Here is a 92430-nt window from a genome sequence, read left to right as displayed (position 1 = left end):
GCGCTGAGCGCGCCGCCCCGGGCGGGCGGGGGGGGGGTGCCCCCGCCCCGCCGCGCCACCCCGCGGGGCTCACCGTTACCCCCGCGGGCGGGGGGCCGCCCCCCCCCCCCGGGGGGGGCCGGCCGCCGTGTTGCGCAAGGGGGTTCGAACGAACGGGTTTCGACCACCCGATCGGGGCAAGACGGCTGTCATGGCCAGACGGTATGGCGGCAACCCCGCCGCGGTGATCATTCTCATCGCCGCAGACATCGCTGCATTGATCCTCGTCCTGTGGATCCTCTTCTTCGTCTTCGACGCCAACCGGGCGAACGACTTGGTCGACTGGGTCCACCACTCGGCCAACTGGTTGGCAGGGTGGTCGAAGGACCTGTTCACGGTGGACAACGCCAAGTGGCGCACCGTGCTCAACTACGGCCTGCCTGCGGTCGTCTACATGCTGATCGCGCATGCCATCGCCGGCCGGGTCAACCGGGCCTGACGCCCGGGTGATCCGTCAGAGCCGGGTCGGACAGCAGCCGGGCGCAAGGCCGTTCGGCAGTCGCTCGGCCCCGAAAACGGCGGTGGTCGCCTCGTCCCCCCCGAGAGCGGCCACCGCCAACAGGAGTGCCCCGGCAGTCCAGGTGGTGCGCTCGGCGGGCCAGACCGCGTCGTCGTCGAAGACGTAGCCGGTCCAGTACAGGCCGTCCTCCGCCCGCAGGTGCTGCATGTCGGCGAGGATCCGCACCGCACGGTCGGACTCCCCCACCGCCCACAGCGCCAGGGCGAGTTCCGCGGTCTCGCCGCCGGTCACCCACGGATTGGGCAGCACGCAGCGCACGCCCAGTCCTGGCACCACGAAGCGCTGCCAGCCCTCCTCGATCCGCGCCAGCGCGCGCGGGCCGCGCAGGGCGCCGGAGAGCACCGGGTAGTACCAGTCCATCGAGTAGCGGCCCTTGTCGAGGAAGCGCTCGGGATGCCGCCGGATCGCGTGGCCGAGCGCACCGGTCGCCAGCTCCCAGTCCGGCTGCGGCTCCTCGCGGTGCTCGGCGATCGCCAGGGCGCAGCGCAGCGCCTGGTGCACCGAGGAACTCCCGGTCAGCAGCGCGTCGGTGACCGCCGCGCCGCCGCTCTCCGCTGCCTCACGCTTCCAGCCGATCTGCCCGCCGGGCTGCTGGAGTGCCAGGACGAACTCCACGGCGGCCGCGACCGTCGGCCAGATCCGCTCGATGAACGCGTCGTCACCGGTGGACAGGTAGTGGTGCCAGGCGCCGACGGCCACGTAGGCGCAGAAGTTGGACTCGCGGGCGCGGTCGGTCGGCCGCGCCGGATCGCCGTCCTGGTAGGCGGCGAACCACCCGCCGTCCGCCTCCTGGTGGCGTACCAGCCAGTCGTACGCGGCCGCCGCGGCCGCGTGTTCGCCCGCCGCGTCCAGCGCCATGGCCGCCTCGATGTGGTCCCACGGGTCCAGGTGGTGGCCGGGGAACCACGGGATGGCGCCGTCGGGACGCTGCACGGCGAGCATCGCGTCGACGGTCAGCGCGGCCTGCTCCGCGGTGAGCACACCGGGCAGCGCCAGCCGTTCCGTCCTGCGCTGACCGCGTTCCGCCCAGGTCACTTGGCGGCGTCCAGCGCGTCCAGCGCGTCCGGTGCGTCGAGCGCGTCCAGCGGGAGCCGGGGCTTGGTCGCGTAGGCCACGAAGCTCTTGCCGATCAGCGGGTTGAGCGCCTGCTCCGCGACCCTGGTGGCCAGCGGCTTCTTCATGATGTCCCAGACCAGCAGCTTGTGGTAGAGCTTCACCGGCAGCGCCTTGTCGTTGTCGACGCCGACGGCACACTTGATCCACCAGTACGGAGCGTGCAGCCCGTGCGCGTGGTGCGTGCCGTACGGGCGCAGGCCCGCCTCCCGCATCCGGTCGAGCAGTTGATCGGCCTTGTAGATGCGGATGTGGCCGCCCTCGACCTCGTGGTAGGCGTCGGACAGCGCCCAGCAGACCTTCTCAGGGCCGTAGCGCGGCACGGTCACCGCGATGCGGCCGCCGGGCCGCAGCACCCGCACCATCTCGGCGAGCACGCCCTTGTCGTCGGGGATGTGCTCCATCACCTCGGAGATGATGACCACGTCGAAGCTGTCGTCGGGGAAGGGCAGTCGGAGCGCGTCGCCCTCCATCGCGGTCGCGGACGCGCCGGCCGGCGCCTCGCCCGCCTCCTTCATCGCCGCGAACCACCTGGCGACCTCGCGGATCTCCTCGCCGTTGCGGTCGAGCGCGACGACGCGGGCGCCGCGCCGGTAGCACTCGAAGGCGTGCCGGCCGCCGCCGCAGCCCAGGTCGAGCACCCGGTCGCCCGCGGCGATCGGGAAGCGGGCGAAGTCGACGGTCAGCATGCGCGGTTCCCCGTTCCGGGTACGACGACGTTCTGGGCCGGTCCCCCTGCGGGGGCGGCTTCGCGCTCGGGCGCGAGGGCTTCTGCGGTGCGGGCGGCTTCACGCCCGGACGCTTCAGCGGTGCGGGCGGCCGCGCGGCCCGTCGCTTCAGCGGTGCGGGCGGCTTCACACCCTGTCGCTTCAGCGGTGCGGGCGGCCGCGCGGCCCGGGGCGGACGGGCTGCCCGCCACCGCAGGACCCGGGGCGCTGCCCGCCCCGCTCAGGAGCGCCGGCTCACGCGGTTCCGCGCGGCCCGCCGGGGCCCGTCCCGCGGTGCGGGCGGCACGCCCCCGAGGGGTGCCGCCCTGCGCGGCGATGGCCTCGCGGTAGAGCTCCGCGGTGGCGGAAGCGGCCCTGGTCCAGGTGAAGTTCGCCAGGACGCGGGCGCGGCCCGCGTCCGCCAGCCGGCGGCGCAGCCGCGGGTCGGCGAGGGCCAGGTCGAGGGCGGCGGCCAGCGCGCCCGCGTCGCCAGGCGGCACCGCGAGACAGGTCTCGCCGTCGGGCCCGGCGACCTCGGGCACGGCTCCGCCGGTGGTGGCGACCAGCGCGGTGCCGGTCGCCATCGCCTCCGCCGCAGGCAGCGAGAAGCCCTCGTAGAGCGAGGGCACGCACGCCACCTCGGCGCTGCGGATCAGGTCGACGAGTTCCGCGTCGCTGATGCCCTTGACGAAGTCGACGGCGTCCTGGAGGCCGAAGTCGTCGATGGCGTCGGCGACGGGCCCGCTCTCCGGACGGTTGCCGACCACCACCAGGTGCGCGGCCGGGTGCTGCACCCGGACCTTGGCCAGCGCCTCGACCAGGAAGACCAGGCCCTTGAGCGGTACGTCGGCGCTCGATGTGGTGACGATCCGTCCGGGCACCTCGGGTACCGCGGGGTCGGGGGCGAACAGCCGGGTGTCGGCGCCGATGGGCACGGTGTGGATGCGCTCGGGGCGCACCCCCAGGTCCGCGGTGATCTCGGCGCTCGACGAGCCGGACACGGTGAGCACAGAAGGCAGCCGCCCGGCCACCCGCTTCTGCATCCGGGTGAAGCCGTACCAGCGCCGTATCGACGCGCGCCGCTTCCAGTCGGCCGCCGCGGCCAGGTCGAGCCTGCGGTCCACGGTGATCGGGTGGTGCACGGTGGTGACCAGCGGCAATCCGAGGCCCAGCAGGCCGTAGCCGAGGGTCTGGTTGTCGTGGACGACGTCGAAGTCGGCGCGGCGGGCCGCCAGGTGCCGCCTGGCCCGCAGGCTGAAGGTCAGCGGCTCGGGGAAGCCCCCGGTCCACATCGTCGCGACTTCCAGCAGGTCGATCCAGTCGCGGTATTCGCCGCGCTTGGGTGTACGGAAGGGGTCCGGCTGCCGGTAGAGGTCGAGGCTGGGCAGCTCCGTGAGGGTGACACCGTCACCGAGCGCGTCCAGTACGGGGTACGGCTGCGCGCCGATCACCTCGACGCGGTGGCCGAGGGCGGCCAGCTCACGGGACAGGTGCCGGACGTACACGCCCTGGCCGCCGCAGTAGGGGTTGCCCTTGTAGCTGAGCAGCGCGATCCGTAGCGGCCTGGCCTCTGCCGTCACTCCCGGCCCCCTTCGCAGCGATAGAGCCGGAGCGTAACCGGTCGCGCTAATCTAGAACAAGTTTCAGACTCGATGGTACAGACGGCGAGTCCACCGGCAACCTGGCGGCCCCACGGGCGCTGCCCGGCAGCTGCCGGTGCCCGCGTGTGACGGATGGAAGTACGCCATGGGCCGCATCACCGCTTTGACCGTACGCCAGGAGGCCAGGCGGCGGCGCATCCTGGACGCCAGCACCAGGCTCGCCGCCGGCGGCGGCTTCGACGCGGTCCAGATGCGGGAGGTCGCCGAGGAGTCGGGCGTCGCGCTCGGCACCCTCTACCGCTACTTCCCCTCCAAGATCCACCTGCTGGTCGCCGTCATGCAGGACCAGCTCGGGCAGTTGCACGACGCGCTCCGCGACCGGCCGCCCGCCGCCGCGTCCCCCGGGGAACGGGTGGCAGAGACGCTGCTGCGGGCCTTTCGCGCGCTGCAGCGCGAGCCGCTGCTCGCCGACGCGATGGTGCGGGCACTGATCTTCGCCGACCGCTCGGTCAGGGCGGAGGTCGACACGGTCTCGGTGCTGACCCGGGCGATCATCCTCGATGCCATGCGGCTCGACGGCGAACCGTCGGCCGACTGCGTACGCGGCGTCCGCGTGGTGGAGCACACATGGCATGCGGCCCTGGTCGGCTGGCTGGGCGACCGCTCCCCCGTCGCCCAGGTCGCCGAGGACATCAAAACAGCCTGCCGCCTGATCCCCACCTGACCCCACCCCCGCAGCAGCCCGAGCACGGCGCGGGCTCGCCCGCCACTCGCAGCGTGGTGGTGCACTTCCCCGAGCCCGGTTCGCCGACGCAGGAGCGGCTCCGGCGGCTGGTGGGGCGGGCGGCGCCGGCCTCGTAGCGCCGTACACCCCGCGGACCCGCCGGGCGGACCCGCCCGGCGGATCCGTGCCGCGAACGGCCGTGCGCGGCGTACTCGGTGGCGTGCCGCGCGCCCCCCGAGCGCATCACAACCCCCTCGACTGCCCCCGAATGACCGGAATCCGGGTCCTCCCAGACATCTTGCCGGGGTAGAACCGGAGTGGGTGCGGAGCCTGACGTTCCGGGGACCGGTGCGATGACGATGGGGGAAATCCGAGTTGATACACGTGCTGGTGGCCCATGACACGAGCCTGCTGAGATCCGCTCTCGCGGCGTTACTCCGCAAGGAGCCGGACTTCGAGGTGACGGACTCCGGTTGGCACCACCTGAGCCAGACCGGCCGGCTGTACGGCCCGCACGTGTGCGTGGTCGACGCCGAGTGTCCCGGCTGGCGCCGTCACACCGACAGGGCCGCCGCCCCCGCGGTCGGCGCGCGGGGCGGCAGGAGCGAGTGCGCCCTGATCGTCCTGACCAGCGGGGGCAAGCCGGGCGACCTGCGGAGGGCCTACTCGGCGGACGCTCTGGGATACGTGAACAAGGACCGCTCCGCGGACCGGCTGCCCGCCGCGGTCCGGCAGGTCGCCCAGGGGAAACGGTTCGTCGACGAGTCGCTCGCCGTGGAATTCCTCCAGGCCGCGGACATGCCGCTGACCCCGCGGGAGCTCAGCGTGCTGTCGCTGAGCGCCGAGGGGGCGTCCGTCACCGAGATAGCCCGCAGCCTGCACCTGTGCAACGGCACCGTGCGCAACTACCTCGCCGCGATCACGCGCAAGACCGGTGCGCGCAACCGCGTCGACGCCATCCGCATCTCCCGCTTCGCGGGCTGGCTCTGACCGGTCCGCCGCCGGTGGACCGCCGCCGTCATGTGGCGACCCAGGCGGCGGCGAGGTCCTGGTAGAGCGGGGAGCCGGTCAGCAGCTCCGCGTGCGGGGCGCACGCGGTGTCCGCGCCGTCGAGGACGAGGGTGCGGTCCGCGCGGCGGGCCGAGCTGATCCGGTGGGCGATGACGACGAGGGTGGTGCCGGGCCGGGCCGCGAAGGCCGCCTCCGCGAACTCCTCCGCCGCCGGGTCGAGATGGCAGGTGGCCTCGTCGAGCACGACGACGCCGGCGGGAGCCAGGTAGGTACGTGCCAGGGCGATCAGCTGCCGCTCCCCCGCCGACAGCGCGGCCGGGTCGACCTCGCCGCCGGGTCCGCCGAGCGCGTCGACCAGCGCGGCGGCGCCCACCGCGGCCGCCGCGGCGCCGACCCCCGCGGGGGTGGTCTGCTCGCGGAGGTAGCCGATGTTCTCGGCCACGGTGCCCCGGAAGACGTAGGCCTCCTGCGGGACGAGGGCGACAGGGCACGCCCGCCGCACCTCGCCCTCGCACGGTTGCAGCAGGCCCGCGACCAGCCCGGCCAGCGTGGACTTGCCGGTGCCGCTCGGCCCGACGACGGCAAGGTGCTCGCCCGCGCGCACGGCCAGGTCGAGATCGCGCAGCACCGGCTCGGCGGCGGGCCCGTAGGCGAAGGTGACGCCCCGCAGGTCCAGCACGGTGCCGGGCGCGGGTGCGGCCGCGGGGCGCGCGGGCGGCGGGGCGGGCGCGGGTCCTGAACCGCCGGCGACCCGGGCGAGTACGACCCCGAGCCGGGTTCCGGCGACGCCCAGGGTGTGCACCAGGTTCTGCAGTGCGGGCTGCAGCGACTGCGTGAGGTAGGCGAAGGCGCCGAGCAGCGCCCCGGGCGTGACGCGGTGCGAGGACAGCAGCCACGGTGAGGCGACCAGGAGCAGCACCACCGGGAGCTGGCCGCCGACGGCGAGCGCCGCGGTCCGCAGCACCCCCCACCTGGCCAGGGCGCGGGCCGCCCGCAGCGCGGCCTCGACCCGGGCACCGGCCCGTTCGGCCATCGGCTGCTGCGCTCCGCACGCGGTGATGTCGCGCAGCCCGCCGACGAGCGCGCCGCACTCCTCGGCGACGGCCTCGTCCGCGATGAGGAAGCTGCGCTGCCGCTTGGCCAGCGGGCGCAGCGCGAGCACGAACAGCGCGGTGCCCGCGGCCAGCGGGGGCAGCACCACGAGCAGCAGGACGGGGGCGAGCGCGATCATGCCCGCGAGGGTGCCCGCCGCGGTGAAGAGGAAGGACCGCAGCACCATCACGATGCCGCCGAAGGAGTCCCTGGCGATCTCGACCTGGTGGGTGAGCCGGGAGACCACTGCCGAGTCGGCCGGTTGCCCGTCGCCGCCGACCGCGTCCCGCAGGGCGCGCCCGACCACCCGGCGGACCAGCCGGTCGCGCAGCGGTTCCACCAGCCCGGCGACCGCGCCGAAGACCCGCGAGGTGCCGTAGGCGCCGACCGGTACGGCCGCGGCGGCCAGCGCGAGCCACCACAGGCCGGTGCCCTGCCGGCCGCGCAGGAAGCCCTCGTCCATCGCGCGGGCCAGCGCGAAGCCGAAGAGGAAGGTCTGCCCGGCCTCGAGCACCGACCAGCACAGCAGTACCGCGACGACGCGGCCGCGCCCGCGGACCGCGTCCCTGATCCTGATCTCATTCATCGGCGCCGGCCCCGAAGAGCGCCCGGTAGCCGGGCTCCGCCCACAGCACCTCGTGCGGCGCGAAGGCGCGGACGCGCCCCTCGTCGAGCCAGGCGACCAGGTCGGCGCGGGCGGCGGTCGAGGCGCGGTGGGTGGTCAGCAGCCGGGTCCTGTGCGAGTGGTCGTGGAAGAGCGCGCGGGCCACCTTGACCTCGGTGACGGTGTCGAGGCTGGATGTCGCGTCGTCCAGCACCAGCAGCCGCCCGGAATGGGCGAACGCCCTTGCCAGGCCGAGGCGTTGGATCTCGCCGCCGGAGAAGGGCGCGCGGCTGCGGGCGGTGGCGTAGCCGTCGGGGAGCAGCCGGACGAAGCCGTCCGCCTCGGCGGCGCGGGCCCCTTCTGTGACCTTGTCGGGTGGCAGCGGGCGTGGTCCGAAGGCGATGGCGTCGCCGATGGTGTCGCCGAGCAGCACCGGCCGTTCGAAGGCGTATCCGACGGCGTCCCGCAGTTCGTGCCCCGACAGTTCCGGCAGCGGGCAGCCGTCGAGCAGGACGGTCCCGCTGTCGGGCTCCGCCAACCGGCCTGCGAGCGAGGCGAGTACGGACTTGCCCGCGCCGGAGCGCCCGACCACCGCCACGCTGTGCCCGCCGGGCACCGTCAGGTCGAGCCGGTCCAGTACGGTCTCCGCGCCGCGGACCGCGGTGACGCCGCGCAGCTCCAGGGTGCCGGGCCCGTACTCGGGCAACCGCCGCTCGCCGTAGGCGGGAACGGGCACTGCCAGCACCTCGTCGACCCGTGTCGCGGCGGCCCTGCCCTTGACGAGGGCGCCCAACTGGCCGACCACCACGCCGATTCCGGTGGCCAGCAGCACATAGCGGCTGGCGGCGAGCAGGTCGCCGAGGCTCAGCGCGCCCGCGGTCAGCCTGATCCCGCCGACCGCGAGGACGGTGATCTGCAGCAGCGGGACGAGCACGGCGGCCTGGGCGTTCGCGCGGCCCTGGACCTGCCACATCCGCCGCCCCTGCGTGCCGAGTTCCGGCAGCGGTCCCAGGACCCGGTTGTTCTCCCGTTCCTCGGTTCCCGCCGCGGCGATCGTCCTGGCGCCGCCGAGCGCCTCCATCAGCAGGGTGGCGATGCGGCCCTGTGCCTTCTGGTATTCGGTGATGCAGTCCGACGTGGCCCGCGCGAAGCGCTGCACCAGCAGGGTCAGCAGCGGTGCGCCGGCGAGGAAGGCGACGGCCAGCCACACATCGGTCAGGCCGAGTGCGACGATGCCGCCGAGCGGTGCGGCGAGCGCCGCGGGGAGCGCCGCTCCGGCCGCGGGGGTGGCGGCGGCGTCAGAGGCGTTGCCGACCACCCGGGTGACCAGGTCGCCTGTCCCCTTGTCCGCCGCGCGCGGCCCGGCCGCCAGGACGTGGCGTACGGTGCGGCGGCGGATCCGGGCGGTGGCGCGGGCGGTGGTGAGGCCGGCGAGCAGGTCGGCGCCTGCGTCGGTGGCCGTCTGGGCGGCGACGACCAGGACGCACAGCAGCACCCAGTGCGCGGAGTCCGCACCGCGCAACAGCTGGTCGAGGGCGCGGCCGAGGGCGAAGGGCAGGGCGAGCGCGAGGCCGGCCGAGACCAGTCCGAGTCCGGTGATTCCCACCACCCTTGCGACGTTGTGCTGCGTGGCATCGGCCACGACCGCCATGTGGGTGCTCCTTCCCTGCGAGCGGAGTGCGTGGAGTACGGCGAAGCCCCGGGCGGCCTGGCGGGCCGCCCGGGGCAGGGTGCCCTACAGGCAGATGAGGAAGCTCACCGAGCTGATGCAGCCGATCAGGCTGAGCGCGCTCAGGGACGCGGGCGCGGTGGTGTCGTCCTTGACCGCTTCCAGGTTCTGCAGGTCGAGAAGTGCCATGACAGTGTCCTTTCGATGGGAGGAACTCCAGGTGGTGCACGGCTCCGGCCAGGGCGGCCGGACCCGGATCAGGAGCCGCCGGCGAGCGGCGGCAGGAAGGGCAGCCCGGCGGTGGAGCCGCTGCGGGCCGCGCCCAGGGCGAGCAGGCATCCGGCGGTGCCGGTGCCGAGGTCCATCGACAGCCGCATCATCTGGTTGCCGGGGAAGGCGAGCCCGCCGCGGTAGGGCATGCCGTACCAGCCGAGCGCGTCGATCTGGGCGGCGAGTGCGCCCTCGGGCAGCGCGGGCGTGCTGGTGCGGGCGAGGTGCAGGATCATGCCGGCCCGGCCGGAGAACAGTCCGGGCTGGGCGTACAGGCGCAGGGTGGCCGCGGCGACGATGTCGGTACGGGCCTGCTCGAAGCGGTCGGCGACCGCCGGGTCGAGGTTGCCTGCGGCGCGGGCGAGTTGCAGGAAGTCGTCGAGGACGAGGCCGATGCCGACGCTGCCGTCGCCGACGTAGGGCATGGTGCGCCAGCCCTCGTCCACGTCGAGTCCGCCGGCGGCGGTGCGCACGCAGCGGTCGAGGTCGAGTTGCAGGGCGCGGGTGGCGTGGGTGAGCAGGGCGGGGGCGCCGAGGCGTTCGTGGAGCCGGGTGAAGAGCAGTGCGGGGCCGGCGGCGCCGCGCATCAGCCCGGCGCGCGGGGTACCGGTGGCGGCGAGGCGTGCGGCCACGATGCCGGCGGCCTCCAGCGCGCGTTCCTGGAGATCGGTCTCGCCTGTGCGGTGGGCGAGGTGGTCGAGGACCAGTCCGATGCCCGCGAGGCCGCCGGACAGGTCGGAGCCGGACTGCTGCCATTTCTCGCCGAGCAGGGTGCGGATCAGCTCCAGGGCGCGTTCGGTGTGGCCGAGCCGGTCCAGCGTGTACGCGATGCCCGCGATGCCGTCGTAGAGGCCGAGCGGGGTGCCGGCGGGCGGCGGTGCGGTGCGGTCGAGCAGCCAGCGCTCGCCCTCTTCGTAGCGGGGCAGCCCGGTCTCCTCGAGGGCGAGCAGGACGCCGGCGGCGCCGTGGCCGACGCCGAGGCCGCCACCGTCGGAGAACTGCACGATGTCGCCGGGGAAGAGCCGGTCCTCCCGGCCGGGTGTGGCGGAGGCGAGGATCGCCTCGGCCATGGCGTCCCGGGCGGCGGGCCAGTCGGTGGTCGCGGCGGGCAGGTAGCGGCCGGTGCGGCGGTCCGCCGCGGGCAGGTCGCGGGTGATCTCGGCGACGGCCTCTTCGAGGAAGGCGCGCGGCACCGGGAACTGCTCGCCGATGACCTCGGCGAGGTGGCCGGCCTTCTCCCGGTCCACCGGGAGCAGGGTGGTGACGGGAAGGAAGAGCGCCAGCCGCAGGCAGGCCAGGGCGTAGTGGTCGACCGCGGTGCCGCGGCGGTCGCGCGGTGCCATGAAACCGGGGTGGGCGACCGACTGGCGGAGGTTGTCGGTGTCGGCCGCGGCGGCCTCGAAGTCCAGCAGCCGCACCGACTCGCCGTCCTGGCCGATCATGATGTTGTACATGTGCAGGTCGTTGAAGACGACACCGCGGGAGTGGACGGCGGCGACGGCCCGTTCGACACCGGCGTGGACGCGCAGTGCCCACCGGGTGTAGTCGGCGACCACCTCCGGGTCGGGGTCCGGCGAGAGCAGCGGGTGGCGGTGGCTGAACTGGCTGTTCAGAGGCGTGCCTTCGAGGAATTCCATCACCAGGAAGCGGTGGTCCCCGAGCACGAACCAGTCGCGTACCTCCGGGGCGACGCCCAGGCCCGACAGCCGCAGCAGCGCGTCCCTTTCGCGTTCGAGCCGGGTGACGGCGTCGGCGCCGTCGGAGGCGAGCCCGGCGTGCGGGCGGCCCTCCTTGAGCACCACCTTCTCGCCGCTGCGGGTGTCGGTGCCGATGTAGACCCCGCCGCCGTTGGAGAAGTGCAGTGCCGATTCGATGCGGTAGGGCAGGTCGCCGACGGTCGTGCTGTTGCGCGCCTGCAAGTGCGGATGCAGGAAGTCGGGCAGCGTCACCCAGTCGGGTACGTGGAAGGCGGGGGCGCGACTGTCGGGTACGAGCCGGCCTTCCGCGTCCTCGATCGCGGACACCAGGGTGCCGCGCTCGCCGACGCAGAAGCGCTTCAGGAAAGCGCCGTAGCGTACGTAGAGCGGCCCTTCCCCCCAGCGCAGGTCGGTGAGGATGTAGGGGCCAGGTTCCCCGTCGAGCAATTCACCGAGTTCTTCGAGTATTTCCCGCAGTTGCTGCTCGCTGTCCGGATAGATCGTGACGAATTTCCCGCTGGTGTCACGGCCGGCGTACTTCGAGTTGCGCAGGAGCAGCATTTGCGGGCTGGGGACGAATTTGAACGGGATGCCGCGCGGGACGCAGTGGTCCCAGACTTTTGCGGCCACCTTGTCGGCATTGCCGAGCGCGGCGGACACATGGATCTTCCAGCCCTGTCGCGGGCGGCTGCCCCGACCGGAGCCCGGCGTCGGATCGAGGTGCAGCCAGTCGCCAGTCCGCACCATCTGCCAGCCCTGCGGGACGTCGCGCTGCGCCGTCTCGAAGTTCTCCACGAGCGGCTCCGCGGCGGTACCCGAAGCGGACCCGGAATCGTCGCGCACCGCGAAGGGAAGCCGGTCGAGACTCTCGTAGAAGTACCGGTCCGCAAGACAGAATATTTCGTAGCGATTGTCCATCGATCCCCCCAGTGGCGGTGACGGACAAAGATTTTCATATCAGCGAGGGAATGGTGAAGTAACCGATGTCACCTCATGACCGTGCAGAACGCACGGGTCCGGCAGGCGTGATGAATGGGCCGGCACCCGGCGGGCAGTCGCGGGGATGACGGGTGCACCTCAAGTGGCACCGGTCATCGCCGTGACCGCGTACCCCTGTCAACAACCGCACGTCCCAGGGGAGTTGACTGTTCATGTACGCATGCCCCTCAGAACCATATGGGGCAATAGTGCCCCTCTGCAACCTTGTCGCCGAAATTTCCAGAAACGATCTGGACCCGAGGTGAGCGGAACGGCACACTCGAACCAGCATCAAGAAGGGACACCATGCCGCTCAGAAGCACCGCAACCGCCCGCCAGGAGCGCCTCGGTGCGGAGCTACGGAAAATGCGCGAGGCAGCCGGCATCACCGCTCGCGACACCGCCCGTCTGCTCGGCACCGACCCCGCGAAGGTCAGCCACATCGAAGCCGGGCGGCTCGGAGTCAGCGAGGAGCGGCTGCGCCGCCTCGCCTCGTTCTACGAATGCGGCGACACCGAACTCATCGACGCCCTGGTCGTGATGGCCAACGGGCTCGGCCGCAAAGGCTGGTGGGAGACCTACCGCGGGGTGGTGCCGGCAGCGCTGCTGGACATCGCGGAACTCGAGTTCCACGCCACCTGGCTGCGCACCATCCAGATCACCCACATCCCCGGGGTGTTCCAGACCGAGGACTACACCCGTACGGTCTTCGGCTACGCGATCCCGCCGCTGCCGCCGGGCGAGCTGGAGGCCAGGGTCGCCCAGCGGATGGAGCGCTCGGGGGTGCTCTACCGGGAGTCGGCCCCGCGCTACGAAGCGCTGATCCACGAGGCGGCGCTGCGCATGCGGTTCGGCGGTGGAAAGGTCGCGCGCGCCCAGCTCGAACACCTCCAGGAGCTGAGCCACCTGCCGCACATAAGCGTCCGCGTCATCCCGTTCGCCGCGGACGGCCACATCGGTTCCGGCCACGCGATGCTCTACACCAGCGGGACCGTCCGCGCGCTCGACACCGTGCAGATCGACTCCGCGCACGGCGTCACCTTCCTGCACGCGGCGCCGCAACTGGCCAACTACCGAACGCTGTACAACACCCTCGCCGCGGTCGCACTCGACGAGTCCCAGTCCCGGGACTTCATCCTCAGCGCCGCCAGAGAACTCTGAGACCGGAAGGCCAGCCGATGACCGCGCCGACGCTGATCTGGCAGAAGTCCACGTATTCGCAGGAGCAGGGGGACTGCGTGGAACTCGCCGTCACGGCCGGGGGTGCGGTGCTGCTGCGCGAGAGCGACGAACCGGGCGTCGTGCTCTCCACCACACCTTCGGCCCTGGCCCGCTTCCTCCAGTCGATCAAGCACGGGGCCGCCGCCACATAGCACCCGGTGGCGGCCGGGGGGTGCCGGAGGTCACCCCTGGCGGACGGCCGCCACACGTTAGGGTGAGGGCTCCCCCAGACCCGGAAAGGCCTCGACCTCATGCCCCTGCGCCGCCGCGCCGCCCTCGTGCTGGCCGCCGTCACGTCGCTCACCGCACTGACGGCACCCCTCGCACTCGCGGACACCACGCCGCAGGCGGCCACCGGAACCGCGCAGGCCCCGGCACCGCCGTCCCGCGGCGACCTGTACGGCACGGCCGACCCGACGTACGACGGGGTGTGGCGGCAGGCGTACGCGGAGAAGGCCATATCGACGTCCGGCTACGTGGTCGGCGCCGCCGCCACCCGCTGGCTGCTCGCCCAGCAGTGCGCGGACGGCGGCTGGCCGTCCTACCGCGCCGACACCGCCAAGGCATGCGACCCGAAGACCGAGGACACCAACGCCACCGGCATGGCCCTGAACGCCCTGGTCGTCGTGCGCGGCGCCGGGACCAGCGAGGCCCTGGAACGGGGCCAGGCATGGCTGCGCACGGTCCAGAACGCCGACGGCGGCTGGTCGTACAACCCGGGCGGCGCCTCCGACCCCGACTCCACCGCCATCGCGCTGGGCGCGCTCGGCAAGGACGCCGCCGGCACGCCCAACGCCAAGGGCAAGACGTCCTACGCCGCCCTGCGCGGCTTCCAGTTCGGCTGCGCGGCCAAGGCCGCCGACCGCGGCGCCTTCGGCTACCCGGGGACCGACGGCAAGCTGAAGGCCAACGCCAAGGCCACCGCCGACGCCATCAACGGCCTGGTCCAGGGGCACCTCACCGGCTACACCTACGACAAGCCGTCGACCACCACCCCGGCGGCGGCGCCCAAGCCGGCGGACTGCGACACCGACGCCAAGGCCTACGACTCGCTCGACGCGAACGGCGCCGCGAACGCCGCCGCCGACTGGCTGGTCGCCCAACTGCGCGCGGGCGGCGGCCACCTCAACGCGGTCACGCCCGGCGCCGACACCCCGACGCCCGACTACGGCACCACCGCCGACGCCGTGGCGGCCCTCGACGGCATCGGCCGCTCGGCCGACGCGAAGGCCGCCGCCGACTGGCTGGCCGCCGACTCCGCGGCCTGGTCCAAGGGCAACCCGGCCGCGCTGGCCCAGCTGATCATGGCCGGCGCCGGCCGGACCGGGGCCGTCGACGGCCCGCTCCAGCAGCTCATCGCGCTCGGTCCCGCGGCCACCAAGCGGGCCACCGGCGCGATGCCCGGCGCCGAGGAGAAGAAGGACGACTCCTCCTCCGGCAGCACCACCTGGATCGTCGTCGGCGTCGTCTTCGTCGCCAGCGCCGGCGTCGGCCTGCTGATCAGCGGGCGGAAGCGACGGCAGGGCTGATGCGCTGCCGCCGCCTCGCCGCACTCCCGGCAGCCGCCGCGGTCCTGCTGCTGCTCGCCGTCGCCGCCCCCGCGCACGCCGCCGGTTACCGCTACTGGTCCTACTGGCTGAACTCCGGGGGCAGTTGGACCTACGCACAGACCGGCCCCGCGATGCACACGCCCGCCGACGGCAGCGTCGAGGGCTGGCGCTTCGCGATCAGCAAGGACGCGGCGGCGAAGGCCGTCCAGCCGCGCGGCAGCGCGGACTTCGCCCACATCTGCGCGGCCGTCCCCCCGGTGCGGGGCAGCAAGCGCGTCGCCCTGCTCATCGACCCCGGCACGCCCGCCGACGCCCCCACCACCGCGGCCCCGCCCGCACCCCGCACCGCCTGCGCCCGGATCCCGCAGAACGCGTCCTCGGCCGACGCCCTCGCCGCCGTGGCAAGGCCGCTGCGCTACAACTCCGCCGGCATCGTCTGCGCCATCACCGGCTATCCGGCCGCCGGCTGCGGCGAGCAGGTGTCGTCGTCCACCGCGTCGGCCCCAAAGTCCTCGCACGACGGCCCCTCCCTCGGCCTGATCGCGGGCGCGGCCGCCGTCGCCGCCCTGGCGGCAGCGGCCATCTGGCAATCCCGCCGCCGCCGATGACCGCGCCGGTCCCCCCGCCGGCGGACGGCCCGCGGAAGAGGCCGCCGAGCCCGCGCCCGCCCGGCCGCCCCGCCACCACACCCCCTGGCGCCCCCGGCAGCCTCCCGGCGGCACCGCCCGCTCGGCCGGCCACCGGCCACAGCACCGGCAGCCAAGCCCCCGCACCCGGCGACCCCACGGGCACCCCCGGCAGCGCGCCCGCGCTGCCGGCCGCGGACGACCGCGGCGCGGGCGCCGGTGCCCGGCTTCCCAAGGCCGCCTTGCGGCCGCTGACGCGCCGGGCCGGCAGGTCCGCCGGCACCCTGCACGCCGGGGCCTGGTGGGTGTGGGCCCTGGGGCTGGCCACCGCCGCGAGCCGGACCACCAACGTGCTGCTGCTCGGCCTGGTCACGGCGGTGGCCGGCTACGTGGTGGCGGCCCGGCGGACCGACGCCCCCTGGTCGCGCTCCTACGGGACCTTCCTGCGGCTCGGCCTCGCGGTGCTGGCGATCCGCCTCGTCTTCGCGGTGCTGCTCGGCTCGCCGATCCCCGGCACCCACACCCTCTTCACGCTGCCGGAGATCCCGCTGCCCGGCTGGGCGCAGGGCGTCCGCCTCGGCGGCAGGGTCACCGCCGAGGCGGTGGTCTTCGCGCTCAGGGACGGCATGAAGCTCGCCACCCTCCTGGTCTGCGTCGGCGCCGCCAACTCGCTGGCGAATCCGGCCCGGCTGCTCAAGTCGCTGCCGGGCGCGCTGTACGAGGCGGGCGTCGCCGTCGTGGTGGCGATGACCTTCGCCCCGCACCTGGTCGCGGACGTGGCCCGGCTGCGGGCCGCCCGGCGCCTGCGCGGCCGGGACGACCGCGGTGTCAGGGCGCTGCTCCAGGTCGGACTGCCGGTCCTGGAGGGCGCGTTGGAGCGCTCGGTGGCGCTGGCCGCCGCGATGGACGCGCGCGGCTACGGGCGTACCGCCGACGTGGCGCCGGCCGTTCGCCGCGCCACCGCCGCCCTCACCGTCGGCGGCCTGCTCGGCATCTGCGCCGGCACCTACGCGCTGCTCGCCGCGAGCGGCGCCGGCTACGGCATGCCGGTGCTGCTGCTGGGCGTCGCGGCGGCGACGGCGGGGCTGCGGCTCGGCGGGCTGCGCTCGCCGCGCACCCGCTACCGGCCGGACGCGTGGGGTGGCAGGGCCTGGCTGGTCGCGGGCTCGGGTGTCGCGGTGGCCGCGGCGATGATCGCCGCGACCGCCTACGCGCCGGCGGCTCTCGACCCGCCCGCGGTGCCGCTGACCGCGCCCACCCTCCCGCTGTGGCCGGCGGCGTGCGTGCTGCTCGGCCTGGTCCCCGCCCTCGCCGCCCCGAAGGGAGCCTTGCGGTGATCCGTTTCGAGCAGGTCTCCTTCCGCTACGCGGACACCCCGCAGGCCGCGGCGCCGGCACTCCAGGGCGTCGACATCGATGTGCCCGAGGGTGAGTTGTGCCTCGTGGTGGGGCCCTCCGGGGTCGGCAAGTCCACCCTGCTCGGTGCGGTGAGCGGCCTGGTGCCGCACTTCACCGGCGGCCACCTCACCGGCCGGGTCACGGTCGCGGGCCGCGACACCCGCACCCACCGGCCGCGTGAACTCGCCGACATCGTCGGCACGGTGGGGCAGGATCCGCTGTCGCACTTCGTGACCGACACCGTCGAGGACGAACTCGCCTACGGCATGGAGTCGTTGGGCATCGCCCCGGACACCATGCGGCGCCGCGTGGAGGAGACCCTCGACCTGCTGGGCCTGGCCGAGCTGCGCGACCGCCCGATCGCGACGCTGTCCGGCGGGCAGCAGCAGCGGGTCGCGATCGGCTCGGTGCTGACCGTGCACCCCAAGGTGCTGGTGCTCGACGAGCCGACCTCCGCGCTCGACCCCGGCGCGGCCGAGGAGGTGCTCGCGGTGCTCCAGCGGCTGGTCCACGACCTCGGGACGACCGTGCTGCTCGCCGAGCACCGCCTGGAGCGGGTCGTGCAGTACGCCGACCAGGTCATCCTGCTGCCCTCCCCCGGCGCCCCGCCGGTCGTCGGGCCGCCTGCCGACATCATGGCCGTCTCGCCCGTCCACCCCCCGGTGGTGGCCCTCGGCCGCCTCGCGGGCTGGTCGCCGCTGCCGCTGTCGATACGCGACGCCCGCCGCGCGGCGGCCCCGCTGCGCGAACGCCTCGCGGACCGTACCCCCGCCGTGGCCGACGGCGGTCCGGCGTCCGGTGAACTCCTGGTCAGGGCCGAGCGGTTGGGCGTGAGACGAGGGCGGGTGGAGGCGCTGCGGGGCGTGGACCTGACCGTGCGGGCGGGCGAGACGGTGGCGCTGATGGGACGCAACGGCGCCGGCAAGTCCACCCTGCTCTCCACGTTGGTCGGCCTGCACACCCCGTCCGCGGGCGCGGTCACCGTCGGCGGCGCGGTCCCGCACCGCACCAGGCCCGCGGAACTGCTGCGCCGGGTCGGCCTGGTCCCGCAGGAGCCGCGCGACCTCCTCTACGCCGACACCGTCGCCGCCGAGTGCGCCGCCGCCGACCGGGACGCCGCCGCGGCGCCCGGCACCTGCCGCGGCCTGGTCGCCGACCTGCTGCCCGGGGTGCAGGACACCGCCCATCCGCGCGACCTGTCCGAGGGCCAGCGGCTCTCGCTCGCGCTGGCGATCGTGCTGACCGCGAGCCCGCCGGTGCTGCTGCTCGACGAGCCGACCCGCGGCCTGGACTACGCGGCGAAGTCCCGGCTGGCAGGCCGGCTGCGGGCGCTCGCCGCCGCCGGCCATGCCATCGTGCTGGCCACCCATGACGTGGAACTGGCCGCCGACCTCGCGCACCGGGTGGTGATCCTCGCGGACGGCGAGGTGGTCGCGGACGGCCCGGCCGCCGACGTCGTCCTGTCCTCGCCCGCCTTCGCCCCGCAGACGGCGAAGGTGCTCGCGCCCGCGCCCTGGCTCACCGTCACCCAGGTCACCCGGGCGCTGGAGGCCACCCCATGACCGCCGGCCCCCGCCCGGTCGGGCTCGGACCCCGCGCCGTCACGGTGCTCGCCCTGGTCTCGGCGATCGGTGCCGCCGCCTTCTGCTGGCCGCTGGTCGCCTCGCACGGCTCGGCGGTGGCCGCGCACAGCGCCGACGCGCCCTGGCTCTTCGCCGCGCTGCTGCCGCTGCTGGTCGCCGTGGTGATCGCCACGATCGCCGACAACGGCATGGATCCCAAGGCCGTCGCCATGCTCGGCATGCTCGCCGCCGCGGGGGCCGCACTGCGGCCGCTGGGGGCGGGGACGGCGGGTATCGAGCCGATGTTCTTCCTGATGGTGCTGTCGGGCCGGGTGCTAGGACCCGGCTTCGGCTTCACGCTCGGTTCCCTGACGATGTTCGCGTCCGCGCTGCTGACCGGCGGTGTCGGCCCGTGGCTGCCGTTCCAGATGCTCGCCATGGGGTGGGTCACCATGGGCGCGGGCCTGCTGCCACGGCCCGGCCTGCGCGGCCGGGCCGAAGTGGTGCTGCTCGCGGTGTACGGGGCGGTGGCCGCTGTGGCCTACGGCACCGTGATGAATCTGCAGGGCTGGCCGTACATCGGCGGCCTGGCCTCCGACATCAGCTACTCGCCGCACGTCTCACTGGGTGCGAACCTGGCGCGGTTCGCCACCTACTGCCTGACCACGTCGCTCGGTTGGGACGTCCCCCGCGCGGCCCTCACCGCGGTCCTCTCGTTCACCCTCGGCCCCACGGTGCTCGCGGCCCTGCGCCGCGCGACCCGTCGCGCGGCGTTCTCCCCCGCGACCACCTTCACCCCTCCCGGGGACTGAGGCGGGCACCGCGAAAGGTGCGGCAGACGCCGGAACAGGTGCGGCAGGCGGCCGTCCGGGGAGCCTGCCGCACCTGCGGTTCGGGCGGGTGCACCGAGGTCAGAGCGCGAGGAGCTGGTCGGTCATGTCGCGGTAGCGGGTGAGGGCGACCCGCAGTTCCTCGGTGTCCGCACCCTCCTTCCAGCCGGTGCGAAGCGCGGTCCTGCGGTTCTCCACGACCTTCGCGAGGTGCTTGATCGCGTCGTCCAGCACATCGTCGGCCTCCCGCACCGCGCGGCGCGGGTCGTCGACGAAGCCGCCGATGGCGTGCTCCATCCGGCGCCCGAGCCTGCCCGGCACGTCCGCGCCGGGAGCGGTCTCTGTGCCGCCGGTCGTGGTGGTGCCGACGGCCGTGTGCCCGGCGCCAGAGGCGGCCGCCGTGTCCCGGCCGGTGCCGCGGCCCGTGGTGGCGGACTTGGCCTGCTCACGGTCGATGCCGTGCTCCGTTGCGGACTTGCCCGCCAGGTCGCGGTCGCCGCCGAGGCTGCTGGTGCTGGGCCTGCCCGGCTCACGGTCGGTGCCGTGCTCCGTCGCGGACTTCGCCGCCAGGTCGCGGTCCGAGTCACGGCCCGTCGCGGACTTCGCCGCCAGGTCGCGGTCCGAGTCACGGCCCGTGGTGCCCGTCCTGCCGGCCTCGCGGTCGGTGCCGGACCCGGTGGCGGACTTCGCCGCCGTGTCGCGGTCGCCGCCGAGGCTCGTGGCGGCGGCGCTGCCCTGCTCCCGCACCGTGCCGGGTACCGCCACGGGCTTGGCTTCCGCCTCGCGGTCGGTGCCGGACTGCGTGGCGGACTTCGCCGCCAGGTCGCGATCGGCGGCCTTGTCCGCGGCGTCCGCGCCGGTCTTGTCCGCGGCGTCCGCGCCGGTCTTGTCCGCGGCGTCCGCGGCGGCCTTGTCCGACGTGGCCGCGTCCGTACCGGCGTCGCCGGCGGCAGCCCTGTCCGCCGCAGCCTTGTCCGCAGCAGCCTTGTCCGCCGCAGCCTTCTCCTGGTCAGACGTTCGGGACGTCTCGACCGAAGCTGTGTCTCTCACTGGTCCTCCTCCGTCCGTCCACGCCCTGTGAGCGCGGCAAGTCGCTTGCCGATGACCGGCTTGGATTCGTTCGGTGCCACTTCGGTCTCCCGCTCCGGCTCCTGCTCGGCCGCCGGGACGGCCTCGCGGTCGCGGGCGGTGCCGTCGGCGTGCAGCACGTCGTCGAACATCGCACGCGCCGAGACCAGCGCCTTGCGCAGATCCTCGGTGTTGTGCTTGCCGCCGCCCGTGGAGGCCTCGTGCACCTCCCGGTAGCCGTGTACGTAGTGCGGGTGGTGCACGGACAGCGCGTCCACGTGCTCCGGCGAGTCAGCCGCCGGGAAGCCGCGCTCCGCGGCGAGTTGGGCGATCAGCCCGTCCGCCCTCTCGACCGCCGCCGCCGGGTCCTCGACGAACTCCGCCTGGACCGCGGTCCACTGGGTCGCGTACCGCTCCTGCGCCTCGGCGGACAGTTCCCGCCGGTCGATGTCGCCGTACCGCTTGACGCGCTCGGTGAGCTCGCGCCTGGTGGCACGGATGTCTCCGTCGTTGCGTGCCAGCGTCCGTTCGTACTCGGGTCCGAAACGGCGCTTGAGGCCAGGGCCTCCTGAGCCGCGCTGCGTCATCACGGCCGCGACGATCGCGGCCACGATGACGACCGCCGCCACGATGGCGACAATCACTCCTGTGGACATGCCGTGCCTCCCAGTCCGTACGGTGTCACCCGTCCAGACGGTCGGCTTGCCGCGGATGGGCGGCGCAAACCCGTGTGCCCGTTATGCGGCTTCACCGCCTGCGGCGGGCTTCGCGCGGGGCCGCCGGTTCGGGTGGTCCGTGTCGCCGCCGCACAGCTCGGTGCTCAATTTCCTGACCAGGGCGGCGAGTTCCGCATGGCCCTCGGTGTCCCAGTCGCCGAGCAGGCCGGCCAGGACGGAGCGCCTGGCCTCGGTGAGGCGGTCGGCGAGCGCGGTGCCTGCCGCGGTGAGGACCAGCGGGTTGCCCTCGCGCACCGCGTAGCCGCCGGACTCGGCCTCGACCGCAGCGGCCTCGATGACCTCGGGGGGCACGGTGGTGCGCCGGGCGAGTTCGACAGGGTCGGCCCTGCCGTCGTGGGCGAGGCGGAGCACCAGCCAGCTGGTGGCGGGGCGGATGTCGACGTTCGCCAGCCTGGTGATGCGGAGGTAGAGGTCGCGGCGGGCGTCCCGGCTGCCGAGCAGCGACAGGCAGCGGGCGATCTCGTCGAGCGAGGACCGCTCCACGGGGTTGACGCCGACCGTCTCGCTGGCGTCGGGCACGGTGACGCTGCCCCGCAGCGGCTGCTCCCTGAGCAGCCAGGCCGTCGCGAAGCCGACCAGCGCGACCGGCACGGCCCACAGGAAGACCGTGGTGATGGCCTGCGAGTACGCGTGCAGCACCGGTGTCTTGATGGCCGCGGGCAGCCCGGCGATGGCCTTCGGGTCGGCCTGCAGCTGCCCGGGGTCGAAGCCGGCCGGCACCGGGATGCCGCGCAGCGCGGACGCCAGCTTGTCGGAGAGCTGGTTGGTGAAGATCGTGCCGAAGACGGAGACGCCGAAGGAGGCGCCGATGGAGCGGAAGAAGGTCGTACCCGAGGTCGCGGAGCCCAGGTCCTCGTAGCCGACGGCATTCTGCACCGCGAGCACCAGCACCTGCATCACCAGGCCGAGCCCGAGGCCGAAGACGAAGAAGTAGAGGCTCATCAGCCAGATCGCGGTGTGCTCGTCGAGCTGGTGCAGCAGCAGCAGGCCGACGGCGGTCACTGCGGTGCCGACGATCGGGAAGACCTTGTAATGCCCGGTGCGGCTGACGATCTGCCCCGACCCGGTGGACGAGATGAGCAGGCCGGCCACCAGCGGGATCATGTGGACGCCGGAGAGCGTCGGCGAGTAGCCGTGCACGACCTGGAGGAAGGTCGGCAGGTAGGTCAGGGCGCCGAACATTGCGAAGCCGATGATGAAGGAGATCACCGAGCACACCACGAAGGTCCGCTGCCGGAACAGCCGCGGCGGCAGCACCGGTTCCTCGGCCCGGCGTTCGGTCAGGATGAAGGCGGCGACCAGGACCACGCCGACCGCGCCGAGGGCGATGATGCCGGGCGAGCCCCAGGGCAGGGTGGTGCCGCCGAGCGAGGTGACCAGGACCAGGCAGGTGGCGGCGGCGGCCACCGTTGCCATGCCGACGTAGTCGATCCGGTGCGAGGTGCGGCGCACCGGGATGTGCAGGACGGCGGCGATGACGGCGAGCGCGACGGCACCGATCGGCAGGTTGATGTAGAAGACCCAGCGCCAGGACAGCTGTTCTGTGAACACGCCGCCGAGCAGCGGCCCGAGCACGCTCGCGGCGCCGAACACCCCGCCGAAGACGCCCTGGTAGCGGCCCCGGTCGCGGGGCGGCACGATGTCACCGACGATGGCCATGGACAGCGCGATCAACCCGCCGCCGCCCAGCCCCTGGAGTGCGCGGAAGGCGATCAGCTCGCCCATGCTCTGGGCGACTCCGCACAGCGCGGAGCCGATCAGGAAGATCACGATGACGGTCTGGAACAGCCGTTTCCGGCCGTACATGTCGCCGAGCTTGCCCCACAGCGGGGTGGCGGCGGTCGATGCGAGCAGGTAGGCGGTGACGACCCACGACAGGTGGTCGATGCCGCCGAGTTCGCTGACGATGGTGGGCAGCGCGGTGGACACGATGGTCTGGTCGAGGGCGGCGAGCAGCAGTCCGAGCGCGAGGGCACCGATCGCGATCCGCACCTGCCGCCGGTCCTGGCCCGCACCCGGCGCCGTGGCGGTGCTGGTGTCCTGGGCCATGGAACGGCTCCTCGCGTCGCCCCCCGACGGTCGGACTCTCATATTGGCACCGTTTGTACGGTTATGACCTGCGGGAGTGCGCCAGCGGGGAGGGGACCGGGTATGCGCCGGGATGTGGTGTCGGCATAATCACTGACACGTCTTTGCGAACGCGCGAACGACGGCGGGAGGGGAACCCAGTGGCGCCGCAGCAACCGGACCGTACGACAGGGCCGTACGAGCCTGACGACACCGATGTGACCGGTGGGGCTGCCGTGACCAGCGAGTACGGCGAGATCGCGGCAGACGGTGGCGGCGAGGTCCGGGCAGCGGAGCGCTCCGCGGAGCGGGCGGCCGCACTCGCGGTGACCGAGGGCTTCCACCCGCTGCGGGTACGCCCCTACGTCGGCGACCCTGACGACACCCTCGGCGGTGCGGGTTCGACGGTGCGCCCGCTGATCGACGTGGCCGCCCCGGACGACGGCGGCCCCGCGACCACCGACCTCGGGCTCTTCCCCGGCGCCTACACCGCGGTGGCGGCGGCCCACGAGTACCCGGCCGACGACGGGGCGCACGACGCGGCCGCCGCGGCGGCCGCGCGCGGGCGCCACCGGCGCCGGCGGCGCGGCATCGTGGTGGCCGCGGCGGCGGTCGCCGCGTCGGCGCTGGCCGCGGGAGCCGTGGCCGTCACCGGCTCGGTGATGGGCGACGAGCAGGGCGGCAACGGCCGCGCGATGCCCGACCCCGCCTCGGCGGCGCCCGATGTCACGCTGCCCGCGGGGGCGGCGCCCGGCGCGGTGACGCAGCCGGTGAAGGTCACCCCGCACCATCCGATGCGGGCCACCACGACGCCGTCGCCGAAGGTGACGCACTCCACCACCCCGCCACCCACGACCACCGCACCCACCACGACTCCTCCGGTGTCGGCTTCCGCCACCACGTCGGCGCCGCCGCAGACCACCCCGCCGCAGACGCCCTCCACGCCGCCGGTGCTCCAGGTCGGGGCGAGCGGGCCCGAGGTCACCGACCTCCAGCAGCGGCTGACCGAGGTGTGGGTCTACCACGGCCCCGTCGACGGGCAGTACGACTCGGGCGTCGAGAAGGCGGTGGCGACCTTCCAGATCTGGTACGGCGTCGACGGCGACCCCTCAGGGGTCTACGGGCCCGCCACCCGCGCCGCCCTCGTCCACGCCACGGGCTCCGCCGAAACCCCTTCTCACCACCACTGACCCCCGCGCGCCGGACCCCACCGCCCCGGACCCCACCGCCCCGGGCCGCCCAGCCGGGGCGCCCAGCCGGGGAGGCACCCGGGTAGGGTCGCCCGGGTGGCCTCCTTCGGACTCTTCCGGTTCCAGCTGGTCCTGCTGCGCAGGATGGCCGACCACCACCCGGAGCTCGTGGACGACGCGCTCCGCGCGCTCGGCGCGACGCACGCCGACCTGCGGGAGGCGCACCGCGGCTGGCAGGCGCGGCTGCACTCGCGGACGTACCCGGGCGGCGAGCGGGGCCACCGGCTGGCGCTCGGGCCACCGGAGCAGGAGATCGCACGCCGGGTCGGCGACCTGACCTGCCGCGCACTGTTGTGGCCGCTGCCGCTGTGGCCCGATCTGCGGTTCGAGGTGCTGTGCGCACCCGGCGGCTCCGCGGTGTGGAACGAGTGGCTGGTCCGCGCCCCCGGCCAGGCGCCTCCGCGGCTGGAGGGCGTCGAGGACCTGGCGCCCTGGTCGTGCGTCGTGGACGACGTGGCGCGGGCCTTCCCGCCCGCGACGCCGCTGCCGGCGGACGCGCCGAGCCGGGCGCGGCTCGCGGTGACGGTGCCGGGGACCGGCGAGCGGGTGGTGGCGCACTTCACCTGGGGCCTGCTGCAGTTCGTCGTGGCTCCCTGAGCCCGCGGTGCGGCCTGGTCCCGGGGTGGCGCCGCCGGCCAGGCGGTGGCGGCGCGCGGCGGTCCTGGGTGGCGGACCGGCCGAATGTTTTGTAAGTTCTAGGAACAAAGTGGTTCCGCCCGTTCGCCCTGACCGGACGGGCGGAACCACTGAGCAGCCCCGCGAGCAAGCCAGAGGAAGCCCCATGCCGTCCGTGTCCACCGCCCGCGCCCTGCTGCTCGACATGGACGGGACGCTCGTCGACTCCGACGCGGTGGTGGAGCGCTGCTGGAGCCGGTGGGCGATCCGCCAGGGCCTCGAACCCGCCGCCGTCCTGGCCGTGGTGCACGGCCGCCAGGGCCACGCCACGATGGCGGAACTGCTGCCGCACCGCCCCATGGCGCAGAACCACGCGGAGAACGCGGTGATGCTCGCCGAGGAGACCGCCGACCTCGACGGGGTCGTCCCGGTCCCCGGCGCCCCCGCCTTCCTTGCCTCGCTCGCCGGGCATCCGCACGCCCTGGTGACCTCGGCCGGCCGCGCGCTCGCGCTGGCCAGGATGGGCGCCGCGGGACTGCCGCTGCCGCCGGTCATGGTGACCGCGGAGCGGGTGGGAGCGAGCAAGCCGGACCCGGAGGGCTTCCTCAAGGGCGCCGCGGAACTGGGCTTCGCGCCCGAGGACTGCCTGGTCTTCGAGGACGCCGAGGTCGGCATCGCGGCGGCCCGCGCCGCCGGCATGCGGGTGGTCGGCGTCGGACCGCGGGCCGCCGCCCACGGCCCTTCGGCCCACGCGCCCTCCCTCGAGGACGTGCGGGTGACGGCCGCGGACGGGGTGCTCACGGTCACGGTGGGCTGAGGGCCGGCCCACCGCCCCCGCTCAGCCGGCGACCGCCTCGTACAGGCTGAATCCGGCCAGGACCACCATCACCGCCGCGGCGATCTTCGTGATCAGCGACAGCGGCACCCGCTTCATCAGCATGCGGCCGCCGAAGATGCCGAGACCGGCCACCGCCCACAGGCCGAGCACCGCGCCGATGCCCACCGAGACCGGGTCGTCGTAGCGGGCGGCCAGGTTGGCGGTCATGATCTGGGTGAGGTCGCCGAACTCGGCCACCAGGATGAGCATGAAACCGGTGCCCGCGACCTTCCAGAAGCTCTGGTCGGCGGGCGGCTTGACGTTCTCCTCGCCGTCGTCCTTGGACAGCAGCAGCATCGCCGCGCCCGCCAGGAAGAGCACGCCCACCACGCCCTGCACCCAGCGGTGCGGCAGGAGGGTCAGCAGGCTGCCTGCGGCGATGGCGAGCGCGACATGGACCACGAAGGCCGCCGCGACGCCCGCGAAGACGTAGGAGGCCCGGTAGCGGGTGCCGAGCATGAGACCGGCGAGCGCGGTCTTGTCGGGGAGTTCGGCCAGGAAGATCACGCCGAAGACGACGGCTATGACGGTGAGGCTGAGCACGGGGTCGGATTCCTCGATCGGTAGGGGCTGCCCTGCCGAGAGACACCTGCGGAGAAACGGGGTCGCTTCGGCACGGCAGCGTCGGGACGCTGCGGCCGAAGGTCTCGCTGGCCGCGTCACGTTTCCGCATCGCTGCCTCCGGGCGCCGGCCCAGGTCCCCTGCCGCGCCTGGCGGCGCCGCGTGCGAACCCGGGCAGTATGTCGACGGTCCGGCGAAGAGCTACTCCCCTTCTGCTGCCCACCAGTGTACGGGACGTCCGACCTGGGCAGATTTCCTCAACGGCACTTTTGCGGAACCCCCGTGGAACCGACGGTGCCGGGGCGGCGGCGCCGCGGCGCGGGCACTTCTCCTGGGAGCCGAGCGTTGATCCCGGAAGTATTCCTGTCGTGACAACGTCGTGATTGTCTCGTACGTCACGCACCCTGATCGGTACCGCCTGCCGATGCTGGCGTACGCTGTACGGCTGACGGTGGATGAAGATCCGCCGCCGTTCACGCGAGACCGGCACTGACTGCTCCGCAAGGCCTTGGCCAGCACAAACGGGCTCGGACACCACACGGATCAAGCACCGCCGGGCACCGGTGACACGCTCGCGTGCGCGGCATCGCAGGACCCGATCAGGACCCACGACGACGGTAGAACCGGCGAAGGACGAGGAGGCGCGGTGCTGCAAGGCCTGGGCTCTCTTTTCGAGTGGCCGTGGATCTACCTTCTCGTCGCGCTCTCCGTCCTGCTCGACGTCTTCGTGCCGGTGCTGCCCAGCGGTGTGCTGGTGGTCAGCGCCGCGACCGCCGGGTCGTCCGGCACCAGTGACGACATCCTCGACGTGCTCGCCCTGCTGGGCTGCGCCGCCGTGGCGTCCTGCCTCGGCGATCTGATCGCCTACCGGGTGGCCTTCCGCGGCGGCGACTGGTTCGACCGGCGGATGGCCAACTCGCACCGGCTGTCGGCCGCGCACGACCGGCTCGGCCAGGTCCTGGCGAGCGGCGGCGGCGCCCTGGTGGTACTCGCCCGCTTCGCGCCCGCAGGCCGCAGCGTGGTCAGCCTGGGGGCCGGCACGGCCCGCAGGCGCCCCGGGGAGTTCCTGCCCTGGTCGGCGCTCGCCGGCGTCTGCTGGGCCACCTACAGCGTGGGCCTCGGCTGGGCGGGCGGCGAGTGGCTGGGCGCCAGCTGGCTCGGCACCCTGATGTCCTTCGTCGCGCTGCTGGGCGCGGGCGCCTTCGCCGCCTACGTCTTCCGCCGCGAGCGCCGTACGGCGATCGCCGCGGCCGCTGCCTTCGCCGCGGTGCCGCTGACGATCCCGCCGCAGGGCACCGCGGGCCCCGACCGCAGCTCGGTCGTCGAAGCTCTCTGACCGCAACTCCGGCTGTCCCGGCGGCTTCTCGCCGCCCGCTGCACGCGGTACTCCCCCGTTGATGTCAAAAGTATTCTCACTCGATACGGCAATAGGCAGCACGCAGCGTGACGGAAAGAATACTCCCGTATCACACCCATACGGGAAGGACATGCACATGTCGGTTGATGCGGGCCAGGACACCGCAGTCGGCAATCCGCAGGACGACGCGCGTACGAGCCTGGACACCGCCGCCGCGCGGAATCTGGCCACGACGACCAAGTCCACCCCCCAGATGCAGGGCATCTCCTCCAGGTGGCTGCTGAAGGTGCTGCCCTGGGTGCAGGTCAACGCGGGCACGTACCGCGTCAACCGGCGGCTGAGCTATGCCGTCGGGGACGGGCGGGTGACCTTCGTCAAGACGGGGTCGCAGGTCCGGGTCATCCCGCAGGAATTGGGCGAGATCGCCGCCCTGCGGTCCTTCGACGACGCCGACGCGCTCAGCGCGCTGGCCGACCGCTTCGTCCAGCGGGAGTTCGAGCCGGGCGAGGTGCTGGCCGAGGCGGGGCAGCCGGCCGACACGGTCTTCCTGATCGCCCACGGCAAGGTCGAGAAGCTCGGCGAAGGGTCCTACGGCGAGCAGAACCGGTTGGGCATCCTGGCCGACGGCGACCACTTCGGCGAGCAGGCGCTGCTCAGCGGGGACGCCGAGTGGGGGTTCACCGCCCGCGCCGCCGCGGCCACCACCGCGCTCGTGCTGCCCAGGCAGGCACTCGAGCAGCTGCTCGGACAGGCCGCGTCGCTGCGCGACCACCTGGAGGCGGTCCGCTCGCTTCCGCAGCAGCGGTCCAACAAGCGCGGCGAGGCGAACATCGAACTCGCCTCGGGCCACAAGGGCGAGGCCGCGCTGCCCGCCACCTACGTCGACTACGAGGTCAAGCCCCGCGAATACGAACTGGGTGTCGCCCAGACCGTGCTGCGCGTCCACAGCCGGGTCGCCGACCTCTACAACGAGCCGATGAACCAGACCGAGCAGCAACTCAAGCTCACCGTGGAGGCCTTGCGGGAACGCCAGGAGCACGAGCTGATCAACAACCCGGAGTTCGGGTTGCTCAACAACGCGGAGTACGAGCAGCGGATCCAGCCGCACGCCGGCCCGCCGCTGCCCGACGACCTCGACGAGCTGATCAGCCGCCGCCGCGGTACCCGCTTCCTGCTGGCCCACCCCAGGACCATCGCGGCCATCGGCCGGGAGTGGACCAGGGCCGGCATCTACCCCGACCCGGTCGAGTGCCACGGCTCGACCGTCCCTGCCTGGCGCGGCATCCCCATCCTCAGCTGCAACAAGATCCCGGTCACCGAGGCCCGCACCAGCTCGATCATCGCGATCCGAACCGGCGAGGACAACCAGGGCGTCATCGGCCTCAACCAGACCGGCCTGCCCGACGAGTACGAGCCGGGGCTCAACGTGCGCTTCATGGGCGTCGACGAGAAGGCCATCATCAGCTACCTGGTCACCACGTACTTCTCGGCGGCCGTCCTGGTGCCCGACGCGCTGGGCGTGCTGGAGAACGTGAACGTGTCCAACTGGCGCTGAGCGAAGACGCGCTGAGCGCCGCACACAGGAGTGTGGCCCCGCCGCCCGGTCAGGTCCGGGCGGCGGGGCCACATTCGTGCCCGCGGTCAGACCAGTTGGCGGAAGACGTCCGCGGAGACCGCCAGACCGCTGCCGAAGGGCGCGTCCAGGTCCCAGATCAGGAACAGCAGGAAGGCGATGAGTGCGCTGAACAGGCCGGCGAGCAGCAGCTCCTTGGCCGACCGCCTGATCTGGAGGGTGAAGATCAGCCCGACCGTCACCAGCGCGCCGGTGATGAGGCCGAACCACACCACCCCGGGCATCGTCGCACCGGCGCTGCTCCCGCGTGAGGCCCGCGCCATGTCGGCCGCGGCGACCTCGTCCACGACCGGCTGGTACGCCTGCGCCGCCAGGTCGCTCTTCGGGGCGAACTGCGTCACGTCGGTACGCACCCGGTCGAGCAACTGCGTGCCCCGCGGCGAGAGTTCACCGTGGTCGCGCATGTAGGACCACTCCTTGTCGGCGACGAAGGCGGCGTAGGCGTCCACGTCCGCCCGGATCCGGTCCCTGACGTCGGCCGGATAGACCTGCACCCGGGCCTTCACCTCGTGCAGCGCCTGCGCCTCGGCCAGCACATCGGTCTGCGCCCCGCCCCTGCCCTCCCACACTCCGGCGATCGCCAGGCCCAGCACGATCGCGTAGATCACCCCGATCATCATGACCATGTACTCGATGACGTCCGGCGTCTGGCTCGGGTCGTCGTCCTCGGCGATCCTGCGCTGCCTGAGGACGACCACGGTGATGACGACGGCGCAGACCGCGGCCATCGCGATCAGCAATACCACCCATTGCGACATCTGAACTCCCCCTCGCGTCCTACCGGTTGCTCCTGCGATACGCCCCGGAGCCGGGCTTGAGCGCGGCTGCCGCGAGCAGCCCTGGGACCGTCGTGAGCAGCAGCGTGGTCGTCAGCCGCCGCCGGTGCTCCACGGGCGCTGCGGCCGGTGTGACCGCCTGCCGCGGCCAGTGCACGACGGCGGGCGGCGCGGGTTTCGGCTTCGGTGGCGGCGGCTTGGGCGGCGCGGGCTTCGGCTTCGGCTCCGGGACGGGCCTGATCACGGGTTTCGGTGCGGGCTTGGGCTGCGGTTTCGGCTCGGCTACGGCTCTCACCACCGGTTTCGGTCTCGGCTTCGGTTTCGCTGCGGGTGGCGCCGGCTTCGGCGCGGGTACGGGCTTCGGCGCCGGTTTCGGCGGCGGCACGAGCCGGTGGCAGTGCAGCGGCGGGGGCCATTCCCAGCGCGGGTGCCATGTCCCGCACCAGTACGCGGGGCGCGGCAGGCGTGGCCGGTGCAGCCGCGGCCGGTGCGGCGGTCTGGGTCTGTGCGGCCGGTGCCACCGGGGCCGGTGCTCGGGCCGGTGCCTCGGCCGGTGCGCGTGCGGCGGTCCCGGACGGGGCCGCGGCACGTGCGGATGGACGGACACCCGTACCGGTTCAGGCACGGGTACGGACAGGTGCACCGGCAGGTGCACGGACACGGGTACCGACGCGGGTACGGACACGGGTACGGGTACGCCTACGGGCACGGGCGGGCGCGGGTGGCCGGGGGCGGCCTCCGCCACCCCGCTGAACCCCCACGACCCCACAGCCGCCGTCACCACGGCAAGTGCCGCCCACGTCCGTACGCGCTTCCCCCTCGGAGTGCTCACGCGTTCATCGTCAGCACCCGGGCAGTCGCCGCGCCCGCATACCAGGGCGGTTCCCCGAAAGGAGTAACAGACCCGGCAAACCCTCGATCACCTGCGCGAATCGGGTGACAGCCGGCCGCGCCCCGCAGCGGTCGGCGCGGTGCCGCATGCGGCGGCGGGGAGGAGGGGAGGAGAGAGGGATGGGGTGGGCGTGGACGGTTTCGAACCGCCGACATCCGCCTTGTAAGGGCGGCGCTCTACCACTGAGCTACACGCCCCGGGGATTGCGACGTCACAGGTTACCCCGCCGCGGGGGCAGATCGGCAAGCGCGTACCCCCGACCCGTGGGGGAAGTATGCGGGCAGATCGACCGGGCCGTGTGTTCGGCGCGCGCGGGTGGGAGTATGGAGCCGATGGCGGTGGGCGGCGAGCGCGGGGAGAGAGAGTCACGGTGACGACGGCACGTTCGTGGTGGCGGCGCGGCGACAACCTGCGCGCCGAGGCACAGGCCGCGAAGGACGCCGCCGCACAGGCGTTCTACGAGCTGGACACCGCCCAGCGCGAGCTGGAGATCTCCATCGAGACGATCTCGGCGGTCGAGCAGTCCCCCGAGGCGAGCAGGGCGCTGTCCGGCTTCCGGTCGCTCGGCGAGAAGATCGACCGGGTCAGCGCGGCCTACATCGCCACCGTCGACGCCCACGACCTGGACCGGGACGAGCTGGACCACGCGTCCGCCTCCCGTGCGGTGAGCGAGCTGACCAGGGCCAAGGACGACCTGGTCAACGCCAGGACCGAGCTGGAGCGCTACCAGTCGACCGTGACGCCGCTGCTGGACCGGGCGGAGACCCAGCTCGCGCGGCTGGCACCGGCGCGCGAGCGGGCCAAGCAGTCGCTGCTCGCGGCGAGCAACGCGCTGGACGAGGTGCGTGCGGCAGGGATCTCCGCCGACGACCTCGCGGCCCGGCTCGCGGCGCTCGCGCCGGAGCTGACCAAGCTCAACGAGGGTCCGGCCAAGCACGGCGTGAAGGAGACCGTGCAGCGGGCCGACGACATCCGCCGCAAGGCGGAAGCGGTGCGCGCCGAGGCCGAACGGCTGCCGGAGCAGGCCAAGGAGATCGACAAGCGGCTGGTGTCGCTGCGTACCCGGGTGCAGGCCCTCGGCACCCGCGCGGAGGGCGTGGCGCCGGTGCTCAGCGAATTGCGGCGGCGCTTCTCGCTGGCGTGCTGGCAGGACCTCCAGCAGGTGCCTGAGCAGGCCGCGCAGGCCGTCAGGCAGGCGGAGGCGACGCTCGCCGAGGCGCGCAGGGCGCGGGACGCGCAGCAGTTCGAGCAGGCCACCGCGAAGCTGGCCGCCGTGCGGGCGCTGATGGACGACGTGGACGGCGCGGTGGGCGCGGCAGGCGACCGGCTGCGGCGGCTGAACGAGGTCCGCAAGGACCCGAAGGCCGAGGTCGAGCGGACCCGCTTCGTCATCAGGGACGCGCAGCGGCTGGCCATGCAGGGCCGCTCCACACCCGAGCCGCGGCACGCCAGGCCGCTGGACGAGGCGGTGGCGAGGCTGGACCGGGCGCTGGCCGGGCTCGAGGGCCGGCACCCGGACTACTGGGCCTTCCTCACCGAGACCGCCGCGGTGCGCGAGACGGCGAACCGCGTGGTGTCCAACATCCGGGAGGACCGGGCGGCGGGCCGGGCCTGACGCCCGGTCCTGCCCGCTCCCGGGCCACCGCCTGCGGTCAGCTGCAGCAACCGCCGCCGCAGCAGCCGCCACCGGCGCCGCCCGCGGGGGCGGGCGCGGGGGCCGCGGACCCGGCGGCGGAGGCGGTGCCGCCCACCGACACGGTCGAGAGCAGCTTCACCGTGTCGCCATGGCCCTGCGGGCAGGGCGCGGGGGCGCTGGACTGCGACATCGGGCGGCGCATCTCGAAGGTGGCGCCGCAGGTCTTGCACCGGTACTCGTAACGAGGCATGGCCTCAGGGTAGCGGTCGTCCCCTGCGCCGCGCTGCTGCGCCCGCGGCCCCGGCCTATCCTGGAGGCGACGGCGTCCTCGACGAGTCCAGCCCCCGAAGGAGGCGCCCATGCGACTCGACGACCACCTCCCCGTTCACCACCGGCTGAATCAGGTCTACCGCTACGGAGCGGGTGTGATGGGCCTGATCCTCGTGGTCTTCGGCATCCTGGGCCTGCTGAACGACGTGTCCTTCATGTCCGAGGCGGGCAAGCGGATCGCCGGCCTCAATTCCAACGGCGCACTCAGCACGATCTCCATCGTGATCGGCGGGCTGCTCTTCATCGGCATGGTCATCGGCGGCAACTTCGCCTCCACGCTGAACATCTGCGTGGGCGTCGCCTTCCTGCTGAGCGGATTCGTGAACCTGGCGGTGCTCGACACCGACAGCAACCTGCTGGCCTTCAAGATGTCCAACGTGCTGTTCAGCTTCGCCGTGGGGCTTCTGCTGCTGTTCTTCGGCCTGTACGGCCGGGTGACCGGAGGGTTGCCACACGACAACCCGTACTGGCAGCGCCGCCACCCGGAGGAGGCCGCCCGCGAACGGGATGCGCGCAAACGGGCGGCGGTGGCCGCCAGGAGGCCACCGCCCCGCCGCCGCGGGGTGCCACAGCACTGAACCCGCCACGGCCGCGCGCCTGGCCCGCGGGCGCGCCCGGGCCGATACGGCTACGGGCGCCTGCGGGCCAGGGTGAGGCCGTCGGCGACGGTGAGCAGGACGTCGTCCATCCGCTCGTCGGCCCTCACGTGGTCGTTGAAGGCGCGGATGGCGGCCGCGCCGCCGGTGGCCGCCGGATCGGCGACGGCGCCGTGGTAGAGGGTGTTGTCGACCACGATCAGGCCGCCGGGGTTCATCCGCGGCACCAGCTCCTCCCAGTAGTCGATGTAGGACTCCTTGTCGGCGTCGAGGAAGACCAGGTCGATCCAGCTGCCGCCGGGCAGCGCGCGGAGGGTGTCGACGGCCGGGGCGATCCGCAGGTCGATCCGGTCGGCGACGCCCGCCTTGGTCCACGCCTCGCGGCCGACCGCCGTCCACTCCTCGGAGATGTCGCAGGCGATCACCCGGCCGTCCGCGGGCAGCGCCTGCGCCATCGACAGCGTCGAAAAGCCGGTGAAGGTGCCGACCTCGACGATCTGCCGGGCACCGGTCAGCCGGACCAGGAAGGCCAGCAGCGGCCCCTGCTCCTCGGCGGTCTGCATGCCGGCGGACGCGGCCAGGCGGTGGTGGGTGGTGTCGACCAGTTCCCGCTGGACCGGGTCGAGCGGCGGGTTGTGATCGAGGACGTATCCGTACAGCTCGGGCGTGAGCTGCGGGTTCTTCGTTTCGTACAAGGGTCTGCTCCCAGGTGCGGCGCTTAGGGTGACGGGATGCTCGTCGATGACGCGGTCGCTCTGGTCCCCAGCATTCCAGGCCGCCGCGCCCTGCTGGGTCTCGCGGGTGCGCCGGCCGCGGGCAAGTCGACGCTGGCGCGGCGCCTGGTCGCGGGCGTGGACGAGCGGCTCGGCGCGGGCACCGCCGCTTACGTCCCGATGGACGGCTTCCACCTGTCCAACGCCCAGCTGGACCGGCTGGGGCTGCGCGACCGCAAGGGCGCCCCCGAGACCTTCGACGTCGACGGCTACGTGGTGCTGCTGCGCCGGCTGCGGGCGGAGCGGTCGTCCCCGGTGTACGCGCCGGACTTCGACCGCCGGCTCGACGAGCCGGTCGCGGCGGGCCTGGTCGTCCCCGCCGCCACGGCGCTGGTGATCACCGAGGGCAACTACCTCGCCGACGACGGGCCGGGGTGGGACCAGGTCCGGGACCTGCTCGACGAGCTCTGGTATGTCGAGACCCCGCGCCGGCTGCGCGAGCGGCGGCTGCTGCGCCGCCATCTGCGCGGGGGCCGCAGCGAGCGGGAGGCCCGCGACTTCATCGCCTCCAGCGAGCGGGTCAACGCCCGCCGCGTGGAGCTCTCCCGGGCCCACTGCACCCGGGTGGTCTCCCCCCGGGACCCCTGAGTGCTGCGCGCCGGGAAGGCGCCGGGAAGGCGCCGGGTCAGGCCAGCGTGGCGCGGGCCGCGGCGCGAAGGGCCCGGACGGGCGGCTGGTCGCGGTTGCGCGGGTGCCAGGCGAGGGCGGCGGTGGACGCGGGGGCGTCGGTCACCTCCACGAAGGCCACGCCAGGTCGGGGGTAGAGGTGGCGGGCAGCCGCGGGCAGGAAGCTGATGGCCTGGCCCCTGGACACGATGTGCAGCAGTGCCTCCACGTCCCTGGCCACCGGCCCCCGCCGCACCTGCGCACCGTCGGGGCGCGGATTGACCGCCCAGTAGTCCCACCACTCGCCGGGCGTCTGCGGCGGGAAGTCCACCACGGCGTGGTCCCCCAGCTGCTCCAGGGTGACCGGCGCACCGGTGGCGAGCCGGTCGCCGGTGGACAGGCACGCGATGCGGGCCTCGGTGGCCAGGTGGAGCGTCTGGAGGCCGTCGGGCAGCGGGGGCCGCAGGAAGGCCGCGTCGACGGTGCCGCAGGACAGGGCCTCGATCTGGTCGACGAAGGTGAGGCTGCGCATCTCGATGACGATCCTGGGGTGGCGGGCGTGCAGTTCCTCGAGGATCGCGTGCGTGTAGGGCATCGCCGCCTCCCCCGCGATGAATCCCACCGTCAGGTTCCCGCTGACCTCGCGGGCGTGGATGTCGGCGAGGTGGCGCAGCCGGGCCATCGACTCGACGACGGCGCGCGCCTCGGGGACCAGCTCACGCCCGGCCGCGGCGAGATGGACGCTGCGGCTGGTGCGCTCGACCAGCGGCACGCCCAGCCGCTGCTCCAGCGCGCGGATCTGCTGGCTGAAAGCGGGCTGCGTCATGTACAGCCGGGCCGCGGCCCGGCCGAAGTGCATCTCCTCGGCGAGCACCAGGAAAAGCCGCAATTGGTGGAGGCTCGGTTCCCTGCCGACGTCCTGGCCCGTCGGCGGGAACCGGCCATCGGGATCGCGCTGTCGAGCCATACATCCGAGGTTATCCATCGCGTGCGAAGAGCAACAGCGCCACCGCTTCCCGGATCACCGGGCGCCGGGCAGGATCGTCGGTACGGGCCGACGGGCGGTGCCTCGTACGTGCTCTTGGGGGGGATGTACGAAGCGCCGCCCACGGCGGGAACCGGCCGTCTCCCGGCAGGTCAGGACGCGGCGTGTGCCAGGAAGCGGCGGAGGATCTGCTCGCCGGCCGCCACTCCCGCGACCGTCAGGGCGGAGACGTGCGGTGCCGTCCAGCCCGTGTCGGCGAGCTCCCCGTGACCTGGCGTCCAGCCGCTGTCCGCGGCCTGCAGCAGGTCCGCGTCGAGCAGCGAGTCGCCGGCCGCGAGCACCCGGTCGGCGCTGGTGCGGCGGACCACCTCGGCCAGGGCCGCGCTCTTGGACAGCGGCTTGGGCACCGCGTAGATCTTGCGGCCCTGGAGTGACACGGTCCAGCCCAACGGCTCGGCCCAGGCCGTGAGTTCTTTGACCCAGCCGGCGGGGAGGCGGTCCCTGTCGACGACCAGGTAGGCGAAGAGGTCCTCCGCCACCCGCTCCTTGCGCAGCCATTCGGGGTCCGCGGTGGCGGCCAGGTGCGCCCGCACCTCGGCCAGCGGGGCCGACCCCTCGGTGAGCCGCCGCCGCATCTCGGCGTTCCAGTCGTGGTCCGTGCGCCCGCCGACCAGCAGGTGGCCGCCGTTGGCGCAGATCGCGTAGCTCGGCTGCGGGCCCGGCAGGCTGATCCGCCGGTACTGCTTGCGGGTGCGGGTGGTGGCGGGCACGAAGCGCACGGCGTCGGCGAGTTCGACCAGCAGCCGGCCTGCGGCCTCCGTCATGTAGGACAGCGGCCTCGCCTCGTGGACCTCGACGGTCAGCAGCCGGGGGGCGTCCTCGTCGGGCATGGTGAGGGCGAGGGCGGCGGCGGAGTAGATGAGGGTGCGGTCGAGGTCGCTTGCGACGATCGTCCGGCTGTGGGTGCGGTTCACTGGCCGGCCACCGCCTTGCCGTCGGTGCCGGTCGCGCCGCGGGTGTAGCGGGGGTGGATCAGGCCGACGCAGGAGTAGGGCAGCCCGTCGGTCTCCTCGACCGGGACGCCGCGCTGGGCGGCGAGCAGGCGCACATGGTCCAGGTCGGCGCCCGCGCCGCGCTGGGCGAGGATCTTCCAGGGCACGCGGCGCAGCAGCACCCGGGTGGTCTCGCCGACGCCCGGCTTGACGAGGTTGATGTCGCCGATGCCGTACTCCTCGCTGATCCGCTCGACCGCGGCCCAGCCCGCCCAGGTGGGCGAACGGTCCTGGGAGCGCAGCGACTTGACGTCCTCCGCGACGCCGTCGCCGACCGTGTCGAAGGCGGCGGCGACGGTGTCGAGGAAGAGCTCGGAGACGTCCGAGCCCGCGAGGTCGCGGTAGAACTTGGCGCCGTGGAACTCGCCTGGCCCGATGAGGTCGGAGCGCAGCACGGTGCGCGAGACCAGCCCGGACACGGTGGAGTTGAGGCACGCGGAGGGGATCAGGAAGTCGTCGCGGGTGCCGTAGGTGGACACGCAGCCGCCGGGGTCGGCCAGGACCGCGATCTCCGGCCGGAAGCCGGGGAAGTCGGCCATGGCGTCGGCGAGTTCGCGGGTGATGGCGCCCTTGCCCGTCCAGCCGTCGACGAAGACGGCGTCGGCCGGGTCGTGGTGGGCGGCGAGCCAGCCGAGCGCGGTGCGGTCGATGCCGCGGCCGCGGACGATGGAGACGGCGTAGTGCGGCAGGTCGAGGCCGTGGGCGTGCCGGGCCCAGCGGCGCATCAGGACGCCCACCGGGGTGCCGGCCCTGGCCAGCGAGACCAGGACGGCGTCCGGGCCGCGCTCGGCGAGCACCAGCTCGGTGACGGCGCCGACCGCACGGGCGATCCGCTCGGCCGAGGTGGCCAGCGCGGCCTTGAACAGCTCCTGGTATTCGGGGCTCGGCTGGTATTCCACCGGCAGGGATTCCGCGTAGTGGGCGCCGCCGCTCTGTATGGCCTCCTCGCGCTCCTCGGTGGGCGCCTCGAGCGGCACGTCTGACAGGTCCTTGAGCAGCCAGCCCACCTCGTCCGCCGCGTACGATCCGAAGGCGGGACCGCGCAGCGGCCGGGTGGATGCACTCGAGGAGCCGGTCATGGAGCCAGGGTTTCCGTTCGGTCGGTAGGAGGGCACGACGGCGAGGAGCACCGTGCCGGTGTGCGCGGCGAGCCGGTCGAGCAGCCCGCCGGGAGCGTGCAGCGCGGGGGTGTCCCCCGCGGAGTCCACGACGCAGAGCACCGCGTCGAAGCCGCCGCCCGCGACGTTGTAGGCGTACCGCTCGCGCGATCCGTCGTCGGTGGGCGCGTCGTGCGCGGGGAAGGCCAGCCGGCTGCGGATCGCGTAGCCGGGGTCGTCCACCGCGAGCACGGGCGAGCGGGTGGTGGTGGAGAAGTACGCCTCGACGCCGTGGGTCCCGGCGGTCCGGGTTTCGGCGGCCCGGGTCCCGGCCGTCTGCGACTCGAGGGCCTGGGCGAGGCGCAGCGGCGCGTACATCAGCTCCTCGTTGCCGAGGACGAGCACCCGCCGGGCGCCCGCGGGCAGGGCGGCGGCGATGGCGCGGCCCATGGCGGGCAGCGCGGCCTCCAGGCCTTCCCGGTGCGCGGGCAGGAAGCCGTGCCGGCCGCCGTCGGGTATGCCCGCGGGCCAGCCGAGGTCGACCCGCCGCACCTGCCCGGCGCCGGCGGCCCGCCCGGCACCTGCGGCCTGCTCCGCGTCGCCGGCCGGCCAGGAGGCCACCAGGGCCTGCGCGGCGGTCAGCACGCCGGGCGGCAGCGAGACCGTGCCCGAGGCCAGGGAGAGTATGTCCACCCGGGCCCCGAGGTCGGCCGCGAATCCGCTGAGCCTGGCGTGGTCGGCCGGGGAGCGCATGTCGGTCAGCGCGACGACGACGTAGCGGTCGCGGGGGTGGCGGCGGTGCAGGTCGCGGACCGTGTTGAGCACCGTCTGGCCGGTGGAGAACTCGTCGTCGACCAGCACCAGCGGTCCAGGCCCGCCGAGCAGCCCCGGGTCCGCCGGCAGCAGCAGGTGCCCGGTGGCGTGGCTGTGCTCCTCCTGGAAGGCGCCCGCGGAGGCCAGCCCCGCCACCTCGCGGCGGGTGGAGTGCAGGTAGGGCACGGCTCCGACGCCGTCGGCGACCGCGTGGCCGAGGCCCGTGGCGGTCTCGGCGTAGCCGACCACGACGGCGCGCGCGGCCTCCCGCTCGCCCAGTAGGGCGCGGACCCGCAGGCCGAGGTCGTAGCCGTGCCCGTAGACCGTGGCGGGGCGCTGCGGCACGTGCTTGCCGAGCACGTTCGACACCAGCAGGTGTGCCCGCTTGGGGTTGCGGCGCAGGGCAAGGCCCAGCAGGTCCCGCAGTCCCTCGCCGTGCAGGGCGATGCCGAGGCGGTCGGCGACCCACTGTCCCGTCCAGGGCGGTGTCGTCAGCATGCGGTGGCGGTCTTCTTCCGGTGGATTCCGATGTCTACTACAAGGATGCCTGGTCAGTTCTGCGGCAGGCCGGTCGCGAGCAGCTCGACGAAGCTGATCCCCTCGCGTGCGACCCCGAAGACCTCGGCCCTGAGCAGGGTGCGCTCGGCCCAGGCCCGGTGCGGCTTGACCTCGTTCATCTTGTTCGTGTAGGCCGAGCGCAGGACGCCGCCGCCGCTGCGGTCCTGGTGCAGGATGTCGGCCGCGTCGCTGAACTCCTCGTGGGTGACCACGCTCAGCGCGTGCACGACGGGCACGTGGGTGGGGTGGATGCAGGTCTTGCCCTGGAGCCCGTTGGCGCGGTCCAGCTCGATCTCGCGCAGCAGCCCGTCCATGTCGCGCTTGAGCAGGGCGTCGCGCAGGTCCTCGGCCTCCGGGCTGAAGGGGCTGTGGCGCAGCTGCGGCTTGAACATCCGCTCCTGGTGCCGGAAGTACTCCCATACGGGTCCGGTCACCACGAAGCCGCTGCCGTCGGCGCGGCCGAGCACGTTGACGACGTCGCCGATCACCGCCGCGACGATCTGGACGTCGTAGGCGGTCATGGCGGGGGCGCGGCGGAGCCCGTAGGAGGAGCAGAAATCGGTCACGCCCAGGCGCAGCGCGAGTACCCGGTCGCGGTACTTGTCGACGGTGCGGGAGATGCCGTAGAGGGTCTCGACCCGGCTCTCCAGGTGCAGCAGCTCGGGCGACTCCAGGACCGGCATGGCGAACAGCCGGCGTCCGCAGGAGGCCTCGGCGGCGCTCAGCGCCTCCAGGAAGGGGACGCCGGACTCCTCGGTGAACTTGGGCAGCACGAATCCGGACAGCAGCGCCACGCTGTCGCCGAGGCGCTCCACGAGGTCGGTGATCTGGGCGGGGGTGCGGACCCTGATGAACAGCAGCGGGATCTCGCCCGCGGCGCCGGGGCGGGCGGCCAGGTCCCGGAACTGCCGGACGAGGTTGGCCTCGCCCGCCGGGACGTCCCGGTCGTCGATGGAGTCCTCCAGGCACAGCACCATGGACACGACCCCGCGGGCGGCCTGCTTGAGCACGTCTTCGGCGAGCGTGGTGCGGGTGGCCGGGCTGTACAGGGTGGCGCCGAGGGCGGTCGCGAGCGTACGAGCCTGCGAGTCTGCCGTGAACTCCTGCGGCTCGCGGTGGAACAGTTCTTCCCTCGTCTCCGCGGCGAGGTGTCCGAAGTGTCGCATAGCGCCCCCTTTCAACATACGGGCCGTGAGGATATCTGGCCGATTATCGTATGGGCGAGCATGAGACACACGTTCCCTTTGTGTGTGAAAAACAGGTAACCGCCACTGGTCCACCATGTGACCTTCCGCGCGCCGAACGCCACCTCCGCGCCCGCGGGACGATCCGCCGGACATGTCGTCCTACGGGCGATCTTCCGGCCGACCCGCGCCCCGGCGTTGTGAGCCGCCCCGTGGGAAGGGCAGGATGACGGACATGACGCACGTGATGGTGAAGGGCTCGAACGTCCCCCTGGACGCCCCGGGCATCCGGGCGGTGCTGCGCTGGAGCCCCGGCACCGGCACACCGGACGTGGACGCCTCCGTGCTGCTGCTCGGCCGCGACGGCCGGGTGCGGTCGGACGACGACTTCGTCTTCTACAACGAGCCGCGGCACCCCTCGGGCCGCGCCCGCCACCTGCCCAAGCGGCGGGTCGGCGAGAGCCTGACCGACACCGTCGAGGTCGACCTGGCCGCGCTGGACGCCGCCGTCGACCGGGTGGTGATCGCCGCCTCCTGCGACGGCGGCCCCTTCCGGCTGGTCCGCGACCTGTGCGTGCTGCTCTACGACACCGCGGGGCCGCGGCAGGACCCGCTGGTCACCTTCGACGTCCGCCCCGACACCGGCGGCGAGACCGCGCTGAACTGCGGCGAGCTCTACCGCAAGGACGGCGGCTGGAAATTCCGGGCGGTCGGGCAGGGCTACACCACGGGCCTGGTCGGCCTGGCCACCGAATTCGGCATCACGGTGGACGACGTGGACGCCGGCTCCGCCCGTACCGAGGAGCCGCAGGCCACCGGGGCGCCGCAGTCCACCGGGAACATGCAGCCGACCATGGCCTCCCCCGAGGCGGGGCCGACCAGCGCCTACGGCTACCCGCTGCAGGCCCCCGCAGGCGGCCACGTGCCCGCACAGCCCGCCTACGGCTACCCCCAGCCCGTCCAGACCCCCGGGCCGCCCCCCGCCGCCCCACCGGTCCACCAGCAGCCGCAGCCGGGCTACCCGGCCTACGGCTACCCGCAGCCGGTCGGCGCCGCGGCCGCGGGCAACGGCGGTGCGGCCTTCACGCTGCCCCCGCAGGGCCCGCAGTTCCAGCCGGGGCGCTGAGCCCGCGCGGCCCGCCGCAGGGCGGCAGCGCGCCCCTGGGCGCCGCGCCCTGCCCCCCGGCGTCAGGGACGGCCGCAGGAGGCCAGCCGAGGGTGCGGGGGCGGCGGAAGGGGATTCAGACCTTGGTCTTGTACCCGCGGCCCCACTGGAGCCCCCAGCCGTAGAGCCGGTCGATCTCGGCCTGGAAGCCGTAGACGTACTTCACCTCGCGGCGCACGGTCAGCTCGCCCTTGCGGTTCTCGATCAGCACCACCGCGCAGGACCGGGCCTGCGGCTCCCGCTCGGTCAGCGGGATCTCGATCCGCGGGCCGGAGCCGGGGAAGATCTCCACCTTGGCGTGGGTGCGGTCGAAGGCGGGCGTGCCGTCGTAGATGTACACGAAGACCAGCAGCCGCTTGAACTCATCGCGCTTGTCGAAGTTGATGTACAGCGTCTCGCCGGAGGTGCCGCCGAACCGGTCGTCGCCGCTCATCTGGATGTACGGGGGCGCGTCGAGGTCGCCGAGGAAGTTGCCCAGCGGCTGGACGACGCCCTTGGAGCCGTCGGCCAGTTCGTACATGCAGGCCAGGTCGAGGTCGACGTTGACCATCGCGGGGCCGGCCGCCTGGACCACCTGCGGCCGGAAGACGTCGAACTGGCGGCGCAGGAAGCCGCGCCGGTCGGTGTGCCAGCCGCCGGTGTCGGAGGTGCGCATCTCCCACGACAGGTTGACCCGCATGTTGCCGACCGCGGCGCCCTGCTTGCTGAGCGACACCACCGGGTGCCGCTTGGTCAGTTCGACCGTGTGCGCGTTCGCGACGTCGAACTGCCCCGCGCCGCTCGGCCGGAAGAAGTCCCACCACGCCATCCGTCCCACCCCTCACCTGGCTGCCCGCACACGCGGCTGCCCCCGCCGGACGGCGGGGGCAGCGGTACGACACGGTTCGCGACCGGTCAGACTCCGGTCGTGATGTGTGTCTTGTCGTCGTCCGACTCCTGGGAGCCTTCCCCGAGACGGCGGTTGCGTACCACAGACGACCAGTACGAAGCGGCGATCAGCACCACGCCGACCAGGCCGGTGACCACCTCGCTGACGTCGTACTTGATGGTGACCAGCAGGATGACCGACAGCGCGCCGATCGCGTAGTGGGCGCCGTGCTCCAGGTACACGTAGTCGTCCAGGGTGCCCTTGCGGACCAGGAAGACGGTCAGCGACCTGATGTACATCGCGCCGATGCCGAGACCCAGCGCGATCTCGAAGATGTCGTTGCTGATGGCGAAGGCGCCGACGACACCGTCGAACGAGAAGGACGCGTCGATGACTTCCAGGTACAGGAACATGAAGAACGCGGCCTTGCCGGCCAGACCGGCGACCTGCCCCGCGGTCGGACCGTTCTTGGCCGGGGCGCTCCCCTCGGCGCCCTCGTCCTCGGACACGTCGTCGTCCTCGTCCTCCTCCTCTTCGAGGCGGTCCTCGAAGAAGCCGGAGACGCCGCCGACCACGAGATAGGTGATCAGACCGCCGACGCCGGCGAGCAGCACCGTCTCGGCCTTGTCGATCGTGCCGTGGCCGCCGTGCACCGGCACCCCGGTGGCGACCGTGGTGGCCACGATGACCAGGGCGATCAGCGCGATCGCCACCGAGAGCATGTCCAGCTTGCCGAGCTTGGCCAGCGGCTTCTCGAGCCAGCCGAGCCAGGTGATCTCGCGCTCCTCGAAGATGAAGTCCAGGAAGATCATCAACAGGAACATCCCACCGAAGGCCGCGATGGCCGGGTGGGCTCCGGTGACCAGCGCCTCGTAGCGGTCGTGGTCGTTGATCGCGACATTGACCGCCTCCCACGGGCTCAACTTCGCGGTGATCGCCACGATGATGATCGGGAAGACCAGCCGCATGCCGAACACCGCGATGAGCACACCGACGGTGAGGAACATCTTCTGCCAGAAGGTGTTCATCTTCCGCAGGATGCCCGCGTTGATGACGGCGTTGTCGAAGGAGAGCGAGATCTCAAGGACGGACAGGATCGCGACGATCGCAAGTCCCTTCCACCCCCAGAGCACGCCGGCCAGGGCCAGGCCGGCGGCAGTGATGCCGAACGACCAGCCGAAAGTTCTGAGGAGCACGAGCTTCCCACCCAATCCTTGTGACCTGTGACCACGAGGTGCCCCGCGCGGTACGCGGCTTTACGAAACGTTGACCCCGAAGTCTAGGGCGATCCCGCGCAGCCCGGACGCGTACCCCTGACCTACCGCACGGAACTTCCACTCGCCGCCGTAGCGGTAGAGCTCGCCGAAGATCATCGCGGTCTCCGTCGAGGCGTCCTCCGTCAGGTCGTAACGGGCCAGCTCGGCACCGTCGGATTGGTTGAGCACCCGGATGTAGGCGTCGCTGACCTGCCCGAAGGTCTGCACCCGGGAGTCGGCGTCGTAGATCGACACCGGGAAGACGATCTTGTCCACCTGCTGCGGGACCAGGGTCAGGTCCACCAGGATCGTCTCGTCGTCACCGCCGCTGCCGCCGGTCAGGTCGTCGCCCGTGTGCTCGACCGAACCCTCCGGGCTCTTGAGGTTGTTGTAGAAGACAAAGAAGTCGTCCCCCAGAACCCGGCCGTTCCCGCACAGCAGCGCGCTGGCGTCCAGGTCGAAGTCGGCCCCGGTGGTCGAACGGGCCCTCCAGCCCAGTCCGATCTGCACCCTGGTGAGATTCGGCGCGGCCTTGGAGAGGGAGACGTTGCCTCCCTTGGCGAGCGTGACGCCCATGGTGGTCCTTTCCCCCTTGGCGGGTGCTGCTCAGACGTTGACGCCGAAGTCCTGCGCGATGCCCCGCAGCCCCGACGCGTAACCCTGGCCGATGGCCCGGAACTTCCACTCGCCCCCGTGCCGGTACAGCTCGCCGAAGACCATCGCGGTCTCGGTCGAGGCGTCCTCCGTCAGGTCGTAGCGGGCCAGTTCGCGCTGGTCCGCCGCGTTGAGCACCCGGATGTAGGCGTTGCGGACCTGGCCGAAGCTCTGCTGGCGCGACTCGGCCTCGTAGATCGAGACCGGGAAGACGATCTTCACGATGTCGGCGGGCACCCCGGCGAGGTTGACGTTGATCACCTCGTCGTCGCCCTCGCCCTCGCCGGTGAGGTTGTCGCCGGTGTGCTCGACCGAGCCGTCCGGGCTGCGCAGGTTGTTGAAGAACACGAAGTGCTGGTCTGACAGCACCTTCCCGGCCTCGTTGGTGAGCAGCGCGCTCGCGTCGAGGTCGAAGTCCGATCCTGTGGTCGTCCGCGCGTCCCAGCCCAGACCGACGACGACCGCCGTGAGATTAGGGGCCTCCTTGGTCAGCGAGACGTTGCCACCCTTGCTCAGGCTGACTCCCACGAGTCCTCCCCATCGGTTCGATTGTGTACGTATGGCCATCGGGTCAATGTGCCCGATCAACGAGCCGAGCTTAGTGACCGGTTCCCGTCGACCGCACTGCTTCCAGCGCCTTTACGTACTCATGAAGGTCCCGGGCGTCCGGCAGGGCGTTGACCACCGACCACCGGACGGTGCCGGCCCGGTCGATCACGAAGGTCCCGCGCACCGCGCAGCCCTTGTCCTCGGCGAAGACCCCGTAGGCCCTGGCCGCCTCCCCGTGCGGCCAGAAGTCCGACAGCAGCGGGAAGTCCAGGCCCTCCTGGTCGGAGAAGACCCGCTGGGTGTGCATGGAGTCGCAGGACACGGCGAGCACCTGCGCGTCCGCACGCTCGAAGGCGTCCGACCGCGCTTGCAGCGCCTGGAGTTCGCCGGCGCACACGCTGGTGAAGGCGAACGGGTAGAAGACCAGCAGCACGCTGCTGCGCCCGCGGAAGTCGCCGAGGCGCACGGTCCTGCCGTGCTGGTCGGGCAGCGAGAAGTCCGCTGCCGCGGTGCCGATCTCGGCCATGGAAGGGGTCGCTCTCTCGCCGTGCCCTGCTGCCGGTCGCATATGGCTGGGCGCGCAGTTCCCCGCGCCCCTGGTGGCTTGCCCTCCATTCAGGAGGGTGACCGTTTGTAGGGGCGCGGGGAATTGCGCGCCCAGCCGAAGTCGACCGGCAGGCGGCCGACGGCAGCGGCCTCCGCGGCGGAGAGCCACGCAACCGCCGACCGCGGGGTCAGCGCTTGCCTGCGCGGGCGGCTTTCGGGGTGACCAGACGGCTGCCCGTCCAGTCCTTCGCCGCGTTGACGCTGCTGGTCTGGGCCAGACCGGCGGTCTGCGCGGCCTCACCGATCTCGCTGGGCTCGACGTGGCCGTCGCGGCCCGTCTTCGGGGTCATCAGCCAGATCGGGGCGCCGGGGTCGACGGTCGACGTGGCGTCGACCAGCGCGTCGGTGAGGTCGCCGTCGTCCTCGCGGAACCACAGCAGGACGGCGTCGGGCACGTCGTCGTAATCCTCATCGGCGAGCTCTTCGCCCGTGAGCTCCTCGATCCCCTCGCGAAGCTCCTGGTCGCAATCCTCGTCGTACCCGAGCTCCTGGACCACCTGTCCGGGCTCGAAACCAAGCCGGCTCGCCGGGTTGGTCCGCTCCTCCGCGTGGTCCGCGGTCGCGCTCACGCTTTGCCTCCTGTCATGGGGACTGTCGGTTCGTCTCAGTCCAGTGTGTGCCCACGCGCACGCGGACTTATTGGCGGTAGTCCACACGGGCGCGGCGGATCGCGCAAGTACCCGGCGTACGAGACCGCCGAAACGGTGACGATTCGACCGTGTCACCGCAACCCGTACCCCCAATGGTGACGCAGCTCACGACGGTTTGCCGGTGTTGTGCACGATTGGCACCGCCAGTCGGGCGTACGTCCGACTGGGCGTAGAGTTCAGGTTTGGCCGCAGGGGCGACCACAGGTCCCGCAGCCGCCGCCCCGCAGGCCCTGCGGTTACCACTGGGTAGAGATGACGTATCGCGCGCCGCGGTACACGATGGATGCGGCGCGACCCAGTAGAGCATCGAGCACCGACGAGCAGCAAAGGACAAGCGTGGCTTCCGGATCCGATCGCAACCCGATCATCATTGGCGGCCTTCCCAGCCAGGTCCCGGATTTCGATCCCGAGGAGACGGCGGAATGGCTGGATTCGCTGGACGCGGCCATCGACGAGCGCGGCCGTGAGCGTGCCCGCTACCTGATGCTCCGCCTCATCGAACGCGCCCGCGAGAAGCGCGTCGCGGTGCCCGAGATGCGCAGCACCGACTACGTGAACACGATCGCGACCAAGGACGAGCCGTTCTTCCCCGGCAACGAGGAGATCGAGCGGCGCATCCTGAACGCGACCCGCTGGAACGCCGCGGTGATGGTCTCCAGGGCGCAGCGCCCGGGCATCGGCGTCGGCGGCCACATCGCGACCTTCGCCTCCTCGGCGTCGCTCTACGACGTGGGCTTCAACCACTTCTTCCGCGGCAAGGACGACGGCCGCGGCGGCGACCAGATCTTCTTCCAGGGCCACGCCTCGCCGGGCATCTACGCGCGCGCCTTCCTGCTCGACCGGCTCTCCGAGGCGCAGCTCGACGCCTTCAGGCAGGAGAAGTCCAAGGCGCCCGACGGCCTGTCCAGCTACCCGCACCCGCGGCTGATGCCGGACTTCTGGGAGTTCCCGACCGTGTCGATGGGCCTCGGCCCGCTCGGCGCGATCTACCAGGCCCGGATGAACCGCTACATGGAGGCGCGCGGCATCGCCGACACCTCCGACTCGCACGTGTGGGCCTTCCTCGGCGACGGCGAGATGGACGAGCCCGAGTCGCTCGGCCAGCTGTCCATCGCCGCCCGCGAGGGCCTGGACAACCTGACCTTCGTGGTCAACTGCAACCTCCAGCGCCTCGACGGCCCCGTGCGCGGCAACGGCAAGATCATCCAGGAGCTGGAGTCGCAGTTCCGCGGCGCCGGCTGGAATGTGATCAAGCTGGTCTGGGACCGCTCCTGGGACCCGCTGCTGGCCCAGGACCGCGACGGCCTGCTGGTCAACAAGATGAACATCACGCCCGACGGGCAGTTCCAGACGTACGCCACCGAGACCGGCGCGTACATCCGCGAGCACTTCTTCGGCGACGACCAGCGGCTGCGCAAGATGGTCGAGGACCTCACCGACGAGCAGATCCTGCACCTCGGGCGCGGCGGCCACGACCACCGCAAGGTCTTCGCGGCCTACACCGCGGCCATGGCGCACAAGGGCCAGCCGACGGTGATACTCGCCCAGACCATCAAGGGCTGGACGCTGGGGCCGAACTTCGAGGGCCGCAACGCGACCCACCAGATGAAGAAGCTCACGGTCGACGACCTCAAGCGCTTCCGCGACCGGCTGCACCTGCCGATCACCGACCGGCAGCTGGACGAGGGCTACCCGCCCTACTACCACCCGGGCCGGGACTCCGAGGAGATCCAGTACATGCACGACCACCGCAAGGCATGCGGTGGCTACGTGCCGACCCGGATCGTCCGCGCCAAGCCGCTGGAACTGCCGGGCGACAAGGCCTACGCGACGGCGAAGAAGGGCTCTGGCCAGCAGTCCATCGCCACCACGATGGCCTTCGTGCGGGTGCTCAAGGACCTGATGCGGGACAAGGAGATCGGCAAGCGCTTCGTGCTGATCGCCCCCGACGAATACCGCACCTTCGGCATGGACGCGTTCTTCCCGAGCGCGAAGATCTACAACCCGCTGGGCCAGCAGTACGAGTCGGTCGACCGCGAGCTGCTGCTGGCGTACAAGGAGTCGCCGACCGGGCAGATGCTGCACGACGGCATCTCCGAGGCCGGCTGCACCGCGTCGCTGATCGCCGCCGGCTCCGCCTACGCCACCCACGGCGAGCCGCTGATCCCGGTGTACGTCTTCTACTCGATGTTCGGCTTCCAGCGCACCGGCGACCAGTTCTGGCAGATGGCCGACCAGCTGGCACGCGGCTTCGTGCTGGGCGCCACCGCGGGAAGGACCACCCTCACGGGTGAGGGCCTCCAGCACGCAGACGGCCACTCCCAGCTGCTGGCGTCCACCAACCCGGCCTGCGTGGCCTACGACCCCGCCTACGGGTACGAGATCGCGCACATCGTGCAGGACGGCCTGCGCCGGATGTACGGGGCGACCGCGGACGGCAAGCCGGGCGAGGACGTCTTCTACTACCTGACCGTCTACAACGAGCCGATCCAGCACCCGGCCGAGCCCGCCGGCGTCGACGTCGAGGGCATCCTCAAGGGCATCCACCGCGTCAAGCCGGGCGAGGCCGGCGCCATCCCGGCGCAGATCATGGCGTCCGGTGTGGCGGTGCCGTGGGCGGTCGAGGCGCAGCGCCTGCTCGCCGCCGACTGGAACGTACGGGCCGACGTGTGGTCCGCGACCTCCTGGAACGAGCTGCGGCGCGACGCCGTCGCCGTCGAGCAGCACAACCTGCTGCACCCCGAGGAGGAGCAGCAGGTCCCGTACGTGACCAGCAAGCTGTCCGGGGCCGAAGGGCCGTTCGTGGCGGTCTCCGACTGGATGCGGTCGGTGCCCGACCAGATCGCCCGCTGGGTGCCGGGACGCTACAACTCGCTCGGCGCGGACGGCTTCGGCTTCGCCGACACGCGCGGGGCCGCACGGCGTTTCTTCCACATCGACGCGGAGTCGATCGCGCTCGCCGTGCTGACCGAGCTGGCCCGCGACGGAAAGATCGACCGGTCGGTCCTCAAGCAGGCCGTGGACCGGTATCAGCTGCTCGACGTGGCCGCGGCCGACCCGGGCGCGGCCGGCGGCGACGCCTGACGCACCTCGTGCGGAGCCCCGGACCGGCACAGTGCCGGTCCGGGGCTCCGGCGTTTCCGGCCGCCTCCCCCCGGCGGCAGGCCCTCGCGCGACAGCCGATCCGGAATCTCCCCGGCCCGGCGGGCGCCCCCGATCTTCTACCCTGGCCCGACCGCCCGCGCTCCCGGCGCGTGCGGCGTCCCGTGCCAGGCCCCCCGGCTCCGCCCTCCTCCCGCGAGGCATCCGCGAGTGACCCTTCTCGAAGCGCGTATGAGCCCCACGTCCATCCGTGCACTGCTGGCGCTCGCCGTCGTCTTCGTGATACTCGCCACCACCGGCTGGACCGCGGTCCGGCCGCACGGCCCCGCCGACGCCAGGAGCGCCGCCGTCGCGGCGTGGATGCGCGCCGCCGCGGGCGGCCGCCGGCTGCCCGACCCGGACACCGCCACCGCCCGCGGCGTGGCCCGCTTCTTCGCCTCGCTCACCCGCCCGCAGGCCCTGCGGCTCGCCCACCGCTACCCGCTGGTGGTCGGCAACCTCAACGGTGCCCCGCTCGCCCTGCGCTACCAGGCCAACCGGTACGCGCTGGTCAGGGCCCGTGCCGAAGAGCGGGCCAGGGCCGAGGGCAACACGCTGACCCCGGCCGGCCGCAGGGACGCGGCCCGCCGCACCGAGCGCTACACCTCGCTGCTCGCCGCCCACCGGCAGATCCTCGCGTTCGACCCCAGCGGCGCGGGCCGGGCCGCCGAGGTCCTCGGCGACCTGGCGACGGCATCCCGGGTCGCGGTGGTGGTCCCGGGCGTCGGCACCGACATCCTCACCTTCGAACGCGCCACCAAGGCGTACGCGGCCCCGGTCGGCATGGCCCGCGCCCTCTACCGGCGCGAGCGGGCGGCGGAGCCCGGCGCGCGCACCGCGGTGATCGCCTGGGCCGACTACACCACCCCGCGCGGGGTCGGCCTCGACGCGTCCACCGCGAACCTGGCCGAGCGCGGCGCGACCCGGCTGGAGGCGCTGCTCAGCGCGCTGCCGCGGCGGCAGCGGGTGTCGCTTTTCTGCCATTCCTACGGCTCGGTGCTGTGCGGGGTCGCAGCGCCCGGCCTTGCCAGGGGCCAGATCGCCGACATCACGGTCTTCGGCAGCCCCGGGATGCACGTGAAGCGGGCCTCCCAGCTGCACACCACGGCCAACGTGTGGGCGGCGCGGGACAGCGGCGACTGGATCGAGGACGTCCCGCACCTGGAGTTCGCCGGCCTCGGCCACGGCACGGATCCGGTCTCGGGGAAGTTCGGCGCGCGGGTCGTCAGCGCGAAGGGGGCCGCAGGCCACCCCGGCTACTTCGCGCCGCGTACGGCCAGCCTGACGAACTTCGTCCACATCGCGCTGGGCCGGTACGCGGCCGTCACCTGCGGCGGCACGCGGAAGCCGGGCTGCACGTCCGGCCTGGCATGACCGGCCCGCCGCGGCCCCGCGGGCACTCACCGGCGGCGCGGCCTGCCCGCGGGCCGTGTCGCGGAATAAGCTGACACGTATGGGCGACGTGCTGGCCGGAAACAATGCCGTATGGGAGTTCGAACCCGACGCAGTCGTGATCCGGTTCAGCCGGGGGGCGCGAGGGGCGCGGCTGCTGCACGCGCTCGGCGAGCGGCGGGTGCCGCACGCCGCGCTGGAGTCGGTGGAGCTGACCGACGGCCGCCGCGGCCACGTGGTGCTGCGGGCGGTGCCGCGGGCCGGGGCGGACCCACTGGTCGAGGCGGCCGGCGGGCAGTTGAAGGACAGTGCCGACCCGTACCGGCTGGTGCTGCCCGAGCAGTCGGGCACCCTCGCGGAGTACTACCGCGACGAGCTACGCGCGAAGATCGGCGGCCCGGGCGAGGCCCTGAGCCGCTTCCTGGTCGACGCGCCGTCACCGCCCCGCTCCTTCAAGGCCTATGACGCCAAGGCGCTCTTCGACGGGCGCACCGTCAGCTTCCGCTGGTTCTGGACCGGCGCGTCCTCGGCGAAGTGGAAGGCGGGCGACCAGAGCTTCCCCGTCGAGGAGCTGAGCGGTGTGGACTGGCGCTCCCCCGAGATGCTGCACGGCTACCTGCGGCTGCTGCGCAGGGACGGCGGCGGGCCGCAGCCGGGCGAACCCGACCAGGACCCCGCCGCCGTGGTGTTCGGCCTCGGCTACGGACCCGTGCACGAGTCGCTGCCGTTCGCGGCGGCCGTGCTCGCCGCGATCCGGTCCGCGCGGGTCAGGCCGCAGATCTGAGCGCTACTCGCGGGCGGCGGCCGTGGTGCTCATGTCCGGGTAGCGGTCGCCGAGCACGCGCGCCGCGATCGGCTCCAGCTCGGCGAGTTCCGCGGCGTCCAGGGTGACCGCGGCAGCGGCGGTGTTCTCCAGCACCCGGGCGGGCCTGCGGGTGCCGGGTATCGGCACCACCGGCAGGCCGTGCACCGCGGCCCGCTGGTGCACCCACGCCAGCGCGATCTGGGCCGGCGTGGCGTCGTGCGCCTTCGCGGTCCTGCGCAGCGGCTCGAGCAGCTCCGCGTTGCGCCGGGCGTTGTCCCCGGTGAAACGCGGCTGGCGGCGCCGCAAGTCGCCCTCCGGCAGCTCGCTCCCCGCGTCCTGGAACGCGCCGGTCAGGAAGCCGCGGCCGAGCGGCGAGTAGGGCACGAAGGCGACACCGAGGTCGGCCGCCGCGCCGACCGCGGACCGCTCCACGTCCCGGCTGAAGAGGGACCACTCGGACTGGACGGCGGCGATCGGGTGCACCGCGTGCGCCTCGCGCAGCTCGGCGCCCGTGACCTCGGAAAGGCCGAGGAAGCGGACCTTCCCCGCGGCCACCAGCTCGCCCATCGCGCCCACCGACTCCGCCAGCGGCACCCGCGGGTCGCGGCGGTGCATGTAGTACAGGTCGATCACGTCGACGCCGAGCCTGCGCAGGCTGGCGTCGACCGCCTGCCGGATGTAGGGCGGGTCGTTGCGGATCGACCGGTAGGCCGGGTCGTCGGCCCTGCGCTCGTTGGCGAACTTCGTGGCCAGGACGATCTCGTCGCGGTGCGCCGCGACGAAGGGGGCGAGGAACTCCTCGTTCGCGCCCTGGCCGTACATGTCGGCGGTGTCGTAGAGGGTCACCCCCGCGCCGAGCGCGGTCTCCAGCGTCTCGCGGGCCGCGGCCTCGTCGGTGTCGCCGTAGAACTCGCTGATGCCCATGCAGCCGAGGCCCTGCGCCCCGACCAGCGGTCCCGCCGCGCCCAGCCTTACCGTCCCGATCCGTCCTGCCGGCATCACACGCCCGTCCTCTCCGGCACCAGCTCGGTGCCCGCGTACGTCTGGATCTTGTGGTCGAGCACGGTGAGGGTGTCCTGGAGCTCCGCGATCCGCTGCACCACGTCCACCCGGGTCGCCTCCAGCAGCGCCTTGCGCTGCGCCTCGGTGCGCTTGCCCGCCCTGACCAGCTCGGCGTACGTCACCATGTCGGCGACCGGCATCCCGGTCAGCCGCAGCTTGCCGACGAAGGCCAGCCAGTCGAGGTCGTGGTTGCTGAACCGGCGCTGGCCGGTGTTCGAACGGTCCACATGCGGCATCAGCCCGATCCGCTCGTACCAGCGCAGGGTGTGCGCGCTCATCCCCGTGAACGCGGCGACCTCGCTGATCGTGTACTTGTCCTGCCCGTCGGGTCTCGGGTGCGTGTCCTCCGCCACGCACGGCGCCACCGGGGATGCTTCCTGGTTCACCATCTGCACGACCGTCATGCGACCACGCTAAGACCTTGGAGTGCACTCCAGGCAAGTGCCTCCCGTTAGGCTCGCGGCATGGACAGCCTGCGGTTGATCGAACAGTGGCCGGTGCCGAACGCGGCGGCCGCCGTCGTACGGCGGGACGGGACGGTGGCGGGCACGCACGGCCCTGTGGGGCACCCCTTCCCGCTGGCGTCGGTGACGAAGCCGCTCAGCGCGTACGCCGCGCTCGTCGCCTACGAGGAGGGCGTCTTCGAGCTGGACGACCCGGCGGGACCCGAAGGATCCACCGTCCGCCACCTGCTCGCGCACACCTCGGGCCTCGCCTTCGACGAGCACCGGGCGGTCGCAGAGCCCGGCACCCGGCGGCTCTACTCGAACGCCGGGTTCGAGGTCCTGGCCGACACCCTTGCCAAGGCGGCGGGCATGCCGTTCGCGGCCTACCTGGACGAGGCGGTGCTCCGGCCGCTGGGGATGACCGGCACGGCCCTGCGCGGCTCCCCGGCCGCCGGCGGGGTCTCCACCGCGGAGGACCTCGGGCGGTTCGCCGCCGAGCTGCAGGCGCCGCGGCTGCTGCACCCGACCACGGTGGCGCTGGCCACCGGGGAGGTGGCCTTCCCCGGGCTGCGCGGGGTGCTGCCCGGGTACGGGATGCAGGACCCCAACGACTGGGGGCTCGGCTTCGAGATCCGCGGCGGCAAGTCCCCGCACTGGACCGGGTCCCGGTCCGCGCCCTCGACCTTCGGCCACTTCGGGCAGGCCGGCACCTTCCTGTGGTGCGACCCGCGGGCGGCCGCCGCCTGCGTCGTCCTCACCGACCGCGACTTCGGCCCGTGGGCGCTGCCGCTGTGGCCGGCGCTGACCGACGAGGTCCTCGCGGAGCTGGGCGGCTGAGGACACCCGCGGGCCTCACGCGGGCCCTGGCTCCCCGTGCATGGTCCACAGGACGTACTCGGCGCCGCCGGCCGCGAAGGCAGTGAGCGGCGGCTCCGCGGTGAGCCGGGCCGCGTCGCCCGGTTGCAGCAGGGACCCGTCGAGCCGCACGGTCCCGCGTAGGACGTGCAGGTAGCAGAAGGGCGCCGCGGGCAGCACCACCTGGTCGGGCACGAGCGGGCGGCCGACCCGCAGCTCCGCGGCGCGCTGCCGGAGCCGCAGCGGGGGGGTGGCGTCCGGCGAGCCGGACGCCAGCAGGGTCAGCCCCGGGCCCTTCGCGGCGGGCGCGGTGACGGCCCGGTAGCCGGGCCTGGCCCCGAAGACGTCCGGGTGCAGCCACATCTGCAGGAAGTGCAGCGGCCCGCTCCCCGCGTTGCGCTCGACGTGCCGTACCCCGCTGCCGGCGCCGAGCCACTGCGCGTCGCCGGCCCGCAGCCGTGCCACCCGCCCCTCGGCGTCGCGGTGTTCGAGCTCGCCCTCGGTGACCCAGGTGACGATCTCGGTGTCGCGGTGGGTGTGCTCGGCGAATCCGGCGCCCGGTGCGAGCCGTTCCTCGTTGCAGGCGACCAGCAGCCCGAACCACACGTTGTCGGGGTCGTAGAAGCCGGAGAAGGAGAAGGCGTGCCGGGTCTCGATCCCGGCCTCCGGCTCTCCGCCCGAGTAGCGGTCCGCCCCCCGGCGCACGTCGATCATGCCCCTACGGTAGACGGCCGGAGCGGCGCCGGCCCGCTGCCGCGGGAAGCCGGAAAAACCGACCCCATAGGCTTGGCTTCGTGCCGAACGCCTCTCAGTCACCGCAAACTCCCCCCGAACCCGGTCGCGGGGAGCACTCCGCGACGCTGCGCCGACTGGAGAAGTCCGCAGGACGGCTCGCCGCGAACGCCATCGCGCGGATGGACGCGCAGCTGCCCTGGTACCGGGCGATGCCGCCGGAGAACCGCTCGTGGATCGGCCTGGTGGCCCAGGCAGGCATCGCGGCGTTCACCGAGTGGTTCCGGCACCCCGAGGCGCCGCAGGCGATCAGCACCGACGTGTTCGGTACTGCGCCGCGCGAGCTGACCCGGGCGATCTCGCTGCGGCAGACCGTGGAGATGGTGCGGACCACGATCGAGGTGATGGAGGCCGCCATCGACGAGGTCGCCGCGCCGGGGGACGAGGGGGTGCTGCGCGAGGCGCTGCTCGTCTACGCCCGGGAGATCGCCTTCGCCACCGCCCAGGTCTACGCGCAGGCCGCCGAGGCCCGCGGCGCGTGGGACGCGCGGCTGGAGTCGCTCGTGGTCAACGCGGTCCTGTCGGGCGAGGCCGACGAGGGCGTGCTGTCCAGGGCGGCGGCGCTCGGCTGGAATTCGCCGGACAAGATCGTGGTGGTGCTCGGCACGGCGCCCAACGGGGACAGCGAGCTGACCGTGGAGGCGATCAGGCGAGCCTCCCGGCACGCCAAGCTCCAGGTGCTGACCGGTGTGCTGGGCGAGCGCCTGGTGGTGGTCGCGGGCGGCGACGACGACCCGCTGCGGGTCGCGAAGGCGCTGATCGGCCCGTTCGCGGCCGGGCCCGTGGTGGCCGGTCCCGTGGTGGGCGACCTGCTGTCGGCGACCCGCTCGGCGCAGGCCGCGGCGGCCGGGCTGCGGGCCTGCCAGGCCTGGCCCGACGCGCCGCGCCCGGTGTCCTCCGACGATCTGCTCCCCGAGCGTGCGATGGCGGGCGACCGGCACGCGCGTGAGCAGTTGGTGGAGGAGATCTACAGGCCCCTCGAAGAAGCGGGCTCCGCGCTGCTGGAGACGCTGAGTGTCTATCTGGAGCAGGCGTCGTCCCTCGAAGGGGCCGCCCGGATGCTCTTCGTGCACCCCAATACCGTCCGCTACCGGCTCCGACGTGTGACCGACGTCACCGGCTGGTCGCCCTCCGACGTACGTTCGGCGTTCACCCTGCGCATCGCCCTCATCCTGGGCAGGCTCTCCGATGCGGAACGGCCCGGCTGACGCTTTTGTTGGACACCCACAAATCACCTGACAGTTCTTGGTCCCTGTCCCCACGGGCGGTCATCCCTGCCCGCGAGAGAGAGTGTGAAGGTGCTCGTACTCGTCGCTCCCGGCCAGGGCGCACAGACGCCCGGCTTCCTCGCCCCCTGGCTCGAACTCCCCGGCGCCGCCGACCGCCTCGCAGGCTGGTCCGCCGCGGCGGAGCTGGACCTCGCCCGCTACGGCACGAAGGCGGACGCGGACGAGATCCGCGACACCAAGGTCGCGCAGCCGCTGCTGGTCGCGGCGGGCCTGCTGTCCGCGGGTGAGCTGGGGGCTGTCCCCGGCCTGGTCGCGGGACACAGCGTCGGCGAGATCACCGCGGCCGTGCTGGCCGGGGTGCTCTCCGCGCACGACGCGATGACCTTCACCGCCGCCCGCGGCCGTGCGATGGCCGACGCGGCCGCGGTGACCGCGACCGGCATGTCCGCGGTCCTGGGCGGCGACCCGGACGCGGTGGTCGCCCATCTGACCGGTCTCGGGCTGACCCCGGCGAACGTGAACGGCGCGGGCCAGATCGTCGCCGCAGGCACCGTCGAGCAGCTCGCCGCACTCGCCGAGGACCGGCCGGAGAAGGCCCGGGTCATCCCGCTCAAGGTCGCGGGCGCCTTCCACACCGCCCACATGGCCCCCGCGGTCGCGGCGCTGGAGGCGCTGGCCCCCTCGCTGGCCGTGTCGGACCCGGCCCTGCCCTATGTCTCGAACGCGGACGGGCAGGCGGTGGGCAGCGGCGCCGACGTCGTACGCCGGCTGGTCGCCCAGGTGTCGAACCCGGTGCGGTGGGACCTGTGCATGGAGACGTTCAAGGAGCGCGGGGTCACCGCGATCATCGAGGTGTCGCCCGGCGGCACGCTGGTGGGTCTGGCCAAGCGGGCGCTGCCCGGTGTCAGGACACTCGCGCTCAAGACGCCCGACGACCTCGAAGCGGCACGCGCCCTGGTCGCCGAGGCGACCGCGGAGGCCGCGGTCCAAGGCGCCGTACCCGAAGCCTCATCCGAACAGGAGCCGTTGCAGCGATGACAGCGAAGATCAACCCGAGCAAGGGCTCCCCGTACGCGCGGATCCTCGGCGTCGGCGGCTACCGCCCCACCCGGGTGGTGCCCAACGAGGTGATCCTGGAGCACATCGACTCCAGCGACGAGTGGATCAGGTCGCGGTCCGGCATCGCCAGCCGGCACTGGGCGGGGCCCGAGGAGACGGTGGCGGAGATGTCGCTCGCCGCCGGCGGCAAGGCCATCGCCGACGCCGGGATCAGCGCCTCGGACATCGACGCCGTCGTCGTCGCGACCGTCTCGCACTTCAAGCAGACCCCGGCGGTCGCCACCGACATCGCGCACCGGATCGGCGCGGGCAAGCCCGCCGCGTTCGACATCTCCGCGGGCTGCGCGGGCTTCACCTACGGCCTGACCCTCGCCAAGAGCATGGTCACCGACGGCACCGCGGGACACGTGCTGGTGATCGGCGTGGAACGGCTGAGCGACCTGACCGACCTGGAGGACCGCGCGACGGCCTTCCTCTTCGGCGACGGCGCGGGCGCGGTCATCGTCGGCCCCTCGAAGGTGCCCGCCATAGGCCCGACGGTGTGGGGTTCCGAGGGCGACAAGTCGGAGACCATCAAGCAGACCGTCTCCTGGGAGGCCTACCGCGGCACGCCCGCGGAGCAGGTCCGCTTCCCGGCGATCACCCAGGAGGGCCAGGCGGTCTTCCGCTGGGCGGTCTACGAGATGGCGAAGGTGGCCCAGGAGGCGCTGGACGCCGCCGGGATCACCGCGGACCAGCTCGACGCGTTCATCCCGCACCAGGCGAACATGCGGATCATCGACTCGATGATCAAGGCGCTGAAGCTCCCCGAGCATGTCGCGGTGGCCCGCGACATCGAGACCACGGGCAACACCTCCGCCGCGTCCATCCCGCTCGCCATGGAGCGGCTGCTCGCCACCGGCGAGGCCAAGAGCGGGGACACCGCGCTGGTCATCGGCTTCGGGGCGGGTCTGGTCTACGCGGCGACTGTGGTTACTCTCCCCTAGTCACACACCCTCGCGGCACGGCAGTCCCGCCCGCCGCGCCATCGGTACACATCAAGGAGCGCCGTAAACAATGGCCACCCAGGAAGAGATCGTCGCCGGTCTCGCCGAGATCGTCAACGAGATCGCCGGCATCCCCACCGAGGACGTCAAGCTCGACAAGTCCTTCACCGATGACCTGGACGTCGACTCGCTGTCGATGGTCGAGGTCGTCGTGGCGGCGGAAGAGCAGTTCAACGTGAAGATCCCGGACGACGACGTCAAGAACCTCAAGACCGTCGGCGACGCGGCCGACTACATCCTCAAGGCGCAGCAGGTCTGAGACCGCTGGGCTGAAACGATCCCTCGGGGCGCCGGGCACCCGGCGCCCGCGGGATCGGCCACCGGGACGACGCGTCTGTCGCCCGCCCTTCTAGACGTGGAGAGACAATTCCTGTGAGCCCGACCAATCGCACCGTGGTCGTCACCGGTATCGGAGCAACCACACCGCTGGGTGGCGACAGCGCGTCGACCTGGGAGGCGCTGCTGGCCGGCCGGTCAGGTGTGCGCCCGCTGGAACAGGACTGGGCTGCCGAACTGCCCGTGCGGATCGCCGCGCAGATCGCCGTTGAGCCGCTGGAAGTACTGCCCAGGCCGCTCGCCCGCAAGCTGGACCGCAGCGCGCAGTTCGCGCTGATCGCGGCCCGCGAGGCGTGGGCCGACGCCGGCTTCACCGCGAAGGCCGGCGACGACCCGGCGGTCGACCCCGACCGGCTCGGCGCCGTCGTCGCCTCCGGCATCGGCGGCGTCACCACGTTGCTGGGCCAGTACGACGTGCTGCGCGACCAGGGCGTACGCAAGGTCTCACCGCACACCGTGCCGATGCTGATGCCCAACAGCCCCTCCGCGAACGTCGGAATCGACATCAACGCGCGGGCCGGTGTGCACACCCCGGTCAGCGCCTGCGCGTCGGGCGCCGAGGCGATCGGCTACGCGGTCGAGATGATCCGCACCGGCCGCGCCGACGTGGTGGTGGCCGGCGGCACCGAGGCGGCGATCCACCCGCTGCCGATCGTGGCCTTCGGCAACATGATGGCGATGTCCAAGAACAATGACGACCCGCAGGGCGCCTCACGCCCCTACGACTCCGGGCGGGACGGCTTCGTCCTCGGCGAGGGCGCCGGCGTGGTCGTGCTGGAGTCCGTGGAGCACGCGAAGGCGCGCGGCGCCCGGGTGTACGCGGAGGTGGTCGGCCAGGGCATCTCGGCCGACGCGCACCACATCACCCAGCCGGAGCCGACCGGCCGCGGCATCGCGGCCGCGCTCGGGCACCTGCTGGAGGGCACGGACCTCAAGCCGGCCGAGATCGTGCACGTCAACGCGCACGCCACGTCCACCCCGCAGGGTGACGTCGCGGAGATCAAGGCGCTGCGCCGGGTGTTCGGCGACGACGTGGACCACATGGCGATCTCCGCCACCAAGTCCATGACCGGCCACCTGCTGGGCGGCGCCGGCGGTATCGAGACGGTCGCCTCCGTGCTGGCCCTCCACCACCGCCTGGCCCCGCCGACGATCAACCTCGCGGAGCAGGACCCGGAGGCCGACGCGGACATCGTCCGCGACAAGCCCCGCCCGCTGCCCGAGGGCACGATCGCCGCGCTGAACGACTCCTTCGGCTTCGGCGGCCACAACGTGGTACTGGCGCTGCGCAGCTTCGAGAGCTGAGCGGGGGGCGGGCTAGGAGCTGGGGGGCTGGGCTGAGCCTCGCGTCGGGCTGGGGGCTGGGGGGCGGGGCCGCACGCTGGGCTGGGCTGTCGCCGCGAGCTGAGCGGGGGCGGCACGCTGGGGGCGTGGCGCCGGGAGCTGGGCTGTCGCCGCGAGTTGAGCGGGGGGGCTGAGCCCCGCGCCGAGGGCTGGGCAGGGCGGCACGCCGGGAGCTGGGCGGGGCGCCGCGCCGGGCTAGGGGCGGGGGCGGCACGCTGGGGGCGTAGCGCCGGGAGCTGGGCTGTCGCCGCGAGTTGAGCGGGGGGCTGAGCCCCGCGCCGAGGGCTGGGCCGGGCGCCGCGCTAGGAGCTGGGCCGCATGCCCGGAGCTGGGCCGGGCGGCACACCGAGGGCTGGGCAGGGCGCCGCGCTAGGAGCTGGGCGGGCGCCGAAGGCTGGGCGGGGGCTGAGCCCCGCGCCGAGGGCTGGGCAGGGCGGCACCGTCTTTCGGGGCGGTGCCGCCCTGTTGGGTTGGCCGGGCAGGTGTGCGGGTGGGGGGAGCCCTCTTTCCTGTTCGGCACCGCCCTCTGCCTTATTGCCGCCGGCTCGCCTCCGGGCGCTTCGATCCGGTGTCGACGGTCGATCGTGCTCGATCCCCTCGTTCCTCGGGGACCTCCGCGCGTTCTCCCTTTCGACACCGGCGCGCCCTTCGGCTCCCCGGCTACAGGGGGACCGCCCGGGGGTGGGGGCGGGGACGGGGGCCACCCGGGGGTGGGGTCGGGGACGGGGGCCGCTTGGGGGTGGGCTCGGGGACGGGGGCCGCTTGGGGGTGGGCTCGGGGACGGGTGGCGGCTACGAGGTCCAGCTGGCGAAGTAGCCGGCGGCCATGTCCTTGCCGCCGTGGCCCTGGGCGGCGGCGCGGTGGAAGCGGGCGGAGCCGGCTGCGGCGAGGTCGAGGCGGGCGCCTGCGGCCTCGCCGGCGGCGACGATCAGGTCGAGGTCCTTGGCGGCGCCCTCGACGGTGAAGTTCGGGGTGAAGTCGCCGCTGCGGATGGCCTCGGCCTTCATCCGCAGGTAGGGCGTGTCCATGGAGCCGCCCTCGATGGCCTCGAAGAAGCGGTCGGGGTCGACGTCGAGGGCCTTGGCCAGGGCCAGGGTCTCCCCGGTGGCGGCGGTCAGCGCCAGTACCCAGTTGTTGAGCACCAGCTTCAGCCGGCTGGCCGGTCCCTTCGCGGCGTCTCCGGCCAGCCACACGGTGCTGCCGCCGATCGCGTCGAAGACCCGGTCCGCGACCGGCCGGGCGTCCTGCGGGCCGGCGGCCAGCACAGTGAGCTGCCCGGCGTCGGCGACCGGGCGGGTGCCGAGGACGGGCGCGTCGTAGAAGATCAGGCCGTACTCGGCGGCGCGGGCGGCGAGCACGCCCTGCGCCTCGGGGCCGACGGTGCCGGTCTGCAGCCAGACCGTGCCCGGGGCGAGAGCCTCGGCGGCGGCGCCGACGACGTCGAGGGTGGCGGGGCCGTCGAGCAGCATGGTGAGGACGACGTCGGCGCCGCGTACGGCCTCGGCGGGGTCGGCGACCACCCGCACGCCGTCGGCGGCCAGCGGCTCGGCGCGGGACAGGGTGCGGTTCCAGGCGCGGACGTCGTGCCCGGCGGCGGAGAGGTTTCTGGCCATCCCGGCGCCCATGAGGCCGGTGCCGAGGACTGCGATGGTGAGAGAGTCGGACATGACCGCAGGTTAGCCGCGCCGGGCGGGCGGCGCTGCGACCGGCCCGGGGTGGCGCGGGGTCCGACGGCCGGGCGCGGCGGGCGCGCTGAGTGCGGGTCAGACCACTTGGTGCAGCCAGCGGACCGGGGCGCCCTCACCCGCGTAGCGGAACGGCTCGAGCTCGTCGTCCCACGGCTTGCCGAGCAGCCGCGACAGCTCGACCTCGAGGTCGGCCTCGCCGCTGCGGGCCCGCTGCATGGCGGCGCGCAGCCGGTCCTCGGGGATGAGGATGTCGCCGTGCATGCCGATGACCGCGTGGAAGATGCCCAGTTGCGGCGTGGCGCTGTAGCGCTCGCCCTCCGCGGTGGCGCAGGGCTCCGCGGTGACCTCGAAGCGCAGCAGGTGCCAGCCGCGCAGCGCGGAGGCCAGCTTGGAGGCCGTGCCGGGTTCGCCCTGCCAGGAGAACTCGGCGCGCCAGGTGCCCGGCGCGGCGGGTTGCCGGATCCAGTCCAGGCTGACGCGCACGCCGAGGACGCCCGCGACGGCCCATTCGACATGCGGGCAGAGCGCGCGCGGTGCGGCGTGCACGTACAGAACACCACGTGTCGTCACCGGTACCTCCAGTGTGGGACGAGGTTCGCCTTCCCCAGCGGCCTCAACACCCGAACCGGCTGCTTCCGGGGCAACATGAAGACATTCTGCACTATTCACGGCAAACAGGACAACAACTGACGGTTTGACGCCCGGTCGCGGCCCACCTCCCGTCACATCGATCCGGGTGTCAGGGAAAAAGCTACCTTGCGGCGTCTCCTTGAGCGTGACGTACCGTCGGGCTGTTACCGGATGTCACCCACACGTCGGAGGGAAGCCACCCATGCGACCGCTGCTGCGAAACGGCCTGGCACTGGCCCTCGGTGCCGTTCTGCTGGGCGGATGCTCCTCGGGCGGCTCACCCGACGGCGGACGGGCGTCCACGGCCGGGTCGCCCTCCGCACACACCTCGCATTCCACGCGGGAGGCGGCGCCGGCGCCGCCGGCCCGCCCGTGGAACGTGCACCCGGCGTCGGTGGCGGCGCTCGGCGACTCCATCACCCGCGGCTTCGACGCCTGCAAGCCGCTGTCCGACTGCCCCGAGGTGTCCTGGGCGACCGGATCGCGGACCGCGGTCGGCAGCATCACCAGCCGGCTCACCGCGGCCCGCAGCTGGAACGTGGCCGACACCGGCGCCAGGGTGGCCGACCTGGCGGCCCAGGCGCGGGAGGCGGCGGCGTACAAGCCGGCGATGGTGACGATCCTGATCGGCGCGAACGACGCCTGCACGTCGGGGCCGGCCACGATGACCACCGTCGCGCACTTCCGCACCCGCTTCGACGCCGCCCTCGCGTATCTGCACAAGACGCTGCCGACCACCCAGATCCTGGTCGCCAGCATCCCCGACCTGGAGCGGCTGTGGTCGATCGGCCGGTCCAACATGCTGGGCAAGCAGGTCTGGAAGCTCGGCCTGTGCCCCTCGATGCTCGGCGACGCCGACTCGCTCAGCGCCGCCGCCAAGGCCAGGCGCGCCGCGGTCCGCGACCGGGTGGTCGCCTACAACCAGGTGCTCGGCCAGGTCTGCGGCCGGTACGCGCGCTGCCGCTACGACGGCGGCGCGGTCTTCGGCTACCGCTTCGGCACCGACGAGCTGAGCACCTGGGACTGGTTCCACCCCAATGCGAAGGGCCAGGAGCAACTGGCCGCGCTGCTGGCCGCGGTGGCCTTCAGACCGCAGGAGAAGACCGGGTGAGACGGCCGTCCGCAGCCGCCTCCTTGCGGACAGAAGCTGACCGCAAGCCTTCATAGTGTCTTCCTCATGGACACCACGAAGGACCTCGTACCGAACGTTCCCGGCGCTCCGGACGCCCCCGACTCCCCCGGCCTGCCTGGTCGCTGGCTCGGCTACACCGCGGTGCTCGCCGCCAGCGTGATGGACCTGCTCGACTCCACCATCGCGAACGTCGCGGCGCCCTCGATCCGCACGTCGCTCGGCGGCTCCTACGCGGACCTCCAGTGGATCGCGGCGAGCTACACCCTGGCGATGGCGGTCGCGCTGCTCGTCGGCGGCCGGCTCGGCGACATGTTCGGCCGCAAGCGGGTGCTGCTCACCGGGATGGCCGGCTTCGTCCTCGGCTCGATGGTCTGCGCGGTGTCCCAGAGCCCGTCGATGCTCATCTCCGCCCGCCTCGTGCAGGGCGCCTTCGGCGCGGTGATGATCCCGCAGTGCTTCGGCATCCCGCGGGAGATCTTCTCGCCCCAGGAGGCCAAGAAGGCCTGGGGGATCTTCGGGCCGCTGATGGGCCTGTCCGCGGTACTCGGCCCGGTCGTCGCAGGCGTGCTGATCCACGCGGACCTCTTCGGCACCGGATGGCGGATGATCTTCGGCATCAACCTGCCGATCGGGCTGGCCGCGCTGGCGGTCGGCTGGAAGTTCCTCCCGGACGTCACCCCCGCGGCCCGCGGTGTGCGGCTCGACCCGCTCGGCGTGCTGCTGGCCGGCGCAGGCGCCTTCCTGCTGGTCTTCCCACTGGTCCAGGGCCGCGAACTGGGCTGGCCCGGCTGGACCCTGGTGATGCTCGCGGTGTCGCTGCCCGTCCTCGGCGTCTTCGCGCTGCACCAGGTCCGCCGCAGCCGCGCCGGGCTCAGCCCGCTGGTCGAGCCGAGCGTCTTCCGCAAGCGCTCCTACGTCTCCGGGGTCGCCTTCGCCATCGCCTTCACCGCGTCCATGGGCGGCATGATCCTCACCCTCGGCGTCTTCCTCCAGGTCGGCCTCGGCTACACCGCGCTGCACTCGGCGCTGGCGACCGCGCCCTGGGCCGTCGGCGCGCTGTTCGGCTCGGCCGGCGGCGCGATCTTCATGGGCCGGCTCGGCCGCAAGGTGCTGCACATCGGGCTGGCCCTGATGGGCTGCGGCGTCCTGGGCCTCTACGCCGTCTTCCAGACGGCGGGCGCCGGCCTGACGGCCTGGCAGCTGGCCGCTCCGCTGGTCGTCGGGGGCGCCGGGATGGGCATGATCTTCGTGCCGCTCTTCGACATCATCCTCGGCGGTGTCGAGCCGCACGAGATCGGCTCCGCCTCGGGGACGCTGCAGGCCGTGCAGCAGCTCGGGATGACGCTGGGCATCGCCGCCCTGGGCACGGTCTTCTTCAACGTACTGGGCAGCGCGGCCCCCGGCGGCTCCTCCGCGGTGGACGCGGCCTCCACGACCGCCCTGTGCACGGCGGGCCTCATCGCCCTGGCCTTCGTCCTCGGCTTCTTCCTCCCCCGCGCCGCCCACCAGGCCCCCGAGGAGGCCGAGGCCCCGAGCCGGGCCCCCGAGCCGGTCACCGTCTGACACCGCCCGCTCCCCTCGGGGCCGCATGGGACACCCCATGCGGCCCCGGGGCGTTGCCGGCCGGGGAGCGGCCCGTGGACAGGACACCCTCGGGCATCCCGGGTCAGGCGATGTGCACGGAGAGCGGGCCCGCCGAGACGCGGTACGGGCCGGGCGGCAGCCGCCACGCGCCGGCGGAGTCGTCCCAGGTCGACGCGACCCGGCACGGAAGCGGGATGACGGCCTCGGCCACCTCGCCGGGACCGGCGGTGACGGAGGCGAAGCCGGCGAGCACCTGCCCGGTGCCCGTATCGGCTCCGGCCCCCGCGAGGTAGAGCTGGACGACCTCCCGCCCGGCCCGGGGGCCGGCGTTGCGCACCCGGACCGTCACCGAGGCCAGTTCCTCCGGGCCGGAGCCCGGCAGGGCGATGAGCTCCTCGTACGCCCACGTGGTGTAGCCGAGACCGTGCCCGAAGGGGTAGGCGGGGGCGGGCGTCCCGGGCCGCTGCCAGGCCCGGTAGCCGATGCGGACGCCCTCGTCGTAGGGCAGTACGCCCTCCCGGGGGGCCACTTCGGTGACGGGCGCGTCGGCCAGTGCGACCGGCCAGGTCGTCGGCAGCCGGCCGCCCGGCTCGACCGCGCCGAGCAGCACGTCCGCGAGTGCGGCACCGCCCTCCTGCCCCGGGAACCAGCAGACCAGCACCGCCGCGACCTGCTCGCGCCACGGAAGCTCCACCGGCGCACCGGAGTTGACGACGACCACGGTGCGCGGATTGGCCGCGGCGACCCGTGCGACGAGTTCGTCCTGCCGGCCCGGCAGCCGCAGGTCCCGCCGGTCGAAGCCCTCCGACTCGACCCGCTCGGTGGTGCCGACCACGACCACCGCGGTGTCCGCCGCCCGTGCCGCAGCGACGGCCTCGGCCAGCAACTCCTCGTCGTCCCTTTCCGGTTCGCCGTGCAGCAGGCTGAACCCGACGGCCCGGATCGGGAGTTCCACGTCCTTGGGCGGCAGGTGGAGCAGGCTGACCGGCACCGGCTCGCCTGCCGCGAGGTGCACCGTGCCGCGCTGGGTCGGTTTGCCGAAGAAGGCTTCGAAGGGGTCGGGGTCCTGGTCGTACTGCGGCCCGTCGTAGAGGGTGCGGCCGGCGACGGTGAGGGTGAAGCCGCCGGTTCCGCGGGTGCCGAAGCGGTGCTCGCCGCCGGTCGCGGGGGTGAAGATGCCGTGCAGCTCGACGGTGTGCAGGTCGTCGTAGTCGACGCCGGGCGGCATCTCGCCGAACCACTGCACCTGCCCCGACGGCAGTGCCTCCGCGCCGAGTTCACGCCCGTCGGCGGCGCGGGCCACTGCCCGGAGCGCGAACCCGCCGGCCGCCGCCGGGAGTTCCTCGACGGGGTCGGCGCCGGGCGCGTACGCGAGCGGCGTCCCGGCCGGCAGCGCATCACGCATCGCGTCGAGCAGCGACACCACGTGCCCGGGGAAGACCTGCGCGGACCCGCCGCCCAGGATGCGCGGTTCACGGGCCCCGGCGCCGATCAGCGCGATGCCGCCGTGCAGGGCGGCGGCCTCCAGTGGCAGCACCGGGGCGTCGCCGCGCACCGCGTTGCGCAGCAGCACGCAGCCGCGGCCGGCGATCTCCCGGGCGAGCGCGTCGCCGTCGATCGGCGCAGGCCGGTCGGCCTGCGCGACGGCCGCGGGCGCGCCCGCGAGCAGCCCGGCACGGGCGGCGAGCCGCAGCACACGCCGTACGGCGTCCGCCACCAGCTCCTCCGGCACCTCGCCTGCCCTGACCGCGGCGGCGAGCGCCTCGCCGTAGACGGTGTGCGGCCCCGGCATCGCCAGGTCGAGGCCGCCGCGGATCGCGCCTGCGGTGGAGCGGGCGGCGAGCCAGTCGGAGACGACGACCCCGTCGAAGCCCCATTCACCGCGCAGCACGCCGCCGATGAGCTCGGCGTGCTCGGTCATGGTCACACCGTTGACCGCGTTGTACGCCGCCATGACGCCCCACGGGCGGGCGCCTTTGACGATCGCCTCGAAGGGCGCGAGGTACAGCTCGCGCAGCGGGCGCGGGGCGATGCGGTTGTCGACGGTGAAGCGCTCGGTCTCGGCCTCGTTCCCGACGAAGTGCTTGACGGTGACGCCGACTCCGCCGTCCTGCACCCCCAGCACGTACCCGGTGCCGATGGCCCCGGTGAGCAGCGGGTCCTCGCTGTAGGCCTCGAAGTGCCGGCCGCCGAGCGGGCTGCGGTGCAGGTTGACCGTCGGCGCCAGCAGTACGTGCACGCCCTTGCGGTGCGCTTCCTGGGCCAGCAACCGGCCTGCCCTGCGGGCAAGTTCGGGGTCCCAGGCGGCGGCCAGGGCGGTGGGGCTCGGCAGGGCCACCGACGGGTCGTCGGCGCTCCAGCGCCTGCCGCGTACCCCGATCGGCCCGTCCGACATCACCAGCGAGCCGAGCCCGACGGCCGGCAGGGCGGGCAGCGACCACATGTCCTGCCCGGCCAGCAGCCGTGTCCTGTCATCGAGTCCGAGTACGCGCAGCGCGGCCTCCACGGCCCGCTCGCGCTCGGCGTCACCCTGTCCGAGCGTCATCGCCCCATGCTGGCCCCGGTGGCGCGCGATTGCCTGCCGTACGGTAGGTATGGATACCGATCCGTGATGTGGCAGGGGGCGGGTGTGCCGAGGACCAGGAGCGACCGCGGTGAGCGGCGGGCGGAGATCATCCAGGCCGCCACCGAGGTGATCGCGGAACGGGGCTACCGGGGAGCGACACTGGCCGCGGTCGCGGAGCGGGTCGGGCTCACCCAGCAGGGGCTGATGCACCACTTCCCGACGAAGGAGGCGCTGCTGGTCGCGGTGCTCGACGCCCGCGACCAGTGGGACATGGCGTCGGCCGCGCTGCACGGGCGGCAGTGGCCGCTGGATGTCGTCGCCGAGCTGGTCGAGTACAACTCGACCAGGCCGGGTGTCGTCCAGGCCTTCACCGTCCTGGTCGGGGACAGCGTCACCGACGGGCATCCGGCGCAGGAGCACTTCCGCGAGCGGTACTCGAGGGTGCGCACCGGTGGGGCCGACGCGCTGCGCGCGGCCTACGGGGACCGGCTCCCCGGCGGTCTCACGCCCGAGCGGGCGGCGACGCTGCTGGCCGCCGTGATGGACGGCCTCCAGGTCCAGTGGCTGCTGGACCCGGAGGCCGTCGACATGCCCGCCGCCTTCCGCGACTTCCTGGCCCTGCTGGCCCCGCCGCGCGCCGACCCGCCGCGCTGATGGCGGAAGGCCGGCCCCGGCTCCCCTGGCCGCCGGGTCAGACGGCGGTCAGCGTCACCTCCACGTTGCCGCGGATCGCGTTGGAGTACGGGCAGACCTGGTGGGCCTGCTCGACCAGCGAGGCGGCGACGTCCCGCTCGACGCCCGGGATGGAGACGTCCATCTCGACGGAGAGCCCGAAGCCGCCGGCCTCGGTGGTGCCCAGGCCGACCTTCGCGGTCACCCGCGAGCCGGAGATGTCGGTCTTCGCCCGCCGGGCGACGACCGCGAGCGCGCTCTGGAAGCAGGCGCTGTACCCGGCGGCGAAGAGCTGCTCGGGATTGGTCCCGGCACCGCTGCCGCCCAGCTCGACCGGCGGATTGACGATGACGTCGAGCTTGCCGTCATCCGTGGCGACCCGCCCGTCGCGGCCGTTCTCCGCGGTGGCGACTGCGGTGTAAAGGACGTCCACGAACTGGATGGTCATGAAAAGGGCCTCCTCGTCGGCAGGCCGTCGCGCCTGCAGCGTTCTGTTGTGGCCGGGGCCGTGGTCGGTCCCGGTCGGCGGTGCTCACTCCGGAAGGGCGACAACCGTCTTCCCGGTGTTCTCGCCGCGCAGCATTCCGAGGAACGCCGCCACGGCCTGGTCGATTCCGGTCACGACGGTCTCGCGGTAGCGCAGCTGCCCGTCGCGCAGCCAGCCGCCGACGTCGCGGACGAAGTCCGGCTTGAGGTCCTGGTGGTCGCCGACCAGGAAGCCGCGCAGCGTGACGCGCTTGCCGATCAGCAGGCCGAGGTTGCGCGGTCCCGGCGGCGGCTCGGTGTCGTTGTACTGCGCGATGGCCCCGCAGAGCGCCGCCCGCCCGTGCACCCGCAGCGCGGAGATCGCGGCCTCCAGGTGCTCACCGCCGACGTTGTCGAAGTAGACGTCGATGCCGTCAGGCGCCGCGGCCTTCAGCTGGGCGGCCACCGGGCCGTTCTTGTAGTTGAAGGCGGCGTCGAATCCGTACTCCTCGACCAGCAGCGCGCACTTCTCGTCCGAGCCCGCGCTGCCGATCACCCGGCCGGCGCCCTTGAGCCGGGCGATCTGGCCGACCTGGTTGCCGACCGCGCCGGCCGCGCCTGAGACGAAGACGGTCTCGCCCGGGGCGAGCTCGGCGACCCGCAGCAGGCCCGCGTACGCGGTCATGCCGGTCATGCCGAGCACTCCGAGGTAGGCGGACAGCGGTGCCTGCGCCGGGTCGACGACGGCCGTGTGCGCGGCGTCCACCACGGAGTACTCGCGCCAGCCGAGCCCGTGCAGCACATGGTCGCCGACCGCGACGCCCTCGGCCGCGGAGGCGACCACCCTGCCGACGGCGGCACCCGTCATGGCCTGGCCGAGCTCGTAGGGCGCGGCGTAGGACTTGGCGTCGTTCATCCGGCCGCGCATGTAGGGGTCGACGGACAGGAAGAGGTTGCGCACCAGGACCTGGCCGGGGCCCGGCTCGGGAACCGCGGTCTCGGCCAGGTCGAAGTCCGCGGGCGTCGGCCAGCCGGCTGGCCGCGCGGCCAGCCGCCATTCGCGGCCCGTGAGCGTACTCGTCGACATCAGGCGATCCGTCTCCTTCCGCCACAGCTTCACCATGGCAAATATTCAGGCTCTCAATTAACCATGGACCTTGATATTTCATGTTGTCAAGCATCGGGGTAACCTGGTGGCATGACCCGCCGCACCGACCCGCTGACGACCGAGGTCGTCGACCTCATCGCCACCGCGGTGGCCCGCCACCACGAGGACTACGAGAACGCGGCAGCCGGCTTCCACCTCACCGGTGTACAGGCGAAGGTGCTGGCACTCCTGGCGACCGGGCCGATGCCGATGCGGCAGATCGCCCAACGGCTCAAGTGCGAGCCGTCGAACGTCACCGGGATCGTGGACCGCCTGGAGGCCCAGGGCCTCGCCGAGCGGCGGCCCGACCCGGCCGACCGCCGGGTGAAGCTGGCGGCGGCCACCGCCGCGGGCCTGGACACCGCGGAACGCCTGCGCGACGGCCTCGACTTCGCCCGCGAGCCGCTGGCCGCGCTGTCGGCGCACGACCGCACCACGCTGCGCGACCTGCTCAGGCGGATGCTCGGCGAGGACTGAGCCCGGACGCCGCCGGCGCTACTGGCACCACCAGAGCACCTGCTTGCAGGTGGGCGAGGGCGACGGGTCCGGTGGGCGGGGGGTCTTCGGGGGCGACGACGGCGGGGCGCTGCTCGGGGTGGGCCGGTGGCTCGCGGTCGCGGTGGGATGCGCCGTGGTGGCGGACGCGGTCGGCGTCGCGCCGCCGGTGCTCGGTGTGGCGGTCGGGCTCTGCGTGTGGCGCGGGCCGCTGGTCGCGCCCTTGTGCGGCGCCGTGGTGCCGCCTGCGGCCTCCGGCGTGACGGTGCCGGTGGGGGCGCTGCTGACGTCGGTGACACCGGGCGCGGGCGGCACGGAACCACCGGAGTCGGCGCCGGACAGCGCGGCCATCGACAGCATGGCCAACGCGCCCGCCACCGCGACGAGTCCCACCCCGTAGACGGCGACGCGCTGCTGCCGCCCGCGCGAGCGCCTGCGCTGCCTGCCGCGGGCTGCGGCACGCCCGTCACCCGGGGGCACCGGCCCTCCCGGCAGGCCCGGCCCGTCCTCGTCACCGGTGATCGGCGGCATCTGGGCGGTCTCGCCCACCGGCGGGAGTTTCAGCTGGTCGGCAGGCGTACCGCACCCCGGGCAGGAGTAGGCGCCGTTGAGGTGCCGGCGGCACGCGTAGCAGTAGTCCATGGCGCCTTGGACCCTATGGGACGCCTGTGGCGCAACGGAACCCCGGCCTCCCGCTTGTCACGGCTTTGCCGGGAAATTCCCGCCCACCCCAAATCGGCGCAGGTGGGAGCTCTTGACGGCACCCCGGTGCAGACCCTGTAATAAGGCTGCCCTAACCTAAATAAGGCCAGCCTAACTTTTCGATCACCTCCGTCCCCGAAGGACCCCCATGCTCCCCACGTTCGTCATCGGACTCCGCGAAGGACTGGAGGCAGCCCTGATCGTGGGCATCATCGCCTCCTTCCTCAGCCAGCAAGGCCGCCGGGACGCGCTGAAGAAGGTGTGGCTGGGGGTCGCCATCGCGGTGGCGATCTGCGTGGCGGTGGCCATCGCACTCCAGGTCTTCTCCAGCGACCTGCCGCAGAAGCAGCAGGAGCAGCTGGAGACCGTCATCGGCGCCATCGCCGTGGTGATGGTCAGTTACATGGTGGTGTGGATGAAGCGGCACTCCCGCGACCTTCGCAAGGACCTGGAGGGCGCGGCGGGCCGGGCGCTGTCCGAGGGCTCGGCGTCCGCGCTGGTGCTGATGGCCTTCCTCGCCGTGCTGCGCGAGGGCTTCGAGACCGCGGTCTTCCTGCTGGCCACCTTCAACGCGAGCGGCAGCCCCAGGTACGGCGGCACCGGCGCGGCGCTCGGCGTCCTGCTCGCCGCCGTCGTGGGCTACGGCATCTACCGGGGCGGTGTGCGGATCAACCTCTCGCGCTTCTTCCGCATCACCGGCGTGGTCCTGATCCTGGTCGCCGCGGGCCTGGTGTCCACCGCGCTGATGACCGCGGCGGAGGGCGGCTGGCTGTCCCAGGGCACCAGAGCCTTCGACCTGACCTGGCTGGTGCACCCCAACACCCCGACCGCGTCCGTGGTCACCGGCGTACTCGGCATCCAGCCCTACCCCGACTGGACCATGGTCACCGGCTGGCTGGTCTACGCGATCCCGATGGCGGCCGTCGTGCTGTGGCCGGCCCGCCGCCGCAAGGCCCCGGTCGCGCGGCCGGTCGCCGAATGAGCCGCCGCCCCGCGCCCCGCACCTCCCTTCACCCTCGCAACCCCCAACAGGAGCTGACCGTGACCCCCCGAGCCACCCGCCGACGCACTCTGGCCTGTGCGGCCACCGTGATCGCCGCAGGCCTGCTGCTGACCGCCTGCGGCGGCGACAAGGACGACTCGAAGGGATCGGCGCCCGCCGACGCCAAGAACGCCGATGCCAAGTCCTCCACCGTCAAGATCGGCATCAGCGACAAGGACTGCGCCCCCACCCCGGCGACCGTGCCCGCGGGCACGGTGAAGTTCGACGTCAGCAACACCGGCTCGGGCAAGGTCACCGAGGCGGAACTGCTGGACGGCGGCAAGATCCTGGGCGAGAAGGAGAACCTGACCCCGGGCCTGTCGGGCGACTTCACCCTCAACCTGGACGCCGGCAAGTACCAGGTCTACTGCCCCGGCGCGAAGACCGAGAAGACCGAGTTCACCGTCACCGGCACCGCGAAGAAGACCTGGAAGGACGACCCGGCCCTGGTCACCGCCACCCAGCAGTACGCGACCTGGGTCACCGGCGAGGTCAGGGAACTGGTCGCGGGCACCGACGCGTTCACCGCCGCGGTCAAGGCGGGCAAGACCGCCGACGCCAAGACCCTCTACGGCAAGGCCCGTATCCACTACGAGCGCATCGAGCCGACCGCCGAGATCTGGGGCGACATCGACGGCCGGATCGACGGCCGGATCGACGACGCCCCCACCGCCGCCGACTTCACCGGCTTCCACCGCATCGAGCAGACGCTGTGGGAGAAGAACTCCACCGCGGGACTCGGCGCGCTCGCCGACCAGTTGAGCGCCGACGTCCACGACCTGTACACCAAGGTGCAGACCGTGGAGTACCAGCCGGCCGCGATCGCCAACGGCGCCACCGACCTGGTCAACGAGATCCAGTCCTCCAAGATCACCGGCGAGGAGGAGCGCTACTCGCACATCGACCTGCTCGACTTCGACGGCAACCTCGCCGGTGCGAACGAGGCGGTCAACGTCCTGCTGCCGGTCCTCAAGGTCAAGGACCCGACGCTCGCCACCACCGTCGCCCAGCGCTACCAGGCGACCGCCGACGCGCTCAAGGTGCACGCGGCCACGCCCGGTTACGAGAACAGCGGCTACGTCGACTACCGCAAGGTCACCGACGCCCAGCGCCGCGTGCTGGCCCAGGCGGTCGACGCCTACGCCGAGTCCGTGTCCAAGATCGCCGGAAAGATCGCCTGACCATGGCCGCCTCCGCTCACGACCCCGCCCAGGACCCGGACCGCGACCCCGTCGCGGACGGCACTCCCGACATCACCCCGGACCAGGCCGCACCCGCGCCCGGCCCGGTGGCCTCCGCCGTCAGCAGGCGGCGGCTGCTCGGCGCGGTCGGAGCGGGGGCGGCGGTCGCCGGCGCCGCACTCGGCGCCGGCGGCACCGCGCTGGCCCGGGACGGCGGCTCGGGCCACGGGCCCGCGGCCGGCCATGCCCCGGCGGCCACCGTGGACTTCCGCGGCGCCCACCAGGCGGGCATCGCCACCCCGTCGCAGGACCGGCTGTGCTTCGCGACCTTCGACGTGTCGCAGACCGCGACCCGTGCGGACGTGGCCGCGATGCTCACCGCGTGGACCGCCGCCGCCGAGGCGATGACCCTGGGCCACCAGGTGCCGGGGCACGAGGGCGACCTCAACACCCCGCCGGACGACACGGGCGAGGCGGTCGGCCTCACGCCCGGCCGGCTCACCATCACCATCGGCTACGGCCCCGCCCTCTTCGACGACCGCTTCGGCCTGGCCGCCCGCCGCCCGAGCGCGCTCAAGCCGCTGCCCAGCCTGCCCGGCGAGAACCTCGACCCGTCGGTCACCGGCGGCGACCTGTGCGTCCAGGCCTGCGCCGACGACCCGCAGGTCGCCTTCCACGCGGTCCGCAACCTGCGCAGGCTCGGCTTCGGCACCGTCCTGCCGCGCTGGATGGAGCTGGGCTTCGGGCGTACGTCCTCCACCTCCCCGCAGCAGGCCACCCCGCGCAACCTCATGGGCTTCAAGGACGGCACCCGCAACATCGACGCCCGCGACGAGACCGTGATGGGGCAGCACGTCTGGATCGGCCCCGAGGAGCCGCAGCGCTGGATACGCGGCGGCTCGTACCTGGTGAGCCGCAAGATCAAGATGCGGATGGAGCAGTGGGACCGCGACCGGCTCGGCGACCAGCAGGACGTCTTCGGCCGCTACAAGGGCACCGGCGCCCCGCTGACCGGGCACCGCGAGTTCGACACCCCCGACTTCGGCGCCAAGTCCGGCGGGGAGTACGTCATCCCCGACGACGCGCACATCAGGCTCGCCTCGCCGGAGAACAACAAGGGCCTGCGCATCCTGCGCCGCGGCTACTCCTACACCGACGGCATCGACAAGACGACCGGCGACCTGCTCGGCGGGCTGTTCTTCATCGCCTTCATGAACAGCCCCGACCGCTTCGTCACGCTCCAGCGGGTGCTGGGCGCGCACGACGCGCTCAACGAGTACATCCAGCACATCGGCAGCGGTGTCTTCGCCGTGCCGCCCGGGCTCGCCGCCGGGCAGGACTGGGGCCGCCAGCTCTTCGGCTGAGGGCCGCTCATCCGGCACGGCCCCGGCACGCCGCAGGCCCGGCCGCCCCTCGGCGGAGGAGGGGCGGCCCGGGGCCCGGGTAACCTCGGCCGCATGCCCCGCAAGCAATGGAAGGCCCGCCGGCTGGTCGCCGGCGGGCACACGTACCTGTGGACGCTCCGCCACCGGCACCAGGTGACGGACGCCGGGCGGCCCTTCGACTGCCGCCAGGTCCTCACCCTGTACCCGCAGCCGGCCGGCGGCGGCCTGCGCATCGTCTTCGCGGAGGGCCCCGGCCGGTACGTCCCCGGCGGCTACCCGCTGGGCTCGGGGGACGTGGGCATCTCCCGCGGCGGCTCCCTGAACCTGCACGAACCCGGCGCCGTCCGGGCCCTGCTGGACGCGGCGTGGGCCGGCGGCTGGCGGCCGGGGGGCACCCGGCTGGTGGAGGTCGACGGCTGGACCCTGCTGGACGCGGCCGCCGCAGCCCGGGCCGCGGACGAGGTCAGCCGCGCTGACACACCTCCGTGAGCGGGCTCGTGCCCGCATGACGGCTGATCCTGTCCAGAGCCTTCAACTGGTCGTCGAGGGTGCCGGGGTCGGCGAGGAAGCGCAGGACGGCCAGCGCGAAGGCGTCGCGGACCTGGGGCTGCATGACGTCCGAGCCGTCGTAGCAGCGGACCGCGTCACGGGAGCCCAGCGTGCCGGCGATCCGGCCGGCCGTGCCGGACGACGGGTGGCCGTCGAGCACGTCGAGCTTCACCGAGAAGCCGGACTGCGTGCCGGCCCAGGCGCGTTGGGCCTCGTCGGAGGCCAGGTAGTCGATGAGCTTCCGGGACTGCGGGGTGCTGTGCAGGACGGCCGCGAGGTCGCCGGAGACCTCCCAGCGTTCCCTGCCGCCGGTCGCCGCACCGGGGATGACCTCGGCGGAGTGCACGTAGTCCGCCCCGACCGCGGTCCAGGCGTCGCTGCCGCGGGCGAAGGACGACTGGTGCTCCAGTTCGCAGGAGTGGCCGGGCACGCCGTCGGCGGCCTTGCCGAAGGGCGTGGTCAGAGCGGTTTTCACATAGGGCTTCTTGCCCGCGCCGACCAGCCGGCCCCAGGTCTCCCAGGCCTTGCGGACCCGGTCGTCCCTCCACGACAGCCAGCCCGTCACCCACGCGTCGTACGTGTCCGGGTCGGTCTGCTGGAGCAGGATGTCCTCGATCCAGTCCGAGCCCGGCCATCCCGAGGTGGCGTCGCTGCCCATGCCCAGGCACCACGAGCCGGGGCTCTTCGCGGCCTGGTCCACCGCGGCGGGCTTCGTCGACGCCGGGTGCCACACCATGCTCTTGAGGTCGGCCTTGATCGGCAGCCAGTAGACGTGGCCCTGCACCCGGGTGACCCAGGCCGAGCCGAACTCGCCATTGCCCGCCAGGCCGTCCAGCGGGGTGAGCATGCCCTTGGCCGCGTATCCGGCGAGTTCGCCGGGTCCCGGCAGGATGGCGACGTCCGGTGGCGTACCGGATTCGACATCCGCTGCCAGCACCTGGCTCTCGGCCGAACTGCCCTGGTAGATCACGTGGATGCGGGACTCGTCCTCGAACCTGTCGATCACCAGCCGCTGGAATTCGTCCTGTTCCGTGCCGGTCCAGTTGGCGAGCAGGGTCACCGAGCCCTTCCAGCCGGTGGCCCGGACGGCGAGCGCCCCGCCGGTGGCCAGCAGCGCCAGGCACAGCCCGATCACGCCGAGCGTACGGGTGCGCGGCCACCTCGACGTGACGGCCCCGACCCGGTATTCGTTGATCCACGTCCGCAGCCCCAGCACCACGAGCACCATGAGCAGCAGCCCGCCGGCGAGGATCCAGCCGGAAGCGGCGGCGCGAAAGCCGCTGTTCGCGAGCCGGCTGGAGACGGTGGCCCCGGCCCTGGGTATCTCGTCGCCGGCCAGCGGGGAGGTCAGCACGGTGCGGGAGTCGGCCATCCCCGCATGCGTCAGCGCGGTGAAGACGACCAGGACGGCCGTACCGGCGACCAGCAGCACGACGGCGCCGAGCAGCGGGGGATTCCACCGCCGCCTGAAACGCGCGCCGGTGAAGCGCTGCGCCTCGACGAGCAGCACCAGCAGCGCCAGCGCCAGGACGAGGGCGGCACTCCACTCCAGCCACAGCAGCCAGCCGAAGTCGGTCTGCCCGCGCACCACCTGCTGCTGCTCCGCCTGCAACTCCCTGAGCCTGCCCAGCACGGTGGCCTCGGCCTCGGGACCTGTGGTGTCCACACCGAGCATGCTCTTGGCGTATCCGAGGTACGCGTCCTGGAGGTCGGAGCCGGGCTCCTGCGCCGACGCGTCCTCGGTCCAGCCCGAGTAGGTGGAGATCAGGCCCGTCACCGTCTGGATCGTCTGCTGGCCGCTGAGGCCGGTGACATCGGCGGCGGCCGCCCGCGCGAGGCTCTGGCCGGCCACCGAGATCCTGGTGTGGAAGTCGCCCGTGGTGCCGTCGCCGCCGGCGATGTCCTGCTGGGCCATGGTCAGGGCGTCCATCGCGGTGTCGACGGCGAGCACGCCCCGCGCGCCCGAGAGCTTCAGCGGCACCGCGTCACCGTGCACCCCGCGGTAGGCACCGAAGAGGGACAGCGTGGTCAGGGCGGCCAGCACCAGCAGCGCCAGCCTGCGCCTGCCCAGTTCGCGCAGGGTGCCGCTCGGGGCCGGTGTGCCCGCCGCGGTGTCCTCGGCGGCACGCCTGCGGGTGAGGCGGCCCAGGATCCCGCCGTCCACGACCTGGGCCGGTATCGGTGCCGCGTCCGTCCGCTCGCTCATGACGCCCCCGGCGCCTTCTGCCCGCAGTGCGGGCAGAAGGCGGACCTCGCCGGGATGCGCCGCTCGCACACCCGGCAGGAGACCAGGGCCGCGCCCGCCTGGAGGCCGGGGTCGGCGCCCTGGCCGCCGGGCTCGGGTCCATAGGTGCTGTGGCTGCTCGCGGTGATCAGGTGCTCGAAGTCGACCGGCTCGATGTCCTGCCGCAGCGACACCTCTCCCGCTGCGGCGTCGTGGATGTCCACGAGCCTGCGCAGCTCGGCGAGTTGCCGGCGGGCGCCGGCCTGGTGTGCGAGCGCGACGGCCCTGCCGAGGTGCTGTTCCGCCAGCTTCGGCTGCTTGCGGTGATAGGCGTCGGCCGCGTCCGCCACGGCCTTGCCCAGCTCCTGGTATAGCCGGAAGTGCAGCACGTGCTCGTCGGTCATCCCCGACAGCACCGGGTCGTCGGTCCAGCGCACCACCAGTGGCACCGGTGCGGGCGGCGCGACGGCGGCGCCCGCCGGGGTGCGCACCCCGATCTCGGCGGCCAGCAACTCCTCGCCGTGCAGCCGCCCTTCCGGGTCGACGGCGACGCAGACGTGGTAGCGGCGCACCTCGTTCCCCCAGGCCCTGGTGACGTACGCGCCGGGCTCCGCGGCCTCCGCGGTCAGCGCCGCCTCGGTGGGGAAGGTCTGCCGGACGTAGCGGAGCCGGCTGCCGGGCGAGGCCGCCACGGTGAGGGTCAGCTCGGGCACCGCCTTGGTGAGCAGGCCGCGCACCAGACGCTCGTACGCCCCCACGAGTTCGGACTCCTCGCGTACGTCGTGGGCGCTGCCGTGCAGGGCACCGGTCACCTTCAGCAGCAGCCGGGCGTCCCAGTCCCGGCCGATGCCCCAGGCGTCGCAGACGAACTGCCCCGCGGCCGCCTCCAGGACGTCGTCGAGGGGCCGGAAGTAGTCGTGCTCGTTGCGCCCGTCGGTGAGCATCAGCACGTGCCGGATCGGGGCGGGCTGCCCGGCGAGCAACTGGCGTGACCGGTAGAGCCAGTTGCCCAAGCAGGTGCCGCCGCCCGCGACCAGGTCGTGCACCGCGGCGGCCGCCTCGTTCCTGGTGGCGCCGTCGGCGACCGCCATCACGACGCCGTCGCCCGGCGGGTAGGCGGTGACCGCGAACTGGTTGCCCGAGACCACGGCGAACGGGGTGCCGTCCGGCAGCAGTTCCAGCGCGGCGACCGCGGCGTTCTTGGCCGCCCTGAACTTCTCCGGAGGACGGTCCATCGAGCTGGAGCAGTCGACCACCAGCACCTCGGCGAGCGCGGGCCCCGGTGACCCGCCCTCGGCGCCGCTGACGTCGACGGTCACGATGGCGTGCAGGTCCTTCTCGCCCGCGCCCGCGGGGAGGTACTTCTCCTGGCTGACCGCGAGGCCGATGGTGGTGTCCACTGTGCTCCTGACTCCTCGCCGATGAGCTGCTGCTGCGGTTCTGTGCGTGTGCTGCGGACGGTGCGCGATGCGCGCGCCGGGTGGTCAGAACCGGGATTGTGGGCGTACCGCGTACGCGCGGTCGAGCAGTTCCGCGCGCTCGGCGGGCGGGGCCTGGCCGACCAGGGTGCGCAGCGACCCGTAGAGCAGCCGCGCCAGCGCGGTCCGGCTCCGGGCGCCCTCGAACAGCTCGCCCTGCGGCAGTTGCGGGAAGCCGGGCCGCGCCGCCTGCCCCGCGGCGGTCGGTGCCGTGCCGCGACGGGCGCCGCGCGGGATCCGGGCGAGGGCCGGCCGGCCGCGCCGGGAGGAGGGCCGGTCGGGCTGCGGGTGCCCGGCGAGCACGTTCTCCCGGATCTCGGCGATCAGCCGGTCCCTTGCGTCGTCGTGCGGCAGCTCCGCCAGCCGGTCGCCGGCCTGCCCCAGGTCCGCGGCCGACGGGTCGGTGCCGGCCACCCGGCCGGTGAGGATCCGCAGGGCGGCGATCCTGGCGACGTCGTAGTTGCGGGACGTCGTCGGCACCTGGTCGAGCACCAGGACCGCGCCGGCCCGGTCAGCGTGCAGCAGCCGCAGCCTGGCCAGCCCGAAGGCCGCGCTGGTGTGCGCGCGGTCCCGCGCCCAGACGGCCAGGTAGTAGGCCTCCGCCTCCGCCTCGGCTTCCGCCTCGCGCCCGGCCCCGGCCTCCGCCGCCGCGGACCCCGCCGCGCCGGTCCCCCTGAGGTATTCCGCGCAGTAGCCCAGCGCGAGCTTCGGCGCCCACTCGCCCGGCACGGTCGCGTAGACGACGGAGAACTCGCCCTGCGCGTCCTTGACCCGCCCGCGCATCAGGTGCAGCAGCCCGCGGTGCCACGGCGGGCGCCAGTCGTAGCCCGCGACGTCCCTGCCCATCAGCCGCACGGCCTCGCCGAGCCAGTGCTCCGCCGCCACGCGGGCCGGCTCGCCCGCCGGGCCCGGCTCGCCCGACAGCAGGTAGGACCGGCACAGCCACAGCGCGACCTCGACGGTCTGGAGGCCGGAGTCGTCGCGTACCCGCTCCGCCGTGCGCTCCGGTGCGTCGCCTGCCAGCCCGCCGAGCAGCACCGCCGCCGGGTCGCCGGGGTCGGCGATCGGCCCCGGCAGCGCCCTGGCCGTCTCCTGCGGGCTGGGCGCGGCGGCCGCCAGGTCGGGCGGCGGGGCGCCCTCGGGCCGCAGCGTCCAGTGGGTGAGCGCGGGGACCGTGCCAAGGGAGGCGCCGAAGACGGCGGCGGTCGGCTCGAACCGGGTGGACCTCTCCGGATACCGCTCGCCGCGGTCCAGCGCCCGGTGCTCGCGCAGCACCTCCCACAGCTGCCGGGACATCTGCGCGGCGGAGGTGAAGCGGGCGGCGGGCTCGTCATGGGTGGCCCGGCCGATCAGCCGGTCGAAGGAGCGGGCCGCGAGCCCCGCCGGCTCCTTCGCGCGGGCCGCGAGCACCGCGAGGGTCCGGCCGACGGTGAACAGGTCGCTGTCGATGCCGAAGCCGCGCTCGGCGCGCTCCTCCTTCTTCGGTGCGAAGCGCCAGGTGTAGACCAGGGAGCTGGTGGTGTCGTCGATACGGCGGACCGCGCCCAGGTCGATGACCTTGATCTGCCGGTCGTAGTGGATGACGTTCTCCGGCTTCATGTCGCAGTAGAGCAGGCCCTGGTCGTGCAGGTACTCCAGGGCGCCGAGGATCTTGCAGCCGTAGGTGACGACGTGGTCGATCGCGAACGGCTCGCCGAACAGCCGGGCCAGCTCCTCGTCGGAGGCCAGCAGCAGCTTGTCCAGCGGCCGGCCCGCGACGTACTCCATGACGATGTAGTCGGTGGGCTCGGTCCCGCCGTCGGCCCGGTGCTGCTTGGACGCGATGATCCCGACGATGTCGGGGTGGTGCAGGGTGGTCAGCGAGCGCCGCTCCTCGACGGCCTTGCGGCGGGCCGCCTCGTCGCGGGTGTTGATCTGCGTCTTGAGGACGACCCGCTGGCCCGGCAGGTCGAGGTCCTCCGCCAGGTAGACCCAGCCGGTGCCGCCGGGCGAGAGGTATCCGATCACCTTGTACTGCCCGGCGATCACGTCGCCGGGACCGAGCTGCGGGCGGAAGGAGTAGGGGGTGCCGCAGACCGGGCAGAAGCCCTCGTCGGGCGTCGGCCCTTCGTCGTATGACACCCCGATGACGCCGGTGCAGTTCGGCACCCCGCAGCGCCTGCCGCCCTCGATACGGCGGACCGTGGAGCGGGCCACGTCCCCGTCGGCGGGGCGCGCGACCCTGGGCAGCCGGACCAGGCCGTCCCGGTCCAGGACGCCCGCGGGGGCCGGGCTGCCCCCCGCCCCCTGGTCGTCGGCGGGCGGCTCCGCGGCCGCCGGCGCGGTGCCGGACCCGGCCTCGGAACGCGGCCCAGGCACGGCCGCGGCCGTCCCGACGGTGGGGGCAGCAGGCGCGGTCGACGGGTGGCGCAGGCAGGTGCCGCAGTAACCGGTGGCGGTGATGGTGCCTTTGCAGGGGTGGTGTGGGCACGGCTTTCCCGGCGCGGTCGTCACGGCTTGCCCCCTTCGTCGCGGTCCCCGCCCTCGGGGTCCTGTGCTCCGCCGGATGCCTCCGGCCTGCCGGGCGGCCGCGCGGCCGACCGGTGCACGAAGTCCATGAAGCGGCCGACGGCGTCCTCCGCCGCGGGGACGTCGCAGGGCCGTTCGCGCAGCAGCCGGTGCGCGGTGAGGAAGACCTCGTCCGCCTCGAGGTCCTCGGCGCGCACACCGCCGTCCTCGTAGAGGCGGCGGTAGGGGCCGAGCCTGCCGCTCAGCTCCTTGCGCCGGTTGAGCAGCCGCAGCAGGTCGGCGACCGCGTCCGGCAGCCGCCGCTCGGCGCGGGCCGCCATGTGCTCGTAGCGCGCCAGGTCCTGGCCCTCGTCCGGCAGCCCGGCGAAGACGCCCTGGCCGGCGGCCAGTTCCGCGGCCGCGGCCTGCACGTGGAACAGCGCGTCCAGAGCCTTGCCGGTCAGCTCCTGCGACTCCTGGGTGCCGCGCACCCGGGCCGTCAGCCGGGCGAGTTCGCGGCCCGGCCCCTCGATGATCCGCTCCAGCCGCTCGCCCAGCCGCGCCCGGCGCTCCTGGGCCGGCCGCAGCAGCAACTCCCCGCGGGCCCGGTCGAGATGGTCGCCCCTGGCACGGAAGACCAGCAGCACCCTGCTGCCGCCGGCGACGACCAGCGCCAGCAGGTCGATCAGCGAGGCGGGGTCCACGGCCGCGTCGACACCGTCCACGACCATCGTGACCGTCACCCCGGCCGCCGCGAGGCGTTCCGCGGCCGGCAGGTCCGGCCGCTGCCACAGGCCCATCCGGCCGGCGATCCGCTCGGCGATGTCGTCGGTGCCGCGCCCGGTCGCGTAGACCGCGAGGTCCAGGCCGCCGGCCTCCGGTACGGTCCCCGGCGCGTCGAGCGAGGGGCGCCCGGTGGAGACCCGGCTGCGCAACTCCCGGTCGGCCAGGGTGATCGCGCGTCGCAGGGTGGCCGTGCGCACCCGGTCCTCCGCGGGCACCAGGCTGATCTTGACCTGCGCCGCGGCGCCGTCGCCGCGCCGCCTGTCGTCACCGCGCAGCCAGCGGGCCAGCCGCTCGGCGAACGGCCCGTCGAACAGCGACCCGTCGTCGCCCGACGCGGGCGACCGCAACTCCTCGTCGACCGCGGCCGGTCCCACCGTCCACTCGCGGACCTGCGGGAGGTGCAGCAGCACCGTCTCCGCCGGGCTCATGAAGGAGTAGCCGCCGCCCTTCTCCGGGGCGCTCGCCACCACCATGCCGATGACCTTGTCCGTGGCCAGGTCGACGACGCCGCCGCCGCTGAACCCCGGCCTCGCCACCTCCGCGGGGCTCGGCGGCCGCAGCTGCACCTGGCCGTCCCTGCCGCAGCCGCCGAGGATGACCGCGGGCAGCCAGAGGCCGCCGTTGTACGCCGCGGGGAAGCCGTACATCCGCACCTGGCGGCCGGGCGCGGACACCCGGTGCAGCGAGGTCGCCTCGGCCGCGGGCCGCGGCTCGGCGAGTTCGAGCAGCGCCACGTCGCCGACCGGGTCGCCGTTGCTGTCCCGCTCCTCTGGCCGGTAGGCGTCCCCCGCGACCCTGGCGGCGACCTCCGGCACCCGGAATCCCGCGGCGCCGACGAACTCCGCGGTGACCTCTTCGTCCCGCCCGACCACATGTGCGCAGGTCAGCACGCGGTCGGGGCTCAGCAGGATCCCGCTGCCCGCGATCGTCCCGTTGGCCCGCCGGATACGCACCGCCCACGGAGGCGTCGCAAGGGAGGACCCGATACCGATTCCCCCGTCGGCCTCCATGTCGTGCACCTTACGCCTGACGGCACGTCATGTCCCCCGGATGGACCACAGGGCCGTCCCGCACCCCCGGTCTCGGTGCCGCCGGACTCGTCCTGATACGCCCTGGGGCGGGTCCGCGACGAGGGCGCCCCCCGCCTCGCGGCGCCCCGCGTCCTGCGCCGCACACCACCGCGCCAACGACCGCTCGCGCCCCTAGACTTGGCCCTCCGTCGCGAACGATCACCCTTGGGGGAAGCCGCCGTGGAAGACCCGTCCTTCGTCGGCCTCGCCGAGGTCGTCCAGCAGATCCGCGGCGAACTCGAGCAGGCCAGGCAGGCCGCAGAGGGCCAGCGGATCGGCTTCTCGGTCGAGAAGGTCAGCCTCGAATTCACCGTGCAGGTCCACCGCGCGGGCACCGCGGGCGGCGGCCTGCGCATCGGCGTGGTGACCGCCGAGCTCGGCGGCAGCGTCGACCGGGGCACCACCCACCGCGTCCAGGTCGACCTCGAACCGCACGACGGGGCCGGCCGGCTCGGCGTCTCCCGCCCCGGCCGCTGACCCCCGCCGACACACCCGCTCGCATTCCCCGCAGCCGGAACAGGAATTCCCTACCGGCATCGTTGTCATGCGCACGATAACGCAGGGTGTACGGGGTCATCCTGGCCGCACCGTGTTTAGTTTTTGTTTCAAACACCTCCCCGCGATCGGACCGACATGGGTCCCCACGTGCGACAACGACCGTTTGACCAGGTTCCGGGGAATTTCTACGTGACCTGCAATTCACACCAGAGATGACCGGGCGAAACAATCGGATGAACTAGATTCAGCGTGAACTCATCTCACCGAAACGGGCTTCCCGTCGCATTATCCGGGCACTAAAATCTGCGTAAGAGACGCCATTCCCCGTGTTCGTCCTTTTCCTTCACCACGCAGAGGACAGGAAAGCCGTAGATGCCGGAAGAACGTGACCCATCCCCCGGAGCCGCAGGTCCCGCCCGCTCCCTCAGCCGCCGGTCCGTGCTCGGTGGCGCGGCCGCCGTGACGGGCGCCGCCGCGATGTCGGCTGCCGCCGCCGCACCCGCCGCCGCCCAGCCGGCACCGTCGGCCGCCGCCCACCTGCTCAGCGCCCTGCCCGCCGTCCACGACATCAAAAAGCGCTCCCGCCTCGTCGACTACGAGGTGGTCGAACTCGCGGCGCTGATGCGGGCCCGTGTCGTCACCGCCGTCCAGGTCACCAAGGCCTACCTGGACCGGATCGACCGCTTCAACGGCCCCTTCGAGACCTACGGCGACAACGGCCTGTACAACGCGTTCGTCCGGATCGACCGGGACGGCGCACTGGCCCAGGCGGCCGCCGCCGACGCCCGGTTCGCCAAGGCCAGGCACTCGCACGAGGACCTTCCGCCGCTGCTGGGCATCCCCTTCGGCATCAAGGACTCGATCGCGGTCAAGGGCCTGGAGGCCAAGGACGGCAGCCACGCCTTCGACGGCAACGCGGCCCTGCGGGACGCCACCGTCGTGCACCGGCTGCGGGAGGCCGGCGCGGTGATACTCGGCCACACGGTCGCCTCGGCGTTCTCCGGCTCGATCACCGGCACCTTCGCCGGCAACGCGTGGAACAAGGCCTACGTTCCCGGCGGTTCGAGCCAGGGTTCCGGCGTCGCCCCGGTCGCGCGGCTGGCCGCGGCCGCCATCGGCGAGGAGACCGGCGGCTCCATCATGATGCCGTCGGCCGCGAACGGCGCCAGCGGCATCAAGCCGTCGCTCGGCACCACCTCGGTCGCCGGGTTGATGCCGCTCTCCCCCGGCTACGACGTGCTGGGCCCGATCGCCCGCTCGGTGCGCGACGCCTCGCTGATCCTCTCGGTGATCCTCGGCCCGGACCCGGCCGACGACCCGCTGACCCTGTCCGCTCCCGACCCGTACCCCGCCATGCCGCTCAGTGCCCGCAAAGGCCGCAGACCGCTGGCCGGCACCACCATCGGGATACCGCAGTCCGACTGGATGCGCACCAGCGGCGGCATCAGGACCGGCACCGCCCCGCAGGACACCTACGACGCCGACCACCTGGCCGCCTTCACCCGCCTTGTACAGCAACTCACCTCGCTGGGCGCCACGGTGAAGGAGTTCCCCGGCCTGGACGTCACCGTGCCCGCCAACGACCCGTACTTCTCCAGCAGCGACGTGCTCGCCACCGTCGACGGTTCGCCGGTCTCGCCTTCCTCAGCGGTTCTCAGCCCCAACCGGTACGAGATCCGCTACTGGGACGCCGTCAAGGACTTCGCCGCCACCCGCCCCGCCGACCAGGCCGCGGCGCTGCTGGCGCAGTACGGACGCAAGGCGCCGGGCGAGACGGAGCCCTCATTCGAGTCCGCGAGCAGGTTCGCCGGGCAGGTCCCCGCCGCCGCCAGGGTCGAGGGCGAGCGGCGCAGGCGCACTCTCCAGGCCAACTACCAGGCTGCGCTGGACGCGGCGGGCGTGGACTTCATGCTGGTCTTCTCGCTCGGCGCCCGGATCGGCCTGCGCAGCGGCGGTGGCTTCCCGGTCTACCGGGCCTACTACCAGCTGCCCAACGCCCTCGCGTGGCCGATGGTCTCCTTCCCCGTCGGCTACGACAGCACGGTCGGCCTGCCGATCGCCGCACAGTTCTGGGGGCCGCGGTTCAGCGAGCCGCAGATCGTCCAGGCGGCCATCGACTACCAGGAGCACTTCCCGCAGTACCACAACGCGGCGCCGCCTGACCCGGACACCACGGCAGCGACGGTCGCCCCGCGGATGCTGCGGTCCGCGGAGCCGGCCACACCGCCCGAGTTGTCCAACGACCCGCTGGTCGCCGAGGAGGCACTGCGATGAGCTTCCTCACCGTCGGCTGGGGGCCGGTGATCAACGCCGGGCTGCCCCCGCAGCACCCGGGGGACGGTGCCTCGCCGGTGTCCACCGTGGGCTGGCTCCCCAAACTCGGCACCGCCTTCTACCCCTACCCCCACGACGAATCCGACCGGAGCCCGGCCGCATCGCGGCAGAACGGGGCATCGCACACGTGAGACGAGGCACCGCACACGTGAACAGACGCATATCCGGGCGGCCGTTGCGCCGCCCGCTCACGGCCCTGACCGCAGGACTGCTGGCGGTCGGCGGATCCACGGCCGCCGCGACCCTGCCTGCCGCCGCCGCCACGCCCGGACCGGGTCAGGCCGTGGTCGCGAAGGGGGACGGATGGACGGTGACGCGCGCGGCCGCCGGATACACGGTCTCGCTGCGGCTCGGCACCGCGCTGCCGGTCAGGGACGACGTACCCGAACTCCTCGCCGACGGCGTCGACCTCGGCCCCGCGGCCCAGTCGGCGGACGGCCGTACGCTGACCGCCAGGACCACGGCCCCGGCCGTGGCCGGGGCGTCCACCATCGCCTGGCAGTGGTCGACCGGCGGCAGCAGCACCGCCCCCGGCCCCACCTCCCTGACCTCCGCGGCCGCCCAGCTCCAGGCGCGGCGCGCCACCGTCGACAAGGCGCACGCGGACGGCCGGCCCGCGCCGGCCACCCCCGGCGGCACCGGAACCACGCAGGCCGACCCGACCACCGTCGGCACCGGCACGTACACCGTCGCCGACTACGACTTCGGGGCCCAGTCGATCCCGCTTGCCGACATCGGCGGCATCCGCGGCGAGTTGGAGGGCCGCATCTACCTGCCGACCGACCACCGCCCGCACCCGCTCGTGGTCTTCCTGCACGGCCGGCACAGCGCCTGCTACAACACCACGACCCTCAAGGGGGCGAGCGGCTGGCCCTGCCCGGCCGGCACCAGCCCGATCCTCAGCTACGCCGGCTACGACGGTGCGGGAGAGGCGCTGGCCGCCGACGGCTACACCGTCGTGTCGATCTCGGCGAACGCGGTCAACGCCAACGACAACCAGCTCTCGCCCGACGACGGCGCCGCCACCCGCGGCCAGTTGGTGCTGGACACCCTGGCCATGCTGAAGGCCGCGGACAGCGGCCGCCCGGTCGGCTACCACGACGCAGCGACCGATCGGGACGTGACCCTCGACCAGGCACTGGCCGCGGGCCGCGCCACTCACCCGGGCGGCACGCTCACCGCCCGCCGGCTCGCGGGCACCATGGACTTCGCAAGCATCGGCCTGATGGGCCACTCCCGCGGCGGCGAGGGCGTCGTCACCGCGGCCACCCTCAACGAGGCTCTGCCGCACCCGTGGAGCATCAAGTCCGTCTTCGCGCTGGCGCCCATCGACTTCACCCGCGCCACCCTGCCGGACGTCGTCACCACCACCCTGCTGCCGTACTGCGACGGCGACGTGTCCGACCAGCAGGGACAGCACTTCTACGCCGACTCGCGCGACGCCACCTTCGCCGACGACGTGCAGCGCTCGGACGTCTGGGTGATGGGCACCGACCACGACTTCTACAACTCGTCCTGGACACCGCCCTATCCGGCGGCGTCGGACGACTGGTCGAAGGTCGACGACCCGGTCTGCGGCACCAGCGCCACCGCCCTGGCCTCCGGCCAGAACATCCGGCTGACCGCGGCACAGCAGTACCAGGTCGGATCGGCGTACATCGCCGGGTTCTTCGAGGCCTCCCTCGGCCGGCAGACCCGGTTCCAGGGCATGTTCGACGGCTCCGGCCAGGAGCCGCCCTCGGTGTCCGGCTACGCCGACGTCCGCACCGTCGCCCAGCAGCCGCGGTCCTCACGCACCGACATCACCACCTTCAAGGAAGCGTCGCCGCTGGTGACCGCCACCGGCGACGTGACGGCCACGGTCTGCGCCAGCAAGTACGGGCGTACCGTCCCCGAGGCGCTGCCCGTCTGCACCAACCCCGGGAGCACCCTCACCAACCAGCAGGTACCGTACTGGACCCCCGCCAACTACGCCCCGAACGTGCCGCTGAACCCCATGACCCACGTGACCTGGACCGGCAACCGCGGCGGGGTGAGCGTCACCGTCCCGCCCGGCGAGCGGAACATCTCGCGGTACGACGAGATGAGCGTCGACATGTCACCCGACGAGAGCGTCACCACCGGCACCGAGCTGAGGATCACCGTGACCGACGCCTCGGGGCACCGGTGGAGCTCCCCGGTCTCCGCCCTCAACAGGTGGGGCGTGGACCGGATGCCCGCCGGCGGCTCGACCACGCTGGGCAAGATCGTCCTTCAGCAGGTCCATGTGCCGACCTCGGTACTGCGCAAGGCGGGGCTCGACCTCCACCGCGTCGCCTCGGTCGGCTTCGCCCCGGCGGTCGGCGCCGACGGCAGCACGTCGGGCGGGGTATACCTGTCCGACCTCGCCTTCGACACCAAGGCGCTGGGCACGCCGCACGCCCGGCAGCGGCCCACCGTCAATGTGGCGTCCACCGCCGTGGAGGAGGGCTCGGGTCCGGCCACGGGCCAGGTCGCGGTCTACCTCTCGCAGCCCGGCGACACAACGGTCAGCGCCTACCTGACGGTGCTCGGCAGCACGACAGGCGCGCTCGCTCCCGCCATGCAGCAGGTCGTCTTCCCGCCGGGCGCGACCTGCCGGGCGGTGACCGTCCCGGTGATCGGCGACTCCCTTCCGGGGGCGGCGCCGACCACTTCCTACAAGGTCGCGGTGTCCGACTCCGCCGGCGCCGTGCTCGGCGACCACGACTTCGGCACCCTCACCGTGCGTGAGGACGACGGCGTCACCGGCACCGCCGCGGCCGTGCCACCGGTCGGCCCCCAGGGCGACGTCTGCGCGGGACACCGGGACCCGCACGCGGGGCCGACCCACCCGGGAGGCCACCACCCCTGATCCACCCGGGAGGCCACCGCTGATCCACCCGCCCCCGCTCGAACGCAGGCGCCCCGCCCCACGGCGGGGCGCCTGTTCCGACGAGGAGCGGATGCGGAACGGATGCGCCGCCGCCCTGACACTCCACGTCGGCTGACCACCCCCGCGGGCGCCGGACCGGCGCGCAGACATGTCCCCGCGGTGAACCCAGGACGGCTGCCAGGCTGTGGCAAATCGACTGCCTGGGTTCGTACATCCCGAATCCCCGCAAACCAGTTCAAAATCTGAATGCATAGTGAAGGTTTTGTGATTGGATGCGCGGGCTGTGCCCGTGTTCCGCGGCCGCTCACACGATCGAGGCGGCCGCCACGGGCGCGATGGCGTGGGGGATTCGATGGGGACTCAGGAGAGGGTCGGTTTGGCGATGTCAAGGGGGGATTCCGTGGTGGGCACCACCGAACAGGAACACAGGCGCAGACGCACCCGGCGGCGCGGGCTGGTGCTCGCCGTCACCGCCTCGCTGGCCGCAGGGCTGATCGGGCTGGGCCTCTCACCGGCCCAGGCGAGCGAGCCGACCGGCTCGGTGGACAGCCTCAGGACCGGCTGGGACCAGAGCGAACCGAACCTGAGCCCGTCCGACGTACGCTCCTCTTCCTTCGGCCAGCTCTGGAAGGCTCCGGCGCAGCTCGACGGGCAGATATACGCCCAGCCGCTCGTCGTGGGCGGCACCATCGTGGCGGTCACCGAGAGCAACAGGGCCTACGGCCTCGACCGCACCACGGGAGCGGTGCTGTGGCAGCGCAGCTTCGGGCCTGCATGGCCCGCGTCCGCCCTCAACTGCGGCGACCTCACGCCGACCGTCGGCAGCACGGCGACACCGGTGTACGACCCCGCAAGCGGCGCGGTCTATCTGACCACCAAGGTCGACGACGGCGCCAACCCGCTGAACCCGCACTGGTACATGCACGCGCTCGATCCGGTCACCGGGGCGGAGAAGTCCGGCTTCCCCGTGACGATCCAGGGCACCCCGTCGAACGACCCCGCCCAGTCCTTCCTGCCCGCGTACGAGATGCAGCGGCCGGGGCTGCTGCTGCTCGACGGGGTGGTGTACGCGGGATTCGGCGGGCACTGCGACGCCCCGCCCTACCGCGGCTACGTGGTCGGTGTCAGCACCACCAACCCCTCGGTGACCTCGATGTGGGCGACGGAGGCCGGCGCCAGCAACGTCGGGGCCGGCATCTGGCAGTCCGGCGGGGGGCTCGTCTCGGACGGCCCCGGCCGGATCTTCCTCGCCACCGGCAACGGCGTCAGCCCGGCGCCCGGCCCCGGCAGCGCACCGCCCGGCACTCTCGCGGAGTCCGTGGTCCGGCTGCAGGTGCAGTCCGACCAGAGCCTGAAGGCCGCCGACTTCTTCAGCCCGTCCAACGCGCCCACCCTGGACCAGCGGGACACCGACCTGGGCTCCGGCGGGCCGGTCGGCCTGCCGGACAGCTTCGGCACCGCCTCCCACCCGCACCTGATGGTGCAGCAGGGCAAGGACGGCCGGATCTTCCTGCTGGACCGCGACCACCTCGGCGGCAGTTCACAGGGCACCGACGGGACCGACGGCGTGGTGGGAATCACCGGGCCGCTCAAGGGCCAGTGGGGACACCCGGCGGCCTGGGGCGGTGACGGCGGCTACGTCTACCTCGTCGGCAACGGCGGCTCGATGGTGGCGCTGCACCGCGGCGTGACGGGCTCGGGCAATCCCGCGCTGAGCGTTGCGGGGTCCAGCCAGGACTCCTTCCCCTACACCAGCGGATCGCCGGTGGTGACCTCCGACGGGACCCGCTCGGGCAGCGCCCTGGTGTGGGTGGTCTGGTCGGGCGGGCCGACCGGCGTCAACGCCCAGCTGCGTGCCTACTCCCCCGTTCCCGACGCGAACGGCGTCCTGCCGCTGGTCTGGTCCGCGCCGATCGGCACCGCGGCGAAGTTCGCCACCCCTGCCACCGACGGCGGGCAGGTCTTCGTCGGCACCCGGGAGGGCAAGGTCTACGCCTTCGGCAACCCGGTGGGCAGCCCCCTCAAGGGCGGCCCGGCCGAATTCGGGCTCGTGCCGGTGGGCGGCTCGGCCGATGCCGACGTGGTCCTGACGGAGAACCAGAACCCGTCCGCGGCCCTCGGCGTCAAGGGCGTGACCGTCGACGGCCCGTTCACGGCGGACACCTCGTCGCTGCCGTCGACGATCCCGGCCGGCGGGCAGCTGTCGATACCCGTCACGTACACGCCCACCGCGGTACTGGGTGCGAGCGGAACCCTGACCGTGACGACCGACGCCGGCAGTTTCGCACTGAGCCTGCACGGCGTCGGGACCAAACCCGGTCTGGCCGCGTTCCCTGGCACCCTGTCCTTCGACGACCAGCCGACGGGAACCACGGCGGGCACGAACGTCCAGCTGACGAACACCGGCACCGAGCCCGAGGTCATCACCTCGGTCACCCCGCCTGACGGACCGTTCACGGCCGGCAACCTGCCCAGCGCCGACCCGGCGAACCCGACCGTGATCCCGGCCCAGAGCTCGATCGTCCTCGAGGTCGGATACGCCCCTACGGCCACCGGCCGGAATTCCTCGTCGATCACTCTGGGCAGCACCAGCGGTCCGCTCACCATTCCGATCGAGGGCAACTCGATCAGCGGGCAGGGCCATCTGACGCTCACTCCGCCGACCCTCGCGTTCGGCGGAGTGCTTCGCGGCACGTCGAACACGCGGGCCTTCACCATCACCAACACCGGGAACATCCCGGTCACCATCACCAAGGCGAAGGCGCCGGCAGGTGTGTTCACCACCACCGACCCGCTTCCCGAGGGTCTGGTCATCGGACCCGAGCAGAGTGTCGTGCAGACGGTCACCTTCGCCCCGACCGTGACCGGCGCCCAGTCGTCCACCTACGAGATCACCGGTGACGCCGGGCAGGGGGCGCAGCTGGAGCAGCTCACCGGCACCGGTGTGCCCTCGCCGTCGCAGCTGGGCACACTGCTGGCGCGGGACTCCTCCGGCACCCTGTGGCAGTACCACGGCACCGGTGTGCCCGCCGTGCCACTGGCCGCCCGGGCCGGCATCGGAACCGGCTGGAACATCTACAGCATCATCACGAGTGTCAGCCGTGAGAAGGCGGACGGCACCGGAACCGCTGTCGCCCGTGACAGCAGCGGCACGCTGTGGTTCTACGACGGCACAGGAAAGCCGAACGCACCCTTCGCGGCCCGCAAGAACGTCGGGGCCGGCTGGAACATCTTCGACTCCATCGTCGGCACCGGCGATCTGAGCGGGGACGGCAAAGCCGACATCGTCACCCGCGACAGCGGAGGCGGCCTCTGGCTCTACCCCGGCACAGGCAAAGCCACGGCACCCTTCGGAACACGCACACTCATCGGACCCGGCTGGAACATCTTCGACACCATCGTCGGCACCGGCGATCTGAGCGGGGACGGCAAAGCCGACATCGTCACCCGCGACAGCGGAGGCGGCCTCTGGCTCTACCCCGGCACAGGCAA

79 protein-coding genes and 1 tRNA gene are annotated in these 92430 nt (G+C 73.2%); 41 read left to right on the top strand and 39 right to left on the bottom strand.

All coding sequences use genetic code 11. The features are described 5' to 3' along the window. Nucleotides 1–190: 190 nt before the first annotated feature. Nucleotides 191–478, top strand: coding sequence for a hypothetical protein (locus ACGFMP_RS07675; RefSeq protein WP_393670953.1), 288 nt, complete (start codon nt 191–193; stop codon nt 476–478). 15 nt (nt 479–493) lie between these two features. On the opposite strand, the gene ACGFMP_RS07670 is transcribed toward ACGFMP_RS07675, so the two are convergent. From ACGFMP_RS07670 to ACGFMP_RS07660, 3 genes are read right to left on the bottom strand one after another with little or no spacing between them, the layout of a single operon-like run. Then, on the bottom strand, nt 494–1594 hold the full coding sequence (locus ACGFMP_RS07670; protein WP_393670952.1) for a prenyltransferase: 1101 nt from the start codon (nt 1592–1594) through the stop codon (nt 494–496). Next, nucleotides 1591–2361 (bottom strand): methyltransferase domain-containing protein, encoded by a 771-nt coding sequence (locus ACGFMP_RS07665; RefSeq protein WP_393670950.1) that lies wholly within the window; start codon nt 2359–2361, stop codon nt 1591–1593. The genes ACGFMP_RS07670 and ACGFMP_RS07665 overlap by 4 nt, the downstream gene beginning before the upstream one ends. Further along, on the bottom strand, nt 2355–3977 hold the full coding sequence (locus ACGFMP_RS07660; protein WP_393671364.1) for a glycosyltransferase: 1623 nt from the start codon (nt 3975–3977) through the stop codon (nt 2355–2357). The genes ACGFMP_RS07665 and ACGFMP_RS07660 overlap by 7 nt, the downstream gene beginning before the upstream one ends. 148 nt (nt 3978–4125) lie before the next feature. Between ACGFMP_RS07660 and ACGFMP_RS07655 the strand changes: the two genes are divergently transcribed. Further along, a complete protein-coding gene (locus ACGFMP_RS07655) occupies nt 4126–4704 on the top strand; it encodes a TetR family transcriptional regulator (protein WP_393670949.1) in 579 nt (192 codons plus the stop codon). 375 nt (nt 4705–5079) lie between these two features. After that, a complete protein-coding gene (locus tag ACGFMP_RS07650) occupies nt 5080–5694 on the top strand; it encodes a LuxR C-terminal-related transcriptional regulator (RefSeq protein ID WP_393670948.1) in 615 nt (204 codons plus the stop codon). A gap of 28 nt (nt 5695–5722) precedes the next feature. Here ACGFMP_RS07650 and ACGFMP_RS07645 read toward each other — a convergent pair whose 3' ends face one another. From ACGFMP_RS07645 to lanKC, 4 genes are all read right to left on the bottom strand, one after another. Then, nucleotides 5723–7393, bottom strand: a complete 1671-nt coding sequence (locus tag ACGFMP_RS07645; protein ID WP_393670947.1) for an ATP-binding cassette domain-containing protein — start codon at nt 7391–7393, stop codon at nt 5723–5725. Then, on the bottom strand, nt 7386–9062 hold the full coding sequence (locus ACGFMP_RS07640) for an ABC transporter ATP-binding protein (RefSeq protein ID WP_393670946.1): 1677 nt from the start codon (nt 9060–9062) through the stop codon (nt 7386–7388). Before ACGFMP_RS07640 ends, ACGFMP_RS07645 begins: the two co-directional genes overlap by 8 nt. An 84-nt stretch (nt 9063–9146) precedes the next feature. Beyond that, complete coding sequence (locus ACGFMP_RS07635) at nt 9147–9269, bottom strand: SapB/AmfS family lanthipeptide (RefSeq protein WP_393670945.1); 123 nt, start codon at nt 9267–9269, stop codon at nt 9147–9149. 68 nt (nt 9270–9337) lie between these two features. Beyond that, nucleotides 9338–11965, bottom strand: a complete 2628-nt coding sequence (lanKC, locus tag ACGFMP_RS07630) for a class III lanthionine synthetase LanKC (protein ID WP_393670944.1) — start codon at nt 11963–11965, stop codon at nt 9338–9340. Between the two features lie 366 nt (nt 11966–12331). On the opposite strand from lanKC, the gene ACGFMP_RS07625 reads away from it, so the two are divergent. The 7 genes from ACGFMP_RS07625 (at nt 12332) to ACGFMP_RS07595 (ending at nt 19193) form a co-directional block, all read left to right on the top strand. Next, nucleotides 12332–13186, top strand: a complete 855-nt coding sequence (locus ACGFMP_RS07625) for a helix-turn-helix domain-containing protein (RefSeq protein ID WP_393670943.1) — start codon at nt 12332–12334, stop codon at nt 13184–13186. Nucleotides 13187–13203: 17 nt separating this feature from the next. Further along, entirely contained in the window at nt 13204–13398 is a 195-nt protein-coding gene (locus ACGFMP_RS07620) for a DUF397 domain-containing protein (RefSeq protein WP_393670942.1), read from the top strand. A 99-nt stretch (nt 13399–13497) separates the two neighbouring features. Further along, a complete protein-coding gene (locus ACGFMP_RS07615) occupies nt 13498–14775 on the top strand; it encodes a prenyltransferase/squalene oxidase repeat-containing protein (protein WP_393670941.1) in 1278 nt (425 codons plus the stop codon). Continuing rightward, nucleotides 14775–15404 carry an SCO2322 family protein gene (locus ACGFMP_RS07610; protein ID WP_393670940.1) on the top strand — a complete coding sequence of 210 codons (630 nt, stop codon included), beginning with the start codon at nt 14775–14777 and terminating at the stop codon, nt 15402–15404. Before ACGFMP_RS07615 ends, ACGFMP_RS07610 begins: the two co-directional genes overlap by 1 nt. Then, a complete protein-coding gene (locus tag ACGFMP_RS07605) occupies nt 15401–16759 on the top strand; it encodes a CbiQ family ECF transporter T component (RefSeq protein ID WP_393670939.1) in 1359 nt (452 codons plus the stop codon). The genes ACGFMP_RS07610 and ACGFMP_RS07605 overlap by 4 nt, the downstream gene beginning before the upstream one ends. Beyond that, the gene (locus ACGFMP_RS07600; RefSeq protein ID WP_393670938.1) at nt 16756–18381 is read left to right on the top strand and encodes an ABC transporter ATP-binding protein; all 1626 of its coding nucleotides are present in this window, start codon (nt 16756–16758) and stop codon (nt 18379–18381) included. Before ACGFMP_RS07605 ends, ACGFMP_RS07600 begins: the two co-directional genes overlap by 4 nt. Next, nucleotides 18378–19193 carry an ECF transporter S component gene (locus tag ACGFMP_RS07595; RefSeq protein ID WP_393670937.1) on the top strand — a complete coding sequence of 272 codons (816 nt, stop codon included), beginning with the start codon at nt 18378–18380 and terminating at the stop codon, nt 19191–19193. Before ACGFMP_RS07600 ends, ACGFMP_RS07595 begins: the two co-directional genes overlap by 4 nt. Nucleotides 19194–19292: 99 nt before the next feature. Here ACGFMP_RS07595 and ACGFMP_RS07590 read toward each other — a convergent pair whose 3' ends face one another. The 3 genes from ACGFMP_RS07590 to ACGFMP_RS07580 all read right to left on the bottom strand — a co-directional run bounded on the left by ACGFMP_RS07590 (nt 19293) and on the right by ACGFMP_RS07580 (nt 23065). After that, nucleotides 19293–20261 carry a hypothetical protein gene (locus ACGFMP_RS07590; RefSeq protein WP_393670936.1) on the bottom strand — a complete coding sequence of 323 codons (969 nt, stop codon included), beginning with the start codon at nt 20259–20261 and terminating at the stop codon, nt 19293–19295. Next, nucleotides 20258–20935, bottom strand: a complete 678-nt coding sequence (locus ACGFMP_RS07585; protein ID WP_393670935.1) for a hypothetical protein — start codon at nt 20933–20935, stop codon at nt 20258–20260. Before ACGFMP_RS07585 ends, ACGFMP_RS07590 begins: the two co-directional genes overlap by 4 nt. A gap of 81 nt (nt 20936–21016) precedes the next feature. After that, nucleotides 21017–23065, bottom strand: a complete 2049-nt coding sequence (locus tag ACGFMP_RS07580; protein ID WP_393670934.1) for an MFS transporter — start codon at nt 23063–23065, stop codon at nt 21017–21019. A gap of 179 nt (nt 23066–23244) precedes the next feature. Between ACGFMP_RS07580 and ACGFMP_RS07575 the strand changes: the two genes are divergently transcribed. The 3 genes from ACGFMP_RS07575 (at nt 23245) to ACGFMP_RS07565 (ending at nt 25765) form a co-directional block, all read left to right on the top strand. Further along, entirely contained in the window at nt 23245–24273 is a 1029-nt protein-coding gene (locus ACGFMP_RS07575; protein WP_393670933.1) for a peptidoglycan-binding protein, read from the top strand. 96 nt (nt 24274–24369) lie between these two features. Beyond that, nucleotides 24370–24930: a hypothetical protein gene (locus ACGFMP_RS07570; RefSeq protein ID WP_393670932.1), complete on the top strand. Its 561-nt coding sequence runs from the start codon at nt 24370–24372 to the stop codon at nt 24928–24930. A 184-nt stretch (nt 24931–25114) separates the two neighbouring features. Beyond that, nucleotides 25115–25765 (top strand): HAD-IA family hydrolase, encoded by a 651-nt coding sequence (locus ACGFMP_RS07565; protein WP_393670931.1) that lies wholly within the window; start codon nt 25115–25117, stop codon nt 25763–25765. Nucleotides 25766–25786: 21 nt separating this feature from the next. On the opposite strand, the gene ACGFMP_RS07560 is transcribed toward ACGFMP_RS07565, so the two are convergent. Further along, nucleotides 25787–26368: a TMEM165/GDT1 family protein gene (locus ACGFMP_RS07560; protein WP_393670929.1), complete on the bottom strand. Its 582-nt coding sequence runs from the start codon at nt 26366–26368 to the stop codon at nt 25787–25789. A 665-nt stretch (nt 26369–27033) separates the two neighbouring features. Between ACGFMP_RS07560 and ACGFMP_RS07555 the strand changes: the two genes are divergently transcribed. Both ACGFMP_RS07555 and ACGFMP_RS07550 read left to right on the top strand, forming a co-directional pair. Beyond that, nucleotides 27034–27723, top strand: a complete 690-nt coding sequence (locus ACGFMP_RS07555) for a DedA family protein (RefSeq protein WP_393670928.1) — start codon at nt 27034–27036, stop codon at nt 27721–27723. Between the two features lie 157 nt (nt 27724–27880). Next, complete coding sequence (locus ACGFMP_RS07550) at nt 27881–29299, top strand: family 2B encapsulin nanocompartment shell protein (RefSeq protein WP_393670927.1); 1419 nt, start codon at nt 27881–27883, stop codon at nt 29297–29299. A gap of 86 nt (nt 29300–29385) precedes the next feature. On the opposite strand, the gene ACGFMP_RS07545 is transcribed toward ACGFMP_RS07550, so the two are convergent. From ACGFMP_RS07545 to ACGFMP_RS07535, 3 genes are all read right to left on the bottom strand, one after another. After that, the gene (locus ACGFMP_RS07545; RefSeq protein WP_393670926.1) at nt 29386–30135 is read right to left on the bottom strand and encodes a DUF4239 domain-containing protein; all 750 of its coding nucleotides are present in this window, start codon (nt 30133–30135) and stop codon (nt 29386–29388) included. A gap of 19 nt (nt 30136–30154) precedes the next feature. Continuing rightward, nucleotides 30155–30451: a hypothetical protein gene (locus ACGFMP_RS07540; RefSeq protein WP_393670925.1), complete on the bottom strand. Its 297-nt coding sequence runs from the start codon at nt 30449–30451 to the stop codon at nt 30155–30157. A 719-nt stretch (nt 30452–31170) separates the two neighbouring features. Further along, a tRNA-Val gene (locus ACGFMP_RS07535) sits at nt 31171–31242 on the bottom strand. Between the two features lie 173 nt (nt 31243–31415). Between ACGFMP_RS07535 and ACGFMP_RS07530 the strand changes: the two genes are divergently transcribed. After that, a complete protein-coding gene (locus ACGFMP_RS07530; protein WP_393670923.1) occupies nt 31416–32660 on the top strand; it encodes a hypothetical protein in 1245 nt (414 codons plus the stop codon). Nucleotides 32661–32697: 37 nt separating this feature from the next. Here the strand turns inward: ACGFMP_RS07530 and ACGFMP_RS07525 are convergent, their stop codons facing one another. Next, nucleotides 32698–32931 carry a zinc ribbon domain-containing protein gene (locus ACGFMP_RS07525; protein WP_393670922.1) on the bottom strand — a complete coding sequence of 78 codons (234 nt, stop codon included), beginning with the start codon at nt 32929–32931 and terminating at the stop codon, nt 32698–32700. 109 nt (nt 32932–33040) lie between these two features. Here ACGFMP_RS07525 and ACGFMP_RS07520 point away from each other — a divergent pair, with 109 nt between their 5' ends. Continuing rightward, complete coding sequence (locus tag ACGFMP_RS07520) at nt 33041–33589, top strand: DUF4383 domain-containing protein (RefSeq protein ID WP_393670921.1); 549 nt, start codon at nt 33041–33043, stop codon at nt 33587–33589. A gap of 50 nt (nt 33590–33639) precedes the next feature. Here ACGFMP_RS07520 and ACGFMP_RS07515 read toward each other — a convergent pair whose 3' ends face one another. Further along, nucleotides 33640–34302, bottom strand: a complete 663-nt coding sequence (locus ACGFMP_RS07515; protein WP_393670920.1) for an O-methyltransferase — start codon at nt 34300–34302, stop codon at nt 33640–33642. Between the two features lie 36 nt (nt 34303–34338). On the opposite strand from ACGFMP_RS07515, the gene ACGFMP_RS07510 reads away from it, so the two are divergent. Then, a complete protein-coding gene (locus ACGFMP_RS07510; RefSeq protein WP_393670919.1) occupies nt 34339–34968 on the top strand; it encodes a nucleoside/nucleotide kinase family protein in 630 nt (209 codons plus the stop codon). Between the two features lie 37 nt (nt 34969–35005). Here ACGFMP_RS07510 and ACGFMP_RS07505 read toward each other — a convergent pair whose 3' ends face one another. The 4 genes from ACGFMP_RS07505 to ACGFMP_RS07490 form a co-directional block, all read right to left on the bottom strand. Next, on the bottom strand, nt 35006–35953 hold the full coding sequence (locus tag ACGFMP_RS07505; protein WP_393670917.1) for a LysR family transcriptional regulator: 948 nt from the start codon (nt 35951–35953) through the stop codon (nt 35006–35008). Nucleotides 35954–36123: 170 nt separating this feature from the next. Beyond that, nucleotides 36124–36945 (bottom strand): HAD family hydrolase, encoded by an 822-nt coding sequence (locus ACGFMP_RS07500; protein ID WP_393670915.1) that lies wholly within the window; start codon nt 36943–36945, stop codon nt 36124–36126. Then, entirely contained in the window at nt 36942–39431 is a 2490-nt protein-coding gene (locus ACGFMP_RS07495; RefSeq protein WP_393670913.1) for a phosphoribosyltransferase, read from the bottom strand. The genes ACGFMP_RS07500 and ACGFMP_RS07495 overlap by 4 nt, the downstream gene beginning before the upstream one ends. A gap of 53 nt (nt 39432–39484) precedes the next feature. Further along, complete coding sequence (locus tag ACGFMP_RS07490; RefSeq protein ID WP_393670912.1) at nt 39485–40657, bottom strand: HpcH/HpaI aldolase/citrate lyase family protein; 1173 nt, start codon at nt 40655–40657, stop codon at nt 39485–39487. A gap of 253 nt (nt 40658–40910) precedes the next feature. Between ACGFMP_RS07490 and ACGFMP_RS07485 the strand changes: the two genes are divergently transcribed. After that, on the top strand, nt 40911–41801 hold the full coding sequence (locus ACGFMP_RS07485) for a TerD family protein (protein ID WP_393670910.1): 891 nt from the start codon (nt 40911–40913) through the stop codon (nt 41799–41801). A gap of 115 nt (nt 41802–41916) precedes the next feature. Here the strand turns inward: ACGFMP_RS07485 and ACGFMP_RS07480 are convergent, their stop codons facing one another. From ACGFMP_RS07480 to ACGFMP_RS07455, 6 genes are all read right to left on the bottom strand, one after another. Then, nucleotides 41917–42648, bottom strand: a complete 732-nt coding sequence (locus tag ACGFMP_RS07480; protein WP_393670909.1) for a Tellurium resistance — start codon at nt 42646–42648, stop codon at nt 41917–41919. Nucleotides 42649–42734: 86 nt separating this feature from the next. Beyond that, nucleotides 42735–43904, bottom strand: a complete 1170-nt coding sequence (locus ACGFMP_RS07475) for a DUF475 domain-containing protein (RefSeq protein ID WP_393670908.1) — start codon at nt 43902–43904, stop codon at nt 42735–42737. A gap of 60 nt (nt 43905–43964) precedes the next feature. Continuing rightward, the gene (locus tag ACGFMP_RS07470) at nt 43965–44540 is read right to left on the bottom strand and encodes a TerD family protein (protein WP_393670906.1); all 576 of its coding nucleotides are present in this window, start codon (nt 44538–44540) and stop codon (nt 43965–43967) included. Nucleotides 44541–44570: 30 nt separating this feature from the next. After that, entirely contained in the window at nt 44571–45146 is a 576-nt protein-coding gene (locus tag ACGFMP_RS07465; RefSeq protein ID WP_393670905.1) for a TerD family protein, read from the bottom strand. A 70-nt stretch (nt 45147–45216) separates the two neighbouring features. Next, nucleotides 45217–45693 (bottom strand): peroxiredoxin, encoded by a 477-nt coding sequence (locus tag ACGFMP_RS07460; protein WP_393670904.1) that lies wholly within the window; start codon nt 45691–45693, stop codon nt 45217–45219. A 208-nt stretch (nt 45694–45901) separates the two neighbouring features. Then, complete coding sequence (locus tag ACGFMP_RS07455) at nt 45902–46342, bottom strand: DUF3052 domain-containing protein (RefSeq protein ID WP_330796465.1); 441 nt, start codon at nt 46340–46342, stop codon at nt 45902–45904. Between the two features lie 417 nt (nt 46343–46759). Between ACGFMP_RS07455 and aceE the strand changes: the two genes are divergently transcribed. From aceE to ACGFMP_RS07440, 3 genes are all read left to right on the top strand, one after another. Beyond that, on the top strand, nt 46760–49507 hold the full coding sequence (gene aceE / locus ACGFMP_RS07450; RefSeq protein ID WP_393670903.1) for a pyruvate dehydrogenase (acetyl-transferring), homodimeric type: 2748 nt from the start codon (nt 46760–46762) through the stop codon (nt 49505–49507). 249 nt (nt 49508–49756) lie between these two features. After that, nucleotides 49757–50938, top strand: coding sequence for an alpha/beta hydrolase (locus tag ACGFMP_RS07445; RefSeq protein WP_393670902.1), 1182 nt, complete (start codon nt 49757–49759; stop codon nt 50936–50938). 79 nt (nt 50939–51017) lie between these two features. Next, nucleotides 51018–51740, top strand: coding sequence for a DUF4429 domain-containing protein (locus tag ACGFMP_RS07440; protein ID WP_393670901.1), 723 nt, complete (start codon nt 51018–51020; stop codon nt 51738–51740). Nucleotides 51741–51743: 3 nt separating this feature from the next. Here ACGFMP_RS07440 and ACGFMP_RS07435 read toward each other — a convergent pair whose 3' ends face one another. Both ACGFMP_RS07435 and ACGFMP_RS07430 read right to left on the bottom strand, forming a co-directional pair. Beyond that, entirely contained in the window at nt 51744–52760 is a 1017-nt protein-coding gene (locus tag ACGFMP_RS07435; RefSeq protein WP_393670900.1) for an aldo/keto reductase, read from the bottom strand. Beyond that, nucleotides 52760–53227: a MerR family transcriptional regulator gene (locus ACGFMP_RS07430; RefSeq protein ID WP_393670899.1), complete on the bottom strand. Its 468-nt coding sequence runs from the start codon at nt 53225–53227 to the stop codon at nt 52760–52762. Before ACGFMP_RS07430 ends, ACGFMP_RS07435 begins: the two co-directional genes overlap by 1 nt. Before the next feature lie 60 nt (nt 53228–53287). Here ACGFMP_RS07430 and ACGFMP_RS07425 point away from each other — a divergent pair, with 60 nt between their 5' ends. After that, nucleotides 53288–54106 carry a serine hydrolase domain-containing protein gene (locus ACGFMP_RS07425; RefSeq protein ID WP_393670898.1) on the top strand — a complete coding sequence of 273 codons (819 nt, stop codon included), beginning with the start codon at nt 53288–53290 and terminating at the stop codon, nt 54104–54106. Between the two features lie 15 nt (nt 54107–54121). Here ACGFMP_RS07425 and ACGFMP_RS07420 read toward each other — a convergent pair whose 3' ends face one another. Further along, nucleotides 54122–54838: a pirin family protein gene (locus ACGFMP_RS07420; RefSeq protein ID WP_393670897.1), complete on the bottom strand. Its 717-nt coding sequence runs from the start codon at nt 54836–54838 to the stop codon at nt 54122–54124. Between the two features lie 80 nt (nt 54839–54918). On the opposite strand from ACGFMP_RS07420, the gene ACGFMP_RS07415 reads away from it, so the two are divergent. The 5 genes from ACGFMP_RS07415 (at nt 54919) to fabF (ending at nt 59891) form a co-directional block, all read left to right on the top strand. Beyond that, nucleotides 54919–56124, top strand: coding sequence for a PucR family transcriptional regulator (locus ACGFMP_RS07415; protein ID WP_393670895.1), 1206 nt, complete (start codon nt 54919–54921; stop codon nt 56122–56124). A 90-nt stretch (nt 56125–56214) separates the two neighbouring features. Then, on the top strand, nt 56215–57183 hold the full coding sequence (locus ACGFMP_RS07410) for an ACP S-malonyltransferase (protein WP_393670894.1): 969 nt from the start codon (nt 56215–56217) through the stop codon (nt 57181–57183). After that, nucleotides 57180–58190 carry a ketoacyl-ACP synthase III gene (locus ACGFMP_RS07405; RefSeq protein ID WP_393670892.1) on the top strand — a complete coding sequence of 337 codons (1011 nt, stop codon included), beginning with the start codon at nt 57180–57182 and terminating at the stop codon, nt 58188–58190. Before ACGFMP_RS07410 ends, ACGFMP_RS07405 begins: the two co-directional genes overlap by 4 nt. Nucleotides 58191–58260: 70 nt before the next feature. Continuing rightward, nucleotides 58261–58509, top strand: coding sequence for an acyl carrier protein (locus ACGFMP_RS07400; RefSeq protein ID WP_393670890.1), 249 nt, complete (start codon nt 58261–58263; stop codon nt 58507–58509). A 113-nt stretch (nt 58510–58622) separates the two neighbouring features. Then, nucleotides 58623–59891, top strand: a complete 1269-nt coding sequence (gene fabF, locus ACGFMP_RS07395) for a beta-ketoacyl-ACP synthase II (RefSeq protein WP_393670889.1) — start codon at nt 58623–58625, stop codon at nt 59889–59891. Between the two features lie 830 nt (nt 59892–60721). Here fabF and ACGFMP_RS07390 read toward each other — a convergent pair. Continuing rightward, entirely contained in the window at nt 60722–61597 is an 876-nt protein-coding gene (locus tag ACGFMP_RS07390; RefSeq protein WP_393670888.1) for an NAD(P)-dependent oxidoreductase, read from the bottom strand. 96 nt (nt 61598–61693) lie between these two features. Continuing rightward, a complete protein-coding gene (locus ACGFMP_RS07385; RefSeq protein WP_393670886.1) occupies nt 61694–62188 on the bottom strand; it encodes a DUF3145 domain-containing protein in 495 nt (164 codons plus the stop codon). Nucleotides 62189–62450: 262 nt separating this feature from the next. Here ACGFMP_RS07385 and ACGFMP_RS07380 point away from each other — a divergent pair, with 262 nt between their 5' ends. Both ACGFMP_RS07380 and ACGFMP_RS07375 read left to right on the top strand, forming a co-directional pair. After that, nucleotides 62451–63359: an SGNH/GDSL hydrolase family protein gene (locus ACGFMP_RS07380; protein WP_393670885.1), complete on the top strand. Its 909-nt coding sequence runs from the start codon at nt 62451–62453 to the stop codon at nt 63357–63359. Nucleotides 63360–63425: 66 nt separating this feature from the next. Then, complete coding sequence (locus ACGFMP_RS07375; protein WP_393670884.1) at nt 63426–64943, top strand: MFS transporter; 1518 nt, start codon at nt 63426–63428, stop codon at nt 64941–64943. 103 nt (nt 64944–65046) lie between these two features. Here the strand turns inward: ACGFMP_RS07375 and ACGFMP_RS07370 are convergent, their stop codons facing one another. Then, nucleotides 65047–67509, bottom strand: a complete 2463-nt coding sequence (locus tag ACGFMP_RS07370) for a beta-glucosidase (protein ID WP_393670883.1) — start codon at nt 67507–67509, stop codon at nt 65047–65049. Nucleotides 67510–67575: 66 nt separating this feature from the next. Here ACGFMP_RS07370 and ACGFMP_RS07365 point away from each other — a divergent pair, with 66 nt between their 5' ends. Then, complete coding sequence (locus tag ACGFMP_RS07365) at nt 67576–68184, top strand: TetR/AcrR family transcriptional regulator (RefSeq protein ID WP_393671363.1); 609 nt, start codon at nt 67576–67578, stop codon at nt 68182–68184. 37 nt (nt 68185–68221) lie between these two features. Here ACGFMP_RS07365 and ACGFMP_RS07360 read toward each other — a convergent pair whose 3' ends face one another. Both ACGFMP_RS07360 and ACGFMP_RS07355 read right to left on the bottom strand, forming a co-directional pair. Then, nucleotides 68222–68650 (bottom strand): organic hydroperoxide resistance protein, encoded by a 429-nt coding sequence (locus tag ACGFMP_RS07360; RefSeq protein WP_393670882.1) that lies wholly within the window; start codon nt 68648–68650, stop codon nt 68222–68224. Nucleotides 68651–68734: 84 nt separating this feature from the next. Further along, nucleotides 68735–69754: an NADP-dependent oxidoreductase gene (locus tag ACGFMP_RS07355; RefSeq protein WP_393670881.1), complete on the bottom strand. Its 1020-nt coding sequence runs from the start codon at nt 69752–69754 to the stop codon at nt 68735–68737. A 111-nt stretch (nt 69755–69865) separates the two neighbouring features. On the opposite strand from ACGFMP_RS07355, the gene ACGFMP_RS07350 reads away from it, so the two are divergent. Next, a complete protein-coding gene (locus tag ACGFMP_RS07350; protein WP_393670879.1) occupies nt 69866–70291 on the top strand; it encodes a MarR family winged helix-turn-helix transcriptional regulator in 426 nt (141 codons plus the stop codon). A gap of 18 nt (nt 70292–70309) precedes the next feature. Here the strand turns inward: ACGFMP_RS07350 and ACGFMP_RS07345 are convergent, their stop codons facing one another. After that, nucleotides 70310–70951, bottom strand: a complete 642-nt coding sequence (locus ACGFMP_RS07345; RefSeq protein WP_393670878.1) for a hypothetical protein — start codon at nt 70949–70951, stop codon at nt 70310–70312. 208 nt (nt 70952–71159) lie between these two features. On the opposite strand from ACGFMP_RS07345, the gene efeU reads away from it, so the two are divergent. From efeU to ACGFMP_RS07325, 4 genes are all read left to right on the top strand, one after another. Further along, entirely contained in the window at nt 71160–71993 is an 834-nt protein-coding gene (gene efeU, locus ACGFMP_RS07340; protein ID WP_393670877.1) for an iron uptake transporter permease EfeU, read from the top strand. Between the two features lie 59 nt (nt 71994–72052). Beyond that, nucleotides 72053–73234: an iron uptake system protein EfeO gene (gene efeO, locus ACGFMP_RS07335; RefSeq protein ID WP_393670875.1), complete on the top strand. Its 1182-nt coding sequence runs from the start codon at nt 72053–72055 to the stop codon at nt 73232–73234. Nucleotides 73235–73236: 2 nt separating this feature from the next. Next, a complete protein-coding gene (efeB, locus tag ACGFMP_RS07330; RefSeq protein ID WP_393670873.1) occupies nt 73237–74598 on the top strand; it encodes an iron uptake transporter deferrochelatase/peroxidase subunit in 1362 nt (453 codons plus the stop codon). Nucleotides 74599–74691: 93 nt separating this feature from the next. Next, nucleotides 74692–75108, top strand: coding sequence for a hypothetical protein (locus ACGFMP_RS07325; RefSeq protein ID WP_393670871.1), 417 nt, complete (start codon nt 74692–74694; stop codon nt 75106–75108). Here the strand turns inward: ACGFMP_RS07325 and ACGFMP_RS07320 are convergent. The 4 genes from ACGFMP_RS07320 to ACGFMP_RS07305 all read right to left on the bottom strand — a co-directional run bounded on the left by ACGFMP_RS07320 (nt 75083) and on the right by ACGFMP_RS07305 (nt 83153). Continuing rightward, the gene (locus ACGFMP_RS07320; RefSeq protein ID WP_393670869.1) at nt 75083–77374 is read right to left on the bottom strand and encodes an ABC transporter substrate-binding protein; all 2292 of its coding nucleotides are present in this window, start codon (nt 77372–77374) and stop codon (nt 75083–75085) included. The genes ACGFMP_RS07325 and ACGFMP_RS07320 overlap by 26 nt on opposite strands. Then, nucleotides 77371–78792, bottom strand: coding sequence for a VWA domain-containing protein (locus ACGFMP_RS07315; RefSeq protein WP_393670868.1), 1422 nt, complete (start codon nt 78790–78792; stop codon nt 77371–77373). Before ACGFMP_RS07315 ends, ACGFMP_RS07320 begins: the two co-directional genes overlap by 4 nt. 84 nt (nt 78793–78876) lie before the next feature. Further along, on the bottom strand, nt 78877–81363 hold the full coding sequence (locus ACGFMP_RS07310) for a tetratricopeptide repeat protein (protein ID WP_393670867.1): 2487 nt from the start codon (nt 81361–81363) through the stop codon (nt 78877–78879). Next, nucleotides 81360–83153 (bottom strand): trypsin-like peptidase domain-containing protein, encoded by a 1794-nt coding sequence (locus ACGFMP_RS07305; RefSeq protein ID WP_393670866.1) that lies wholly within the window; start codon nt 83151–83153, stop codon nt 81360–81362. Before ACGFMP_RS07305 ends, ACGFMP_RS07310 begins: the two co-directional genes overlap by 4 nt. Before the next feature lie 240 nt (nt 83154–83393). Between ACGFMP_RS07305 and ACGFMP_RS07300 the strand changes: the two genes are divergently transcribed. The 5 genes from ACGFMP_RS07300 to ACGFMP_RS07280 form a co-directional block, all read left to right on the top strand. Continuing rightward, nucleotides 83394–83690, top strand: a complete 297-nt coding sequence (locus ACGFMP_RS07300) for a trypco2 family protein (protein ID WP_393670865.1) — start codon at nt 83394–83396, stop codon at nt 83688–83690. A 393-nt stretch (nt 83691–84083) separates the two neighbouring features. Next, nucleotides 84084–85985 (top strand): amidase, encoded by a 1902-nt coding sequence (locus tag ACGFMP_RS07295; protein ID WP_393670864.1) that lies wholly within the window; start codon nt 84084–84086, stop codon nt 85983–85985. Beyond that, nucleotides 85982–86176 (top strand): hypothetical protein, encoded by a 195-nt coding sequence (locus tag ACGFMP_RS07290; RefSeq protein WP_393670863.1) that lies wholly within the window; start codon nt 85982–85984, stop codon nt 86174–86176. The genes ACGFMP_RS07295 and ACGFMP_RS07290 overlap by 4 nt, the downstream gene beginning before the upstream one ends. 17 nt (nt 86177–86193) lie before the next feature. Next, nucleotides 86194–88917, top strand: a complete 2724-nt coding sequence (locus ACGFMP_RS07285) for an alpha/beta hydrolase family protein (protein ID WP_393670862.1) — start codon at nt 86194–86196, stop codon at nt 88915–88917. Between the two features lie 424 nt (nt 88918–89341). After that, on the top strand, nt 89342–92430 hold a 3089-nt coding region (locus tag ACGFMP_RS07280; RefSeq protein WP_393670861.1), incomplete at its 3' end, for a choice-of-anchor D domain-containing protein.

This window comes from Streptomyces sp. NPDC049040 (genome assembly GCF_043197715.1).
Lineage (GTDB): Bacteria > Actinomycetota > Actinomycetes > Streptomycetales > Streptomycetaceae > Actinacidiphila.
The sequence above is the reverse complement of the archived record's forward strand: the minus strand, read 5'-3'. Positions and strand labels throughout refer to the sequence as shown.

Bases quoted from the DNA above. Each gene is read 5' to 3' on its own strand.
- ACGFMP_RS07355 (WP_393670881.1), bottom strand. From the start codon at position 69,754: ATGTCGACGAGTACGCTCACGGGCCGCGAATGGCGGCTGGCCGCGCGG.
- ACGFMP_RS07380 (WP_393670885.1), top strand. From the start codon at position 62,451: ATGCGACCGCTGCTGCGAAACGGCCTGGCACTGGCCCTCGGTGCCGTT.
- ACGFMP_RS07655 (WP_393670949.1), top strand. From the start codon at position 4,126: ATGGGCCGCATCACCGCTTTGACCGTACGCCAGGAGGCCAGGCGGCGG.
- ACGFMP_RS07440 (WP_393670901.1), top strand. From the start codon at position 51,018: ATGGGCGACGTGCTGGCCGGAAACAATGCCGTATGGGAGTTCGAACCC.
- ACGFMP_RS07640 (WP_393670946.1), bottom strand. From the start codon at position 9,062: ATGGCGGTCGTGGCCGATGCCACGCAGCACAACGTCGCAAGGGTGGTG.
- ACGFMP_RS07350 (WP_393670879.1), top strand. From the start codon at position 69,866: ATGACCCGCCGCACCGACCCGCTGACGACCGAGGTCGTCGACCTCATC.
- ACGFMP_RS07460 (WP_393670904.1), bottom strand. From the start codon at position 45,693: ATGGCCGAGATCGGCACCGCGGCAGCGGACTTCTCGCTGCCCGACCAG.
- ACGFMP_RS07645 (WP_393670947.1), bottom strand. From the start codon at position 7,393: ATGAATGAGATCAGGATCAGGGACGCGGTCCGCGGGCGCGGCCGCGTC.
- ACGFMP_RS07505 (WP_393670917.1), bottom strand. From the start codon at position 35,953: ATGGCTCGACAGCGCGATCCCGATGGCCGGTTCCCGCCGACGGGCCAG.
- ACGFMP_RS07400 (WP_393670890.1), top strand. From the start codon at position 58,261: ATGGCCACCCAGGAAGAGATCGTCGCCGGTCTCGCCGAGATCGTCAAC.
- ACGFMP_RS07615 (WP_393670941.1), top strand. From the start codon at position 13,498: ATGCCCCTGCGCCGCCGCGCCGCCCTCGTGCTGGCCGCCGTCACGTCG.
- ACGFMP_RS07545 (WP_393670926.1), bottom strand. From the start codon at position 30,135: ATGTCGCAATGGGTGGTATTGCTGATCGCGATGGCCGCGGTCTGCGCC.
- ACGFMP_RS07485 (WP_393670910.1), top strand. From the start codon at position 40,911: ATGACGCACGTGATGGTGAAGGGCTCGAACGTCCCCCTGGACGCCCCG.
- ACGFMP_RS07495 (WP_393670913.1), bottom strand. From the start codon at position 39,431: ATGCTGACGACACCGCCCTGGACGGGACAGTGGGTCGCCGACCGCCTC.
- ACGFMP_RS07365 (WP_393671363.1), top strand. From the start codon at position 67,576: ATGTGGCAGGGGGCGGGTGTGCCGAGGACCAGGAGCGACCGCGGTGAG.
- ACGFMP_RS07520 (WP_393670921.1), top strand. From the start codon at position 33,041: ATGCGACTCGACGACCACCTCCCCGTTCACCACCGGCTGAATCAGGTC.
- ACGFMP_RS07290 (WP_393670863.1), top strand. From the start codon at position 85,982: ATGAGCTTCCTCACCGTCGGCTGGGGGCCGGTGATCAACGCCGGGCTG.
- ACGFMP_RS07610 (WP_393670940.1), top strand. From the start codon at position 14,775: ATGCGCTGCCGCCGCCTCGCCGCACTCCCGGCAGCCGCCGCGGTCCTG.
- ACGFMP_RS07430 (WP_393670899.1), bottom strand. From the start codon at position 53,227: ATGACGGTCGTGCAGATGGTGAACCAGGAAGCATCCCCGGTGGCGCCG.
- ACGFMP_RS07665 (WP_393670950.1), bottom strand. From the start codon at position 2,361: ATGCTGACCGTCGACTTCGCCCGCTTCCCGATCGCCGCGGGCGACCGG.
- ACGFMP_RS07580 (WP_393670934.1), bottom strand. From the start codon at position 23,065: ATGGCCCAGGACACCAGCACCGCCACGGCGCCGGGTGCGGGCCAGGAC.
- ACGFMP_RS07480 (WP_393670909.1), bottom strand. From the start codon at position 42,648: ATGGCGTGGTGGGACTTCTTCCGGCCGAGCGGCGCGGGGCAGTTCGAC.
- ACGFMP_RS07585 (WP_393670935.1), bottom strand. From the start codon at position 20,935: ATGTCCACAGGAGTGATTGTCGCCATCGTGGCGGCGGTCGTCATCGTG.
- ACGFMP_RS07625 (WP_393670943.1), top strand. From the start codon at position 12,332: ATGCCGCTCAGAAGCACCGCAACCGCCCGCCAGGAGCGCCTCGGTGCG.
- ACGFMP_RS07295 (WP_393670864.1), top strand. From the start codon at position 84,084: ATGCCGGAAGAACGTGACCCATCCCCCGGAGCCGCAGGTCCCGCCCGC.
- ACGFMP_RS07605 (WP_393670939.1), top strand. From the start codon at position 15,401: ATGACCGCGCCGGTCCCCCCGCCGGCGGACGGCCCGCGGAAGAGGCCG.
- ACGFMP_RS07635 (WP_393670945.1), bottom strand. From the start codon at position 9,269: ATGGCACTTCTCGACCTGCAGAACCTGGAAGCGGTCAAGGACGACACC.
- ACGFMP_RS07620 (WP_393670942.1), top strand. From the start codon at position 13,204: ATGACCGCGCCGACGCTGATCTGGCAGAAGTCCACGTATTCGCAGGAG.
- ACGFMP_RS07305 (WP_393670866.1), bottom strand. From the start codon at position 83,153: ATGGAGGCCGACGGGGGAATCGGTATCGGGTCCTCCCTTGCGACGCCT.
- ACGFMP_RS07675 (WP_393670953.1), top strand. From the start codon at position 191: ATGGCCAGACGGTATGGCGGCAACCCCGCCGCGGTGATCATTCTCATC.
- ACGFMP_RS07325 (WP_393670871.1), top strand. From the start codon at position 74,692: ATGCCCCGCAAGCAATGGAAGGCCCGCCGGCTGGTCGCCGGCGGGCAC.
- ACGFMP_RS07360 (WP_393670882.1), bottom strand. From the start codon at position 68,650: ATGACCATCCAGTTCGTGGACGTCCTTTACACCGCAGTCGCCACCGCG.
- ACGFMP_RS07550 (WP_393670927.1), top strand. From the start codon at position 27,881: ATGTCGGTTGATGCGGGCCAGGACACCGCAGTCGGCAATCCGCAGGAC.
- ACGFMP_RS07510 (WP_393670919.1), top strand. From the start codon at position 34,339: ATGCTCGTCGATGACGCGGTCGCTCTGGTCCCCAGCATTCCAGGCCGC.
- lanKC (WP_393670944.1), bottom strand. From the start codon at position 11,965: ATGGACAATCGCTACGAAATATTCTGTCTTGCGGACCGGTACTTCTAC.
- ACGFMP_RS07425 (WP_393670898.1), top strand. From the start codon at position 53,288: ATGGACAGCCTGCGGTTGATCGAACAGTGGCCGGTGCCGAACGCGGCG.
- ACGFMP_RS07565 (WP_393670931.1), top strand. From the start codon at position 25,115: ATGCCGTCCGTGTCCACCGCCCGCGCCCTGCTGCTCGACATGGACGGG.
- efeU (WP_393670877.1), top strand. From the start codon at position 71,160: ATGCTCCCCACGTTCGTCATCGGACTCCGCGAAGGACTGGAGGCAGCC.
- ACGFMP_RS07595 (WP_393670937.1), top strand. From the start codon at position 18,378: ATGACCGCCGGCCCCCGCCCGGTCGGGCTCGGACCCCGCGCCGTCACG.
- ACGFMP_RS07435 (WP_393670900.1), bottom strand. From the start codon at position 52,760: ATGCCGGCAGGACGGATCGGGACGGTAAGGCTGGGCGCGGCGGGACCG.
- ACGFMP_RS07345 (WP_393670878.1), bottom strand. From the start codon at position 70,951: ATGGACTACTGCTACGCGTGCCGCCGGCACCTCAACGGCGCCTACTCC.
- ACGFMP_RS07320 (WP_393670869.1), bottom strand. From the start codon at position 77,374: ATGAGCGAGCGGACGGACGCGGCACCGATACCGGCCCAGGTCGTGGAC.
- ACGFMP_RS07375 (WP_393670884.1), top strand. From the start codon at position 63,426: ATGGACACCACGAAGGACCTCGTACCGAACGTTCCCGGCGCTCCGGAC.
- ACGFMP_RS07525 (WP_393670922.1), bottom strand. From the start codon at position 32,931: ATGCCTCGTTACGAGTACCGGTGCAAGACCTGCGGCGCCACCTTCGAG.
- ACGFMP_RS07370 (WP_393670883.1), bottom strand. From the start codon at position 67,509: ATGACGCTCGGACAGGGTGACGCCGAGCGCGAGCGGGCCGTGGAGGCC.
- ACGFMP_RS07390 (WP_393670888.1), bottom strand. From the start codon at position 61,597: ATGTCCGACTCTCTCACCATCGCAGTCCTCGGCACCGGCCTCATGGGC.
- ACGFMP_RS07420 (WP_393670897.1), bottom strand. From the start codon at position 54,838: ATGATCGACGTGCGCCGGGGGGCGGACCGCTACTCGGGCGGAGAGCCG.
- ACGFMP_RS07405 (WP_393670892.1), top strand. From the start codon at position 57,180: ATGACAGCGAAGATCAACCCGAGCAAGGGCTCCCCGTACGCGCGGATC.
- ACGFMP_RS07490 (WP_393670912.1), bottom strand. From the start codon at position 40,657: ATGCGACACTTCGGACACCTCGCCGCGGAGACGAGGGAAGAACTGTTC.
- ACGFMP_RS07470 (WP_393670906.1), bottom strand. From the start codon at position 44,540: ATGGGCGTCACGCTCGCCAAGGGAGGCAACGTCTCCCTCTCCAAGGCC.
- efeB (WP_393670873.1), top strand. From the start codon at position 73,237: ATGGCCGCCTCCGCTCACGACCCCGCCCAGGACCCGGACCGCGACCCC.
- ACGFMP_RS07445 (WP_393670902.1), top strand. From the start codon at position 49,757: ATGAGCCCCACGTCCATCCGTGCACTGCTGGCGCTCGCCGTCGTCTTC.